The sequence below is a fragment of the Streptomyces sp. S.PB5 genome (genome assembly GCF_030403745.1).
In the GTDB taxonomy this organism is placed as follows: domain Bacteria; phylum Actinomycetota; class Actinomycetes; order Streptomycetales; family Streptomycetaceae; genus Streptomyces.
The window spans coordinates 171,499-283,376 of sequence record NZ_JAQMWP010000014.1 but is presented as its reverse complement, the minus strand read 5'-3'; the positions used below and the strand labels follow the sequence as shown (position 1 = coordinate 283,376).

The following is a 111,878-nucleotide window of genomic DNA, read 5'->3' as shown; positions in this document are numbered from 1 at the left end:
TCTGCCCGTCCCACTGCTTGTCCTTGCCCTTCTGGTAGAGCGCGAGGAGACGGTCGCGACCATCGTCGTACTCCCAGCTGAAGCGCGCCGCGCCGGTCGCCGGCACCTGCCAGTGGGGGTCTCCCGGATCTGTGGCGTACAGGTCGAAAGTCGGCATGTTCCGCAGGCTGCCCCTTCGTAGACGCGGGGTCAACAAGTCGTGCGCAAGGGATTGACGGTCTTGCTGACAAGCAGTCTCATAACCTCATGACGACGCTGACGGACGCCGATGCGCTCGCGGGGCTCCGCGACGCGCTCGGCCTGCTCAAGGACCGGGAGCAAGTGGCCGAGCGGCTGCTCGACTCCTCCGCCAAGCACTCCTTCGACCCCGACAAGGAACTCGACTGGAACGCGCCCTTCGAGGAGGGCAAGTGGTTCTGGCCGCCGGAACTGGTGTCCCTGTACGACACCCCGATGTGGCGGCGGATGAGCGAGGAGCAGCGCATCCTGCTGTCCCAGCACGAGGCAGCCGCGCTCGCCTCGCTCGGGATCTGGTTCGAGCTCATCCTCATGCAGCTGCTCGTCCGGCACATCTACGACAAGGCGGCGACGAGCGCGCATGTGCGGTACGCGCTGACCGAGATCGAGGACGAGTGCCGGCACTCCAAGATGTTCGCGCGGCTGATCTCCCACGGGGACACGCCCTGGTATCCGGTGAGCCGGGCGCATCGGAACCTCGGGCGGCTGTTCAAGACGATCTCCACGACTCCGGGGTCCTTCACGGCGACGCTGCTCGGTGAGGAGGTTCTCGACTGGATGCAGCGGCTGACGTTCCCGGACGAGCGGGTGCAGACCCTGGTCCGGGGGGTCACGCGGATACATGTCGTCGAGGAGGCACGGCATGTGCGGTACGCCCGCGAGGAGCTGCGGCGGCAGATGGTGACCGCGCCTCGGTGGTCGCAGGAGTTCACCCGGGTGACGTCCGGGGAGTTCGCTCGGGTGTTCTCGGTGGCGTTTGTTAACCCCGAGGTCTACACGAATGTGGGATTGGACCGGCGGGAGGCTGTGATGCAGGTGCGGGCTAGCGGGCATCGCAGGGAAGTCATGCAGACAGGTGCGAAGAAGTTGACGGACTTCCTGGATGACATTGGGGTGCTGCGGGGCATGGGGCGGCGGCTGTGGAGGTCATCGGGTCTACTGGCCTGATGCAGGCTGCGGGACGGTGGGGGCTGGTCGCGCCCACGCGGCGGAGCCGCATATCGATACAGCCCCGCGCCCCTTAGGGGGTGCAGTCAAGGCATGCCTGGCTGTCCCGGCCTTTTAGGGGCGCGGGGAACTGCGCGACCAGCCACAACGAATCCGCAGACGGCCGACTACCCTGCGAGGCATGACCCCGCCCGCCGCCCCCGCCTACCGTCGCCTCAGCGTCGAGGAACGCCGCAGCCAGCTCCTCGAAGCCGCCCTCGGTCTCTTCGCGCACCGCGCCCCCGAGGAGGTCTCCCTCGACGACGTGGCCGAGGCGGCCGGAGTCTCCCGCCCCCTGGTCTACCGGTACTTCCCGGGCGGCAAGCAGCAGCTCTACGAGGCCGCCCTCCGCTCCGCCGCCGACGAGCTCCGGCAGTGCTTCGACGAGCCTCACGAAGGCCCGCTGCTCACCCGTCTCTCCCGCGCCCTCGACCGCTACCTCGCCTTCGTCGACCAGCACGACGCCGGGTTCAGCGCGCTGCTCCAAGGCGGGAGTGTCGTCGAGACCTCGCGTACGACGGCCATCGTGGACGGTGTGCGGCGGGCCGCCGCTCGGCACATCCTCAGCCATCTCGGGGTCACCGAGCCCAGCGCGCGGCTGCGGATGACCGTGCGGATGTGGATCACCGCGGTCGAGGCGGCCTCGCTGATCTGGCTGGACGACGACAAGGAACCGCCGGTCGACGAGTTGCGGGACTGGCTGGTCGAGCAGTTCGTCGCCGTGATGTCCGTGACCGCGCGACGCGACCCGCAGACCTCGGAGCTGGTGCGGGCTCTCGCGGCGGATGTCTGACACTGGTCCCGTGAAGAGCGAAGACACCCCCTTCGAGGGCGGCCCGATGGACGGCCGCGTCCTGCCCGTCCTCCTGGGCCCGACCGGCCACCCGCCCAAGCACTACCGGATCCCGGTCCCGGACGCCGACGGCGGACCGCCGACCGTGCTGGTCTACCGCCGGGTCCCGCGCGGGCAGGGCAAGCGGCTCGGCCTCCAGCAGGGGTGGAAGTACGAGTACGACCCAGAAGGTAAGCCGAGCGGGATTCGCTGGCCCTGGTCAAAACCTGACTCCAAGCCCGACGCCACGCCGGGCGGCAAGCCGGAGAACCCCGACGAGTGACGTGATTGGGCCGAACCGCGCACGCCCGACGCGCGAACCCCGGCCGCCCGCCTGATGCTCACCGTGCGGAGCAGAGGGGCTGTCCCGCACCGGAGGTGATGACGTGTCAGGAAGGCTTCTGCGTCTGGTGTGTACGGCGGCGGCGGTGGCGGCCGGCACGGTCCTCGCACCCGTGCCCGCGACCGCCGTACCGGAACCGGACGCGCCCGCCGAGCGCACCGTCGCCGAACGGCCCGTGGCCGAACTGCTGACGGATCTTCAGACGCTGTACCGGGAGGCCGAGCAGGCCACGGAGACGTACAACTCCACCGAGGAGAAGCTGAGGAAACAGCAGGCCGAGGTGCGGCGGCTCGACCTCGCGCTCGCCCGGGCCCGGCTCTCCCTCCACGACAGCCGGGGCGCGGCCGGGCGGCTGGCCCGTCAGCAGTATCAGAACAGCACCGACATCTCGCCCTATGTGCGTCTGCTGCTGGCCCGTGATCCGCAGCACGCGCTCGACCAGGGGCATGTGATCGGGCAGTTGGCGCGGGAGCGGGCCGAGACGATCGGGCGGCTGACCGGCAGCGAGAGGAAGGCCGACGGGCTGGCACGGAAGGCGCGGACCGCGCTCGACACCCAACTGACCCTCGCCGCACGGCAGAAGAAGGACCGGGACGCCGTACGGAAGAAACTGCACGACGTCGAAGAGCTCCTCGCCTCCCTCACCGAGGAGCAGCTGACCGAGCTGGCACGGTTCGAGGAGGACGAAGTCGCCGAGGCGCAGGACGAGTTCATCGCCTCGGGGGCGCTCAGCGACGACGACCGCAAGCCGTCCTCCCGGGGTGGCAAGGCGGTGCGCTATGCGATGGATCAGCTCGGGAAGCCGTACAAATGGGGGGCGGAAGGGCCCGGGGAGTACGACTGTTCGGGGCTGACCTCTCAGGCGTGGGGGCATGCGGGGACACCCCTTCCCCGGACCAGTCAGGAGCAGTGGGCGCGGTTGCCGCGTATTCCGCTCGAGGAGCTACGGCCCGGGGACCTCGTCGTCTACTTCCCCGACGCCACCCACGTGGGGATGTATCTCGGCAAGGGGAAGATCGTCCAGGCCCCGCGGACCGGCGAGAAGGTCAAGGTCTCCCCCATCGCCTCCCACCCGATCCTCGGGGCCGTGCGTCCGGACAAGGCCCCGGACGCTCAGGACGCTCAGGACGCTCAGGACGCTCAGGACGCTCAGGACGCTCAGGACAGGGACGCCAGGTAGGCGGCCGTCTTCTCGGGCTCGTAGAAGAAGTTCTCGAAGTCGGCCGGGTCGTCGAAGCCGTTGGCGAAGCGGTCGGCGGCGGGCTGCAACTGCCCTGCCGCGCCGATGAGGTTGAGGACGTGCTCCGGCGGTGGGGCGAGCATGGCGTTCGTCCACTTGGTCACGTGCTGAGCGGTGTCCCAGTAGCGGTCGAACGTGCTCTGCATCCACTCCTCGTCGAACTCCTTCTCACCGCGCTCCAGGATCGACGCGAGGTACGCGGCGGCGCACTTGGAGGCGGAGTTGGAGCCCTGGCCGGTGATGGGGTCGTTGGCCACGACGACGTCGGCGACGCCGAGGACCAGGCCGCCGCCGGGGAGACGGCCGATGGGGTTGCGGACCGTGGGGGCGTAGCGGCCCGCCAACACCCCGCCCGCGTCGGTCAGTTCGACCTTCGTGGCCCGCGCGTACTCCCACGGCGTGTACCGCTCCATGAGTTCCAGGGTCAGGGAGAGGTGTTCGGCCGGGTCCTTGACACCGTTGAAGACGTCGAGCGGGCCGCCGGGTATGCCCTCCCAGAAGAGGATGTCGGCGCGGCCGGAGGTGGTGAGCGTCGGCATGACGAACAACTCGCCGACGCCGGGGACCAGGTTGCAGCGGACGGCGTCGTAGTCCGGGTGCTCGGGGCGGGGGCCCAGGCCGTGGACGTAGGACACCGCGAGGGCGCGCTGCGGCTCGGTGTACGGGGAACGGGACGCGTCCCGGCCGAACATCGAGACCAGCTCGCCCTTGCCGGCCGACACCAGCACCAGGTCGTACGTACGGGAGAAGTAGTCGAGGTCGGAGACGGCGGCGCCGTGGATGACGAGCTGGCCGCCGCGCTGGGCGAAGGTCTCCATCCAGCCGGCCATCTTCACGCGCTGGTCGACCGACTGCGCGTACCCGTCGAGCCTGCCCACCCAGTCGATGGCACGGGCCGCGGGGCCCTCGGCCCAGGAGCCGGGGGCCGCGACCGAGGCGCCGAGTCCTTCGATCTTCGGGGCCTGGGACTCCCAGAAGTTCAGCTGGAGATCGCGCTCGTGCTGCAGTGCGGTGTGGAACATGCACTGCGTCGACATGACCCGGCCGGAGCGGATCTCGTCCGCGGTCCGGTTCGACATCAGCGTGACCTCGTACCCGTGCGACTGGAGTCCGAGGGCGAGCTGGAGACCGGACTGGCCGGCTCCTACGACGAGTATCTTCCGCATACGGGGCTGTACTCCTACTCCGGTGTTTCGTCGAGCGCATGGGCGACGAGGGACAGGAGGGTCTCGATGACCGAGATCCGCCGCCGCGCATCCATGATCATTACAGGTATGTGCGCGGGGATCGTCAACGCCTCCCGTACGTCCTCCGGTTCGAACAGCTCGGTGCCGTCGAAGTGGTTGACGGCGACGACGTACGGCATTCCGCAGCTCTCGAAGTAGTCGAGCGCAGGGAAGCAGTCCTTCAGGCGCCGGGTGTCCGCCATCACGACCGCGCCGATCGCCCCGCGTACGAGGTCGTCCCACATGAACCAGAACCGCTGCTGGCCCGGCGTGCCGAAGAGGTAGAGGACGAGGTCGTCGTCGAGCGTGAGGCGGCCGAAGTCCATGGCCACGGTGGTGGTGAGCTTGCCGGGCGTGGCGGTGAGGTCGTCGGTCTCCTCGCTCGCCTCGGTCATCAGCGCCTCGGTCTGCAGGGGCGTGATCTCCGAGACGGCGGAGACGAGGGTGGTCTTGCCGACGCCGAAGCCGCCGGCCACGACTATCTTCGTCGCGATCGGCGCCCGGGTGCGGTCCGTCTGCCAGGGCTGTACGGGCCCCTCTTCGGCGAGGAGCGGGGTGACGCCGTAGGAAGCGGCGGCGTCAGAGACGACGGAGTCCACTCAGCACCCTTTCGAGCAGAGCGCGGTCCGGGCGGCCGGTGCCGTGACCGGTGCCGGTGCCGTACACACGGATCTTTCCCTGGTCCGCGAGGTCGCTGAGCAACACCCGGACCACGCCGAGCGGCATCTTCAGCAGCGCGGCGATCTCGGCCACCGTGCGCATACGGCGGCAGAGTTCGACGATGGCCCGCATCTCCGGCATGACCCGCGAGTTGAGGGAACCATTCGTCAGTTCCTTGCGCTCCTCGGGGGCTTCGAGCGCCGCGACGAACGTCTCCACGAGGAGGACGTGACCGAAGCGGGTACGGCCGCCGGTGAGCGAGTAGGGGCGGACGCGGGCGGGTTTGCGGTCGCCGCCGCGGACGGGGAGGTCGGGACGCCGTTCGGTCATCGGGGGCTCCCGGTGGCCTCGGTCGTCTCGTGCCCCAGTGATTTCCTGAGCTCGCTGCGGAGTTCGGGGGTCAGGACATGGCCGGCGCGTCCGACGAAGAGCGCCATGTGGTACGCCACCACGCTCATGTCGCAGTCCGCGGAGCCGTGGACGCCGAGCAGTGAGCCGTCGCTGATCGACATCACGAAGAGGCTCCCCTCGTCCATCGCGACCATCGTGTGCTTGACCCCGCCGAAGTCCATGAGCTTCGAGGCGCCGATGGTGAGGCTGCCGATGCCGGAGACGATGGTGGCGAGGTCGGCGGCGGAACCCCGGGGGCCCGTCGCGGTCGTACGGGGCTGCCGTGCCTGCTCGTTGCGGCCCGGATCGGAGGAGAGCAGCAGCAGGCCGTCAGATGAGACGACTGCGACTGACTGGATGCCCGGCACCTCCTCGACCAGGTTCGTCAGCAGCCAGTGCAGGTTGCGGGCTTCACTGCTCAGTCCGAAGGTACTGGGCGCGGTCAACTGCTTGCCTCCTCGGGAGTGCCCCCCGTGGCTTCTTCGGAATGTGCGGGTGTCCTCGTCTGACCCGTCTGTTCGGCGATCTCTGCTTCTACGTCGCGGTAACCGGCCTCCGCCCCCCGGCGGAAGCCGCCGAGCCTCCGGCGGAGAGCGTCGGCGTCGACGGATGCGCTGCGCTGGCGGGGCGGTTCCGCCGGTGCCGTGATCTTCGGGGTGCGCTTGGGGAGGCCCTTTGCGGTCAGCTGGTCCTCGTCGCGGGCGCGGGTGTGTTCCGTCTCGGCTTCGCCGTCGACGGGTGGCCCCTGTGGGGCGGAGTCGTCGTCGGCTGCGGGTTCGTGGGTGGTGACGGCCTCGAGGGCGTCCGTGGTGGCCGGCTCGTCCGCCGGTACCGGGGCCAGCAGCTCCATCGTCGTCTCCGACAGGGTCTCCTCCCCCGCCGGCTCCCGCTCCCGTACGGCCTTCTCGGCCAGCGCCACCAGCGCGTCGCCGGAGTCTGAACGCCCGTGCAGGACGTTGGAGTTGACCTCCGCGTCCGCGCCCGGCAGGGCGAAGGTGTGGGTGGTGCCGGTGACCGGGGTGGCGGAGGGCACCGCCGCGGACGGGGCCGGGGCCAGCAGCGGCTTCGGCAGGACCACCACCGCCGCGATGCCGCCCTGCTTCTGGTCGCGGAGCTGGACGCGGACGCCGTGACGGTGGGCGAGCCGGGCGACGACGTAGAGCCCGAGGCCCAGGCCCTCCTCGCCCTCCTGGTCGTAGGGGGACTCGGGGTCGAACTCGGCGAGGCGGGTGTTGAGGCGGGCCATCCGCTCGTCGGTCATGCCGATGCCCTCGTCCTGGACGGAGAGCATGACCTCGCCGCTCTCCAGGAGCCAGCCGGAGACCTCGACGGGCAGGTCGGGCGGGGAGAACGAGGTGGCGTTCTCCATCAGTTCGGCCAGCAGGTGGCTCAGGTCGTCCGCCGCGAAGCCGGCCACGTGGGCGTGCGGGGGCAGGGCGGCGATACGGACGCGCTCGTAGCGCTCGATCTCGCTGACCGCCGCCCGTACGACGTCCACCAGCGGGACCGGGCCCGCGTGCTGCTGGACGTGTTCCGCGCCCGCCAGGACGAGGAGGTTCTCGCTGTGGCGGCGCATGACCGTGGCGAAGTGGTCGAGCTTGAAGAGGGTCGCGAGGCGGTCGGGGTCCTGCTCGCGCTCCTCCAGGCCCTCGATGACGGCGAGTTGGCGCTCCACCAGGCCGAGGGTGCGCAGCGCGAGGTTGACGAAGGTGCCGCCGATGCTGTCGCGCAGACGGGTCAACTGGGCGGCGGACTCGGCGAGTTCGGCGCGCAGTTCCTCGCGGGCGTCGGCCATCTTCTGGCGCTGGCCGACCAGGTGCTTGCGGTCGGCCTCCAGGGTGGCGACCCGCTCGTGGACGGCGACGGCGTGCGCGTGCAGGGCGTTGACGGAGCGGACGACCTGGGCGAACTCGTCGTTGCGGCCGGTGAACTTGACGGGCTCTTCGGCGGCCGGGTCCTCGGCCTGCGCGAGCCGGGCGGAGCCGAGGCGCAGGACGGCGAGGGGGCGGGTGAGGGTGCGGGCCATGGCGGTGGCGATGCCGACGGCGAGCAGCATCAGGGCGCCGAGGACCGCGACGCGCAGCTCCAGCGCGGTGACGTCGTCGTCGCGGAGCTGGGTGAGGTCCTTGGTGCGCTGGCTGTAGAGGGCGGACTCGACACCGCGCATCAGGTCGACACGGGCGGAGAGGGCGGCGTCGGCCTTCTTGGTGCTGGTGTCGAGTTCGTCGTCGGAGAGCGTGGCCTGGTCGGTGAGCGCGGCCAGGTACTTCTCGGCGGAGTTGACCTCGGGGCCGGTGACCGTGGAGTCGTAACTGCTCCTGGCGGACTCGGGGGCCGTGTCGTGGAAGTCGGCGAGGGCGGCGTCGGAGCGCAGCCGGGCCTGCTGGGCAGCGGCGGTCAGGGCGTCGCGCTGCTTGGTGTCGGCCTCGGAGGAGGTGATGACGGTGGAGGTCAGCCCGGTGATGGGGTCGGTGACCGTCTGCGTGCTGCGCGGCACGTTGAGCGCGGCGAGGAGCAGACCGCGGGCGGCGGCGGACTGCTGGACGGCGGAGTCCAGTTCGGCGAGGGCGTACGCGCCGGAGCCCGCGCGGGCCGGCATCTGCTCGGCCAGCCGTTCGGCGAGGCGGTGCAGTTCGTCGATGGCCGCGGAGTAGGTCTGGTGGACCTCCAGGGCGCTGCTCTTGCCGGTGAGCGCGGCGCGCCGCAGGGCGGCGATGCCGTCGAGGTCGGTCCGCAGGCCGGCGGGGGTGTCGGTGTCGGCGCGCAGCTCCTCGACCTGCCGGTCGACGCGGGCGCCGCGCTGCTCGGAGGGCGCCTTGGACTTGGCGCGCCCGGCGGCGACGTACGAGGTGACCTCGTCCCGCTCGTCGGCGAGCGAGTGCGCGAGGGCGAGCGCGTCCTGGGTCTGCTCGGCGAGGGTCACCAGGTCCTGGGAGTCGCTGAGCTGTGAGGAGGCGGTGAGCAGGGCCGGGGCACCGGCTCCGGCGATGGCGGCGGCCACGACGGCGGCGGCGATGATGAGCCGGTTGCGTACGTGGGTGGGGCGGCCGCGGCCGACGACGGGGCCGCCGGGGGTGGTGGGATCGGCGGGGGCCGTCTGCTTGCTCGTACGACGAGGCCGCGTCTTCTGCACCGGTGCTCGCAATCCTGACTCGTGTACCCATGGGCCCGGGTGACGCTCCGTCAACTGGAGTCACACCGGGTACGTTTCCCGACCCTCCCAGTGCCGCTGGGCAGCGGGCGCGCATCACCCGACCCGCCACCCGAAGGAGTGAACCCCGGAGGGGAGTTGGCGAGCAAGTTCCCTTGGCACGGTCAGGGGCCTTGCGCAGCCTGCCGGTTGGACGTCTGCGGCGACCGATGGCATTATCCGCCACCGCATCTTCCCGGACCGAACCATTCCATCCCATTCCAGGCGCCTGACCTGCGCGACTGCACCCGTTCCGCAACCGATGCCAGCCTTTCGTGAACCCTGTGAAGGGCTCGTGCAGACTGGCCGAATGCGCACCGAACTCATCTCCGAGCCCGGCGACCGGACCCGCCCCGACGAGGACTTCGCGAGCGTCGCCCTCCCGGCGTCAGGACAGGGCGGGGTGTTGGTGGTCCTGGACGGCGTCACGCCCCCGGCGGGCCCGACCGGCTGTCTGCATTCCGTCCCTTGGTTCACGGCCCGCCTGGGCGGCGCCCTGACCGAACTGACCGTTTCCCTCCCTGATGTTCCGTTGCCGGAGGCTCTCGCCCGCGCCATTGCTCGTACCGCTGATGCGCATGGATATGCCTGTGACCTTTCTCACCCACGAACACCACAGGCAACAGTGGTCGTGGCGCGCTGGTCGGAGCGGGTCGTGGAGTACCTGGTGCTGTCCGACTCGGTGCTGCTGATGGAGGCGGGCGACGGTGCGGTGACGGCGGTGCTCGACGACCGGCTGTCGCGTCTGCCGCGGGCCTCCTTGGCGACGGACGCCATCGTGGACGCGACGGTCCGGAACAAGGAGGGCGGGTTCTTCACGGCCGCCGCGGATCCGTCGGTGGCGGGGCGGGCGGTGACGGGGGTGGTGTCCCGCGAGGAGGTGCGGGCGTTGGTGGCGCTCACGGACGGGGCGTCACGGTGGGTGGAGAAGTTCCGGGAGGGGGATTGGGCGGACTGCTTCCGCTTTGTACGGAAGGAGGGGGCCCGGGGGTTGGTGGAGCGGGTGCGGGCGCTGGAGGCGGGGGATGCGGAGGCTCGGGTGTTTCTGGGGCGGAGCAAGACGCATGACGATGCGTCGGTGGTGTTCGTGGAGCTGTGAGGCGGCCTCAGGGGCCAGGGGACGGCTCCGCGCTGACGGACGCTCCGGCACCGGGGTTCGTAGGCGTCGGGTTGTTCTCCGGAGCGATCCACGCCCCCACCATGGCGGTCGCCAGCGCGGTGGCCGACGCCACCAGAACCGTCGTCGCCGGGACGGCCGCGGCGGACAGCGACCGGAAGTTGCGGATCTGCCCCCAGCGCAGTCCGGTGACACGGACGAGACGGGCCTCCCAGTAGAGGCCGAGGACGAGGAAGACGGCGAGGCAGTTGCCCGTGGTGAGAAGGAGCGAGAGGGCGAAGTCCTCGGGTGTCAGCCCTCGGTACAGAAGCTGGGCCAGTTCCGCGGGCAGGACCACGGCGAGCAGGGACAGCGCCTTGCCGATGGGGCTGCCGCCGCGGATCCAGGAGTAGGCGTAGCCGTAGACGAAGCCGAACACGGCCCAGCGGAGGGCGTGTGTCCACACCTGTTCGTCGAGCGGTTCTTCCGCACTGAGCGGGGCTGGCACCGTGTACAGCATCCAAGGCACGCACAGGGCGGCGAGCAGTACGGCGGCCGCCAGGCCGTTGTTCAGCGCGGTGCGGCCGCCGGAAGTGCCGAGGGCGGCCAGCCGGAGGTCGACGGAGCGCTGGGGTGCCGTACCGCGGTCTCCGAGGGCCCCGAGGTGCCGCCAGCGGGCGCTCCACTGGCGTGCGGTCAGCTCTCCCTCCGCGAGGGCGGTGCGGGAGGACGCGAGGAACTCCCGTCGGCCCGCTGCGAGGGCCTGGTCCTTCAACAGGGCGTGCATCAGCCGGTTGTGCGCGGCCGGACCTGTGCTGTGCAGTCGTACGGCCCGGGTCTCCGCGGACGGCGGCAGCAGCCAGGCGAAGCCCACGGCACCGATCAGGAGCGCCGCGTAGTAGCCACCGCGTTGCGCCTCCAAGTCGCCGAACATGCTGAACCCGTATGCGGCGAGCCCGGTGGCCGCCCCCGCGATGCCCAGGCCGACGGCGACCGTACGGACCTGTGACGGCCAGCCTCGGTGCCGTTTGCCGTGCATCCAGAGGCACCACAGGGTGATGCCGAAGGCCAGGTACAGGATGGCGCCGGGATAGAAGGAGGCGACAAAGGTCGGATAGAGCCCGATGAGCAGCCACGTATCGCCATCGCCCTGTACCCAGAGCCGGAGCCCATCACCGTCGAAGTCCGGGCGGAAGAAATAGACCCCCAGCAGGAACCATCCCACGCGCGCCAGCCAGACCCGGCGGGCTACGAGGACCACGACGAACAGGGCGAGAGCTTCCCAGCCCCATGCGAGCACCAAGAGGACCAGGATGTTCAGATCGCCCCAGCCGGGAGCCTTGTTCTCGGTGACCACTCCCAGCCCCGGCCCAACACCCAGCACGGTCAGCCAGGCCGCTCCGGCCGCAACGGGTGTCCAGCGCCGCCCCGCCGACCCGAGCCGTCCACGCTTCAGCACGACCACCACGCCCACGGTCGCCAGGGCTACGGCGCCGAGCGACAGCAGAGCCCACCGGGTCCCTTCCACCGCGGTGACGGAGACGGCGAGCACCGGCAGCGCGGCGCTGGGGATCAGCATCGGCAACAACTCCCGCAGCCGCGGCGGTCGTCCCGCGGCCAGCCGCACCGCGAAGGCGGCCAACAAGAAGGGAAGCAGCAGCCACCACCACACGGTCAGCGCCGCTCCCCTCCCCGGATAGAGCCACGTCGGCCACCGCGCGGCGGCAGCGGAACCCGCCAGGGCGTACAGCAGCAGCGCCGCGGTCAGGGCGCAGGACGTCATCGCCACGATCGTCCAGCGCCGCCGGGACCCGGGCGGCGACCACCTCCGGACGAAGGGCAGCACCCAGCAGACGCTCACCGCCACCAGGGCCGAGGCGAGCCACATTGCCTCGCGCAGCGGAGTCTCCCGCTGCAGCAGCCGGCTGAGGTGTTCGATATCGCTCTGTTCATCGGCCTGCACGGACGTGTCAGAGGCCAGCGACTCGGCGGGATCCCCGAGTACCAGAGTCACCTTCTGCTCGCCCTCGGGGACGCGCAGTTCGGCATGGTGCGCGTCCTGGCGCAGCGTGGTGCCGCCCATGATCCGGAGGATGGGACGCTTCGGTGTGTCGAGTGTGACGGTCCAGGTGTCGTAGATGCCCGCTCCGCCCAAGCGGCCCTCGGTGCCGATGAGCGTGATCGCGGCGTAGTAGTCGACGCACTGGACCGCGTAATCGCTCTCCCTCCAGGAGGCCCACTCCTTGAGGGATGCCTGCGCCCGCGAGGACGGTGACCGCTGGGCGAGCAGGCCCGCGTCGCGGTCCCCGCCGAAGGGTCTTCCCTCGCAGTCCTTGGTCCCCGCGCCGAGGCGCAGCTGGAAGGGAAGCCAGTCCTCCAGCGACTGGGTACCCGTGCGCAGATCCTCGATCATGGAGTCCGAGGCGCGCAGACTCACCTCATGGTCCGCCGTGACCTTCCAGAAGTTCCCGTCGGGAGCGACCCGCAGCACGGTCCTGCCGTCACGCGGCGGGCGCCCCTCGGCCCGGTACCGCGCCTCGGTCACGGCGCGGGCCCGCTCCTCCTCGTCGTCCGTGCCGGTCGGCTCCGTACTGGACGTGGACGTGCGCGTCGGTTCCACGCGCATCCCGTCCGCCGCCCGCAACCACCCCACATGCGAGACCCCGACGGCAAGCACCACCAGAAGCAGCAGCCCTGCCCCCGCGAACCGCACGTACCACTTGACCGCAACCGCCATCGACGGCCACCCCCGTCCCCCAGGGCCGTCAGAGTAGCGGGCGGATCAGCGCGTCATACGTGGATTCAGCGCTCCATCCCCAGGTTCAATTGGTGCAGCAGCCTGGCGAGTTCGGAGACCTCCTTGGGGTCCCAGTCCGCCAGCCGCCCCGCGTACCGGGCCCGCCGGGCGTCCCGTACCCGTCCCACCCGGGACCGCCCCTCCTCCGTCAACTCGACGAGCCACGCCCGCCCGTCCGCGGGGTCGGGTGCCCGGGTGACAAGGCCGAGCTGCTCCAGGGCCCGCAGCTGACGGGACATGGTCGCCTTGCCGACGCCGATGTACGCGGCGAGTTCCGTCGCGCGCTGCCGGCCGAACTCGTCGAGCCGTACCAGCAACCCGTACGCGGCGGACTCCAGGTCAGGATGGACCTCGCGCGCCATCTCCCCCTGGTTGGCCCGCGCGCGCCGCAGCAGCACGGTCAACTCGCGTTCCAGGGCGAGGAACTCGGGCTGGTCCACAGCACCACTTCCGTCTTCGCGCACGTCAGTCCCTGCCTCGGTTTTCCGGGTCGTGAAAGTTTTCGCCAGATGCCGTCATCGCCGCAGCTCGGTCAGTATTTCGCAGGTCAAGACCAACGGCAGCCTCCGGCCCCTCTTCCCTCGCGCTCTTCTACGTGCGTAGCTTCTTTACCAGGTACTACTGGCATGCCCACGCCAGTCGCCCACCCCCACCAGCATTCGGAGGCACGCATGCCCGTGCACAGACCCGGATCGGTACGTCTCCTGCTCGCCGGCCTGCTGATCGGCGCACTCTCCCTCGTCCTGGCCGCCCCGGCCGCCCCCGCCGGCGCCGCCGACACCCCCACCCGCGGCTCCGCCCACATGGGCATGGGCGTCCTCGCCCACGACGGCCAGAACGGCGTCCCGCGCGACACCCGCGCCACCCAGACGGAGGGCGTCGACGTCTCCAGCCACCAGGGCAACGTCGCCTGGTCCACCCTCTGGAGCAGCGGAGTGAAGTGGGCCTATGCGAAGGCGACCGAGGGGACGTACTACACGAACCCCTACTTCGCCCAGCAGTACAACGGCTCCTACAACGTCGGCATGATCCGCGGCGCCTACCACTTCGCCACCCCGGACACCACCGGCGGCGCCACCCAGGCCAACTACTTCGTCGACCACGGCGGCGGCTGGTCCAGGGACGGCAAGACCCTCCCGGGTGTCCTCGACATCGAGTGGAACCCGTACGGCGCCTCCTGCTACGGCAAGAGCCAGAGCGCGATGGTGACCTGGATCCGCGACTTCCTCAATCAGTACAAGGCCCGCACCGGGCGGAACGCCGTCATCTACACCGCCACCAGCTGGTGGACCGAGTGCACCGGCAACTACAGCGGGTTCGCCGGCGCCAATCCGCTGTGGATCGCGCGGTACGCGTCCACCGTCGGCACGCTGCCCGCCGGATGGTCGTACTACACGATGTGGCAGTACACCTCGTCCGGGCCGACCGTCGGCGACCACGACAAGTTCAATGGGGCGCTGGACCGGGTCGTCGCGCTCGCCAACGGCTGAGCCGCCCCACCCGCGTACGGCGAAGGCCCGGGCCTCCCTCACGAGAACCCGGGCCTTCACCTCATCCGGTCGCGTCCGTCACGTCGCGACCGGAAGTCACGCCGCGACCGGGACCTCCGGCGTCGCCCCGTTGGTCGCCGGGGCCAGCGCCAGTTCCAGGACCTGGCGGACGTCGGTGACGGGGTGGACGTCGAGCTTGTCCAGCACCTCCGCCGGGACGTCGTCCAGATCGGCCTCGTTGCGCTTCGGGATGATGACGGTGGTGACGCCCGCCCTGTGCGCAGCGAGCAGCTTCTGCTTCACACCGCCGATGGGCAGCACCCGCCCCGTCAGCGAGACCTCGCCGGTCATCGCCACGTCCGTGCGGACCAGCCGCCCGCTCAGCAGCGACGCCAGTGCCGTCGTCATCGTGATGCCCGCGCTCGGGCCGTCCTTAGGCACCGCGCCCGCCGGGAAGTGGATGTGCACGCCCCGGTCCTTCAGGTCGCCGACCGGCAGCTCCAGTTCGGCGCCGTGCGAGCGGAGGAAGGACAGGGCGATCTGCGCGCTCTCCTTCATCACGTCGCCCAGCTGGCCCGTCAGCGTCAGTCCCGCCGCGCCCGTCTCCGGGTCCGCCAGGGACGCCTCGACGAACAGCACGTCACCGCCGGCGCCCGTCACCGCGAGGCCCGTCGCCACGCCCGGCACCGCCGTACGGCGCTCGGCCGGGTCCTGCGCCGACTCCGGAACGTGGTGCGGGCGCCCGATCAGGCCGCGCAGCTCCTCGTCCGTCACCGTGAACGGCAGCTTCCGCTCGCCCAGTTCGTGCTGGGCCGCGATCTTGCGCAGCAGGCGTGCGATGGACCGCTCCAGGGTGCGCACGCCCGCCTCGCGGGTGTACTCGCCGGCGAGCTTGCGCAGGGCGCTCTCGTCCAGCGTCACCTCATCCTTCCGGAGCCCCGCCCGCTCCAGCTGGCGCGGGAGCAGGTGGTCACGGGCGATGACGACCTTCTCGTCCTCGGTGTAACCGTCGAGGCGGACCAGCTCCATACGGTCGAGCAGGGCCTCCGGGACGGCCTCCAGGACGTTCGCCGTCGCGAGGAACACGACGTCGGACAGGTCGAGCTCGACCTCCAGGTAGTGGTCGCGGAAGGTGTGGTTCTGGGCGGGGTCGAGGACTTCCAGGAGGGCCGCCGCCGGGTCGCCCCGGAAATCGGAGCCCACCTTGTCGATCTCGTCGAGGAGCACCACCGGGTTCATCGACCCGGCCTCCTTGATCGCGCGGACGACACGGCCGGGCAGCGCACCGACGTACGTACGCCGGTGACCGCGGATCTCCGCCTCGTCCCGCACACCGCCGAGGGCGACCCGGACGAACTTGCGGCCCATCGCGTGCGCGACCGACTCACCGAGCGACGTCTTGCCGACGCCGGGCGGACCGACCAGTGCCAGTACGGCACCGCCGCGCCGGCCGCCGACGACCCCCAGCCCCCGCTCGCTGCGCCGCTTGCGCACCGCCAGGTACTCGGTGATCCGCTCCTTCACGTCCTCCAGGCCCGCGTGCTCGGCGTCCAGGACCGCCTTCGCGCCCTGGATGTCGTACGCGTCCTCGGTCCGCTCGTTCCACGGCAGTTCGAGCACGGTGTCCAGCCAGGTCCGGATCCACGACCCCTCGGGCGACTGGTCGCTGGACCGCTCCAGCTTGTCGACCTCCTTGAGGGCCGCCTCACGGACCTTCTCCGGGAGGTCGGCGGCCTCCACGCGCGCGCGGTAGTCGTCGGACTCCTCGGCCGCGTCCTTGGAGTCGCCGTTGAGCTCACGCAGTTCCTTGCGTACGGCCTCCAGCTGGCGACGGAGCAGGAACTCGCGCTGCTGCTTGTCCACGCCTTCCTGGACGTCCTTGGCGATGGTCTCGGCGACGTCCTGCTCGGCGAGGTGGTCGCGGAGCTGCTGGGTGGCGAGCTTGAGGCGGGCCACCGGGTCGGCGGTCTCCAGGAGCTCGACCTTCTGGTCGGTGGTGAGGAAGGGCGAGTAGCCGGAGTTGTCGGCGAGCGCGGAGACGTCCTCGATGGCCTGGACGCGGTCCACGACCTGCCAGGCGCCGCGCTTGCGGAGCCAGGCGGTGGCGAGGGCCTTGTACTCCTTGACCAGTTCGGTGACATGCCCCGGCAGCGGCTCGGGGGCGGACTCGTCGACACGGGTGCCCTCGACCCAGAGGGCGGCACCCGGGCCCGTGGTCCCGGCGCCGATCCTCACCCGGCCCCGGCCGCGGATCAGCGCGCCCGGGTCGCCGTCGGCCAGCCGGCCGACCTGCTCGACGGTGCCGAGGACACCGGTGCCCGGGTAGGTCCCGTCGATCCGTGGCACCAGCAGGACCTTGGGCTTCCCCGGTTCCGAGCGGGCGGCGGCCTGGGCGGCCTCCACCGCGGCGCGCACGTCGGGGTCGTTCAGGTCGAGCGGGACCACCATCCCGGGCAGCACGACCTCGTCGTCGAGCGGCAGCACAGGCAGGGTGAGCGATGTGGACGTCGAAGCCATGATCTCCCCTTCGGCATTCAAGTTGAGCTATGCCGACTCAATGCACGTGAGCCTTCGAATGTTCCCCAAGGGGCGTTCGCTGTGAGCGATCACGTCTGCCGCATCGAGTCATCCTGCTGCTGTAATAACCACAATCGACCTTCGGTTATTACCGTGGATGTTCAGGAGGGGGCGCCGTGGATCGGAACGTCCGGGCATGGGTGGACGGCTGGATCGTCTCGCGCGGGGCGGCACCGCCGGTGGTCGAGCCGTGGGGCTGCACGATCGACATGGGGACGGACGGCCATGTCACCCGGCATGTGTTCGGCGCGGTGAACGAGGACGTCGCCGAGACCGACGTACGGAAGGTGGCCGGGGCGGTGACCGGGGCCGGGGTGTGGCTCAAGGTGTTCCGGGACCCGGCCGTCGTCGGCGACTGGCTGGGCGAGGGATGGTGGATCGACCCCGAGCCCGGCTACCTGATGACACTCCCCCTGACCACGACACCCGACCGACCGGCCGTCCCGCACGGCTACCGCCTCCGCACCTGGTCCCGCGGGGGCGTCACCCGCACCATGCTCGCCGCACCCGACGGCTCCTGGGCGGCCCGCGGCCAGCTCGCCCCCACGGGCGCGACGGCGGTCGTCGACCAGGTCGCCACCTCCCCGGCCCACCAGTGCAAGGGCCTCGGCACCTTCGTCATGCGCACCCTCCAGCACGCAGCGGCCGAACAGGGCGCGGAGACCTGCGTACTGGCGGGAACGCCGGACGGGCGGGCGCTGTACGAGTCGCTGGGGTGGACGGTGAGGGCCCTGCTGACCAGCGCCAAGTTCACCGGGCGGTAGCGCGGGGTGGCGGTCTCGCGGGGGGGGCGCTGTGGATGACGGAACTGTGCGTGCGCGGCGACGCGCGCCACGGATACGGCGGCCTTCCCGCGCCCGACGGTGAGCGGAGCACGAGCAACGCGGCCGCCGCCCGCCCTTTGCCCGGCGGCCGTCGTCGCCGAAATTCGGTTGCCCCCTCCCAACCAGTCCGTACGGTCTTCCCCATGACCGATGCCACGATCCTGCTCTCCGCCTACGACGCCCAGATGCGCGGTGTTCCGCCGACGCCGCCCGCCGGGGTGACGTACGAGGAGGACGGGCCGCTGCTGCGGGTCGTGGGACAGTTCCGGGGGTTTGTGAGCGGGCCGCGGGATCTCGGGGTCGACGGGGAGTCCCTGGACGGTCTCATCGCGCGGCAGCGGGACTTCTTCGCGGCGCGCGGCGAGGCCGTGGAGTGGAAGACGCGGGGGCACGACTCCCCCGCCGACCTCACCGTACGGCTCCGCGCGGCGGGCTTCGTGCCGGAGGAGCAGGAGACGGTGATGATCGGGCGCGCGGCCGACATGGCCGTACGAGAGCCCGTGCTGCCGGACGGGGTGACGTTGCGTCGGACCACGGCGGACGCCGACATGCGGCGCATCGCCGCCATGGAGTCGGCCGTCTGGGGCCAGGACTGGGGCTGGCTCGCCGACGAACTGACCGCCCGTCTCGCGACCGACCCCGACGAACTCGCGGTCTACGTCGCCGAGGCGGACGGCGAGGTCGTCTCCGCGGCCTGGCTGGCCTTCCGCGCGGGGAGCGACTTCGCGAGCCTGTGGGGCGGTTCCACCCTCGCCGAGTGGCGGGGACGCGGGATCTACCGCGCCCTCGTGGCCACCCGAGCCGCGCTCGCGACCGCGCGCGGTGTCACGTACCTGCACGTGGACGCCTCCGACGACAGCGCGCCCATCCTGCGGCGCCTGGGCTTCGAGGCGGTGACGACGACCACGCCGTACGTCTGGACACCACCGCGGGCCGACCGCCCGAACGTCACGCCGTAGCCCCAGCCTCCGCGCCTCCACCCCTCGCCCGCTGCCCCTGCCGTGCCCGGATCGCCGCGGCATCGCAAGCCCGCCGTGATGAATCCGCAGGGATTTACGGGGACTTGGGGCAGCGGATGGCCGGCCCCCTGTCAACTCCGCAACCACCGCCCGCACGGAGCCGGCCCGGGGGACGAACAGCGTCTCTGGATACCGGGGTTGTCTAAGCGGCCGGCGGCGGTGAGGAAGGCGTAGGCCGGCGAGCCGTGCCGGAGGCGCCCGTACCGCCCTGCCCCGTCCTCAACGCGGCGCTCCCCGCGACCGGGGTGGCGGCCCACCGTCGTATCAGCGGCCACGTGGCGACCCCGATGGCCAGCGCCGTCAGATGCCCCCACTCCGTCATCGGGTCGGTGAAGGCGGCCAGGTCCTGCACCAGCATCCCCCCGAACAGCCCCAGCAACGGCCATCGCGCCCACGGCGGCAGCAGGCCCGCCAGCGCGCCCGTCCCCGCAGCGACGCCGAAGCTGATGCCGTAGTCGAGGCGGTGCAGTGAGGTGTCGGGGAGGTGGCCGGCGAGGACGGCCAGGCCCACGGGGAGTTCGGTCGCCAGTGTCGCCAGGACATGGCCGAGGAGGAAGACGCCGGCCGTGCGCACACCGCCTACGCGGCGTTCCAGCGCGGTCATGACGAGCAGGAAGCCGAGGACGTACGGCGATGTGATGCCGCCCGCGATCCACAGCGCGCTGGCGAGCAGTACGAGTACGGGCGTGCGGACCAGGTGGGCCACGTCCGTGCTGGAGCCCTGGAGGAGGGAGTGCACGAGGGCGGGGTCGGCGTACTCGGTGACGAGGGACGTCGCGGCGAGGACGACCGCGTAACCGAAGGTGAACGGCGTGCCTGTGGGCGTGGGGAGGAGGCGCCAGGGGCGGATGCGCGGGCGGCGCTGCGGAGCCTCGGGGGCCGTTGTCACCGGGGTTCGCTGGCGCGGTATGCCGTCCAACAGGCCGGAGACATCGGGGAGTCCGGGCTCTCCGGGCGGGCCGGAGGCATCGGGTAGGCGGGCCGTCCCAGTCCGTTCCACCGTGAGGCGCTCCTTCCGTTTCTCCCTCCCAGCCTTCGCGCCCCGCACCCCGGCTGTCTGTGACCGGCGCCACCCCGGAGCGGATTCACAGGTACTTCTCAACAACCGCCCGCGGGCCACGGCCCGGCCGTCTCGTAAATCGTCGCCCTGTGGATCGTCGCCCCGAAATTCTCTGTGCCCTCTCCACCGAACTGCCAGGATGGGCCGATGCCCATCTCGTACGACATCCCTGAAGTCCTGGACCGTCGCGAGGGCCCGCACGGCGAGGTCGTGCTGCGCCGGCACGGCGAGTTGCTGCAGATCATCGCCAACGGGTGCTTTCTGATGGACACCTCGGACGGCAGATCGGAGCGGCTGCTGGTCGATGTCGCGCTCGACGCGCTGGAGGGACGGCCCGAGCCGAGTGTGCTGATCGGCGGGCTCGGGGTCGGGTTCTCGCTCGCACATGCCGCCGGGCAGCCGCAGTGGGGGCGGATCGCGGTCGTGGAGCGGGAGTCCGCCATCATCGACTGGCACCGTCACGGTCCCCTGTCGGCACTCTCCGCACAGGCGCTCACGGATCCACGGGCCGAGATTCTGGAAACCGATCTTGTCACTTATCTGAATGAGACATCGGACACGTACGACGCGCTGTGCCTGGACATCGACAACGGCCCCGACTGGACCGTCACCGAGGGCAACGACGGCCTGTACTCGGCCACCGGACTGGCCGACTGCGCAAGGGTGTTGAGGCCCGGCGGGGTGCTCGCCGTGTGGTCGGCGCAGCCGTCTCCGGAATTTGAAGGAACCCTATGGAATGCCGGATTCCAGCGGGTGCGTACCGAAGAGGTGCCCGTTGCCCGGGGCGTTCCGGACGTGGTGCACATCGGTGTCCGACCTGGATAGCCGTGGCGTGGTGACTCCCCGTACTCTGCTTCCCTGGCGCAGATCATTCAAGCGTCAATCGCAAGCATGCACAGGCACAAGCCAGTAAGCGGGATCACCCCACTGATTCCGGAAAGCAACCCTTGGGGCGGGCGATGGAGCAGACACACACCTCCCACAACGGCACGGCTACGGCCACTCCCGGCGCACAGCGGCGGGTGCTGGTGGTCGAGGACGACCCGACGATCGTGGAGGCCATCGCGACCCGTCTGCGTGCCGAGGGATTCCTCGTGCAAACCGCGGGCGACGGTCCGGCGGCGGTCGACACGGCCGAGGCCTGGCAGCCCGATCTGCTGATCCTCGACATCATGCTGCCCGGCTTCGACGGTCTGGAGGTCTGCCGGCGTGTGCAGGCCGCCCGTCCGGTGCCGGTGCTGATGCTCACCGCGCGCGACGACGAGACCGACATGCTGGTCGGGCTCGGGGTCGGCGCCGACGACTACATGACCAAGCCGTTCTCGATGCGGGAGCTCGCGGCGCGGGTGCACGTCCTGCTGCGGCGCGTGGAGCGGGCGGCCCTGGCCGCCGCCACGCCCAGAAGCGGCATCCTGCGCCTCGGCGAGCTGGAGATCGACCACGCGCAGCGCCGGGTGCGGGTCCGGAGTGAGGATGTTCACCTCACCCCCACCGAGTTCGACCTCCTGGTGTGCCTGGCGAACACCCCGCGCGCGGTCCTCTCCCGTGAGCAGCTGCTCGCCGAGGTGTGGGACTGGGCGGACGCCTCCGGCACCCGCACGGTCGACAGCCACATCAAGGCGCTGCGCCGGAAGATCGGTGCCGAGCGGATCCGCACGGTGCACGGCGTGGGCTACGCCCTGGAGACGCCGACGCCATGAGCGGCGGTCCGGCCGGACGGAGAGGCCCCGGGGAACAGCGGAAGGGCTCGGGCGAGTCCTGGGGCAGCGTGCGCCCGTTCTCGATCAAGACCAAGCTGGGGGCGCTCGTCGTCACCTCGGTCCTGATCACGACGGGCCTGTCGATGATCGCGGTGCAGACCCAGACGGAACTGCGCTTCATCACGGTGTTCTCGATGATCGCCACACTGCTCATCACGCAGTTCGTGGCGCACTCGCTCACGGCTCCGCTGGACGAGATGAACGCGGTCGCCCGCTCCATCTCGCACGGCGACTACACCCGCCGGGTGCGCGAGAACCGCCGGGACGAGCTGGGCGACCTCGCCGAGACCATCAACCGGATGGCCGACGACCTGGAGGCCCAGGAGCAGCAGCGCAAGGAGCTCGTGGCGAATGTCTCCCACGAGCTGCGCACCCCCATCGCGGGGCTGCGGGCGGTGCTGGAGAACATCGTGGACGGGGTCTCGCCCGCGGACCCCGAGACGATGCGCACCGCGCTCAAGCAGACCGAGCGCCTGGGCCGGCTGGTCGAGACGCTGCTCGACCTCTCCCGCCTGGACAACGGCGTCGTACCGCTGAAGACGCGCCGCTTCGAGGTGTGGCCCTATCTGTCGGGCGTGCTGAAGGAGGCCAACATGGTCGCCTCCTCGCGCGCGGGCATGGCTTCCGGGTCCGGCAGCCACACGCGCACCGACGTGCATCTGCACCTCGACGTGTCCCCGCCGGAGCTGACCGCGAACGCGGACCCGGAGCGGATCCACCAGGTCGTGGCCAATCTGATCGACAACGCGGTCAAGCACAGCCCGCCGCACGGGCGGGTGACGGTGAAGGCCCGGCGCGGGGCCCTGCCGGACTCGCTGGAGCTGGAGGTTCTCGACGAGGGCCCCGGCATTCCGCGCTCGGAGTGGCACCGCGTCTTCGAGCGGTTCAACCGGGGGGCCGTGAACCGGCCGCACGGTCCGGGCAGCGACGGCGGTACGGGCCTGGGCCTGGCGATCGCCCGCTGGGCGGTGGATCTGCACGGCGGCCGGATCGGCGTGGCCGAATCCGATCGTGGTTGCCGGATTCTTGTCACCCTCCCGGGACTTACATCTTTGCCAAGTTGACGTAAAGTTCGAACCGGAGCCACAAGATCCACCCCTGTCCGCACTGACGGACACGTGTGATCGGCCACTGCTCGGCCACAGGCCCGCGCCATCGGCGTCCGGGGCCGTGCTCACCCCTTCCCAGCTCAGGCCGTGAGAAGCGGAACCACGCTTGTTTCCCGCCATTTCTGACCCCGAAACACGCTTTCTGATGTGACTTACGCGACGATGACCTTGCTCGGCCTGACCTTCCCGGCCAGGGAGGCGTAGCCTTTATTCCCGCTGTCCATCACCTTGTGAAGCGGAAGAGGGCGGTTGCCGCCGTGTCGCCACAGTCCCCCAGTAACTCGAGCATCTCGACCGACACCGACCAAGCAGCGGGCAAGAACCCCGCTGCGGCGTTCGGTCCCAATGAGTGGCTCGTCGACGAGATCTATCAGCAGTACCTCCAGGACCCGAATTCGGTAGACCGAGCCTGGTGGGACTTCTTCGCCGATTACAAGCCGGGCGCTGCCGCCCCGGCTGCGGCTGCTGCTCCGGCCCCTGCCGCCCCGGCTCCGGCGGCTCCCGCCGCCCCCGCGGCTCCTGCGGCGCCCTCGGTGCCTGCGCCGGCTCCCGCGGCCCCTGCGGCCGCGCAGCCCGCCGCCGCGCCTGCGGCGCCCGCGAAGGCCGCCCCGGCCGCCGCTCCGGCTCCGGCCGCTGCGAAGCCCGCCGCGGCCAAGCCCAAGGCCGAGCCGGCCGCCGCCGCCGCGGAGGGCCCCGAGCTGGTCACGCTGCGCGGCCCCGCCGCCGCGGTCGCGAAGAACATGAACGCCTCGCTGGAGATGCCCACGGCCACGTCCGTGCGCGCCGTCCCGGTGAAGCTGCTCTTCGACAACCGCATCGTGATCAACAACCACCTGAAGCGCGCCCGGGGCGGGAAGATCTCCTTCACGCACCTGATCGGCTACGCGATGGTGCAGGCGATCAAGGCCATGCCGTCGATGAACTACTCCTACGCGGAGAAGGACGGCAAGCCGACCCTGGTCAAGCCCGACCACGTGAACTTCGGCCTCGCCATCGACCTGGTGAAGCCCAACGGCGACCGCCAGCTGGTCGTCGCGGGCATCAAGAAGGCCGAGACGCTGAACTTCTTCGAGTTCTGGCAGGCCTACGAGGACATCGTCCGCCGCGCCCGCGACGGCAAGCTGACGATGGACGACTTCTCCGGTGTCACGGTCTCCCTGACCAACCCCGGCGGCCTCGGCACCGTCCACTCCGTGCCGCGTCTGATGCCCGGCCAGTCGGTCATCATGGGCGTCGGCTCCATGGACTACCCGGCGGAGTTCCAGGGCACCAGCCAGGACACCCTGAACAAGCTCGGCATCTCGAAGGTCATGACGCTCACGTCGACCTACGACCACCGGGTCATCCAGGGCGCCGCCTCCGGCGAGTTCCTGCGGATCGTCGCGAACTTCCTCCTCGGCGAGGGCGGCTTCTACGACGACATCTTCGAGGCCCTGCGCATCCCCTACGAGCCGGTCCGCTGGCTCAAGGACATCGACGCGTCGCACGACGACGACGTCACCAAGGCCGCGCGCGTCTTCGAGCTGATCCACTCCTACCGGGTCCGCGGCCACGTCATGGCCGACACCGACCCGCTGGAGTACCGCCAGCGCAAGCACCCCGACCTCGACATCACCGAGCACGGCCTCACCCTGTGGGACCTGGAGCGCGAGTTCGCGGTCGGCGGCTTCGCGGGCAAGTCCCTGATGAAGCTGCGCGACATCCTCGGCGTGCTGCGCGACTCGTACTGCCGCACCACCGGCGTCGAGTTCATGCACATCCAGGACCCCAAGCAGCGCAAGTGGATCCAGGACCGCATCGAGCGCCCGCACTCCAAGCCGGAGCGCGAGGAGCAGCTGCGCATCCTGCGCCGCCTGAACGCGGCGGAGGCCTTCGAGACCTTCCTGCAGACGAAGTACGTCGGCCAGAAGCGCTTCTCCCTGGAGGGCGGCGAGTCCGTCATCCCGCTGCTGGACGCGGTCATCGACAGCGCGGCCGAGTCGCGCCTGGACGAGGTCGTCATCGGCATGGCCCACCGCGGCCGGCTGAACGTCCTCGCCAACATCGTCGGCAAGTCGTACGCCCAGATCTTCCGCGAGTTCGAGGGCAACCTCGACCCGAAGTCGATGCACGGCTCCGGCGACGTGAAGTACCACCTGGGCGCCCAGGGCACCTTCACGGGCCTGGACGGCGAGCAGATCACCGTCTCGCTGGCCGCGAACCCCTCCCACCTGGAGACGGTCGACCCGGTCATCGAGGGCATCGCCCGCGCCAAGCAGGACATCATCAACAAGGGCGGCACGGACTTCACCGTCCTGCCGGTCGCCCTGCACGGTGACGCGGCCTTCGCGGGCCAGGGCGTGGTGGCCGAGACCCTGAACATGTCGCAGCTGCGCGGCTACCGCACCGGCGGCACGGTCCACATCGTCATCAACAACCAGGTCGGCTTCACGGCGGCGCCGGAGTCCTCCCGCTCGTCGATGTACGCCACCGACGTGGCGCGGATGATCGAGGCCCCGATCTTCCACGTGAACGGCGACGACCCGGAGGCCGTGGTCCGCGTGGCCCGTCTCGCCTTCGAGTTCCGCCAGGCGTTCAACAAGGATGTGGTCATCGACCTCATCTGCTACCGCCGCCGCGGGCACAACGAGTCGGACAACCCGGCGTTCACCCAGCCGCTGATGTACGACCTGATCGACAAGAAGCGCTCGGTGCGCAAGCTCTACACCGAGTCCCTCATCGGTCGCGGCGACATCACCCTGGAAGAGGCCGAGCAGGCGCTGCAGGACTACCAGGGCCAGCTGGAGAAGGTCTTCACCGAGGTCCGCGAGGCCATCACGGCCCAGCCGGCCGAGGGCCCGATCTCGGACCCGCAGGCGGAGTTCCCGGTCGCCGTGAACACCGCGATCTCCACGGAGGTCGTCAAGCGGATCGCCGAGTCCCAGGTCAACATCCCCGACACCTTCCACGTCCACCCGCGTCTGCTGCCGCAGCTGCAGCGCCGGGCGACGATGGTCGAGGACGGGACGATCGACTGGGGCATGGGCGAGACCCTCGCCGTCGGTTCGCTCCTGCTGGAGGGCACCCCGGTCCGGCTGTCGGGCCAGGACTCCCAGCGCGGCACCTTCGGCCAGCGCCACGCGGTCCTCATCAACCGCGAGACGGGCGAGGAGCACACCCCGCTCCAGTACCTCGCCGAGGACCAGGCCCGCTACAACGTCTACAACTCCCTGCTCTCCGAGTACGCGGTCATGGGCTTCGAGTACGGCTACTCGCTGGCCCGCCCCGACGCGCTCGTGATGTGGGAGGCGCAGTTCGGTGACTTCGTCAACGGCGCGCAGACCGTGGTCGACGAGTACATCTCGGCGGCGGAGCAGAAGTGGGGCCAGACGAGCGGTGTCGTGCTGCTCCTCCCCCACGGCTACGAGGGCCAGGGCCCGGACCACTCCTCGGCCCGTGTCGAGCGCTTCCTCCAGCTCTGCGCGCAGAACAACATGACGGTAGCGATGCCGACGCTCCCCTCGAACTATTTCCACCTCCTGCGGTGGCAGGTGCACAACCCGCACCACAAGCCGCTGGTGGTCTTCACCCCGAAGTCGATGCTGCGCCTCAAGGCCGCCGCGTCGAAGACGGAGGAGTTCACGTCGGGTCAGTTCCGCCCGGTCATCGGCGACGCGTCCGTGGACCCGTCCGCGGTCCGCAAGGTCGTCTTCGTGGCGGGCAAGCTGTACTACGACCTGGAGGCCGAGCGTCAGAAGCGCGGCATCACGGACACGGCGATCATCCGCATCGAGCGCCTGTACCCGCTCCCGGGTGCCGAGCTCCAGGCCGAGATCGCCAAGTACCCGAACGCCGAGAAGTACCTGTGGGCCCAGGAGGAGCCGGCGAACCAGGGCGCCTGGCCCTTCATCGCCCTCAACCTGATCGACCACCTGGACCTGGCGGTCGGCGCGGACATCCCGCACGGCGAGCGGCTGCGGCGCATCTCGCGCCCGCACTCCTCGTCTCCGGCGGTGGGTTCGGCCAAGCGTCACCAGGCCGAGCAGGAGCAGCTGGTGCGTGAGGTGTTCGAGGCGTAGGCCTCGGCACAGCTGATCGATTGCAGAAGGGCCCGACCCCGTCCAGGGGCCGGGCCCTTCCCGCTACGGGGTGTGTTCATGAGCAAGCGCCACATACACAAGATGCTGCGCCGGACGGGCAGCGGTGAGCCCGTCGAGGCCTCCGCGGGCCTGGCGACCGCCAGAGGGCTCGCCCAGCTCGCCTTCTACGCCGAGCAGTTCGGGTACGTCTACCGGGACACCGGGCAGGCGGGGCTGAACGGCCGGAAGGTCGTGGTCCACCTCGCCCCGGACCTGAGCCCGCAGGCCCGCGCGCGGGCGGCGGAGAACTGGTCGCGGTACCCGGACGCCGCCTCCGGGGGCGCGCTGCCGCCGCTGGATTCCCGTGCGATCGACGTGCTCAAGGCCCGGATCCAGTTCGACATGACCAACCAGCTCACCGAGAAGCAGAGGATCGGCATCGCGGTGTTCGCGTTCAGCTTCCTGTGCATGCCGCTGGCCGTGAAAGCCGGCCTCGGCATCGGCGCGGCCGTCTGGGCCGCGCTGATGGCCCTCGTCGCCGTCGGCTCCTTCTACAGCCGACGTGCCAACGCACGCATCGCCACCGAGCTGGAGGCAGCCGGCTTCCGGCTGGTCACCGAGCCGATGGGGCGGCGGCGCTACCTGCCGCCGCCCGGTGAGACCGGCTGAGGCCCGCCACCCCTACTCGTCGTCCTCGTCGTCGTCCAGCCGCGCGAGCCACGTCGCCAGCCGCTCCACCGGCACCTCGAAGTCCGGGTTGAGATCGACGAACGTCCGCAGCTGCTCGGCGAGCCACTCGAAGGTGACCTCCTCCTCGCCGCGCCGCTTCTCCAGCTCTTCGATGCCACGGTCGGTGAAGTACAACTCTCGCTCCTGATACGGACGGGCGGTTGCCCTGGGACCTACTCCCTCAGGGTATGCCGTACGTCAGTCCCGGGGATGAGCGAGGTCGTACGCCAGCCCCAGCACCCCGTGCGCCAGCAGCAGCGCCCCCGCGGTCACCCAGCCGCCGCTGCGGCGTCGTAGCCCCCACGCGGTGAGCGGGAGGCCCGCGGCCATCTGGGCGACGGCCAGGGCGCGGGCCTTGGGGGTGCCGGTCCAGGGGAGCCAGGGGCCGAGGCGGCTGCTTTCGACGACGTCGAGTTCCGCGCGGACCGCGTCGCGCCAGCCGGGCCATTCGACGGTGGTGGCGTCGGGCTGGACGCGGGCCACCTCGCGGAGGCGGTCGGCGGGCTCGCCGGGGGCGAGGCCGGTCGGGAGGGTGAGACCCGCGCGGGTGAGGACGGCGAGGAGGCCGCGGAGGCGGGCTCGTGCGTCGGCCGCCGGGTCCGGCTTGGTGAGGGCGTCGAGCGACTGCACGTCCAGGACCGGGTCGAGGCCCAGGCGGGCGGCGAAGGTGCGCATCGCCTCGTCCTCGCCGGCCGGGGTGCCGTTGGCGAGCCAGATGTAGCCGACGGGGCGGCGGAAGCCGGAGGCGAGGAGGTAGCCGCTGCGGTCGGCGTCCCACCACAGGGCGAGGACGGGCCAGGGGGCGCCGACGGCGAGGGCCGTGGCCCAGCCGGTGAGGACACGGTCGACCGGTTCGTCGCCGGTGCGCCAGGGCTTGCCCTCGGGGACCAGGGCGCTCCACTCCGCGCCCGCGCCGGTGAGCAGCATGCGCTCGCGCAGCAGTTGGGCGGCGGGCGCGACGGACTCGGGCTCCGCACGGCAGAGCAGCAGGGCGCCGGGGGCGGGGCCGGTGCGTGGGGCGGCACCGGGACGTGGGGCACCACGAGGTGGAGGTTCCGTCGACGACATGCTCACACGCTAGGACGATCAACCCCTTTCAGGCATTTCCGCAGCCGCGAACATCCCCAGAACGAGTGTCTTGACTTTCCGAAGCCGCGATATATCGTGAATAGCGGAAGACGCGATATGGCGTGTGTGGTGTCACGGGGAGGTCTGCACCATGTCCGAGTGGTCCGTGTCGGAGCCGAGGAAGCTCACATTCGACGAGCCGGTGAGCCGACTGCATGTGCGCATCGTCAACGGAACGGTGAACGTGGTGGGCACGGACGAAGGTTCCGCCCGCCTGGAGGTCTCCGAGCTGGACGGGCCGCCTCTCGTCGTGACCCAGGAGGGCGGCAGCCTCACCGTCGCCTACGAGGACCTGCCCTGGAAGGGCTTCCTCAAGTGGCTGGACCGCAAGGGCTGGCGGCGCAGCGCCGTGGTCTCGCTGGCCGTCCCGGCGGACACCCGTGTCGAGGTCGGGGTGGTGGGTGCCACCGCCGTGGTCTCGGGGATCGACGGCCACGCGGAGGTCAAGGGGGTCACCGGTGACACCACCCTGGTCGGGCTCACCGGCCCCGTCCGCGCCGACACCGTCTCGGGAAATCTGGAGGCACAGGCCCTCCGCGGCGACCTCCGCTTCAACTCCGTCTCCGGCGACCTGACCGTGGTCGAGGCGGGCTCCTCGGTCAAGGCCGACTCGGTGAGCGGCTCGATGATCGTCGATCTCGACCCCACGAGCCGCCCGACCGACATCAACCTGACCAGCGTCTCCGGCGAGATCGCCATCCGGCTCCCCCACCCGGCCGACGCGGAGGTGGAGGCGAACACCGCGAGCGGGACGGTCTCCAACGCCTTCGAGGATCTGCGGGTCGGCGGCCAGTGGGGCGCCAAGCGCATCACCGGCCGTCTCGGAGCGGGCAGCGGCCGCCTCAAGGCGACGACCGTCTCGGGCTCGATCGCACTGCTGCGCCGCCCACCGGTCGAGGACGAGCCATGGGACCTGGAGCCGGAGGACATAGGCCCGCTCGTCGAGGAGACGGACCCGGAGGGCACCCCGGCGGCCGATCCGCCCCGCAACTCGGGGGACAATTCCGTTTCCGGCCCGGGCGACGCCGCTGACGCCACCGCAGACGCAGAAGCAGTTGCCGACGCGGACGACGCAGACGACACCGACGACACCCCGGCCGACGGCACGACCGACAAGAAGGTGCTCTGACATGCCCCCCGTCTTCGCCCACGGCCGCCTCCGCCTCTATCTGCTGAAGCTGCTCGACGAGGCCCCTCGACACGGCTACGAGGTGATCCGGCTGCTGGAGGAGCGCTTCCAGGGGCTGTACGCACCGTCGGCCGGCACCGTCTACCCCCGGCTGGCCAAGCTGGAGGCCGAGGGCCTGGTCACCCACACCACCGAGGGCGGCCGCAAGGTGTACGCCATCACGGACGCCGGCCGCGCCGAACTGGCCGACCGCAGCGGTGAACTGGCCGATCTGGAGCTGGAGATCCGGGAGTCGGTCGCGGAGCTCGCCGCCGAGATCCGGGCCGATGTGCGCGGCGCGGCGGGCGACCTGCGGCGCGAGATGCGGGCCGCCGCCTCCGAGGCCCGGCGCGGCGGAGGGACCGGAAGCGCCGGCGAACAGGACGGTCCTCTGGGGGACTTCGGGGACTTCACCGACAAGGAGGCGTGGCGGGCCGCCAAGGAGGAGATGCGCCGCGTCAAGCAGGAGTGGAAGGAGCAGGCCCGGCGTGCCAAGGACGAGAGCCGGAGGGCTCGTGAGGAGGCCCAGCGGGCCCGGCGCCAGGCCAAGGAGGCACAGGAGCAGGCCCGAACCCAGGCGCAGGAGGAGGTGCAGCGCATCGCCCGGCGGGTCCAGGAGCAGGTGCAGGACCACTTCGCGCGGGGCGACTGGCCGACCGGGGTACGCGAGGGGCTGACCGAACTGGCCAAGGAGTTCGGCGAGTTCGGCCGGGACTACGGCCGGGAGTTCGGCAAGGACTTCGGGTTCGGACACGGGCACGGCCACGACGAACGGCACGGCCACGACGAGAAGCGCGGCCCCGACGGGCGGTACGGCAACGCGGAGAAGGTCACCGACAAGTCGGCCCCGGGGACGCCGGAGTACTCCCAGACCCCGGAGGACTTCCCCGCCGACTACGAACCGGCCTGGGCCCATGAGTCCGGCACCGGTGACCCGGCCCGCGACCTCGACCGCCTCCTCGACCGCTTCCGGGACGACATCCGCGACGCGTCCCGGGACCACGGCATCACCTCGGACCAACTCCGGGAGGCCCGCCGCCATCTGTCGACGGCGGCGGCACACATCGGGGCACTGCTGCGGGCACCGAAGGCCTGAGGCTCGGCACGGCACGGCGTGGGGAGCGGGGCGGGCGTCCGGCGGGCCGGCCCCGTCAGCCCGCCTTCGCCTCTCCCCCGCCGTAGAGCACGCGCGTCAGGGACTCGTACGTCACTCCGTGGTCGGCGAGGACCTCGGCAGGGACACCGGGACCGGTGACGAGGGCCAACAGGAGGTGTTCGTCGCCGACATGACGGTCCTTGCGGCCCACCGCGACCCGTAGGGACCTCACCAGGACGTCCTTGGCGGACCGGCTGAACGGACGGTGCCCCGACCAGCCCGACCACCGTCCCCCGCCCTTCCCGTCGCCGGACATCGCTCCGACGCCGTGCGCTTCCTCCACCCTGGCGACGATCTCCGAGACGTCGATCCCCAGCCCGGCCAGCGCGTCGGTCTCTGCCTGGGACAACCCGGCGCGCCGTCGGGCCTCACTCAGCGCGCCCCGCACCGAGTCCAGCCATCCCGTACCCCCGAGCGAGGCCAGCGCGAACGAGGCCCTGCCGCCCTGCCGGTCGAGCAGCGCGAGCAGCAGGTGCTCGGCGTCGACGGTCCGCGCCCCGCATCCCTCCGCGTAGCCGACGGCACCGGTCACCACGTCCCGGGCGTTCTTCGTGAACCGTTCGAACATCAATGCCTCCCGTACTTCTTGTGCACGGCCTGCCTGCTCACGCCGAGTTCGGCGGCGATCTCCTGCCACGACCAGCCCTGGTTGCGGGCGCTGCGCACCTGCACCGACTCCAGCTGTTCGAGGAGGCGGCGCAGGGCGGCGACGGCCCGCAGGCCCACCCGTGGATCGCGGTCGCCCGCGCGCTCGGCGAGGTCTGTCGCTTCGGTCATGTTGTCAACTTACGTTGACACCAGCCCGACGTCAACCGAAGTTGACACCTTGGGTGCAAGAAGGCTTGGGTACAAGAAAGGCGGGCCCGGCACCCCGGACCCGCCTCACGTCACCGCGCCGCACACAGCGTGCGCACGTCAGCCGTTGGTCAGCACGATCTTGCCGAACTGCTCCCCGGACTCCAGCCGCGCGAAGCCCTCGCGGGCCCGGTCCAGCGGAAGCACCTCGTCGATCACCGGACGCACCCCGGTGGCGGCACAGAAGGAGAGCAGGTCCTCCAGCTCGTCCTTGGTGCCCATGGTCGAGCCCACGACCTTGAGCTCCAGGAAGAAAATGCGGGTCAGTTCGGCGTGCGAGGGCCGGTCGCCGCTGGTCGCACCGGAGATGACGAGCGTGCCGCCCGGCTTCAGGGACTTCACCGAGTGGGACCAGGTGGCCGCGCCGACGGTCTCGATGACGGCGTCGACCCGCTGCGGCAGCCGCGCCCCGGACTCCACCGCCTCCACGGCACCGAGCTCGATCGCCCGCTTCCGCTTGGCCTCGTCCCGGCTGGTGGCGAAGACCCGCAGCCCTGCCGCCTTGCCGAGCACGATCGCGGCCGTGGCGACACCGCCGCCCGCACCCTGGACGAGGACCGAGTCGCCGGGCCGTACACCCGCGTTGGTGAAGAGCATCCGGTACGCCGTCAGCCATGCCGTCGGCAGACAGGCGGCCTCCGCGAAGGACAGCTCCTTGGGCTTGGGCAGGATGTTCCAGGTCGGCACGGCGACCTGCTCGGCGAAGGTGCCCTGGTACCGCTCGGTGAGGATCGAGCGGGGCTCCTTGGGTCCGACGCCATGACCGGACTGCCCGATCACGGAGTGCAGTACGACCTCGTTGCCGTCCTCGTCGACACCGGCGGCGTCACACCCGAGGATCATCGGCAACTTGTCCTCGGACAGCCCGACGCCCTTGAGGGACCACAGGTCGTGATGGTTGAGTGAAGCGGCCTTGACGTCGACGACACTCCATCCGGAACGGGCCTCGGGGGCCGGGCGCTCCCCCAACTCGAGTCCGGAGAGCGGCTGGTCACGGTCGATGCGGGCGGCGTAGGCAGCGAACATGACCTTGACGATAGGGTCCATCGCTCCATGACGGAACCGCGATCCCCTGTGACACACACCCTCTTGCCACGGCGGCCAGGGCCAATTTCAGCCCGCCCGGCACCTCTCAACGCCGGTCCAGGCAATCCAGCCCGTCCGGCGTTTGAGGACGAGGCCCTTTCGGGGCCGAAGCGGGGGTCCGGGGGCGGCAGCCCCCAGGACGCGGGGTCGAAGGGGCGGCAGCCCCTGGGGACGGGACGGGTAGGGGCGGCGGGGGCGAAAAACACCCGGACAGCCCTCCGGCCAGGTAAAAAGTGGCCCCGCCCGAAAACAACCGGACGGGGCCACCTCAACGCTCACTGAGCGCGACGCTCACTCACCTCACCGGCGAGCAACCCCCTCCGCCCGAGCCGCAGCAGCAACCGCCGCCGTGACCGCCGGAGCGACCCGCTCGTCGAACGGGGACGGGATGACGTAGTCGGCGGCCAGCTCGTCACCGACCACCGCCGCCAGCGCCTCCGCCGCCGCGATCTTCATCCCCTCGGTGATCCGGGAGGCCCGCACCTGCAGCGCGCCCGCGAAGATGCCGGGGAACGCGAGCACGTTGTTGATCTGGTTCGGGAAGTCGGACCGCCCCGTCGCCACGACCGCCGCGTACTTGTGCGCGACGTCCGGGTGCACCTCGGGGTTCGGGTTGGCCATGGCGAAGACGAAGGCCCCCTCGGCCATCGACGCCACCGCCTCCTCCGGCACCGTGCCACCGGAGACGCCGATGAAGACGTCGGCGCCTTCGAGGGCCGTCTCCAACGAGCCGGTGATACCCGCCTTGTTGGTGAAGCCGGCGAGCTCCCGCTTGACCGGGGTGAGGTCGTCACGGTCGGCCGACACCACGCCCTTGCGGTCGGCGACGGCGACGTCCCCGATCCCGGCGTCGACGAGGATCTTCGCGATGGCGACCCCGGCCGCACCGGCGCCCGAGATGACGGCCCGCAGCTCGCCGATCCCACGCCCGGTCAGCCGCGCGGCGTTCCGCAGGGCCGCCAGCGTCACGACGGCCGTGCCGTGCTGGTCGTCGTGGAAGATCGGGATGTCGAGGGCGTCCTGGAGCCGCTTCTCGATCTCGAAGCACCGGGGCGCCGAGATGTCCTCCAGGTTGACGCCCCCGAAGGACGGGGCCAGCCGGACCACGGTCTCGACGATCTCGTCGACGTCCGTGCAGGCCAGCGCGATCGGCACCGCGTCGACGCCGCCGAACTGCTTGAAGAGGATGGCCTTGCCTTCCATCACCGGAAGGGAGGCCTCGGGCCCGATGTCACCGAGTCCCAGCACCGCCGTACCGTCGGTGACGACGGCGACGACGGAGGACTTCCACGTGTAGTCGTGGACGAGGTCGGGCTGCTCGGCGATGGCGCTGCACACCTTCGCCACGCCGGGCGTGTACGCGAGGGACAGGTCGTCCTTGTCGCGGATCGGCACGGTGGCTTGCACTGCCATCTTGCCGCCGCGGTGCAGCGCGAAGGCCGGGTCGAAGGAATCGAGGGGCTCCGCCCCGCCGTCGTGACCCGTATCGCTGTCGCTGCGAGGATTGACGATCTCCGCTGCCACTTGTTCTACCCCTTAGATATTCATGGTTTGAGGGTGGCCACTCCTGGTTGAGAAGTGGGCGGGCACCGCGTACGGCCCTGTCGGTGATGCGTATGGGCCGTGCGCGACGGGCGCGCCGCACACGCGCCCTGAGCCCCGGATGAGGGGTGTAAAGAACCTTCTTACCGGACGGACGGTGTCCAGGACGAGTCCAATCCGCGCAAGACGTGCAAGGTCACATGCCGGATCACAGGGCTCGGATATCGGTGACATGAATCATGGCCAAACGTGGCGGGTCGTCCTGGACGAACCCTTGACACAGGCCGGAGCAACCGGACAAGTCGCCAAGCGATCGCTCGCATCATGAGATGCGCCGGAGATCTTCCGGCCGGAAGGAAGCATTCCCGTAGAAGGTGCGGCCATGATGTCCGACCTGATGCGGTTCGGGGGTCACCCGTTATCCGATTTTGACATGGCTGGGCCCCTGAATGGCGCAGTCCGAATGGCAAGATGCCGTAATCACATGAGGTCGCGGCACTCGAAGGCGTGTGCTCTCGTCGACCTAGGAAACGAAGGCATCTGCCGAGCCCATCGGCAGTCGCCTGCCCCATCGGCAACTCCACCCATCCGCCGGAGGAACCCACCATGACCGCAAGCTCCACCCGTCGTACGACCGTCGCGCGCTCCAGGATTGCCGCGGTAGGTGCGATCGCGGTCGCAGGCGCCCTGATTCTCACCGGCTGCGGTGACCAGACGGACAGCAGCGGCGACAGCTCCAAGGAGACGGCGTCGTCGAGCAAGGCTCCGCTGTTCGACAAGCTGCCTGCGGACATCCAGAAGGCGGGTGTCATCGAGGTCGGCACCAACGCCGAGTACGCGCCCATGGAGTACCAGGAGGGCGGCAAGATCGTCGGTGTCGACCCCGACATCGCCGCCGCGCTGGGCAAGCAGCTGGGCGTGGAGTTCAAGTTCACCTCCGGCTCCTTCGACGGCCTGATCACCTCGCTGAACTCGGGCCGTTACGACGTCGCCATGTCCTCCATCACGGACACCAAGGCGCGCCAGGAGGGCCTGGACGACAAGGGCAAGAAGCTCGGCCCGGGCGTCGACTTCGTCGACTACTTCACGGCCGGCACCGCCGTCTACGTCGCCAAGGGCAACCCCGAGAAGATCAACTCGATCGAGGACCTCTGCGGCAAGACGGCCGCCGTGCAGCGCGGTACGACGTACGAGCAGGCGCTGAAGGACCAGTCCAAGAAGTGCACGGACGGCGGCGACAAGAAGATCACGATCGAGCCGTTCGAGAACGACACCGAGGCCCAGACCCGCGTGAAGTCGGGCGGCGCCGACGCCGGCGTCAACGACTACCCGGTCGCCATCGACATGGCCCGCAAGGCCGACGGCGGGAACGCCTTCGAGGTCGTCGGCGAGCAGGTCGACGCCGGTCCGTTCGGCATCGCCGTGAACAAGGACAACAAGGAGCTCACCTCCGCGCTGGAGGCGGCCGTCAACGCGATCATCGAGGACGGCACCTACAAGACGATCCTCGAGAAGTGGGGCGCCGAGAGCGGCGCCATCGACAAGGCCGCCGTCAACGGCGGCAAGTGACCGACCCAGCAGCACTGAAGGGCAGTCACTGTGACTGACAAGTTCGACAAGGAGCCGGCGGACGCGACTCCGCCGGCCTCCACGGTCACCAAGGAGGCCTCCGTTCCGCCGGAGGCCATCAAGGCCATCCCGGTCCGCCACTACGGCCGCTACGTCAGCGCCGTCGTGGTCCTGGCCCTGTTGGCCCTGCTGGTCAACGCGTTCGCCACGGCCGACAAGATCCAGTGGAGCGCGGTCGGTGACACCGTCTTCGACTCCACGGTCCTCGCGGGCGCCGGCCGCACCCTGCTGATCAGCGTCCTCGCGATGATCATGGGTGTGGTCCTGGGTGTCGTGCTGGCCGTGATGCGCCTCTCGAAGAACCCGGTGACGAGCTGGGTGGCCTGGGTCTACATCTGGTTCTTCCGCGGTACGCCGGTCTACGTCCAGCTCCTGCTGTGGTTCAACCTGGCGCTGATCTTCCCGACGCTGAATCTCGGTCCGATCTACAAGGACGAGATGGTGGACGTCATGACGCCGTTCATGGCCGCCCTGCTGGGTCTGGGCCTGAACGAGGCGGCGTACATGGCGGAGATCTGCCGCGCCGGTCTCATGGCCGTCGACGAGGGCCAGACCGAGGCCTCGCACGCGCTCGGCATGAGCCACGCCAAGACGCTGCGCCGCATCGTGATCCCGCAGGCGATGCGGGTGATCGTGCCGCCGACCGGCAACGAGTTCATCAACATGCTGAAGACCTCGTCGCTGGTGTACGCGGTGACGTACAACGAGCTGCTGCGCGCCACGTCGACGATCGGCTCCACGTCGTACGCCGTGATGGAGCTGCTCTTCGTGGCATGCATCTGGTACCTGGTCATGACCAGTGTGTTCAGCGTGTTCCAGTACTACCTGGAACGCCGTTACGCCCGCGGCTCGCTCCGCCAGCTGCCGCCGACACCCTGGCAGAAGGTCAAGGCCAACATGCTCTCTCTGGGCCGCGAAAGGGGTGCTGGGGCATGACCGCGATGGTGAAGTCCGAGGGCGTGCACAAGTCCTTCGGCCCCGTGGAAGTCCTCAAGGGCATCGACCTGGAGGTCAAGCAGGGCGAGGTGTTCTGCCTCATCGGCCCCTCCGGCTCCGGCAAGTCGACCTTCCTGCGGTGCATCAACCACCTGGAGAAGATCAACGCCGGCCGGCTGTACGTCGACGGCGAGCTGGTCGGCTACCGCCAGAAGGGCGACAAGCTGTACGAGCTCAAGGACAGCGAGGTCGCCCTTCAGCGCCGGGACATCGGCATGGTGTTCCAGCGGTTCAACCTGTTCCCGCACATGACGGCCCTCGAGAACGTCATGGAGGCGCCGGTCCAGGTCAAGGGCACGAGCAAGGCCCAGGCCAGGGAGCGGGCGGGCGAGCTGCTGGAGCGCGTGGGTCTCGCCGACAAGGCGAAGAACTACCCCTCGCAGCTCTCCGGTGGCCAGCAGCAGCGCGTCGCCATCGCCCGGGCCCTCGCCATGGACCCGAAGCTGATGCTCTTCGACGAGCCCACCTCGGCCCTCGACCCGGAGCTGGTCGGTGACGTCCTCGACGTCATGCGCGACCTCGCCGAGTCCGGCATGACGATGGTCGTCGTCACCCATGAGATGGGCTTCGCCCGCGAGGTCGGCGACAGCCTGGTCTTCATGGACGGCGGTGTGGTGGTCGAGTCCGGCAACCCGCGCGACGTCCTGACGAACCCGCAGCACGAGCGGACGCAGGCGTTCCTGTCGAAGGTCCTGTAGTCCGTCGTACAACGGCAAAAGGGGCGGTACGGGCTTCCCGTACCGCCCCTTCGTCATGCCGTCACTTGACCGCGAGCACCAGCGTGTCCGAGGGCGAGCACCACACCGGCCGCGCCTCCCCGAACCCCTTCTCGCGCAGGACGCGCGCGTGCCAGGCCGCGGAGGGCATGTCGCCGTCGGCGTGTTCGCCGTAGATCTCGAAGCGGCGGGCCGTCGGCTCGGCGAGGACGGGGTCCTTGGCGGCGACCTGCCACCACTCGGCCCAGTCGAGGGCGCCGTCGCGCTTGGCCTGATCCATGCGGGCGTGGCGCTGGGCCCGCTCCGCCGCGTTGATCCTCGGCGTCGCCTCGTCGATCATGTGGTCCGCGTTCATGAAGACACCGCCGTCGCGGACCAGACCCGCGACCTGACCGTAGAGGGCCGCGAGGGGTTCGCTGTGCAGCCAGTGCAGGGCCGTGGCGGTCAGGACGGCGTCGTAGGAGTCGTACGGCAGTTTCGCGGGCCAGTCCGGGTCCTTGAGGTCGGCCGTCACGAAGGTGGCCCGGTCGTCGTCCGCGAAGGTGCCCTCGGCGATGGCGAGGAGCGCCGGGTCGAGGTCGACGCCGGTGCTGACGGCCTCCGGGAACCGCGCGAACAGCCGGGCCGTGATACTTCCCGTGCCGCACGCGAGATCCAGTACCCGGGGGCGGGGCCCGACGAGGGCGTCCACCATGTCGAGCATGATCCGGAAGCGTTCCTCGCGGTCGGGCATGTACCACTCCTGCTGCCGGTCCCAGCTCTCCTGCCAGGCCTGCCAGTCGGTTCCGGTACTCGTGGTCATGGGAGCCCCCTCTTCAGACGCTTGCGTAATACCCTGGAAGCACGATCGACCGTTACCAACCGACCGCACGACGGACATTAGAACGTCTCCGTAAGGACTACAAGTGGAACTGGCCTATTACTCGGACTACGCCGTGCGCCTCGTCAACACCGAGGACCCGGCCCGGGGCAAGGACTCGCTCACCTCGGTCGAGGCCGTTCGCGACCTGTTCGGCCCCAGCCAGGACGCCGCCCGGCGCACCACCGAGGCCGACGTCAGCCGCTTCCGCTCGGTCCGCGCCCGCCTGCGAGCGGTCTTCGAGGCCGCGGACGGCGGCGACGAGACCCTCGCGGTGAACCTGCTGAACTCGCTCCTCCTGGAGTTCCCGGTCAGCCCGCAGATCTCCGGGCACGACTACCGGGACGACGACGGCCGCCCGCTGTGGCACATGCACCTCGCGGACCACCCGTCCAATGCCACCGCCGGCTACGCGGCCATCGCGGCGATGGGCCTGGCCTTCCACCTCACCGAGTACGGCGTGGACCGCCTCGGCCTGTGCGAGGCCGCGCCCTGCCGCAACGCCTACCTGGACACGTCCACGAACCGCTCCCGGCGCTACTGCTCGGACCGCTGCGCGACCCGCGCCAACGTGGCCGCCTACCGCGCCCGCAAACGCCTGGAGGCCGACCGGTCGGAGAAGAGCGGCCTGGCGCAGGACAGCGCCCAGCGCGCGACGGCGAACGGCGAGCGCTGAGCCGCCGCGCGCGGCCGGTACCGGAAGCGCGCCCTGCCCAGCACCAGGTCCTCCGGGACCACCCCGTAGTCGGTGCTGTCGCCGCCGGCGTCGGGGTTGTCCCCGAGCACCCACCAGCCGCCCTCACGGCGCTCCGCCGCGCGTTTGACGACCAACAGGTCCTGCTGGAAGGGATGGCGCAGCACTACCACGTCACCCGGCCGGACCCGCGCGCCGTACTGCACGACGAGCTGATCCCCGTGGTACAGCGTGGGCACCATCGACGGCCCGGTCACCTCGGCCAGCCCGAACGGCAGGAGCGCCCCCCTGTGTTCGGTCTCCTGCGACAGCTCCGGCATCCCCGGCACCTCCCCGGTACGTTCGTCCACCAGTCTCAGTCTCACCCCGGACTTTTGTCCTAAGCCCATGGGGGCACCCGCGAAAACCCGTCCCGCAGGGAGTAATGTCCCACCTGAGAAGACGATCACGAGGAAGGAATGCTCCATGCTTTCCCGCCTGTTTGCCCCCAAGGTCAAGGTCAGCGCACACTGCGACCTGCCCTGCGGTGTGTACGACCCGGCCCAGGCCCGCATCGAGGCGGAGTCGGTGAAGGCCGTACAGGAAAAGATGGCCGCCAACGACGACCCGCACTTCCAGGCGCGTGCCACGGTCATCAAGGAGCAGCGCGCCGAGCTTGCCAAGCACCACGTCTCGGTGCTCTGGAGCGACTACTTCAAGCCCCCGCACTTCGAGAAGTACCCGGAGCTGCACCAGCTGGTCAACGACACCCTGAAGGCCCTCTCGGCCGCCAAGGCGTCCACCGACCCGGCCACCGGCCAGAAGGCGCTGGACTACATCGCGCAGATCGACAAGATCTTCTGGGAGACGAAGAAGGCCTGAGCCTTGCCCTGTCTCGTCGCACGGCGGCGCAGTGATGCATATCACTGCGCCGCCGTTGCGTGTATCGAGCGTGTTCTTCCGGATTGACGGACTTTCGGTCGATTACTTTCCGCATACCTTTCCCTAGTCATCACATCTGTGATGCCCATGGGGGAACTGTTGCGAAAGGTGTGCGCGTCGAGATGAGACGTCGTTGGTGGGGGGCGGCCGCGTTGACGGCCATCGCGGTGACCGGGGCTCTGGTCGTCCAGGGCGTGACCGGCGGACCGGCCGGTGACAGCACCGCGGACGACGGGAAGTCACGGCCCGTCAAGACCAGCACCCGCACGGCCCAGCTGACCGTGGCCGCCGACGGCACCTCGGCCGAGCTCGGCAAGCGGGACACCGCGCCCTTCAGTCTGCTGGGCGTCACCTGGTCCGACCCGTCCGCGCGCGTGAACGCCACGATCGAGGCCCGTACCCGGGACGCCGAGACCGGCACCTGGTCGAAGTGGCTGACGCTGGACGGCGACGGCGGCGAGGGCGAGCAGGGCGCCACCCGCGCCGGGACCGAACCGGCCTGGGTCGGGGCGTCCGACGGCGTCGAGGTCCGGGTGGACGGCAAGACCTCGGCGAAGCTGCCGAAGGGTCTGCGTCTCGACATGGTCGACCCGGGCTCCGGCACGGTGACGGACCTGGAACCGGCCGCCTTCGCACTGGACGCCGCCACCGAGGCGCCCAGCGCCTCTCCGACGGAGACCGGCACGGAGGTCACGGCCACACCGTCGACCGGCGCGCCCTCGGCCACCGGCGCGCCCAGCGCGTCCCCGAGCCCGACCCAGACGCCGACGACCACCGCGCCGAGCACGTCCACGTCACCGACGGCGTCCGCCTCGGCCACCCCGACCGCGCCCTCCGCGCCGGCGTCCAGCGTGCCGCAGCCGCCGATCACCTCGCGGGCCGGCTGGAACGCCGACGAGTCGATCAGCCCGGAGGCGCCGTCCTATCTGCCGGGCGGGAAGATCAAGGCCGTGACGGTCCACCACACCGTCAACTCGAACGACTACACGTGCGAGGAGGCCCTGGCCCTGGTCCGCGGCATCTACACGTACCACGTGAAGTCCGAGGGCTGGAAAGACATCGGCTACAACTTCCTCGTCGACAAGTGCGGCACGATCTACGAGGGCCGCAAGGGCGGCATCGACCAGCCCGTCCTCGGCGCGCACACCTACGGCTTCAACACCCAGACCACCGGCATCTCCGTGCTCGGCGACTACCGGACCACGGCCCCGTCCACGGCCGCGACGGCCTCGGTGGCCCGCCTCGCGGCCTGGAAGCTGGGCCAGTACGGCGTCGACCCGAACGGCACGACCACGCTGACGGCGGGCGCGGCCGGCGGCAACTACGCGGGCAAGACCTGGACGCAGGGCGCCCAGCTGACCTTCCCGACGATCATCGGCCACCGCGACGGCTACAACACCGAGTGCCCCGGCGACACCCTCTACGCCCAGCTGCCCACCATCCGCACCTGGGCCGCGGGCCCGGTCACGGGCGTCACCCTGAAGTCGGTGACCGGCACCGGAACGGTCGGCACGACGACGTACACCAAGGCCTCCGCCACCCTGAACTGGTCGGTCACCAGCCCGTCCGCGTTCGTCTCCAAGTACGAGATCCTGGTCGACGACAAGGTCGCCGCCACCGCCGCGGGCACCGCCACCTCCGGCAAGGCGACCCTCGTGGCCGGCAGCCACAAGGTCGCGGTCCGGGCCGTCCACCAGTCCGGGAAGACGGCGACGACCCCGACGGCCACGGTCGTCGCGGAGACCACCGCGCCCGTCTTCTCCACCAAGCCGAACCTCGCCCTGCGCACCGGCACGGTGAACACCACGGCCGTCCCGCTGACCCTGAAGTGGAAGGCCACGGACACGGCCGCGCTGAAGGAGGTCAGGCTGACCGCCCCGGTCGCCAAGACCTACGGTCCTACGACGACCAGCGCCTCCCACACCGCCAAGTCCGGTACGGCGACGACCTGGTCGATGCAGGCGTACGACGTGGCGGGCAACACCGCCACCGCGTCCGTCAGCGGCACCCCGGTGATCCTCCAGGAGACCTCGGCGACCAGGTCGGGCACCTGGACGGCCAAGTCCTCGACGAACTACCTCGGCGGGAAGTCGTACACCAGCAAGACCAAGAACGCCTCGCTGAGCTGGACGTTCACGGGTCGCTCCGCGGCCTGGGTGGTCTCGCGGGCCTCGACCTCGGGGCAGGCGTACGTGTACGTGGACGGCACGAAGGTCGCCACGGTCGACCTGAAGTCGACGACGACCGCGTACCGCAACGCGATCTGGACGAAGACCTGGTCGAGCAGTGCCAAGCACACGGTGAAGATCGTGGTCGTGGGCACGAGCGGCCGCCCGACGGTGACGACGGACGGCCTGGTGTACCTCAAGTAGGTGTGCCTCAAGCAGGTGTGCCTGAAGTAGCGGTCGCTGATCGTGCCCCGGGGACTCAGTGGAACTGGGGCACGATCAGATAGATCCCGTACGCCACCACGCCCGCGCACGCGAGAAAGCACAGCCCCGCCTGTGTGACGCCGAGGGCCGACGTGCCGCCGCCCTCCTCGCGGGCGCCCTCGAAGCGGGCCAGGCCCAGCACACCGAGGGCGAAGACGACGACCACGGCGACGGTGACACCGAGGCTCACCGCGGCGACCTGGCCGAGTGCGGTCCAGTCGAGACTCATGACGTTTGCTCCTCAGTAGGGCTCAGGCGGCCGTGCCGACCTCGGTCGGCCGGGTGGGGCGTACGGCGACTTCGTGGGTGTCGTTGACGTTGTGGGCGCCGACGGGGTTGCGGCGCGAGACGAGGACGATGCCCGCGGCGACGGCTGCTCCCACCAGCGCCACGACGGCCGTGCCGAAGTCGCCGCCGTGCTTGACCGCGCTCGCGGACACCCCGCCGACCAGTGCCGCGGCCGGCAGCGTGATCAGCCAGGCGAGCACCATGCGGCCCGCGATGCCCCAGCGGACCTCGGCGAGGCGTCGGCCGAGGCCCGCGCCGAGGATGGAGCCGGAGGCGACCTGTGTGGTGGACAGGGCGAAGCCGAGGTGCGCGGAGGTCAGGATGACCGTCGTGGAGGCGGTCTCCGCGGCGAAGCCCTGCGGTGACCGGATCTCGGTCAGGCCCTTGCCCATCGTGCGGATGATCCGCCAGCCGCCGAGATAGGTACCGAGGCCGATGGCGAGCCCCGCGGCCGCGATCACCCACACCGGCGGACCCGCGTCATGGCCGAGCGCGCCCGCCGAGATCAGGGTCAGGGTGATGACGCCCATGGTCTTCTGGGCGTCGTTGGTGCCGTGCGCGAGGGAGACGAGGGACGCGGAGGCGATCTGGCCGAGCCGGAAGCCCTTCGTCACCGAGTCCTTGCGGGCGCGGGCGGTGAGCTTGTAGGCGAAGTAGGTGGCGATCAGGGCGGCGATGCCGGCCACCAGCGGCGAGGCCACGGCCGGGATCAGCACCTTCTCCGCGACCTTGTCGAAGTTCACCCCGGACGAGCCCGCGCCCACCCACACCGCCCCGATCAGCCCGCCGAAGAGCGCGTGCGAGGAGCTCGACGGCAGCCCCACCAGCCACGTGAGCAAATTCCACAGGATCGCCCCCACCAGCCCCGCGAAGATCATCCCCGGGGTGACCAGGCGATCGTCCACGATCCCGCCGGAGATGGTCTTCGCGACCTCCGTGGACAGGAAGGCGCCGACTACATTGAGAACTCCGCTGATCAGCACGGCGGTTGGGGGTTTCAGCGCACCGGTGGCGATGGATGTGGCCATCGCATTCGCCGTGTCGTGGAAACCGTTCGTGAAGTCGAACGCGAGGGCCGTGACGATGACGACCGCCACGAGGAACGTGATGTGGTCCATTCCGCAATGCAAACAAGCGCACGCCACATCCATGCGAACGTGAGGCAAAGCCCTTACCAGGAATGCCGGCCTCCGTGCGATGCTGACGGCGTGAATCGTGAGGATCTGGTGAGGCTGCGCAAGGCACGTGACCGCATGGACCGCGAGTACACCGAGCCGCTCGACGTGACGGCCCTCGCGCGCACCGCCCTGATGTCCCCGGGCCACTTCCAGCGCAGCTTCAAGGAGGCGTACGGCGAGACCCCGTACGGCTATCTCATGACCCGCCGTGTGGAGCGCGCGAAGATGCTGCTGCGCCGCGGCGACCTCACCGTGACCGAGGTCTGCATGGAGGTCGGCTGTACGTCGCTGGGCTCCTTCAGCTCCCGGTTCACCGAGCTGGTGGGCGAGACACCCAGTTCGTACCGGGCCCGGTCGCACGAGGAGAGCGCGGAGATCCCGCCGTGCGTGGTGCGGGCGTACACGCGTCCGCGACGGACGTGACGGCGGTTTTGACCTTAGCTTGGTCCCATGGACCTGAAACTCCACACCTGTTTCATCGCCGTCGACGACCATGACAAGGCGATCGCCTTCTACTGCGACGTCCTGGGCCTGGAGATCCGCAACGACGTCAAGTACGAGGGGATGCGGTGGACGACCGTCGGGTCACCGCTGCAGCCTGACGTCTCGATCGTCCTGGAGCCGCCCGCGGCCAACCCCGACCTCTCCCCCGCCGACCGCGAGGCGATGGAGCAGCTCCTCGCCAAGGGCGTGCTGCGCGGGGTCAACTTCACCACCGGGGACGTCGACGCCCTGTTCGCCCGCGTCCAGGAGTCCGGCGCCGATGTGCTCCAGGAGCCGACGGACATGCCGTACGGGGTGCGCGACTGCGCCTTCCGGGACCCCGCCGGAAATATGCTGCGGTTCATGCAGGCGCCCTGACCTACGATCCCCGGCATGAGCATCCGCTGGACGTACGCCTTCATCGACCGCCCCGCCGGACAGTTCGAACGGGCGGGTGAGTTCTGGACGGCCGTCACGGAGACCCGGCTCTCCGAACTCCGTGGCGCACACAAGGAGTTCGCGACGCTCCTGCCGTCCGGCGGGGCCGACGCCTGCGTGAAGATCCAGGGCGTGACCTCGGGGCCGGGCGGGGCGCATCTCGACTTCGCGGTGGACGACGTACGGGAGTTCGCGGGGACGGCGGTGCGGCTGGGGGCTCAAGTGGTCGCGGACGAGGGGACGTTGGCCGTACTGCGCTCCCCCGCCGGGCAGCTGTTCTGCGCGGTCCCCTGGTACGACGAGTCGGTCCGCCCGCCCGTCGTCCACGGCTCCCGCCTCGACCAGGTCTGCATCGACCTCGCACCGTCGGCCCACGACGCCGAAGTCGCCTTCTGGACGGCCCTGTTGCCCGACTGGGAGTCCGGTTCCACCTCGTTCCCCGAGTTCCACCGCGTCGTACCGCCGCCCGGTCTACCGGTCCGCATCCTCCTGCAGCGACTCGGCGAGGAACGGCCCGCCTCGGCCCATCTCGACCTGGCCTGCGCCGACATCGAGGCGAGCCGGGTACGGCACGAGGCGCTGGGCGCGGAGACGGTCTCCCGCGGCGCCCGCTGGACGGTGATGCGGGACCCGGCCGGCGGCACGTACTGCCTGACCGGCAGGGACCCGGAGACGGGCGGCCTGCCGGCACGTCACGCCCAGGGTTCCACCGCGACCACGGCCTCCACCGGAATCGGCCCGTAGATGTGCGGGAACTCCTCCGCACCGGGCTCGGGAGCCTCGTACTTCAGCGGTACGCCGAGCAGCGCCGGGTCGATGACCAGGACCACCAGCTGGTCGGGACCGTCGTAGGAGCCGTAGAGGAAGTCAGCGACCTTGGGGAGCTGGGCGCGGGTGGAGCAGTGGATGAAGCCCTCCTGCTGGAGGGTCCTGCCGCGGGTCGAGCGTTCGTATGTGCCGCGGGTGCGGGCCTCTTCCCAGAGGGAGCGTTCGGTGATGTGCAGGATCGGCGTGGACATGAGGTCACGTTAAGCCCTGAGCCGTGCCGCGCGCCCGTGCAGATAGCGCTGCTCGGGCAGGCTCAGGGTCTGTGCGGCGGCCGACTCGTAGGCGGCGCGGGCCTCGTCGTTCGCCCCGGCCCGCTCCAGCAGATGACCGCGTACGGCGTCCCGGCGGTGCCCCAGTTCGCCCTCCAGGGCGTCCACTTCGGCGAGGCCCGCCTCCGGGCCGTGGACCATGGCGACGGCGACCGCGCGGTTGAGGCGTTCGACCGGTCCGGGGACGAGCCGGACGAGGAGGTCGTAGAGGCCGAGGATCTCCCGCCAGTCGGTGGCCTCGGCGGAGGGTGCCTCGTCGTGCACGGCGGCGATGGCGGCGCGCAGCTGGTACGGGCCCGCCGGGCCGCTGCTCAGGGCGCGGACGACGAGGGCGACACCCTCCTCGATCGCGGCCTTGTCCCAGCGGTCGCGGTCCTGCTCGTCGAGGGGGACGAGGTCGCCGTGCGGGCCGGTACGGGCGTCCCGGCGGGCGTCGGTGAGCAGCATCAGGGCGAGCAGGCCGGTGACCTCGCCGGTGTCGGGGAGGAGGCGGTGGACGGTACGGGTCAGCCGGATCGCCTCACCGGCGAGGTCGCGGCGTTGGAGCAGCGGGCCGCTGGTGGCCGTGTAGCCCTCGTTGAAGATCAGGTAGAGCGTGTGGAGGACGGCCGGCAGCCGTGCCGCCCAGTTGTCGGGCCGCCCGAAGCGCACGCCTTTGATCTTCTTCTTGGCGCGGCTGATCCGCTGGGCCATGGTCGCCTCGGGCACCAGGTACGCGCGGGCGATCTCGGCCGTCGTCAGACCGCCGACCGCGCGGAGGGTGAGAGCGATCTGCGCGGGCGGCGGTAGATCGGGGTGGCAGCACAGGAAGAGCAGGGAGAGGGTGTCGTCCTCGCGGGGCGCCCGGTCCTCGCCGGGTGCCAGGCGCACGTCGAGCGCCGCCGCCCGTTCCTCCCGGACCCGCCGCGCGTCCTCCGCCCGCAACGCGTCCACCAGCCTCCGCGAGGCCACCTTGATCAGCCAGCCGCGCGGATTGTCCGGGACCCCGGTCTCGGACCACTGCCCGGCCGCGGCGAGCAGCGCCTCCTGTACGGCGTCCTCGGCGGTGCCGAAGTGGCCGTACCGTCTGACCAGCGCGCCGAGGACCTGCGGCGCGTGCAGGCGCAGCAGGTCCTCGGTCGGGGTCGTCCGTCGCACGGGGCTCAGAGGAGGTCTCCGACGCCGTCGGGGATGGGGCGGATCACCACGGGGTGGTCGGGGGCGCCCGCGGGCTGCGGGCAGCGGGCGACGCGTTCGGCGATCTCCGTGACCCGCTCCAGGCTCGCGCAGTCCAGGACCCAGTAGCCGGCCAGCAGCTCCTTGGTCTCGCTGTACGGGCCGTCGGTGATCACGGCCTTGCCGTCGGCGTCGAGGCTGACGTGCCGGGCCTGCGCGGGCTCGGCGAGGCCCTGGACGTCGACCAGTTCGCCGCTCTCGGCCAGGTCGTTGTTGATCGCTCCCATCCAGTCGAACATCGTCTGGATGTCCTGCTCGTTCCACGAGGCCGGGGAGTGCTCGGAGGTCTTGCCCCGCATGGCCTCGTAGTCGGCCTGGGTTCCCTGCACCATGACCAGGTACTTCATGACTGAGCTCCTTCGTCTCCGGCCGCCCCTGACGGGCGGCTCTCACAGGGGACGTCGGAGCCGGGCCCGGGTTCTCGACAGGGTTCAGAATCTTTTTTGGGGTTCAGGATCTTTTTCAGGACTTCTTCGCGGCGGACTTCCTGCCGGTCTTCCTGGCCCGCTCGTCCTCCGGCCCGGTGCCCTCCTCGACGTAGGCCTCGCACTCCGGGTTCCGGCAGGGTCCGGCGACCCAGAGCGGGACCCATGCACCCAGCGTCTTGTGACGCTTGACGACCGTCTCGACGGACTGCCCACACACGGGACAGTTGTGTTCTTCGCTGTCCATGCCTTCAGAGTAGGGCGGCAGGCGCGTCAGCGCTTCCTGCTGTACGTGCGGACGAATACGCCGTTCTTGAAGACCCGGACGTCGTCGAGCTCGAACTCGGTGATCGAGAAGCCGGATCCGAACATCGGCATGCCGGTGCCGATGACGACCGGGTAGGTCTTGATGACGAGTTCGTCGATCTCGTCGCACAGTTCACCCGCGATCTTGGAGCCACCGCACAGGTAGATCCCCAACGCGCCGTCCTCGGCCTTGAGTTCGCGGACCTTGCCGACCAGGTCGTCGCCGATGATCTCGACGTTCGGATCGGGTGACTCGGTGAGGGTGCGGGAGGCGACGTACTCGCGGAGATGGCCGTACGGGCTGGTGTGGCCCTCCTTCAGCCCCACGTCGTAGCTGCCGCGGCCCTGGATGACGGTGTCGAACCTCTTGTTCTCCAGGTCGTGGATCCCGAGGGCGCGGCGGCCGTGGGCGGCCATGGTCTCCGGGTACTCCGCCTTGAGGAACGCGAAGAACTCCTCGTCGACGAAGGGGTACATGAACGCCGCGTCGCCGCTCTCGTCCCCGATGAAGCCGTCGATGGAGCAGGCGATGAAGTAGGTGAGCTTTCGCAAGCCGGTCTCTTTTCGTCGGTGGGTGTTGCTTCGGCGGGTGTTGCGTCGGCGGGTGAATCCCTGCCGCTTTAACCACTCCGCTCGTAGTGCTTCAGTTGTAGTGCTTCACTTGTAGTGGTTGCAAGCCTATTCTCGGGACCGGATGCAAGTAGGAGAGGGGATTCCGTATGGCGGTCAATCCGGAGCGGCGCGCGGCGCTGGTCGACGCCGGGGTCGAGGTGCTCGCGAGGGAGGGGGCGCGGGGGCTGACGTTCCGCGCGGTGGACGCGGAGGCCGGGGTGCCCGTCGGGACCGCGTCCAACTACTTCACCGGGCGCGACGACCTGCTCCGCCAGATCGACGCCCGTCTGCACGTCCGCCTGGCACCCGACCCGTCGAAGCTCGCCGAACTGATGACGAGACCGAAGGACCGAGCCCTGGTCACGGCCTTCATGCACGACCTCATGACCCGGGCGACCACCGACCGCACCGGCTATCTCGCCCTCCTGGAAATGCGCCTGGAGGCCACCCGCCGCCCCGAACTCCGCGCCTCCTTCACCAAGTCGGTCCGCGGAGACCTGGAGTACGGCATGGACTTCCACAGGGAGGCGGGGCTGCCGGGCGGTGACGAGACGGTCGTGGTGCTGTACCTGGCGATACTCGGCCTGATCCTGGAGCACCTGACTCTGCCGGGGGTGCTGGAGGGGGTGCTGCCGGGGGTCGGGGTGCCGGAGGGGCTGGTGGAGCGGGTGGTGGGGACGGTGGTGCCGGAGGGGTAGTGCCGTCTCCATCCCCGAGGTGCGGGGCCCTTCAGCTCCGGTCCAGGCAATCGCAGCCCGTCTGGGGGTGTCCCCGGGCGCGAGCTACATCCCCCGCGGCTCGCGCCACATCGGCCACATCCGAGGACCGTCCGGAAGTTCCAGGACAGGACCCGCGGCAACGAACCCGAGGCGTTCGTACAGGCCACGACTGCGCGCACTGCTCGCTTCCAGATAGGCCGACAGCCCCTCACGGTCACACCGGTCTAGGACCGAGGTGATGAGGGCGGTGCCCAACCCCTCACCCTGGCGGCCCGGGACCACGCCGATCATCCAGAGGTACTCGTGGGCACGGTCCGTGGGATGGATCTCCCCGGTGAGCCGCCCGATCAACTCCACGCGCTCGTTCTCCGGGTCGACGACCTCCCGCAGCTCGGCATAACTGTCGCCGCCCTCCTCGCCGTCCGCGCCATGCCCGTCGCCCTCGGGCATCGGCAGCCACAGCGCGCACGCCGTCCCGTCCTCGGTGACGTCGATACGCCCCTCGTCCAGCACGATGTCGGTGAACGCGGCCATGAGGCGGTGGTGGGTCGTACGGCGGTACTCGTCCCCCGGGAACACCCAGCGGCTGACCGGGTCGTCCTGGAACGCCGCGTCCAACAGCCCGACGACCAGCTCGCGATCACTTTCGCCCGCCGTCCGGATCGCCACGCCCATGCTCCGCCGCCCCTCGCGTCAACTTGCCTTGATCATACGGACGTTGAGGGTATCCGGGCGGCCGCGGACCAAGAAGCGGGGTCGATGCAAAAGAAGGCGAAATCGAAAAACGAAGGCGGGCCCCGCACGCCGTGGGGATGTGCGGGACCCGCCTGGCCGGAACCCCCGGGCCGTGCGGAGTCAGGAGCCGCACGGCCCAGGGGGTCCCGGGGTCCGGGTCGACCGTGCCCATGGAGCAGAACCGTCCATGAAGCAGTACGGCCTTCTGATGTCCCAGCGCTCAACCACTCCGCCGCGTCACGAACTCCGCCAGCGCCAGCAGTCCTCCCGCCGCCTCGGGCTCGGGCACCGCGCGGAACAGCTCCCGCATCGCACGGGCCATCCGGTCGGCCGCCTCGGCCTGCGCCCAGTCCCGCCCGCCGGCCCGCTCGACGGCGAGCGCCGTACGGTCCAGGTCCTCTGGTGCGTAAGGAGCCGCGTACAGCGCCGCCAACTCCTGTGCCGCCGGGGTGCCGGAGGCCAGCGCCGCGACCACCGGCAGGGACTTCTTGCGGACGGCGAGGTCGGCCCCGGCCGGTTTGCCGGTGTGCCGTGGGTCGCCCCATATGCCGATCACGTCGTCGATGAGCTGGAAGGCGAGCCCGGCCTCCCGGCCGAACGCGTCCATCGCCTCGACGTCGTCCTCCGACACACCCGCGTACAGCGCACCCAGCGCACACGCGCACCCGAGCAGCGCGCCCGTCTTGGCCTCGGCCATGGCGAGCACCTCGTCGAGAGTGACCTCGTCGGGGCTCTGCTTCTCCATCGCGGTGTCCGTGTGCTGTCCCTCGCAGAGCTCGACGACACAGGCCGCGACCCGGGCGGCGGCCCGCCCGGCCGCGGGATGCGGATCCTCGGCGAGCAGCCCGAGGGCCAGCGCCTGGAGCGCGTCCCCGGCGAGGATCGCGTCGCTGTCGCCGAACACCGTCCACGCGGTGGGCCGGTGCCGTCGGGTGGTGTCGCGGTCCATCACGTCGTCGTGCAGGAGCGTGAAGTTGTGGACGAGCTCCACCGCCGCGGCCGCCCGCACCGCCGCCGTCCGCGCCTCCGCTCCCCCCAGGGCGGCGGCCGCGGTCAGGACGAGCGCGGGGCGTATGGCCTTGCCCGCGTTGCCCGCCGCCGGTGTGCCGTCGGCGTGCTCCCAGCCGAAGTGGTAGAGCGCGATCCGGCGCATGGACCCGGGCAGCGAGTCGATCGCCGCCCGGAGCACGGGGTCGACCGACGCCCGGGCCCGCTCCAGGATCACCGTCGCCTCGTGCCCGTCGATCGGAGCCGCCCCGGCGGTCTGCTGTGTCGCCTCTGTCATGAGCTCGGCCATGGGGTTCCCCTCCGTGAGTCCGCGGAGGGTGGCGGCTCCGCTGCGGCTGGGCGGATACGACCGGGATGTACCCGCCCTTGCGGGCGGGGACACGGTCCCCAGCTGCAGAAACGTCACCTCCAGCGACCGATCTCGACGTTCTCCAGCACACCGAGCGCGTCCGGCACCAGGACCGCCGCCGAGTAGTACGCCGTCACCAGGTACTTGATGATCGCCTGCTCGTTGATGCCCATGAAGCGCACCGACAGGCTCGGCTCGATCTCGTCCGGGATGCCGGCCTGCTGGAGACCGATGACCCCCTGCTCGGCCTCGCCGGTACGCATCGCGATGATCGAGGTCGTACGGGCCTCGGTGACCGGGATCTTGTTGCACGGGTAGATCGGGATCCCGCGCCAGGTGGGGATGCGGTTGCCGCCCACGTCGATGGTCTCGGGGACCAGTCCGCGCTTGTTGAACTCACGCCCGATCGCGGAGATGGCCCGCGGATGGGCGAGCAGGAACTTGGTGCCGCGCCGCCTGCTGAGCAGTTCGTCCAGGTCGTCGGGGCTGGGCACGCCGTCGTGCGGCTGGATGCGCTGGTCGTACTCGCAGTTGCTGAGCAGTCCGAACTCGCGGTTGTTGATGAGCTCGTGCTCCTGGCGCTCCTTCAACGCCTCGACCGTCAGCCGGAGTTGCTGCTCGGTCTGGTTCATCGGCTGGTTGTAGAGGTCGGCCACGCGCGAGTGGATGCGCAGCACGGTCTGGGCGACGCTCAGTTCGTACTCGCGCGGCCGGGCCTCGTAGTCGACGAAGGTGTGCGGGATGTCCGGCTCGCCGGTGTGGCCGGCCGCGAGGTCGATCGCCTTCTCGCCGTACTTGTTGGTGCTCTGCTCCGGGATCGAGCGCAGCTCCTGGAGGTGGTCGCGCAGGGATTCGGTGCGCTCGGCGACCTGCTCCACGGCGTTCCTCGGCAGGACCAGCACCGTGCAGGCGGTGACCGCGCGTGCGGTGAACTCCCAGATGGACTCGGGGTCGAGCAGCGCCTGTTCGCCGAAGTAGGCGCCGTCGGCGAGCGTCTCGAGGACCGCGTCGTCGCCGTACGGGCCGGTGCCGATCTTCTCCACCCGGCCGTGTGCCAGCAGGAAGACCTCGTCGGCCCGGCTGCCGAACTCGGCGATCACATCGCCCGCGGCGAACTCGCGCTGCTCACAGCGCCGGGAGAGTTCGGTGAGCACGTCCTCGTCCTCGTACGACCGCAGCGCGGGCAGTTCACCGAGCTCCTCCGGAATGACCTCGACCCGGTCGCCCGTCTTCACAAAAGTGACCCGTCCGTCCCCCACGGCGTAGGTCAGCCGCCGGTTCACGCGGTACGTACCGCCTTGAACATTCACCCAGGGCAGCATGCGCAGCAACCAGCGGGAGCTGATCTCCTGCATCTGGGGTGCGGACTTGGTGGTGGTGGCCAGGTTCCGCGCGGCCGCCGTGCCGAGACTCTGCTGCGGCCGGCCCTGCTCGGTGCGGACCTCTTCGCCTACCGACATATGAGAATTGCCCTCCCGGTCATGCCCCGGCGCCGGTCTGCGTCGCGGCATCGATCTGCGGACCAGCCTTCCATCACGGAGGGTGGCGGTGCTATTACACGAAAGAGTTGGAATGGATCTTCGATTACGGGGAAATGACCGAGATCCCGGACGCCCGGCACACCATTCCCGGCCCCGTGTCCGAAACGGCTCGCACACCGTACGAACCAGGTGGTTCCCGCCGTCCGCCTCCGGTACAAGCAGCGGTACGAGGTGACCGCGAGGGGTGGTCGTCGCGCACGCGAAGGAGGCGGCATGGCCCCACCCATGTCCGCGAGCACGTTTCTGGACGCCCTGCGGGACGAGGGCGTGACCGTCGTCGAGGTCGGCGACTGGAGACATCACAACCGCAACCACAAGGGCCCCTGGGGCCCGGTGCACGGCGTGATGATCCACCACACCGTGACCAAGGGCAGTCGGCGCACCGTCGACCTCTGCCGCGACGGCTACGAAAACCTCCCCGGCCCGCTCTGCCACGGCGTCATCACCAAGGACGGCCGCGTCCACCTCGTCGGCTACGGCCGCGCCAACCACGCGGGCCTCGGCGACGACGACGTACTGCGTGCGGTGATCGCCGAGAAGGCCCTCCCGCCGGACAACGAGAAGAACACCGACGGCAACCGCCACTTCTACGGCTTCGAGTGCGAGAACCTCGGCGACGGCAAGGACCCCTGGCCGGACGCCCAGCTGGACGCGATCGAGAAGGTCGCCGCCGCGATCTGCCGCCGCCACGGCTGGACGGAGCGCTCGGTCATCGGCCACCTGGAGTGGCAGCCGGGGAAGGTGGACCCGCGGGGCTTCACGATGGCGTCGATGCGCAAGCGCGTCCGGGACCGCCTCAAGTGACAATGGAGCGGTGCCCAGCCCCGGAGTCCCCGATCTCACCGCCCTGCACCCCCGGCTCCCGTCGCCGCTGCAGGAGATCGAGGACGACCGCTTCACGCGCCGGGGCGTCCGCCTCCTCCTCAAACGCGACGACCTGATCCACCCGGACCTCATCGGCAACAAGTGGCGCAAGCTCGCCCCCAACCTCACCGCCGCGGCCGGCCGCACGCTCCTCACCTTCGGCGGCGCCTACTCCAACCACCTCCGCGCGACGGCCGCCGCGGGCCGCCTCCTGGGCCTCCCGACGATCGGCGTGGTCCGCGGTGACGAACTCGCCGACCGCCCGTTGAACCCCTCCCTGGCACGCTGCGCGGCGGATGGCATGCGGCTGTGTTTCATCGACCGGCCGACCTACCGCCGCAAGGCAGAGCCGCCCGTGCTGGAGGAGATCCTCCGCATGACGGGCGCTTCGGACGCGTACGTGGTCCCCGAGGGCGGCAGCAACGCGCTGGCGGTACGAGGGTGCCGGGCGCTCGGCGAGGAGTTGCGGGGGCGAGCCGATGTGGTCGCGGTGGCGTGCGGCACGGGCGGGACGTTCGCCGGGCTGACGGCCGGACTGGGGACCGGGCAGCGGGCGTTGGGGATACCGGTGCTCAAGGGGGGCTTCCTGGCAGGCGACATAGAGGCGCTGCAGAAGGACGCGTTCGGGGGCCGCTGTGGTGAGTGGTCGCTGGACGAGCGGTTCCACTTCGGGGGGTACGCGCGGACGTCACCCGAACTGGACGCCTTCGCCGGGGACTTCGAGGAGCGGCACGGGGTGGCGGTCGAACGTCTCTATGTCGCCAAGTTGCTGTATGGACTTGTCGCGCTGGCCGAGGAGGACGCGTTCCTGCCGGGGACCACGGCGGCCGCCGTGATCACCGGGGCTCCCTTCGACGGTGACTAGCGGCTCTTCCGGCCGAAGCGGCGTTTGGGCTGCTTCTTGGCGAGGAGTTTCTGCGCCTTGTGCTTCATTCCCATCGCGGTGTACGTCTCCGCGAGGGAGCGCTTGGTGCGTTGTGTGTCGGGGTGGTCGTCGCCGAGGGTGCGGCGCTGGCGGGACAGCACGTCTTCGAGCAGGTGGGCGGCGCCCGTGTGGTCGCGCAGGTGGTGCAGAGCGTTGGCGACGACATGAGCTGTGCTCAAGGTGTTCCGGTGGTCGTCCCCGAGGACCCGGCGCCTGAGGTGGAGCGCTTCCTCGCTCAACCGACGGCCCTCCCTGTACTCGCCCATCGAGAGCAAGGAGGCGGAGAGGTTGTGGGCGGAGTTGAGTGTGTCGGGGTGGTCGTCACCGAGAACACGACGCCGACGAACCAGGTTGTCCTCGTCCAAACGACGAGAGCCCTCGAACTCACCCAGCGTGTACAGAGTGTGGGCGAGGTTGTTCACCGAGTTGAGTGTGTCGGGGTGGTCGTCACCGAGAACACGACGCCGACGAACCAGGTTGTCCTCGTCCAAACGACGAGACCTCTCGAACTCACCCAGCGTGTACAGGGTGGAGGCAAGGTCGCTGGCCAAAGCGAGCGTGTCCGGGTGATCCTCACCCAGAATGGCTCGGCCACGGCCCAGGGTCTCCTCGCACATCCGACGCGCCTCCCCGTACTCGCCGAGGTAAAACAAAGCGCTGGCGAGACTGTGGGCGGACTGCACGGTGTCGGGGTGGTCCTCACCCAGGAGCCGACGGCGACGGGCGAGCGTGTCCTCGTGCATACGTCGCGCCTCGGCGACGTCTCCGAGAGCATGCCATGCGGAGGCCGTGTTGGTGGCGGACCGGAGGGTGTCGTGGTGGTCCTCCCCCAGAACTCGGCGGTAGCGCGCGAGCGTGTCTTCATGTATGCGGCAGGACGCCTGCGTGTCGCCAAGTTTGCTGAGAATCGTCCCGAGGTCGTTCGCGGACCGCAGCGTGTGGGGGTGATCGTCCCCGAGTGTGCGCCTGCGCCGGGTCAGCGCGTCCTCGATGATCAGCCGGGCGCCCCGGAAGTCCCCCAGGTCCGACGTCGCGTGGCCCTGGTACTGCAGACAGGTCAGCACGTCGGGGTCGTCGGGTCCCGACTCCTCCGTCCAGGCCTCGCGCAGCGTGGTGGCGAGTTCGGCCGCCGCACGTGACTGCGCGCTGCGGATCAGGAAGTCCACCGCGTCCAGGAGCTTCGCGCGCAGTTCGGTGCGGTGAAAGGCATCGATGTGCTGCGAGACCAGGTGTGAGGCCAGGCTCGCCCAAGCGGGCCAGTTGACCGGGGAGTTGGGGCTGCCAGGAGCAACGGCGGCCAGGACGGTCGTCGCGTCGTCATGGATCGCCTTCGTCTGTGCCGGGTCGACCTGGTCGCGCAGGACGGCCTGGGTCAGGCGGTGGACCTGGAAGGTCTCACCGTCGATGCGGGCGAGGCTGAAGCGGCGCAGCGGTTCGAGCGCGGTCGTCGTCCACATCGGGTCGTCCACACCCGGGACGGTGGACAGCCGGGCGCCGGCGCTCTCCAGCCACTCCGTGGGGATCGGCTCGGGTCCCAGGAACGCGGCGAGCCGGAGCAGGGCGACGGCATCGGGGTGTTCGTCGCCGAGCCCCTCGACGGCGATACCGACGGCCGCGCCCAGCGGTGCCGGATAGTCCGGCACCTTTCCCTCGCGCAGGATCCGTCCGGTGCTCTCGTCCAGCAGTCTGCGGTACCGGTCGACGGTCATGCCGTTCTCGACGACACCGGCCGCCTGGGCCAGCGCCAGCGGGAGGTCGCCCAGTTCCTCGGCCAGTGTCCCGGCCGCTTCCCCGCCGAGGCCCGGGATCCGGCCCTGCAGATAGGCGAGCGAGTCCGCCCGCGTGAAGACATCGAGGGGGGTCGGGCGGGCAAGGCGGCGCCAGTTGGGGTTGCGTGAGGTGATCAGGACGTGTCCCGGCCCCTCGGGCAGCCACGGCTCGATCTGCTCGGGGTTCTCCGCGTTGTCGAGGATGATCAGCCAGCGCGACCGGCCGCTCAGGTGCCGCAGCAGTGCCCGGGCGTTGTGCTCGGCCCCGGCCTCCGCCGCGGCGACGCCCAGCCGGTCCGCGAGTTCCCCGTAGTGCACCGGCACCTGGTCGCCCTGCTCCGCGTCGACCCACCACACCAGGTCGTACTGTCCCGCGAACCGGTGCGCGTACTCCACGGCGAGCTGTGTCTTGCCGATGCCGCCCATCCCGTGGAGCGCGTACACGACCGAGTGCTCGCCCCCGAGCAATCCGTCCCGGAGGTCGGCGATCTGGGCCTCGCGCCCGGAGAAGTCGGGGTTGCGGCGGCGTACGTTCCACACCTCCGGGCGGCCGGTGCTCCCGGGCAGCCGCGGTCTGTCCGCGGTCGGCGTCTCCTCCGCGACGGAAGTCTCGTCCGCCACGGATGTCTCGTCGCCCGGCAGCGGCGGCGCCTCCGTCGGTCGCCTCCCGCCGTTCACCGCCTCCCGCAGTGCCGCCACCGCGGCCGGTTCCTCCAGCCCGTGCAGGTCCTTGCGGATCCGCGCGGTCAGCAGGGGCCGTACGTCGGCTTTGGTCAGTGGCTCCACGGCGAGCGGGATGAGCCGGTCCCGGCGGGCGACGGCGTTGGTCCACTCCTCGCCCGTCCACCGCTCGTCCTCGAAGTACGCCTTGGAGAAGAGGGCGACGACGGCGTCGGCCTGCTCCAGGGCCTCGTCCATGCGGTGCACGAAGTTGTCACCGGTACGCCAGTCCCACACGTCGAGGATCGTCCGGTCGCCACCCCGTTCGAGGTGCCAGGCGACCCACTCCGCCCAGGGGCGGTCCACACCCGCGTAACTGATGAAGTAGGTGTCGGCCACCCCGCCCCCCGAGTCACCCCGAACCGATCGCGTCCCTCCTATGATCCCCCGTCAGACGACCGCGCGGGGACGTAAAGCGGGGACGGGGACCCTCACGCGGCCTCCCGGTACGCCGCCGCCTCCTCCAGGTCCAGCCGCCGCAGCAGCGTCCGCAGCATCTCGTCGTCGATGTACCGCCCGTCCCGCAGTTTCACGAAGATCTCGCGTTCGGCGCTGATCATCTCGCGGGACAGGCGGCGGTAGGTGTCGTCGACGGTCTCGCCGGTGATGGGGTTGACCTGGCCGAGGCGCTCCCAGACGGCGTTGCGGCGGCGCTCCAGGACCCTGCGGAGACGGTCGGCGAGGGGCTCGGGGAGGGCGTTGCGTTCGTCGGAGAGGAGCTCGTCGAGGCGGCGTTCGGCGGCTCGGGAGGCCTGGGCCTGGGCATTGGCCTCCGCCAGGGTCTCGGCCTGGGGGTCGCGGCCGGGGAGTCTCAGCATGCGGATCAGCGGGGGCAGGGTGACGCCCTGGACCACCAGCGTGCCGATGACCGTGGTGAACGTCAGGAAGAGGATCAGGTTGCGGCCGGGGAAGGGCTCCTCGCCGCCGTGCAGGGTCTCCGGGATCGAGAAGGCGATCGCCAGGGAGACCACGCCTCTCATGCCGGCCCAGGCGATCACGAACGGGCCCTTCCAGGTGGGGTTCTCCTCGCGTTCCCTGATGCGTGCCGACAGCAGGCGCGGGAGGAACATCGCCGGGTAGACCCACACGAACCGCGAGGCCACGACCACCAGGAAGACGGCCACCGCGTACCAGGCGGCGTCGCCACCCTCGTACTCCCCCAAGCCCTTCACCACGACGCGCAGTTGCAGGCCGATGAGGGCGAATACCGATGACTCCAGGACGAAGGCGACCATTTTCCATACGGCGTCCTCCTGGAGGCGCGTCGCGAAGTCGACCTCCCACGCGCGGTGTCCGAGGAAGAGGGCGACCACGACCACCGCGAGGACTCCGGAGGCGTGGAACTGTTCGGCCGCCGCGTACGCGACGAAGGGGATCAGCAGGGAGAGGGTGTTCTGGAGGAGGGGTTCCTTGAGGTGGGTGCGCAGCCAGTGGATCGGGACCATCAACACCAGGCCGACCGCCACTCCGCCTACCGCCGCGAGCAGGAACTCTCCGATGCCGCCCGCCCAGGACGCGCCCTCGCCGATCGCGGCCGCGAGGGCGACCCGGTAGGCGGTGATCGCGGTGGCGTCGTTCACCAGGGACTCACCCTGGAGGATCGTGGTGATGCGGGACGGGAGCCCCACGCGGCGTGCCACCGCCGTCGCCGCGACCGCGTCCGGCGGGGCCACCACCGCGCCCAGCACCAGCGCCCCGGTCAGCGACAGGCCCGGCACGAGCTGGTAGGCGGCCCAGCCGACGACGAAGGTCGCGAAGAGCACGTACCCCACGGACAGCAGTGCGACGGGCCGCAACTGCGCGCGCAGGTCGAGGTAGGAGCTGTCGGTGGCCGCGGAGTGCAGCAGCGGGGGCAGGACGAGGGGCAGGACGATGTCGGGGTCGAGCGTGTACTCGGGAACCCCCGGGACGTACGAGAACACCAGCCCGGCGGCGACCAGCAGCAGCGGTGCCGGCACCGGGGTGCGCCGGGCCGCCGCGGCGATCGCCGCGCTGCCAGCCACCAGCAACAGCAGTGGCATCACGTCCATGACCCTCGCCCACCCTCGTTCGTCGTCGGCCGCCCGCGTCGTTTTTCCGCGCGGGCTTCCGCACAGCCGTCGTAATCTGGCAATCATGAAACAGTGCACGCACGCCGACGCGCTGCCGCACCCGGAACCCGTGCCGCTCAACGACACCTGCCCTGAGTGTCTGAAGGACGGCCAGCACCCGGTACAGCTGCGCCTGTGCCTCGACTGCGGTCATGTCGGCTGTTGCGACTCCTCGCCGGGGCGGCACGCCAGCGGGCATCACCATGAGACCGGGCACCCGGTCATGCGCACGTTCGAGCCCGGTGAGAGCTGGCGCTGGTGCTTCGTCGACCATGTACTCGTGTGAGGCGGCAGGCCGGTCGGTTTTCGAAGGTTCGACGGTCTGACGTCTGGGTACGTCAACCCGGCGCGCGTTCTTCCCAATTGGAGCCCCAGACCCCTAGACACGGAGCGTATCCACAGTTTTACTGTGAGTGACGCCGAGGGGTTGGGGTCCTGGGGACAGGAAAGTTGAGAGCGCGATAGCGTCACCGTCGAACCACACTTCGCGTTACTCCCGAGGGGCGACCCTCGGCCCCGAAAAGCTTGTACCACCTTGGAGGTGAGGGTGTCCCAGATCGCAGGCGAGCCCGCGACCCAGGACTTCGTGGAAGTCCGGCTGCCGGCCGCGGGTGCCTACCTGTCGGTGCTGCGTACGGCGACCGCCGGTCTCGCGGCCCGTTTGGACTTCACCCTCGACGAGATCGAGGACCTGCGCATCGCGGTGGACGAGGCCTGCGCGATCCTGCTCCAGCAGGCCGTGCCCGGCTCGGTGCTCAGTTGTGTGTTCCGCCTTGTCGACGACTCGCTCGAGGTCACCGTCTCGGCCCCGACCACGGACGGTCACGCGCCCGCGCGTGACACCTTCGCCTGGACCGTCCTGTCCGCGCTCGCGGGCAAGGTCTCCTCGGCCGTCGACGACGACAAAACCGTTTCGATCAGCCTCTACAAACAGCGCGGCGCGGGACCCGGGCCGGCGTGAGGACAGGGGACGGGCCGGTGCGTGACGAAGAGCGCGGCACACGGGAGCTGCCGGCCGAGGGCACAGGCGGGTCCCGACTCATGGGGGACGGAGTCGACGGCATCCCCGAACAGGCCCGGCCGCATCCGGAGGACGACTCGCCGGAGGCCGGCTTCCTGGACGACGGGCAGCGGGATCAGGAAGGTGCCGTGCAGAGCTCGTCTCTGGACGGACGGATCGGGGTCTCCCCTGTCCGAGCAGAGACGAGGGCTCGGGGAAGGGCGACGGGCGGGACGATGAGCGAGCACGAGCGAGACGATCAGCAGGGCGAGCGGAGCGGGCAGGCCACGCAGCACGACCCTCAGGACCGCAGCGGAGCGCGCGCGATGTTCGTCGAGCTGCGGGGGCTCAAGGACGGCAGCCCGGAGTACGCGGAGCTGCGCAACAAGCTGGTCCGTATGCACCTGCCGCTCGTCGAGCACCTCGCACGCCGCTTCCGCAACCGCGGCGAGCCGCTGGACGACCTGACCCAGGTCGCCACCATCGGCCTGATCAAGTCGGTCGACCGCTTCGACCCGGACCGCGGCGTCGAGTTCTCGACGTACGCGACCCCGACGGTGGTCGGCGAGATCAAGCGGCACTTCCGTGACAAGGGCTGGGCGGTCCGCGTCCCGCGGCGCCTTCAGGAGCTGCGGCTGGCCCTGACCACGGCCACGGCGGAGCTGTCCCAGCAGCACGGTCGCTCCCCGACCGTGCACGAGCTGGCCGAGAAGCTGGCCATCTCGGAGGAGGAGGTCCTGGAGGGCCTGGAGTCGGCCAACGCGTACTCCACCCTCTCCCTGGACGTCCCCGACACCGACGACGAGTCGCCGGCGGTCGCGGACACCCTCGGCGCCGAGGACGAGGCGCTGGAGGGCGTCGAGTACCGGGAGTCGCTGAAGCCGCTTCTGGAGGATCTGCCCCCACGGGAGAAGCGGATCCTGCTCCTCCGCTTCTTCGGCAACATGACCCAGTCGCAGATCGCCCAAGAGGTCGGCATCTCCCAGATGCACGTCTCCCGGCTGCTGGCCCGAACCCTGGCCCAGCTGCGGGAGAAGCTGCTGGTGGAGGAGTAGTCCCGCGCGGGGTTACTCCGGTGCGTTGCCGGGCCCGCGGATCCCGAGGGCCCGGGTCGTCTCGCCGTTGACGAGCAGCACGAGTGCGGCGACCGCGACGACCGCGAGCGCGATGCCCGCCGGGATGGCCATGCTGTCGGCCTGGAGCAGGTTGTAGGCCACCGGCAGCGCCATGACCTGCGTGATGACGGCGGGCCCGCGGCTCCAGCTGCGCCGGGCGAACAGCCCGCGCGCGGCGAGCAGCGGCAGCAGCGCGAGCACCACCAGCGTGACCCCGCCGGTGACGGCGGACTGCCGGTCGTCCGGCTCCCCCGCGAGCCCTTCCACCAGCATCCAGACACCCCCCGCGACGAGCGCGAGCCCTTCCAGCCCGGCCAGGAGGGCGGCATACGTCAGACGCCGCGGACGCGGACCGGCGGTTTCCGGGGTGACGGGATTCTGCTCACTGCTCACCCCTGAAGAGTAGCCGCCGGCGGGGTACGGACCGTGGCGGGCCTGGGGGCGTACGGGACGGGCTCGGGGGGATCGGTGGCGGGCTCGGGGGGATCGGTGGCGGGCCCAGGGGGGATCCGTGGCGGGGCCAGGAGATCCGTAGCGGGCCCGAGGGCATCGGTGGCGGGGCCGGTTCGTATATCTGCGGTGAGCCCGAGCGCATCGGTGGCAGGCCCGAGGCCAACCGTGCCCGAGTGTCCGTGGCGAGCCTGGTCGCATCCGCGGCGAGCCCGAGCACATCCGCAACGGCCCGGGGCGTACCCGCGGTGAGTACGAGCACATCCGCGACAGCCCCGGTCGCACCCGCGGTGAGTACGAGCACATCCGCGACAGTCCGGGCGTACCCGCGGCAGGCCCGAGCACATCCGCAACGACCCGGGTCGCACTCGCGGCGGACCCCCAGCACATCCGCGACAGCCCCGGTCGCACCCGCGGTGAGTACGAACGCATCCGCGGCAGGCTCGGGGAGCGCACGCGTGACGGCTCGGTGGGCGCTCACGGAGGCCGACTGCGACTGCGCCCCTGGCGGCGCCCCCCTCCCTGCGCCCCAGCACACCCTGCAGCTCCAGCGTTCCCCGCTGCCCTCGGAACACTCCGCGGGCCTGGCGCACCCCTCAGATCCAGCGCATCCCGCAGGCCTGGCACCCCCCTAAGACCCAGCTCACCCCGCAGGCCTGACGCACCCCGCGGACCTGGCACACCCCGTGGGCCCAGCGCTCCCCGTGGGCCCAGCGCTCCCCATCGGACCGGCGCTCCCCATCGGACCGGCGCTCGCAGCAACACCTCGCGACTGCAGCACACCGACCGCCCGCCGGCAGTACCCCAGCCCCCGCGGTGCCACCACACCCCACCGGCCCGGCCCCAGCGCCCCCGGCCCTACCTTCCAGCCCACTCCACCGACCCAGCACCACCTCCCGACCCGGCGCACCCCCCGCACCCCTCTGGGCACCGGCGCACGCCTCTGGGCACCGGCGCACCATCGCACCCCGACCGCTCCTCCACACCACGCCCCCGGCGGCAGCGCGCCCTCGCACCACCCCCTCAGCCCTAGCACGCCCCGCGCTCCCTCCCGGCCCGAGGCACCCTCGCACCCCTCCTCAGCCCTAGCGCGCCCCCGCCCCCTATCCCGACCCGAGCACACCCCCACACCCCCCGACCCGACGTACCCCTGCCCCCGACCGCACCCCCACCAGCCCGCCCGGCGCTCCCCACCGCGCCCCCTCGATCCACGCGCCCCCGTGGTGAGGTTCACGTGCGGATCTCTTACTTGATCCCTACCTCGGCCTGTGCCCGGTACCACCCAGTAGGTACGCTGCAACTCATGCGTGCACTTCTCGTGGTCAATCCGGCAGCTACCACCACAAGCGCACGTACGCGCGACGTCCTGATCCATGCGCTCGCGAGCGAGATGAAACTCGAGGCGGTCACCACCGAGTACCGCGGCCATGCGCGCGACCTGGGCCGGCAGGCGGCGGAGAGCCAGGACGTGGATCTGGTGGTCGCGCTGGGCGGCGACGGCACGGTCAACGAGGTCGTCAACGGACTGCTGCACGCCGGCCCCGACCCGGAGCGGCTCCCCCGGCTCGCCGTGGTCCCCGGCGGTTCCACCAACGTCTTCGCCCGCGCCCTGGGCCTGCCCAACGACGCCGTGGAGGCGACCGGCGCGATCCTGGACGCGCTGCGCGAGGGCAGTGAGCGCACGGTCGGTCTGGGCCTGGCCTCGGGCACACCTGGCACCGAGGACGAGGCGGTACCCGCGCGCTGGTTCACCTTCAACGCCGGCCTCGGTTTCGACGCTGGCGTGGTCGGCCGGGTCGAGCAGCAGCGCGAACGCGGCAGAAAGTCGACGCACGCGCTCTACGTCCGCCAGGCACTGCGCCAGTTCTTCGGTGAGGCGCACCGCCGGCACGGGACGATCACGCTGGAGCGACCGGACGCCGAGCCGGTGACCGACCTCGTGCTGTCCATAGTGTCGAACACCTCGCCGTGGACGTTCCTGGGCAATCACCCGATGTACGCGTCACCTAAGGCCTCGTTCGATAAAGGCCTCGACGTACTCGGTCTCAGCCGAATGACGACGACCGCGGTTGCCCGGTATGGCACCCAGTTGCTCACTTCGTCCCCCGAGCGCGGCCCGCACGGGAAGCATGCGGTCTCCCTCCACGACCTGGACCGCTTCACCTTGCATTCGAAGGTCCCCCTGCCCCTCCAGATGGACGGCGACCACCTCGGACTGCGTACGAGCGTGACGTTCACAGGCGTACGCCGTGCACTGCGTGTGATTGTGTGAGCAGAAGGGGCTAAAGTCCTTTCACTCGAACGTTTAGGCCAGGATCCACCCCATGGAAGTACGGCTGTGACCTAGTCGACACCGAGGAATCAAAAAAAACTTTCCGGAAGGGGTTGTATCCGCCGCTGAGGTTTGCGAGTCTCTACGTGGCGATCGGGACAGCCCGCAACACCGGCTCCACAGATCACCGGAACCCCTCTTCAACTCACAGGACCTCGCCAGGGAACCTGGCTGGTGGCCCTTCACTTGTTGAGGGATTCGTGAAAGCGTTCACATTCACAAGCAACTTGCACGTAATACCAAGGAGAGGTAGCAGCCATGGACTGGCGTCACAACGCCGTTTGCCGCGAGGAAGACCCCGAGCTCTTCTTCCCCATCGGCAACACCGGTCCTGCGCTGCTGCAGATCGAGGAAGCCAAGGCCGTCTGCCGTCGCTGCCCGGTTATCGAGCAGTGCCTGCAGTGGGCGCTCGAGTCCGGTCAGGACTCCGGCGTCTGGGGTGGTCTCAGCGAGGACGAGCGTCGCGCCATGAAGCGCCGTGCCGCCCGCAACCGGGCCCGTCAGGCTTCTGCCTGACACACCCACCCCGCCTGAGCTTGGCGGCGCGTACAGCAAGTACGCATCTCCCGCCCCCGAGCCGCAGCGCGCAGTACCCCCGATGCGCAGCACAAGCTGGCAACGAGCATTCGAGCCCCGGACCACTCAAGGTCCGGGGCTTCTTGCTGTGCCCTTGCACTGAACAGACGGCGTTTCAGACTTACTTGTTCGCCCGCACCGGAACGTCCAGGATCACCCGGGTCCCGCCCTCCGGCGCCGGCACCATGTCGAACGTTCCGCCCAACTCGCCCTCCACCAGCGTCCGTACGATCTGCAGACCGAGGTTGCCCGCGGTGTGCGGGTCGAAGCCCTCGGGCAGGCCGACGCCGTCGTCCTGGACGGTGACGAGGAGGCGGGCCTCCTTCGTCGTACCGCCGCGGACGGCCGAGACCTCGACCGTGCCGGTGTCGCCCTCGCGGAAGCCGTGTTCCAGGGCGTTCTGGAGGATCTCGGTCAGGACCATGGACAGCGGGGTGGCGACCTCGGCGTCGAGGATGCCGAAGCGGCCGGTGCGCCGGCCGGTGACCTTGCCGGGTGAGATCTCGGCGACCATCGCGAGGACCCGGTCGGCGATCTCGTCGAACTCCACGCGCTCGTCCAGGTTCTGGGACAGCGTCTCATGCACGATCGCGATCGACCCGACGCGGCGGACCGCCTCCTCCAGCGCCTCGCGGCCGCGCTCGGAGTCGATGCGCCGGGCCTGGAGGCGCAAAAGGGCGGCGACCGTCTGGAGGTTGTTCTTCACCCGGTGGTGGATCTCCCGGATGGTGGCGTCCTTGGTGATCAACTCACGCTCGCGGCGGCGGAGTTCGGTGACATCGCGGAGCAGGACCAGGGAACCGATGCGGGTGCCCTTGGGCTTGAGCGGGATGGTCCTGAACTGGATGACGCCGTCACCCGACTCGATCTCGAACTCGCGCGGGGCCCAGCCGCTGGCCACCTTGGCGAGCGCCTCGTCCACCGGGCCGCGGGTCGGGGCGAGTTCGGCGGTGGTCATGCCGAGGTGGTGGCCGACCAGGTCGGAGGCGAGGCCGAGGCGGTGGTAGGCGGAGAGCGCGTTCGGGGAGGCGTACTGGACGATGCCGTCGGCGTCGAGGCGGATCAGACCGTCGCCGACGCGCGGGGCGGCGTCCATGTCCATCTGCTGGTTCGCGAACGGGAAGGCGCCGGCCGCGATCATCTGCGCGAGGTCCGACGCGCTCTGGAGATAGGTGAGTTCGAGGCGGCTCGGGGTGCGCACGGTGAGCAGGTTGGTGTTGCGCGCGATGACGCCGAGGACACGGCCCTCCCGTCGTACGGGGATCGACTCGACCCGGACAGGGACCTCTTCGCGCCATTCCGGGTCGCCCTCGCGCACGATGCGGCCCTCGTCGAGCGCGGCGTCGAGGAGAGGGCGGCGGCCGCGCGGGACGAGGTGGCCGACCATGTCGTCCTGGTAGGAGGTGGGGCCGGTGTTGGGCCGCATCTGCGCCACGGAGACATAGCGCGCGCCGTCCCGGGTGGGCACCCACAGCACGAGGTCGGCGAAGGAGAGGTCGGAGAGCAGCTGCCACTCCGACACCAGCAGATGGAGCCACTCCAGGTCGGAGTCGTCGAGGGCGGTGTGCTGGCGGACCAGTTCGTTCATGGAGGGCACGGGTGCGAGCGTACCTGGCGGTATGTGGTTGACCTAAAAGCGCCGGGGGCGTACGACGATCTGCGGCGGCTCGGTCCGGACGTGGCCCGATGGAGCCGGACGGGCCCCTGAAAACACCCGCGGGCCGCGGCGCCTGAGAGGGACCCTCAACCCTCTCGGCACCGCAGCCCGGAGCAATATCGGCCGCGGGGTGTGCGGTCCCGGTCGGCCGAAGGATGAGGATCCGGGGCAGTCAGGGCAGAGAGCACCGGTTCCTCGGTCCGCCTTCCTGTGCGGGGAAGACGGAAGTCTGCATTTTCAGCTCTCTCTACGCATTGTGGACTAGACCACTCGATGTGTCCATGCGTTCGAGGCTGTTTGTTGTTGTCAGTTCTTCCAGGGTCCCCGAGACGCCTGGATCCCCGCTGGAGAACTAGCTGGGGAACGACTGGAGAACTAATCGGACGCCCTAGCATCCATCACGCAGCCTAACCCGTGTGGGTTCATGTGCGGGGCCAGATGGCCATGGCAATTTCCACGAGCGCTTCCAGTTCCTCCCGGCTCGCCCCGTCCCGCGCCTGTTGGGACATGCCCTGGATCATCGCTCCGGTGTGCCGGGCGAGGGCGGCGGCATCGGTGTCCGCGGGCAGTTCCCCCGCGGCGATGTCGGCCTTGATACGGCTCTCGAAGGTGGCGATGTTGGCGTTGCGCTGATCCCGCAGGGAGCGCTCCACCTCCGGGCTCGTGCAGTTGGTGGCCGCGTGGACGACGAGGCAGCCGTGCGGGCGGCCCGGCGCCGTGTACTCCACGGCCGCCTCCCGCAGCGTCCGCTCGACAGCGGCCCGAGCGGTGGGCTCCTCGGCGAGGGCGCGCACGCCGAAGGATCCGTACCGCACGCCGTACTCACGGACGACCTCCGCGAACAGGGCCTGCTTGTCGCCGAACGCGGCGTACAGACTCGGGGCGCCGATCCCCATGACGCGGGTGAGGTCGGAGACGGAGGTGGCCTCGTAGCCGTGCTCCCAGAAGGCGAGGATCGCCTTCTCGAGTGCGGTGGCACGGTCGAAGGAGCGCGGTCGGCCGCGGGGCTTGGGCGGGGGGTCCGCCCTTGTCGCGGGTGGAGGGTCCGCCGTTGCCGCGGCCGGGGATGCAGCCGGGGCCCCGGCTCGCCCGTCCTTCGTCTGCGCCTTCGCGTCCTGGCTGCTCACCATGGAGTGAATTGTATAGCGGGTGCTAGAAAAATCTCCCACCCTCGTAGTACGTTCTTTCTGTAGCGACCGCTAGGTAATTGCGAAAGGGGCGCCGACATGGGCGTGCTTGCAGGCAGGACGGCTCTCGTCACGGGGGCGAGCAGGGGCATCGGGCGGGGCATCGCCGAGCGGCTGGGGCGCGATGGTGCGCGGGTGGCCGTGCACTACGGCACGAACGAGGCGGCGGCGAAGGAGACGGTCGCCGCGATCGAGGCGGCGGGCGGCTCGGCGTTCGCGATCGGGGTGGAGCTGGGACTGCCGGGGGACGCCGAGGCACTGTGGGAGCAGTTCGACCGGCATGCGGACGGGCTGGACATCCTGGTGAACAACGCGGGGATCGGCACGACGTCCTCGCTGGACGAGATAGCCGAGGAGGAGTACGACAGGGTCTTCGCGGTGAATGTGAAGGCACCGCACTTCATCGTCCAGCGCGGCCTGAGCCGGCTCCGGGACGGCGGCCGGATCATCAACATCTCCTCCGGACTCGCCCGGACCGCGGCGATGCCGCACCTCATGGCGTACGCCATGACGAAGGGCGCGCTCGACGTCTTCAGCCGTGACCTGTCCAAGGTGCTGGGCCCCCGCGGGATCACGGTGAACTCGGTGGCCCCGGGGATCATCGACACGGACGTCAACGCCGCGTTCCTGCACGAGACGGAGGGCGGCTGGGAGCAGGCCGCCGCGTATTCGGCGCTGGGCCGGGTCGGGGAGACGTCGGATGTCGCCGACGTGGTGGCATTCCTGGCGTCGGACGGGGGGCGATGGGTGACGGGGAGCTGGGTGGACGCGACGGGGGGTTCGCTGACCTGAGGGGTGGCCCGACAGGCCCGCGTCAGCGCGTCCGGGCCAGGAGCTGCAGCGGGATGATCGAGAGGGCGGGCTGGAGCTACCCGCATGACCGCCATGGCACCGGAGCCCCGGTGGAGCAGTGGCTTCTCCTGTTCCACTCCCGGCGGGTCGGACGCCCCTGCCGGGTGCACCCCCGCCTGTCCCGGCACCTCGTCCACACCTGCTCTTGGCCGCCTCGTACGGGCCGCTTCACCTGGGCAGGGAAAGCTGGTTCTGTTAAATTGGTCTAAACCACATAGCCCTTTCAGAACGGCAGGCCCAGCGTGGAAGTTGTCATCGTTCCGGATGCCAAGTCGGGTGGCGAGCTCATCGCCGAGGCCATGGCGCAGCTCCTGCGGCGCAAGCCCGACGCCCTGCTCGGCGTGGCCACCGGGTCGACCCCGCTGCCCGTCTACCAAGCCCTGACGGCGAAGGTGCGGTCCGGTGCCGTGGACCCCTCGCGGGCGCGGATCGCTCAGCTCGACGAGTACGTGGGGCTGCCGGCCGAGCATCCGGAGTCGTACCGGTCGGTGCTGCGGCGCGAGGTACTGGAGCCGCTGGGGATCGGGATGGACGCGTTCATGGGGCCGGACGGTACGGCGGAGGACGTGCAGGGGGCGTGCGAGGCGTACGACGCGGCGCTGGCGGAGGCCGGCGGGGTGGATCTGCAGTTGCTCGGGATCGGGACCGACGGGCACATCGGGTTCAACGAGCCGTGCTCGTCGCTGGTCTCGCGGACACGGATCAAGACGTTGACCGAGCAGACGCGGGTCGACAATGCGCGGTTCTTCGACGGGGACATCGCACAGGTGCCGCATCACGTCATCACTCAGGGGATCGGGACGATTCTCGAGGCCCGGCATCTGGTGCTGCTCGCCACGGGTGAGGGGAAGGCGGACGCGGTGGCGGCGACGGTGGAGGGGCCGGTGGCGGCGGTGTGCCCCGCGTCGGCGCTGCAGTTGCATCCGCATGCGACGGTGGTCGTTGACGAGGGGGCCGCGTCCAAGCTGAAGCTGGCGGACTACTTCCGGCACACCTACGCCAACAAGCCGGACTGGCAGGGGATCTGACGAAGAAGCGAAGGACGACGGAACGAAGGAACGCCTTGTGGCGGGCAGGTTCGTGCGAACCCGCCCGCCACAAGTTCAGTCGCCTCTCCGGTCGCCTTCACGGCGGCGAAGCACCGCCTGCCAGATCCGGTCGGCGAGGGTGCCGGTCGCCAGGGCGGCGACGGCCGCGACGTACCAGGGCAGGTCGAGGGCGGCGCAGGGAGCGATCGCCGCGACGAGGGCGATCAGGTTCAGCCACCAGGGTGTTCGAACAATCACGGCAAGGACCTTTCCGGCAGCGGCCGTTATCGGCAGTTCTTCCGGCTGACCTTGGTCAGCTTCTTGTTGAACGGCCAGATCTTGACCTGGTAACAGCCCACGGCGGACAGCTTCCAGTGGTAGATCTGCTTGAGCCACTTGGCGAGGTTCGTCCAGGCGTTCACGCCGACCGCCCCGCAGACCATCTTGCCGATGCCCGCGATCTTCGCGGGCATCTTGGCCGCCGTGCAGCCGTACAGCCAGGCGCCCCAGCCTGCGCTGACCGCGACCTGGGAGTACGCCTTCCACTCCGCGCCCGTGGCGTTGAGGTAGATGCCCCAACCGACGCTCACCTTGGGGTCGGCGACCACCGGGAAGGCGGTGGTGGCGGTGAAGTCGACGGTCTGCACGAGCTTGTCGCCCTCGATGCGGAACGACGTGGGCACCTCCGCGCCGTTCGCGTCACGGGCCCAGGGGGCGTCGATGAGGCCGTGGACCACCGGGGCGTCGTCCGTACCGGAGGAGATCAGGACGGTGTCGCCGTCGAACGGGGTGAGCCTCGCCCCTGCGGGCAGTCGCATGGCCGAGGTGTACTCGTGCGGCGCGGTGGCGTTCTTGATGACCTGGAAGGTGCGGGCGCCGCCCTCCAGGGTCGGCTGGGCGACGGTGTCGACGGGCCCGTCGGGGTTCGCGTAAACGACGTTGCCGTTGAGGGCCACGCCGCGCGGCTGCGAGACGGGCAGGCCCACTCCCACGGTGCCGCGGTCGGTGGACTGCACGCTGATGTGGTCACCGGTGACCCAGGGGACCCCCACCGTGTTGGTGCCGTTGGCGGCGATGGCCGCGTAGGTGCCGTCGCTGGTGGTGGCCGGGGTCACGTCGGCGGCGTCCAGCGCGCTGTTGACCGCCGACAGCGCCTTCAGCTCCGGCGTCATGCGCATACCCGTGTCGACGGTGAACGTGACCGGCTCGGACCAGCCGTTGGCCCAGTGCGTGCCGTCGTCCGTCGTGGTGCGGAAGGAGTACGTCCTGCCGTCGGTCAGCTTGCCCGCCGGGACGACGACCTTGGAGGTCTCGCCGGTGGGTACGGGATCGGCGACCACGCTGGTGACGACCTTGCCCGTGGCCACGTCGGTGATCTGGTAGGTGCCGCGCACCGAGTCGTCGTTGTCGGAGTCCTCGGGGGTGAAACGCAGTGTGGGCGTCGTGGAGTTGACGCGGTAGATGCCGCCCTGCGAGTAGAACGGCGGCCCGGCCTGGAGGTTGCTACCCGCCCGGGGACGGTAGTTGTAGCTGACCGTCAGCTGCGGGATCTGCTCGGCGGTCGATTCCGAGGAGTAGAACCGCTTCCACGCGTACGTGTCGGACTCGTCGGCGGCCTTGAGCGCGATGCTGCCCGTCTCGGCCTTCGCGCTGGCCCAGGTCCGGGCGAGCGAGGTGACGTCCGCGCTGACCCAGCCGGCGTTCTTGCAACTGCCGCTGCGGGTCTCCGTCGAGGTGGCGATCTTCTGAAGGCGCGCGGGCTGGTTGCTCCACCGTGTGTCGGTGTCGGCGCCGTTCGCCGCCCACACCTCCCACGGACGGGTCTCGCACGACCAGGAGTGGTAGTTGTACAGCGACAGCTTCGCACTGCTGACCAGCGCGTCCGCGAAGACCGACGTGTCCCACGTCAGGTAGGAACGGGCGATGCGCTTACGGGTCTTCGCCGTGTCGGCGTAGTCACCGGGCCAGCCGAGCTTCAGGTCCGTCGAGGCGGACTGGTCGGTGGTGTCGCCCTCCTGGACGAACGTGTCGAAGAGGGTGCCGAGCGCGTCCGTCGCCGGGTCGATCGTCACGGGGTACTCGGTGTCCAGGTCGGACAGGAAATCGGGGTCCGGGGTGAGGGTGAGCTCGACGGTGTCGCCGTCCTGGGACAGCGTCATGGGCACTCGCGCGGAGTGGGTGTGCTCGCCGGAGCGGGGGTCGACCTGCGCGTCCCACATCACGGGGGCGGGCATGACGCCGACTTCCTCGCCCGACTTCCGGTCCTTGAGCGAGACCGAACCGTCCTCCTGCTGCGTCGCGTCGATGCCCGGCAGCCTCAGCGGGACGGTCCACGGAGCCTTGTCCTGGGCGGGCCGGTCCTTCAGGACGAGGAACTGCTCGAACCCGTCCCGGGTGGCGTCGACAAGGAGGTCGGCGCCGGGCACCGCCTGCCTGTAGACGGCGTGGTGGCCATGGACGGTCGGGGCGGGCAGCCCGCCCTTCCACTGCACGGCCATCCGTCGGCTCCCCATGCCGAGCGTGACCAGGTCGCGGTTGGCCGAGTCCGGTGCGGTGGCCGCCGCGGTGACGGAACTCGCCCGCTCACCCCCGCCCCCGGCCAGCCGGAGCTCCTGGGGGTGTGCCTTGGCGGCGACGCTGCCGTCGGCGCGCCGGGTCAGCGTGGCGTCCACGTCCACCCAACTGCCGTTGCGCAGCATCCGTACCGGGCCCGAGCTGAGCTCCGTGACAAGGGTTCCGTCCGGGTTCGCCCAGGTGGTGGAGGACTCCGTACGACGCTCCAGCACCTCCACCCGCCGGTTGACGGCGTGTGCCGCAACGATCGCGGCCTCGGGAGTGTCGGCCTCGGTGACGGTCCCCCCGACCGCCGTGGCCTGAGTCTCCGACGCGGCCGATACGGCCGTCGCGGGGGCCGCTGCGCCGAGAAGGGCGAGCGAGGTGAGTATCGCTGTCCCTCCGGCGACGCGAGTGTGCCGGGATTTCATTCTCGGATTGGTCCATTCCGTTTGTGAAAATTCCATGAGAGCGATGAAGGTACCCGGACCAGGCGAAAGCGGACTCACCCCGGATCATCACACAGATGACCAAACCGCCCAATTCGCTTCGAATGGCGTGCGTCACAGATCAACTTGGGCATGACGAAGCCCCGGCGAGACGCCGACCGGACGCCTGATGACCGCCTCGTCGAGGGTGCCCCGGCAGATGTGGACAGGCGCCGGTTCCCTCCAAAGGAACCGGCGCCTGTCTTGTCGTATCGGCCACTGCCCGGGCTACTCGCCCGCGATGACCTCCGCCGCGGCCCTCCCGCACACCCTTGCCGCGCCGTGGGTGGCGATGTGCAGGGCGCCTCGGGGCGGGGCCTGGGGGACGCCCATCTCGACCACGATGGTGTCGGGGCGGGAGCGGAGGAGGGAGTTGAGGGCAGCGGTCATCCAGGGGTGGCGGTGTTCGTCGCGGACCACGGCGACGATGCGGCGGCGGCCCGCTGCCGCGAGGGCGGCCATGCCGGCGCCCTCGCCCACGAAGCTGCCGGTGTCGGTGCCGGGGAGGAGACCGGCGAGTTCCGCGGCCACGCCCCAGGGGGTTTCGTCGCCCACCGCGAAGTTGGCCACCGGGGTGAAGGCGGCGACGTAGGGGGGTTCCGTGAGGGGGGTGAAGGGGGTGGCGGCGGTCAGGGTGAGGGCTCGGCGGGCTGCGCGCAGGCCCACTTCGGGGTCGGAGGAGTCGGTCTCCTCCGCCGCCGAGGCCGCCGCTGTCCAGCGGGCCAGCGACCGGACGCGTTCCGCCGCGTCGGCCAGGCGCTCCTCGGGGAGTTCACCCGCGCGGACCGCCGAGACCAGGGCGTCGCACAGCCGGCGTACGGTCTCGTCGTCCGCGAGGCCGCCGCCCACGCAGATGGCGTCCGCGCCGGCAGCGATGGCCAGGACGCTGCCGCGTTCGATGCCGTACGTCCCCGCGATGGCCTGCATCTCCATGCCGTCGGTGACGATGAGGCCGTCGTAGCCGAGTTCGCCGCGCAGGAGGTCGGTGAGGACGGTGCGGGACAACGTTGCCGGGTGGTCGGGGTCCAGGGCCGGGACGAGGATGTGGGCGCTCATCACGGCGCGGGTGCCGGCGGCGAGAGCCGCGCGGAACGGGGCCAGTTCGCGCTCCCCGAGGACCGAGGTCTCGGCGTCGATGCGCGGGAGCGCGTGATGGGAGTCGACGGCCGTGTCGCCGTGGCCCGGGAAGTGCTTGGTGCAGGCGGCGACTCCGGCCGACTGGAGGCCGGTGACATAGGCGGCGGTGTGGCGGGCCACCAGGTCGGGGTCGGCGCCGAAGGAGCGTACGCCGATCACCGGGTTGGAGGGGTTGGAGTTCACGTCGGCCGACGGGGCCCAGTTGAGGTTGACCCCGCAGGCCGCAAGGCGGCGGCCCAGTTCGGCGGCCACCTGGCGGGTCAGTTCCGTGTCGTCCACCGCGCCCAGGGCGTGGTTGCCGGGGAAGGAGGAACCGTTGCGCACCTCGAGGCGCGTGACGTCTCCGCCCTCCTCGTCTATGGCGACGAGGACGTCCTCCCGCTCGGCGCGCAACTGCGCGGTCAGGGCGGCCAGTTGTTCCGGGGAGGCGATGTTCCTGCCGAACAGGCCGACGGAGGCCAGGCCCTGGCCCAGGCGGCGCAGCAGCCAGTCGGGGGCGGTGGTGCCGGGGAAGCCGGGCTGGAGGACCGTGAGGGCGTCGGTGGTGAGGCCATCCTTTTCCGGAAAGGACGCGGTGGTTCCGCTGGCGAATGTCGTCATCGGGTGGCGTTATCCCTTCACGGCGCCCGCGGTCAGGCCCGCGGCCATCTTCCGCTGGACGAGGAGGAACAGGACGACGATCGGCACGGCCATCATGGTCGAGCCGGCCATCATCGGGGCGTATTCGGTGCCGTGCTTGGTGGTGAAGTTGCCGAGCCACACGGTCGCGGTCTGGTTCTCCTGGCTGAGCAGCATCAGGGCGTAGAGGTACTCGTTCCAGGCCTGGATGAAGCCGTAGACCGACGTGGCGACCATGCCGGGGGCGAGGAGGGGGAAGACCACGCGGATGAAGGCGGTCGTGCGGCTGCAGCCGTCGACCATCGCCGCCTCCTCCAGTTCCTTCGGGATGTTGACGATGAAGCCGCGCAGGGTCCACACCGTGAAGGGGAGGACGAAGGTCAGGTAGGTGAGGACCAGGCCCGAGAGCTTGTCGTACTGGCCGAGGTCGTTGAGGAGCAGGAAGACCGGGATGATCATCGCGACCAGCGGGACCATCTGGACCGCGAGGATGCCGACGATCACGATCTTCCGGCCGCGGAAGGCGAACCGGGAGATGGCGAGCGCGGCCAGCAGGCCGATGACGATGCCGATCGCCACGACCGAGAGCGAGACCATGAGGCTGCGGCCCACCGGACCCCAGAAGTCGGCGATGTCCAGCGCCCGGCCGAAGTTGGAGAAGGTGATGCTCGTCGGCAGCAGGCTCGGGTCCGGGTCGATGGCGTCCTTGGCCGGCTTGAAGGCCGTGTTGAGCATCCAGTAGACGGGGAAGCCGGCGGTGAGGAAGACGAGGAGACCGAGGAGGTTCCAGCCCGCCTTGGACTTCCGGCGGACGGGCGGGGTCAGCGCGCTCATACCGCTCATACCGCTCATTCCACTTCTCCGATCTTCAGCATCTGACGCATGTAGACCGCGACCACACCGAGCAGGAGCAGCACGGTGAGCAGGGCGATCGCCGAGCCCTGCGCGTAGTCGTTGACCACGAAGGCACGGTCGTAGGAGTACGTGGTGAGGAGCTGGAACTCGGCCTCGGGGTGGCCGTTGCGCATCACGAAGACCTGGGGGAAGACACCCATGTCCCAGATGACCGACAGGGTCGTGAGCATCACGATGATCGGCTTGAGGATGGGGAGGGTGACGTAACGGAAGACGCCCCAGGCTCCCGCGCCGTCGAGGCGGGCCGCCTCCTCCAGCTCGGCGGGGACCTGGGTGAGGCCGGCGCTGAGGGTGATGACGACGAAGGGGACGGCTCCCCAGACCACCAGGAGCATGATCACGGCCAGGCCCTGCGGTCCGCTCGCGAACCAGTTGTGGCCGACCATCTCGACCCCGGGCAACTTGCTGAGCAGCGCGTTGAGGATGCCGTAGTCGGCGTCGAAGAGCCACTTGAAGACGGTGGTGGCGACGATGATCGGCATGCCCCAGCTGGCCACCAGGGCGATGTTGACGAGGGTCTTCACCCAGCCGGAGACCCGCTGGAGGAGCAGCGCGATCAGCATGCCGGCGACCATCGTGAAGATGACACAGCCGGCCGCGAAGACGATCGTGCGGACCACGACGGCCCAGAACTCGCCGTCGCCCAGCACCTTGGTGAAGTTGTCGAACCCGACCGACTCGGCCGGCTTGAAGCCCCACAGCTGGGACTGTCCGAACTCCTGGAAGGACAGGGTGACCAGCCGCACCAGCGGATAGCCGAGGACGAGCGCCAGGATCAGCAGACAGGGGGCGAGCAGCAGCCACGGGGTGCCCGCGCCACCGCTGCGTCCTCTGCCCGGCTTCCTCCCGGCGGCCGGTGGTGGCGGTGCCTGCCGCGGCGGCGGCACCTTGGCGGGGGTGGTGGTGTCGGCACTCATCCGTGCACTCCTCAGCGGTCCCTCAGGTCGTACGCAGGCAGACGCCCGGGCTAGGGGTCGTACGAGAAGCAGGGCCCCGTCGGTCTCGACGGGGCCCCGCCGGTGGTCACTTGGTGTTGATGACCTTGTCGATCTCGGCGTCCGCCTCCTTGGCGGCCTCCTCGACCGTCTTCTTGCCGGTGCCGATGGCCTGCAGCATGGTCTGCAGGACCTGGGCCTTCTCGACCTGGCCCCAGCCCGGTGCCATGGGCACGAACCAGTTGGACTCGGCCGCGGTGGCCGGGACCGCGGTCGCCGGGTCGTTCTTCAGGGTGGCGAGGTCGGTCTTGTTGTTGGGCAGGTTGCCCTTGGCCATCAGGCCCTTCTGACCGGAGGAGCCCGCGAAGGCGTTGATCCACTCGGCGGCGACGGCCTGCGCGTCGGACTTCACCGGGACGGCGAGGTCGGAGCCGCCCAGGAAGACGGGGAGGTTCTTGCCGGACGGGCCGGGCATCACGAAGTTCTCGACGTTGTTCGCGAGCTTGCCGGTCTTGTCGTTCTCCTTGGCCGCGGCGGTCGCGCCCTCCCAGGCGGGAGCGAAGATCATGCCGGACTTGCCCTGGCCGTAGACGATGTAGCGGTCGGACTCGTCCTTGGTCTTGTCGCCGTGCATGTACTCGTCGACGACGCTCTGGAACGCCTTCAGACCCTTGACGGACTCCGGCGAGGAGAGGTTGGCCTTCCACTCGCCGCCCGACTCGACGGCGATGGAGCCGCCGGCGTCGTAGACGAAGGACATGGCCGCGTACCAGTCACGGGTGGGCTGGTACCAGGCGGAGAACTTGTCGCCCTCCTTCTTCTGGACCTTGTCGAGGGCGGCGGTGAGCTCGGTGTAGGTCTTCGGCGCGGACTTCACGCCGACGGAGGCGAAGAGGTCCTTGCGCCAGTTGGCGACGCGGCCGCCGGCGTAGTAGGGGACGCCGTAGGTCTTGCCGTCGTAGGTCACCGAGGCCTTGAGGCCGTCCAGCCAGGCGTCCGAGTTGTCGAACTTCGCGGCGTCGACGGGGGCGAAGGCGCCCTTGACCATGTAGCTGAGCATCTCGGTGTTGCCCATCTCGACCACGTCGGGGGCCTTGTCCGTGGCGAGGACCGCGTCGAGCTTGGCGTTCTTGTCCGGCCAGCCGTAGTACTCGTGCTTGATCTTGATGCCGGGGTGCTTCTTCGTCACCGCGTCGTCCGCGGCCTTCACCAGCTCGGGCCAGTTGTTCTGCGCGTCGACGGTCAGCCAGACGGTCAGTTCCTTGGCGTCCGCGCCGCTGTTGTCCGAGCTTCCACTGTCGCTGTCACCACACGCCGCGATGGAGACCATCATGCCCGCGATACCGATCGCGGCTATCAGCTTGCGCTTCACGCCACCCTCCTCAGGGATGCCCACACCCCCCACCCATGGAGCTGGGATCTGGACCAATGGTGTAGACCAGTAGGGGGAGCTTGGACCAGACCAGAAGCGGTGTCAAGGGTCACCGAAACCCCCCTGACCAGCCGTTATGGGACCTACATATGCAGGAACCTTTAAGTAAGAAGCCAGCGAAAACAGCCGCGGCGGAGTACTCTCGTCCGCTATACCACTGACCTCTATGGACTAGACCAAAAGAGGCGGTGACGGTATACAGAAGGGATCACGATGGGATGGTCATCGTGATCCGCATCCGGAGCCGGGAAGGCAGACCATGAGCAGCGACGTCAGCAGTGCGGAGACCGAGGGTGGGGCCGGCGTCCGTACCGCGCGTGTGCCCAAGTACTACCGCCTGAAGAAGCACCTGCTCGACATGACGGAGACCCAGTCCCCCGGCACCCCGGTACCGCCCGAGCGCACGCTGGCCGCCGAGTTCGACACCTCCCGCACGACGGTCCGCCAGGCTCTCCAGGAACTCGTCGTCGAGGGCCGCCTCGAACGCATCCAGGGCAAGGGCACCTTCGTCGCCAAGCCGAAGGTCTCCCAGGCGCTGCAACTCACCTCTTACACCGAGGACATGCGCGCCCAGGGCCTCGAACCCACCTCGCAGCTCCTCGACATCGGCTACATCACCGCCGACGACCGCCTCGCCGAGCTCCTCGACATCACCGCCGGCGGCCGGGTGCTCCGCATCGAGCGCCTGCGCATGGCGAACGGCGAGCCGATGGCCATCGAGACGACCCACCTGAGCGCCAAGCGCTTCCCGGCCCTGCGCAGGTCCCTGGTCAAGTACACATCCCTGTACACGGCGTTGGCCGAGGTGTACGACGTCCATCTCGCCGAGGCCGAGGAGACCATCGAGACCTCGCTGGCCACCCCGCGCGAGGCCGGCCTGCTCGGCACGGACGTGGGCCTGCCGATGCTGATGCTGTCCCGCCACTCCCTGGACCGGGAGGGCCAGCCGGTGGAGTGGGTGCGGTCGGTGTACCGGGGCGACAGGTACAAGTTCGTGGCGAGGCTGAAGAGGCCGGTCGACTGAGCGTCCCCGCCACGGCGCCGACCGTCATTTCGGTACTGCACGCGGTGTAGCGCAACTGCACATCCTGCTCTAGGTTCCTCCCGTCTCCGTATGGACGGGAGGACCGCGCTGTGCGTACCGCGAACGTCCGAACCATCGCCATCTGGACCGTCGTCGCGCTGATCGGCGCCACCGGCTGGACCGTGCTCGCCCTCTCCCGCGGCGAGGAGGTCTCCGCCGCCTGGATGGTCGCGGCAGCCCTCGGCACGTATGCGATCGCGTACCGCTTCTACGCGAAGTTCATCGCGTACAGGGTCCTGAAGGTCGACGGGACCAGGGCCACCCCGGCCGAACGCCTCGACAACGGCATCGACTTCCACCCCACGGACCGACGCGTCCTGCTGGGCCACCACTTCGCGGCGATCGCGGGCGCCGGACCGCTCGTCGGCCCGGTGCTGGCCGCGCAGATGGGGTACCTCCCCGGCACGATCTGGATCATCGCGGGCGTCGTCTTCGCGGGCGCGGTCCAGGACATGGTCGTGCTGTTCTTCTCGACCCGCCGCGACGGCCGCTCGCTCGGTCAGATGGCTCGTGAGGAGATCGGCCCGTTCGGCGGCGCGGCCGCGCTGATCGCCGCGTTCGCCATCATGATCATCCTGCTCGGGGTGCTGGCCCTGGTCATCGTCAACGCCCTCGCACAGTCGCCGTGGGGCACCTTCTCCATCGCGATGACGATCCCGATCGCCCTGCTCATGGGGTTCTATCTGCGTGTCCTGCGCCCCGGCCGGGTCGCCGAGGTCTCCCTCATCGGCGTGGCGCTGCTGCTGTTCGCCCTGGTCGCGGGGCGCTGGGTCGCCGAGTCCTCGTGGGCCGGCACCTTCACCCTCGCCCCCTCGACGCTGGTCGTCTGGCTGGTGGCGTACGGCTTCATCGCCTCGATCCTGCCGGTGTGGATGCTGCTCGCGCCCCGCGACTACCTCTCCACCTTCATGAAGATCGGCACGATCTTCCTGCTCGCGCTCGGCGTGGTCGTCGCCCTGCCGACGCTGAAGATGGACGCGGTCACCGACTTCGCCTCCCGCGGCAACGGGCCGGTGTTCGCGGGGTCGTTGTTCCCGTTCGTCTTCATCACCATCGCCTGCGGGGCGCTGTCCGGCTTCCACTCGCTGATCTCCAGCGGTACGACGCCGAAGATGATCCAGAAGGAGACACAGGTCCGGATGATCGGCTACGGCTCCATGCTGATGGAGTCGTCGGTCGCCGTGATGGCACTGGTCGCGGCGAGCATCATCGACCCGGGCCTGTACTTCGCGATGAACGCGCCCTCCGGGGCGATCGGCACGACCGTGCAGGAGGCCTCGCGGACGGTGACCGGCTGGGGCTACGCGATCTCCCCCGACGACCTGGCCCGCGCGGCCGAACGCGTCGAGGAATCAAGCCTGTTGTCCCGGACCGGCGGGGCACCCACCCTCGCCGTCGGTGTCTCGGAGATCTTCTCCAAGGTGACCGGCGGGAGCCTCAGGGCCTTCTGGTATCACTTCGCGATCATGTTCGAGGCGCTGTTCATCCTGACCGCGCTCGACGCCGGCACCCGCGTGGGCCGGTTCATGCTCCAGGACATGCTGGGCAATGTCATCAAGCCCTTCAAGAACGTGAGCTGGAAGCCCGGCCTGGTCATCACCAGCGCGATCGTGTGCGGCCTTTGGGGGTACTTCCTCTGGGTGGGCGTCCATGAGCCGCTCGGCGGGATCAACCAGCTGTTCCCGGTCTTCGGCATCTCCAACCAGCTGCTCGCCGCCGTCGCCCTCGCCGTATGCACCACGCTGCTGGTGAAGTCCGGGCGCCTCAAGTGGGCCTGGATCACCGGGATTCCGCTCGCCTGGGACGCCACGGTCACCCTCACCGCCAGCTGGCAGAAGGTCTTCTCCAGCGACCCCAAGGTCGGCTTCTTCAAGCAGCGCCAGGTGTTCCAGGACGCCATCGACCGGGGCGAGGTGCTGCCGCCCGCCAAGAGCATGGACGACATGCGGACCGTCGTCACCAACTCCACGGTGGACGGCGTACTGACGGCGATCCTCGCGCTGCTGATCGTGGTGGTCATCGCCGACGCGCTGCGGGTCTGCGTCCGGCACATCCGCCGCCCCGCGCTCTCCACGCTCAGCGAGTCCCCGTACGTCGAATCGAAGATCGTCGCTCCGGCCGGGCTGATCCCGACCCGGGAGGAGAAGGAGGAGGCACGCCATGAGGTCGGCGCTTCGGCGGGCACTTAGGGGGGTGCGCTGGTACGTGCGTGAGCTGACCGACGAGTCGGCGTACGACCGCTATGTCGCGCACCTCCGCAAGGGCCACCCCCAGGCGGACGTGCCGACCCGGCGGGCGTTCGAGCGGATGCGGACGGACCGGCAGGAGGAGGATCCCCGGCAGGGTTTCCGCTGCTGCTGACACCGCCGCCGGACCTTCACCGAATCGACATACCGATATGCGGACGGGGTCTTCCACTCCTGTCACACCGTGACCTAGATTTCCTGCGCGTTACACGGTGATCAGTGATGAGGGGATCGGAGCCGCGCATGTCATCAGATTCGCCCGAGGCCAGACCACCGGTGGTGACACCGGTCCGGGTGGTCATCGCGCTCTGCCTCTTCGCGCCCTTCGTGGCGATGCTGTGGGTGGGGTCGTACGCGAAGGTCGACCCGGCCCTCGCCGGCATCCCGTTCTTCTACTGGTACCAGATGCTCTGGGTGGTCATCTCCACGGCGCTCACCATGGTCGCGTACAAGCTGTGGCAGCGTGACCAGCGCGCCCGCCGGGGAGGCAGCAAGTGAACGACGGCGTGAACGGCGTCGCGCTCGGCGTCTTCATCTTCTTCTTCCTGGCCGTCACGGTCATGGGCTTCCTGGCCGCGCGCTGGCGCAAGGCCGAGAACGAGCACACCCTGGACGAATGGGGCCTGGGCGGCCGGTCGTTCGGCACCTGGGTCACCTGGTTCCTGCTCGGCGGCGACCTGTACACGGCTTACACGTTCGTGGCGGTCCCGGCGGCGATCTACGCGGCGGGCGCGGCCGGCTTCTTCGCGGTGCCGTACACCATCCTGGTCTACCCGCTGATCTTCACCTTCCTGCCCCGCCTGTGGTCGGTCTCGCACAAGCACGGCTATGTGACGACGTCCGACTTCGTGCGCGGCCGGTGGGACTCCAAGGGCCTCTCGCTCGCGGTCGCCGTCACCGGCATCCTCGCGACGATGCCCTACATCGCCCTCCAACTCGTCGGCATCCAGGCGGTCCTGGACGTGATGGGCGTCGGCGGCGGCGAGGACACCAACTGGTTCATCAAGGACCTGCCGCTGCTCATCGCCTTCGGCGTGCTCGCGGCGTACACCTACTCGTCCGGCCTTCGTGCCCCCGCGCTGATCGCGTTCGTGAAGGACACGCTGATCTACCTCGTCATCGCGGTGGCGATCATCTACATCCCGATCAAGCTGGGCGGGTTCGACGAGATCTTCGCCAAGGCGGGCGAGGCGTACAGCCAGACCAACCCGGCGACGGGCGCGCCGCGCGGTGCGCTGGTGCCGGGCGAGCCGGGTCAATGGACGTACGCCACGCTGGCGTTGGGCTCCGCGCTCGCGCTGTTCATGTACCCGCACTCGATCACCGCGACGCTCTCCTCGAAGAGCCGTGAGGTGATCCGCCGCAACACCACGATCCTGCCGCTGTATTCGCTGATGCTCGGCCTGCTGGCCCTGCTCGGCTTCATGGCGATCGCGGCCGGAGTGAAGGTCACCAACGGCCAGTTGGCGATCCCGCAGCTGTTCGAGAACATGTTCCCGGCCTGGTTCGCGGGCGTGGCCTTCGCTGCGATCGGCATCGGCGCACTGGTCCCGGCGGCCATCATGTCCATCGCGGCGGCGAACCTGTTCACCCGCAACATCTACAAGGACTTCATCAAGCCGGACGCCACGCCGGAGCAGGAGACCAAGGTCTCCAAGCTGGTGTCCCTGCTGGTGAAGGTCGGCGCGCTGGTCTTCGTCCTGACGATGGACAAGACGGTCGCCATCAACTTCCAGCTGCTGGGCGGCATCTGGATCCTGCAGACCTTCCCGGCCCTGGTCGGCGGCCTGTTCACCCGCTGGTTCCACCGCTGGGCCCTGCTCGCCGGCTGGGCGGTCGGCATGATCTACGGCACGGTCGCCGCGTACGGCGTCGCCTCCCCGACCCAGAAGCACTTCGGCGGTTCGTCGAAGGAGATCCCGGGCATCGGCGAGATCGGCTACATCGGCCTCACGGCGTTCGTGCTCAATGTGGTGGTCACGGTCGTCCTGACCTTCGTCCTGAAGGCCGCGAAGGCCCCCGAGGGCGTCGACCGGACCAGGCCGGAGGACTACACGGCGGACGCGGGCGACCCGGGCGTACAGGTGGAGCTGCCGCCTGCGACCGCGGGTGCCGCGCACTGAGGATCACGGTGATCGGCGGGCCGTCGGAGACATCCGGCGGCCCGCTGTCGTATCCGTCGGGCACACTCGCCCTCATGGACATCGAGATCCGGGCAGCGGACCCCGGCGAGTACGAGACGGTCGGCGAGATCACGGCCCAGGCCTATCTCCTGGACGGCCTTCTGGCCTTCGGCGAGAGCGACTGGTACCTGGGCGAGCTGAGAGACGTCGCCAAGCGGGCCGCCGCCGCCGAGGTGCTCGTGGCCGTGCTGGGCGGCGAGCCGATCGGCACCGTCACCTACGTCTCCCCCGTCGGTGGCCTCATGGCCGAGCTCTCCCGCCCCGGGGAGGCGGAGATCCGCATGCTCGGTGTCGCGCGGGCGGCCCGCGGCAGAGGCGCCGGCGAGGCCCTCGTGCGCGCCTGCGTCGACCGCGCCAAGGCCACCGAAGGCTGCACCGGCATGGTTCTGTCGACCCAGCCCGTCATGCACGCCGCCCACCGCATCTACGAACGCCTCGGTTTCGTCCGCGCCCCCGAGCGCGACTGGCAGCCGATCGAGGGCGACGACTTCACTCTCGTCACCTATGAGTTGACGTTCTGACACGCTCCGAAGTCGACGCGACACAACATCTGGGGGTGCCAACAGAACCCGGCACAAGATGTATGCTCATGCTCGCTGTCGCCACAGGGGAATCCGGTGTGAATCCGGAACTGTCCCGCAACGGTGTACTCATGTGTGTCCGCACACATATGAGCGTCAGTCCGAGGACCTGTCGACAGTGCGCCCAGGCCGCCGTGGCCCGGGTGCCAAGACGTCCGGGCCTCGTGGAGTGGGCCGGTGGACGCGACGCCGCGTGCGCTCGTGTGCTGCCCCCTGCCCTCCGCAAGGCCCCCTGCCGAGCGAGGGAGAGCCCCCACGTGACCATCGCGCCAGTCGACCCGGCTTCAGCGATCCAGGCGGAGACCGACGGTCCCGGGACCGCGCTGCTGCGGACCCTGACCGAGCTGACCGCCGACCTCCCCGACGCCGACCCCGGCCGGGTCGCCGCCGCCGCGCTGCGCGGCCGGTCCGCCAGGGCCGACGAGTCGGAGCTGCGCGAGCTGGCCACCGAGGCCGCCGCCGGTCTCATCTCCGAGGACCCGGCCTACTCCCGGCTCGCCGCCCGGCTGCTGACCGTCAGCATCGCCGCCGAGGCCGCCTCGCAGGGCGTCACGTCCTTCACCGAGTCGGTCGAGGTCGGCCACCGAGAGGGCCTGATCGCGGACCGCACCGCGGAGTTCGTCCGCGTCCACGCGGCTCGCCTGGACGCCCTGATCGACCCGGCCGGCGACGACCGCTTCGGCTACTTCGGCCTGCGCACCCTGCACAGCCGGTACCTCCTGCGGCACCCGATCACCCGCAAGGTCATCGAGACGCCCCAGCACTTCATGCTCCGGGTCGCCTCCGGCCTCGCCGAGGACGACACGGCACGGGCCGTGGACGAAGTCGCCGCGCTCTACGGGCTCATGAGCCGCCTCGACTACCTCCCCTCCTCCCCCACGCTCTTCAACTCCGGCACCCGGCACCCCCAGATGTCGTCCTGCTACCTCCTCGACTCCCCGCTGGACGAGCTGGACTCCATCTACGACCGCTACCACCAGGTCGCCCGTCTCTCGAAGCACGCCGGCGGCATCGGACTGTCGTACTCCCGCATCCGCAGCCGCGGTTCGCTGATCCGCGGTACCAACGGGCACTCCAACGGCATCGTGCCGTTCCTGAAGACGCTGGACGCCTCCGTCGCCGCCGTGAACCAGGGCGGCCGGCGCAAGGGCGCGGCCGCCGTCTACCTGGAGACCTGGCACTCCGACATCGAGGAGTTCCTGGAGCTTCGCGACAACACCGGTGAGGACGCCCGGCGTACGCACAATCTGAACCTCGCGCACTGGATCCCGGACGAGTTCATGCGCCGCGTCAACGCCGACGCCGAGTGGTCGCTGTTCTCCCCGGCCGATGTGCCCGAGCTGGTCGACCTGTGGGGCGAGGAGTTCGACGCGGCGTACCGCAAGGCGGAGGCGGCCGGTCTCGCCAAGAAGACCATCCCGGCCCGTGATCTGTACGGCCGCATGATGCGCACCCTCGCGCAGACCGGCAACGGCTGGATGACGTTCAAGGACGCCGCCAACCGCACCGCCAACCAGACGGCGCTGCCGGGCAGCGTGGTCCACTCCTCCAACCTCTGCACGGAGATCCTGGAGGTGACCGACGACGGCGAGACGGCGGTCTGCAACCTGGGCTCGGTGAACCTGGGCGCGTTCGTGGTCGGCGGGGACATCGACTGGGAGCGGCTGGACGAGACCGTCCGCACCGCCGTCACCTTCCTCGACCGGGTCGTCGACATCAACTTCTACCCGACCGAGCAGGCGGGCCGCTCCAACGCCCGCTGGCGCCCGGTGGGCCTGGGCGCGATGGGCCTCCAGGACGTCTTCTTCAAGCTGCGGCTGCCCTTCGACTCGGCCGAGGCGAAGGCGCTGTCCACCCGGATCGCCGAGCGCATCATGCTCGCCGCGTACGAGGCCTCCGCCGACCTCGCCGAGCGCAACGGTCCGCTGCCGGCGTGGGAGAAAACCCGTACGGCGAAGGGTGTCCTGCACCCCGACCACTACGACGTGGAGCTCTCCTGGCCGGAGCGCTGGACGGCCCTGCGTGAGCGCATCGCGGCGGTCGGCATGCGCAACAGCCTCCTCCTCGCGATCGCGCCCACCGCCACCATCGCGTCCATCGCGGGCGTGTACGAGTGCATCGAGCCGCAGGTCTCCAACCTCTTCAAGCGCGAGACGCTCTCCGGTGAGTTCCTCCAGGTCAACTCCTACCTGGTGGCCGAGCTGAAGAAGCTCGGCGTGTGGGACGCGCAGACCCGGGAGGCGCTGCGCGAGTCCAACGGCTCGGTGCAGGGCTTCACCTGGGTGCCGCAGGACGTCCGCGAGCTGTACCGGACGGCGTGGGAGATCCCGCAGCGCGGCCTGATCGACATGGCCGCCGCCCGCACCCCGTTCCTGGACCAGTCCCAGTCCCTGAACCTGTTCCTGGAGACGCCGACCATCGGCAAGCTCTCCTCGATGTACGCGTACGCCTGGAAGTCCGGGCTGAAGACGACGTACTACCTGCGCTCGCGCCCGGCGACGAGGATCGCCCGAGCCGCCCAGGCGCAGGCAACTGTCCCCGTGCAGCAGGTGACTTCGGAAGAAGCGATCGCCTGCTCCCTTGAGAACCCCGAGTCCTGCGAGGCCTGCCAGTAATGAGTTCAACCGAGAAGAACCTGCTCGACCCGGGCTTCGAGCTGACTCTGCGCCCCATGCGCTACCCGGACTTCTACGAGCGCTACCGGGACGCCATCAAGAACACCTGGACCGTCGAGGAGGTCGACCTCCACTCGGACGTCGCAGACCTGGCGAAGCTGTCCCCAAAGGAGCAGCATCTGATCGGCCGGCTGGTCGCGTTCTTCGCGACGGGCGACTCGATCGTGGCGAACAACCTGGTGCTGACCCTCTACAAGCACATCAACTCCCCGGAGGCGCGCCTGTACCTGTCGCGCCAGCTCTTCGAGGAGGCCGTCCACGTCCAGTTCTACCTGACGCTGCTCGACACCTACCTCCCCGACCCGGAGGACCGCGCGGCCGCCTTCGACGCGGTGGAGAACATCCCCTCCATCCGCGAGAAGGCCGGGTTCTGCTTCAAGTGGATCAACGAGGTGGAGAAGCTGGAGCGCCTGGAGTCCCAGGCCGACCGCCGCCGCTTCCTGCTCAACCTGATCTGCTTCGCCGCGTGCATCGAGGGCCTGTTCTTCTACGGTGCCTTCGCTTACGTCTACTGGTTCCGCAGCCGGGGTCTGCTGCACGGTCTGGCGACGGGCACCAACTGGGTGTTCCGGGACGAGACCATGCACATGAGCTTCGCGTTCGACGTGGTCGACACCGTCCGCAAGGAGGAGCCGGAGCTCTTCGACGACCAGCTCCAGCAGCAGGTGACGGACATGCTCCGCGAGGCCGTCGAGGCCGAGCTGCAGTTCGCCCGCGACCTGTGCGGTGACGGGCTGCCGGGCATGAACACCGAGTCGATGCGGCAGTACCTGGAGTGCGTCGCCGACCAGCGACTCACCCGCCTCGGCTTCGCCCCGGTGTACGGCTCGGAGAACCCCTTCTCCTTCATGGAGCTGCAGGGCGTCCAGGAGCTGACCAACTTCTTCGAGCGCCGCCCGTCGGCGTACCAGGTCGCCGTGGAGGGCACGGTCGACCTGGACGAGGACTTCTGACCGCGGGTCATGGATCCCTCCTCGCCGTTCGTACGTCAGACCGGCGAGGAGGGATTCGTCATGCGCCGTATCGCGACCCTTGCCGTCGCCGCCCTGCTGCTGGCCGGGTGCGGAACCCAGGCCGGCGACGACGGCGGCGACTCCGTGTCGCCGTCACCTTCGCCTTCGCCTTCGTCGTCGAGCTCCGACTGCGCACCGGTCGGGGAACTCCACGCCGACGACAACGGCCGTACGGTCTGCCTGACGGTGGGCGACACGGTCCGGGTCGCCCTGGACGGGGCGAAGAACAGGCCGTGGAAACCGGTCAGCGCCGACGGCAGCTCCCTGGAGGCCGTCAACAGCGGCATCGTGCTGCTGCCGGGCGACGCGAACGCCGCGTACGAGGCGGTCGCGGCGGGCCGGACGAAGCTCAGCTCGTCCCGCCCGCTGTGCACCACCGACCCCGGCCGGATCTCGTGCCAGGCCCTTCAGGACTGGTCGGTCACCGTGGTGGTCACTTGAGGGTGACGGCGGCCTCGGCCGTCTTCACGGTCTTGACCGTGCTGTAGTGGGCGCCGCCGGCCGGGCGGAACTGGAGCTTGACCTCCTGGCCGGTGAAGCCGTGGTACTTCAGGTCCTCGCAGTCGGCCCGGGAGAGCTTGCCGTTGATGGTGGCGTTCATCTGCCACTGGCCGGCGGCCTTGACTGCCGCCGATCCACTCGGCGAAGCCGCCGCCACCGGCGCTGGAGGTGTTGAAGGTGCTGACGTCCGTGAGCCCCTTCACCCTCGGCGTGGGCGCCAGTGGCCGTAAGCAGGGTGAGCGCTGCCGCCCTGCCTGCCACGGCCCACAGTCTGTGTCTCATGATCCTCCCCTGCAGGTACAGCGGAGGTTAGACGGTTGATCTCGCGGTCGATGCGGCGGTCGCGGAGGATGCCGACCACGGAGGGGGCGATGAGGACCACCAGGATTCCCAGAACCACCAGCATGCCGATCAGTCCTTCTGTCTGTGCGGTAGTCATGACACCACTGTCCTGCCGAACACTCCTGTCAAACAGTGGCAGGACTGCCGCACACCCTCGATTTACTGCCAACACCGAGGCACACTGGAAGCATGCTGAAGAACGTGGCCGCGGTCCTGCTCGACGGAGTGCACCCCTTTGAACTCGGGGTGATCTGCGAGGTGTTCGGAATCGACCGCAGAGACGAAGGGCTCCCGGCGTACGACTTCGCGGTCGCCTCGGCGGAAGGACCCTCCCTCTCCACCCACGTCGGCGGGCTGACCGTCGGCACGCCCTACGGGCTCGAGCGGCTGGAGGAGGCCGATCTGATCGCCGTACCGGCGGGGGCCGACTATGTCGTACGGGAGTATCCGCCGGAGCTGCTCGACTCCCTGCGGCGGGCCGTCGACCGGGGCGCGCGGGTGCTCAGCGTCTGCTCCGGGGTGTTCGTGCTCGGCGCCGCGGGGCTGCTCGACGGGCGCCGGTGCAGTGTGCACTGGCGGCAGGCGGATGAGCTGGCCCTCAGGAACCCCCGGGCGATCATCGAGCCCGATGTGCTGTACGTCGACGAGGACCCCGTGATCACCTCCGCCGGCACCGCCGCCGGCATCGACGCCTGTCTGCACATCGTGCGCAAGGAGCAGGGCCCCGAGATCGCCAACAAGATCGCCCGGCGGATGGTCGTACCGCCGCACCGGGACGGCGGACAGGCGCAGTACATCGAGCGCCCGCTGCCCCAGTCGAGGTACGACACCGTCGGCGAGGTGCTGGTGTGGATGGAGCAGCACCTCGACGAGGAGGTCACCGTCGAGCAGCTCGCCGAGCGCGCGCACATGTCGCCGCGCACCTTCGCCCGCCGCTTCCAGCAGGAGACGGGAACCACTCCCTACCGCTGGATCCTGCGCCAGCGCGTGCTGCTGGCCCAGCGGCTGCTGGAGGCGACGGACGAGACGGTGGACGCGGTCGCGGGTCGAACGGGGTTCGGCACCGCGGCCGCACTGCGCCACCAGTTCGTACGTGCCGTGGGGACCACCCCGAACGCCTACCGCAGGGCGTTCAGGGGACCCGAGGCCGCCTGACCGTCATCCCCTCTCGACGGGCCGCAGCAGAAGCCGGTGCGGCCGGAGCGTGATGCCGACCCGCGTGGCGTCGTTGGAGCCCGACACCTGCTCGAAGCGGTACTTCGCCGAGATCGCGGCCGTGATCAGCGACAGCTGCGCCATCGAGAAGTGATCGCTCGGGCACTTGCGGTTGCCCACACTGAATGGGCTCATGGCGTATTTCGGCACCTCCTTGACCCGTTCCGGAAGCCAGCGGTCGGGGTCGAACTCCAGGTTGCCGGCGTACGACTTCGCGTCGCGCTGGATCGCGTACGGGCTGTAGACGATGTCCGCTCCGGCCGGAATGCGATACCCACCGAGTTCGGTGTCGGTGACCGCCCGTCGCGTCAATATCCACACGGCGGGACGCAGCCGCATGGCCTCGACGACGACATTGTTGGTGTGGGTGAGCTTTCGGACGTCGTCGAATGCGACGGGACGGCCACCGGTTACGGATTCGACCTCGTCCCGGACCCGGTCCGCGTGTTCCGGATGTTCCGCGAGCACTTGGAGGAGCCACATGATCGTGGACGCCACCGTTTCGCTGCCCGGGGTGAGTATGGCGACGACCTGGTCGTGGATCTCCTGTTCCCCGATGGGGTCGCCATTGTCGTCCGTCGCCTCCAGCAATGCCGTCAGCAAATCGTCCGGCTTTTGACCAGAGGCACGCCGCTCGGCGACGATCTCGTCGACGAGGAGATGCAAATCGGCCAAAGCCTCGTTGAATTTGCGGTTGGGTGGCAGAGGCAGCTTGTACAGCGGCCCGAGCGGGACGACCATCCGCCGGTACATACCGCGGAAGACGGTGGCGAGGGCGACGCACAGCCGCTCGGCGCGCTCGTCCATGAAGTCGCCGCGCAGCAGACAGCGGGCCGCGATGCGCACGGCCACCCGGAAGGACTCGGAGGTGCAGTCGATGGTCTCGCCGGGCTGCCAGCGCGTCGTCAGCGCATGCGCCTCCTCCTCCATGATCGGGCCGTACGCGGGGATCGCGTCGAGCCGGAACGCGGGCTGGATGGTGCGCCGCTGCCGCCGGTGCTGCGGCCCGTTGGCGGTGGCCACGCCCTCCTTCCCGAGGAGGCCCTCCAGGGACTGCCACAGCGGTCCGTCGATGATGAAGTCGGAGTTGAGCGCCAGGGCCCCGGTGAGGGCCGGCGTGGTGGGCGCGTAGACGGTCTTGGGGCCCAGCTTGAGCCGTACGACATCGCCGTACTCGCGCAGCCCGGACATGAAGGCCAGCGGGTCCCGCAGCAGCTTCAGACCATGCCCGAGGACCGGGACGGCACCGCCCGCGAGGGGTGGCTCGCCCGGCCGGGCCACCGGCGTCACCGGCGCTTCGGGCTTCACGGACTCGACGGTCATTTCTCACCTGCCGCTTCGTTGTTGACGTACGGGGGCGTGGACCGGTCGTCCCAGCTGTCGACCATGTAGCGGCCGGACTCGTGGTGGAACCAGTAGACGGTGCTGAACCAGTTGCGCATATTGCCGACACAGGCCCGCACGGCGGCGCTCGTTTCCTTTCCGCGCAGGGTGCCGTCGTCGAGTGATTCGGCGAAGCGCACGGCGTCCTTCTCGGCGACGAGGAATTCGCTGATGCATTTCTCGACGCGCCGCCGCACTTCCCTGATCGCTTCCTCGAGAGTCAGCCCGTCGTGCTTGATGAGACTGATTCCGAGATTGTGGACCTCGTCGCCCGCTATTTCCTTCGGGAGCGAGCAGAGGTCGTTGTACCAGGCGGCGAATTCCTGGCTCAGCAGGGCCGCCCGCCGATATGCCGGGTGTTTCCGCACCCGGTCCGGGAGTTCCCGGCCCGCGCTCGGCTCCAGCAGATCGGTCCAGATCCAGTGCGCGAAGGTGAGGCGGCGCAGTGCGAGGTATTCCTCGACGGTGGGCACGACACCTTCGGTGCGGTTGCGGAATTCCCGGTCGTACGCCTCGATCACCGAGTGGAAGTGCCGGGCGAAGCGCGCGTTCCAGGTGTGCGGCAGGAACGAGTACAGCCGCACCATGCAGTCGGCGAACGCGGCGACCAAGGGATCCTCGTGGTGCAGATGGTCCTCGGGGGAGCCGAGGGCCGCGTGCAGCCGGTACCTCAGCCTCCGCCAGGCGGCGGGCCGCTGGTGGACGATGTCGCGGTCGTGGCGGTCGTCCCAGACGAAGAACCACGCGCTGTAGTCCGCTATCGCCTGGAGGACCCGGTCGGGCGCGCCGAGGTAGTAGCCCGCCATGAGGTCGGTGTAGCAAAGGCCGTCGGCATATTCCTCCACCTTGTCCGCGGGCATGAGCCGCCTTTCCAGCAGCCAGGTGCGTGTCTTCTCCTGGAGCTGGGGCCAATACGGGTGGAGTTGCCGGGGAAACGCTGCCTCGATCACCGGGAGAGAGAGCGATGGTGGGACCGCGATCGCTGTCGGTGTCGATGTGGTGCCGTGTGAGAAAGCATGCACGAACTAACCCCTCTCAGCCGCCAGTTGCGCACGCCCCTCCCGCTGTACCGGGCGTGCGCCGTTGCGTATCCCCGCACTTACTATTCAGCACCACAACTGACCGATCTGGGAACGGATTTGCACCCTTCACTACCCCACAGTGCCGAGAATCTCCCCTTGTGTGACTGATTTTGGATCATTAAGAGAGCACAAGCGATCGAATGTGCGACGGACAGACGAACGGCGCCTGGTCAAGGAGGTGTTCCTGAACAGACGCCGTGCGTACGGGACTTGTGTGATCTCAGTCGTTGGCGACCACGGGGTAGCGGGGCTCGTTCTCGGCCATCTGGCGCAGCGCGTCCTTGCGTTCACGCTTGGAGAGCCGGTCGATGTAGAGATACCCGTAGAGGTGATCCGTCTCGTGCTGCAAACAGCGAGCGAAGTACCCGGTGCCGCGCACCTTGATCGGGTTTCCCTTCTCGTCCTGCCCGGTCACCTCGGCGTAGTCGGGACGGGCGAGCGGCGCGTACGCCGTCGGCACCGACAGACAGCCCTCGTTGCTGTCGTCCAGCCGGCGCTTCTCTGCGGGCAGCTCGACGAGCTTCGGGTTGCAGACCACCCCGACGTGCCGCTTGCCCTCGTCGTCCATGCAGTCGTAGACGAAGACCTTCAGGTCGACACCGATCTGGTTGGCGGCCAGCCCCACGCCCTCCGCGGTGCGCTGCGAGGCGAACATGTCCGCCACCAGCTGGTCCAGCTCCGCGCCGAACTCTGTGACGTCCTTGCACTCCTTGTGCAGCACCGGGTTCCCGACGACGGTGATGGGCCGCGACGCCCCACGCTCCCGCCAGCCGTTCTCCCGCTCCTCGGTCTCCTCGGTGTCGATGACGAAGCCCTCGTCGTCCACGGGGAGCACGCCCGCGTGCTGCTGATCGGTGTCCTGCTGCGCCATGACCGACGATGCCTTCCTAAACAATCAGGGGTGAAGTTGCTGATACAGGGTACGTGGACGCGCCCCTTCAGGGGCGCGGGGAACGGCGCGACCAGCCCCCACCGGCCGCAGCCGAAAGAAGACCTACCGGGACCTAACAGACCTCTTCCAAATCCCGCCAGTCCCGTGAATCAGGGCTGTCCGCAACCCACCCGTCCAACAGCCCCCGAACCAGCCCAGCCGGCGCAGCCACCCCACACTCCCGCTCCGGCACCCACAGTTGCCCGTCGGTCCGGTGACCGAGCGGGCCCGGATGACCCGGCTCACTGTGATCGTGCGGGTCGAGATGCTCACCGTCGCCCTCGTCCGAAGGCATCCGGGACTCCGAGCACATCCGGCAGAGCAGCCGAACCGAGGAGGACCAGTCCTCCGCGGCGAATCCGGCGTCGGCCGCGAGCTGCTCCAGCGCGTCCCGGTCCGCCTCGGTGGCAGCCTCCAGCAGCACCACCCACGTCGGCACCGGCGAGGGCGCCCACAGCTCGATCTCATCGAAAACCGGATACGAGTGCCCGGCCGCAGTGGTCCTCTCCCCGTGCGGCACCCCGTCATGGAGCACGACCTCGCCCCACCGCCGCCCGGACGACGGCAGCGGGATCGACAGCACCTCGATCCGCGCCGGATCCAGCCGCCGCCCCCACACCACCTCGGCCTCCCCCTCCGGGGACAGCCGTACGGCGGCGCTGCCGAGGTCCATGCCCACCGGCTCACCGGAGTCGGCCGCACCGCCCGGCACCCGCAGCCCGTACGCCTGCCACGCCCGCCGCGCCAGCGGCCAGTCCTGGAGCGCGGTGGCCGCGATGCCGACGTTCCACCAGTCGGGTGCGCCCGTCTCACGGTCTAGGAGGGCCACGGCCCGCAGCCCGGCGGCCCGCGCCTGCTCCCAGTCGTGCCGGAACTTGTGCAGCAGGGCGAGGTTGAACCAGGACTCGGACAGCCAGGGCTCCAGATCGGCGGCGCGTGTCAGCAGCGCGCCCGCGTCCTCGTACCGACCGTCGCCGATCAGCGTGAACGCGCGGTCGGTGGCCTGCCGCCAGGAGGCGGAGGGCCGGTGCCGTCCCTTGCCGAAGATCCTCACGATTCCCGCCTGCCAGTTCCGTTCAGTGGGCTGGCCACTGCCCCCGGACGCCCTCTTTTTCGGGTCTTCCTTCGCATCCAACCACGTGCGGCTGGAAGGGCGCTCATTACCCATGGGTTACCCAGCCGAGCGCAGGGTAAGACAGTCCCTGGCCAGCACCCGGGCCAGCGCTTCCACGACGTCCGGAGCGTAGTCCCCGGCGGTGCCGAGGCGCAGCTCCTCCAGCGCTGTGAAGGGCCCGCCCGGCCCGGCGTCCCGGGCCTTCTCCTCGTACGCGTTCACGGCCCGCACGATCCGAGCGGCCACCGGCTGCTGCCGGTAGGGGTCGGCCTGCCGCTCCACGACCACCGCGACCGCGCCGGCCACCCCCGTCTGCCGTACGACGGCCCCGCCGAGCAGCGCGATCCGCCGCTGCTCGGCGGCGGGCAGCCCCGCGGTGGCGCCGGACGGGACCGGGTCGACGAGGCTGAGCTGTCCGATGTCATGCATGAGGGCGGCGTACTCCAGGACGGTGAGATCGGGCCCCGAAAGGCCCAGATCCCTTCCCACGGCTTTGCTGAGCGCGGCGACCCGGTGGGCGTGCCCGGCCGGGGTGTATCCGGCTATCTCGGTGGCCCGGGCGAGGGAGGCGATGGTCTGCCGGTAGGTGGTCCGTACGGCGGCGTACCGCCGGAAGGCCAGCTGGGTGAGGAGCAGTGGCAGCGAGAAGACGGGCAGCGCCCACAGCCCGACGACAGCGACCGCGAGCGCCATCACCGCCCCGGTCGCACCGACGGCGGACCCGATGCCGAGCAGCGCCCGCAGCTCGTGCCGCAGCAGCGGGGCGAAGGGCCAGCGGGTGCGGGAGTGCGCGAGGGCCGCGGCGAGCACGGCGTCGCAGAGCGCGGTGAGCGCGAGGATCGCGGTCAGCACGAGGGCGTACGCCGGTCCGCCCCAGGTGTCGAAGACGCCCCGGTTGTACAGGGGCTGGAAGCAGACGGCGGCGAACGCGGTGCTGAGGACCCGCCGGGACAGGTGGTCGATCATCGGCCCCTGTCCGCGGGCGATGTGCGGCACGCTGCCGAGCAGCGCGGCGGCGAGGACGACGGTGACCACCTGGAGGACGCCGTGCTGGGTGGGCCGCCCGGCATCCGCGCCGAGCAGCGCGTACGCCAGCGCCCCGGCCGCCCCGAGCGGCGCCGCCTCCCGCACCCGGGCCCCGGTCCACCGGCCCAGCTCCCCGACGGTGATCAGCACCCCGAAGGCGAGGGCGACGCCGCGTTCCTCCAGGCCGGTCCAGAGGATGACGGCGAGGGAGACACCGGACAGGACGGCGGCGGAGCCGTGCACGAGCAGGCGGGGCCACCTCATCGGCGCCTCCCCGTGCCGGGCGGCCTCACGGCCGTGCTCCTAAACGGTCGGCGACCGGTCGCCGGGGCCGGGGCGGCCGCTCCTCGTCGGCGGTCACCGCGGGGTGCCAGCCGTCCCTGCCCAGCGCCCGGACGAGAGCCGTGACCATGCGCGGGTCGAACTGGGACCCGGCACAGCGCTCCAGCTCCTCCAGCGCGGCGGAGACCGGTCGCGCCCGCCGATAGGACCGCGTCGAGGTCATGGCGTCGAACGCGTCGGCGACCGCCACCACCCGCGCGGATTCCGGGATCTGACTCCCCACCAGCCCGTACGGATAGCCGCTCCCGTCCAGCCGCTCGTGGTGATGCAGTACGGCGGCGCGAGCCTCTCCGAGGAAGGAGATCCCCCGCACCATCTCGTGCCCGTACTCGGGATGCAGCTCGATGACCCGCCGCTCCTCCGGGGTCAGCGGACCGTCCTTGCGCAGCAGCCGCGTGGGCACGCCCAGCTTCCCCACGTCGTGCAGGATCCCGGCGAACCTGAGCACCTCGATGCGCCCCTCGTCCATGCCGAGCTCACGCGCGATCATCATCGAGGCCTGTCCGACGCGCTCGCTGTGCCCGCGGGTGTAGCCGTCCTTGATGTCGACGGCCTGGACGAGGGCGCGGATGGTGGCCTGGTGGGCGGCCTGTTCCCGGTGGTACTGGGCGAAGGCCCACCAGGACACGCACATCGGCAGCAGCACGAGCAGCGCGGCGACGGGCCCGTACGGACTGCGCCACAGGACGGCCATCATCAGCCCGGCGAGCCCGTGCACGGCGATCGGCGCGAGGGCCCGTACGAACAGCCCCTGCCAGGCCAGTCGTACCGGCACGCGTTCGGCGAGGGCGAGGATCCCGCCGTCCAGCACGGTCAGGACCAGGCAGAAGACGACGACGGCGGCCCCCGCCGGGACGAGCACGTACGGGAAGTCGGAGGCCACGACGGCGTCCCGTCCGCCCAGCGCCCAGTGCACCCGGGCCGCCGCCCAGACGGCGACGGCGAGCTGGGCGGCCCGCCAGATCCGGCGGATCGCGCGGGGCCGCTGGGCGACCGGGGACAGCAGCGCGCCCGGCACCGCGACGAGCGCGGCGGCGGGCGGCGGCAGCAGGAAGGCCCCGGCGAGGAGCACGGGGTAGAAGGTGCCGGACAGTCGCTCGCCCCCGGCGTAGAGGGCGGCGAGCAGGGCCACCGCCCACCAGGGGACCGTCACCGACGGCAGTGCGTGTACGCAGTACAGCGCACCGAGGACGACACAGACCACGTACACACGTGCCCGTGCCGGTACCCCCTCCATGACACCCCTTAGATCTCCGAGCCGGATCGGCTATCGGAGCCTAGGAGGACCGAGGGGGGTCCCACGGGCCGATTACCCGCGGATTAGCACGTTCGAGTGACGACCGTGCGTTCCTGCGGTCAGGAGTCCGCGGTCAGGATTCCTGCGGGGTGGCCGGGGCGGTGGCGATGTCGTGCTCCGGCACGGTCTGTCCGGAGCGGATCAGATCGAGCCGCCCGAGGACCTTGGCGCGCAGGTCCGTGGGGACGTCGTCATGGCCGCAGCAGCGCTTGACCAGCTTCTTCACGGCCTCTTCCAGGCCGTACTTCTCCAGGCACGGCGAGCACTCCGTGAAGTGCTGCTTGAACTTGTCGCGGTCGACGTCCGGCATCTCGCTGTCGAGGAACTCGTAGAGATGATCGAGGACCTCACTGCAGTCCGTCTCGTGCGGCTCTCCGCAGCTCATGAGCCCGAGCCTTTCGCTTCGTTCGACTCTCCGGCGCCGGCCGGGACCAGTCCGCGCTCGCGCGCGTAGTCCTCGAGCATGCCGCGCAGCTGGCGACGGCCCCGGTGCAGCCGGGACATCACCGTACCGATGGGTGTCCCCATGATGTCCGCGATCTCCTTGTAGGCAAAGCCCTCGACGTCCGCCAGATAGACGGCGATGCGGAATTCCTCGGGGATCGCCTGGAGTGCTTCCTTCACGTCCGAGTCGGGCAGGTGGTCGAGCGCCTGCGACTCGGCGGAGCGCAGACCGGTCGACATGTGCGACTCGGCGCGCGCCAGCTGCCAGTCCTCGATCTCCTCGGCCGCCGAACGCTGCGGTTCACGCTGCTTCTTGCGGTACGAGTTGATGAAGGTGTTGGTGAGGATCCGGTACAGCCAGGCCTTCAGGTTGGTGCCCTCGCGGAACTGGTGGAAGGACGCGTACGCCTTGGCGTACGTCTCCTGCACCAGGTCCTCGGCGTCGGCCGGGTTGCGCGTCATGCGCAGGGCGGCCGAGTACATCTGGTCGAGGAATTCGAGCGCGTCCCGCTCGAAGCGCGCGCTGCGCTCCGCGGTGGATTCCGTGCTGGTCTCCACGCTCGTGCCCTGGCCCTCGGGCTGCTCCGCCTGGCCGTGATCGGTCCCTGCGTCGGTACCGGGAACCGGACCCACCTCCTCAAGATTCCGGGCAGCACCGAACCCGATGCCACCAGAATCGGAGGATAGACGACTACCCGTCCCCGCCGCCCCTCGAATAGGGCCGGTCTTGGCCGCGTGCAGCACCGTCCAGTCCAGGTCGGCACGGCTGCTGCGGCTCGGGCAGAAGGTCGAACCCATGCGGCGGACTTCCTCTCTACGACGGTCGGTGCCGGTTCTTCAGCACTTCTGTCCGCCTCAACAGAGCTCCGCGGCTCAACATTCCCGAGTCTTTACCTGAGTGACCCGGTCCACTTCACGACCGCGTCGGTGATGATCGTCACGGCCTGCTCCTGAGTCAGCTCCGCCTTCTTGGGCACGGCGAATCCATGATCGCCGTACGCCACCTCGACCAGCTCGTAAGCGCCGTCCGGGAACTCCTCCGGCTTCCCGAAGGGGTCGTTGCCCCCTTGTACGACGAGAGTGGGCACCCCCGATCCGAGCAGTTCCTGGGCGCGGGACTTCTCAGGCCGGCCGGGCGGGTGCAGCGGGAAGCTGAGCGCGAGAACGGCGGCGGCCCCCAGCTCCACGGCGGTACGGCAGGCGACGCGGGCCCCGGCACTGCGCCCGCCGGAGATCACGGGCAGCCCCGCCTTCGCGACCGCGGGCCAGATCCCACGCCATCCGATGTCGAGGGTCTTGGGCGCAGGGGCGAGCTTCTTGCCCGCCACCCGCCAGGGCTGCTCGACGAGAGCGACGGTCACGCCGTGGCCGGGAAGGGCGTGCGCGAGGCCCTGCAGATCCCGCGCCTCGATGCCACCGCCCGCCCCATGGCTGACGGCGAGCACGACCCGCGCCTTCTCGGCCTGGTGCCAGGTGATGCGGGCGTCCCCGGCGTCGGTGCTGACGATCTCAGTGGTGGTCACGTCAGAAGAGTGTGCCCTCCTCGGGCCCCTCCAGCTCCTTCAGCAGCTCCGGTCCGTTGTTACGGACGTTGCTGACGGCGGTGGAGACGGGGTAGGCGCGCATGAGGCCGGGAGGCGGCGGGGCAAGGAGAGACCGCAGGTCCTCGACATCCGTACGGGACGGGTCGAGCCAGGAGTCCCAGCGGTCCGGGGTCAGCATCAGCGGCATCCGGGGGTGGATGTCGGCGAGGGCGCGCGGCCCCTCGGCGGGGGCGACGGCGAGCGGGCCGGTCTCGGCCTCGGTCGTGATCACCGAACAGGTCACCCACCATGCCTGCGGATGGTCGTCGGGCAGGGTCTTGTCCCGCCAGAACTCGTACAGCCCGGCCATCGCGAACACCGACCCGTCGGCCGGCAGCACGAAGTACGGCTGCTTGCGCGGCCGCTTCTTCTTCCCCTCGACCTCCAGCTCCCGCTCGGCGGCGGCGGTGACCCACTCGTAGTAGCCGTCTGCGGGGATGATGCAACGGCGGGAGGAGAAGGCCCGCTTGTACGACGGCTTCTCGTGGACGGTCTCCGCGCGGGCGTTGATCATCCGGGCGCCGCCCTCGGGGGTCTTCGACCAGCTGGGCACCAGTCCCCACTTGAGCTTCCGCAGCTGCCGAACCGGGCGCGGATCTTCAGCGTCCTTAAGGGGACGGTCGAGGACGGCGTAGACCTCCTTGGTCGGGGCCACGTTGTAGTCAGGGGCCAGGGTCTCCTCGGGATCCCACTTCTCGATCTCAAAGATTCCTGCGAGATCCTCGGGCCTACGACTCGATGCATACCGTCCGCACATACGTGCCACACTGCCAGACTCCGTACCACGAGAGGGAGCCACCGCCGAACATGGACACCAGCACAGCGACCTCTCTCTGGGACGAGCTGATCGGCACCCAGCCCGACCCCGACCTGTGGGTGGTCCTCGCCACCCTTGTCGCGGCGCTCGCCATAGTCGTCCCGCACGCCCTGTGGCGCGTCTCCCGCAACGCCATCACCATCGCCCACGAGGGCGGCCACGGCCTCGTCGCCCTCCTCACCGGCCGCCAGCTCACCGGCATCCGCCTCCACTCCGACACCAGCGGCCTCACCGTCAGCCGCGGCAAGCCCCACGGCCTCGGCATGATCCTCACGGCGGCGGCCGGCTACACGGCCCCGCCCCTGCTGGGCCTGGGCGGCGCGGCCCTGCTCGCCACCGGCCGCATCACCCTGCTCCTGTGGCTGGCGACGGCCCTGCTCGTGGCGATGCTGGTGATGATCCGCAACGCGTACGGCGCCCTGACGGTGGTCCTCACGGGCGGCACCTTCGTGGTGGTGTCGTGGCTGGCGGGTCCCCAGGTACAGGCGGCGTTCGCGTACGCGGTGGTGTGGTTCCTGTTGGTGGGTGGGGTGCGTCCCGCTTTCGAGCTGCAGGCGAAGAGGGTGCGGGGAGGGGCGGGAGACTCGGACGCGGACCAGTTGAGCCGCCTGACGCATGTACCTGCGGGCCTGTGGCTGTTCCTGTTCCACGCGGTGAGCTTGTGCTCGCTGATAGGCGGGGGCAGGTGGCTGCTGGAAGTGTGATGCAGGCCCGAAGGGCCGCGTCACACAGGGGCGCGGGGCTGTATCCATCAGCGGCTCCGCCGCGGGGCGCGACCAGCCACAACGGCGCCGCACCCGAAAGACCACCCACCACTAAAGTGGACCCCATGGCTTTGAACCCCGCAGACACCGCCCTCTGGCCCGCCCCCTATGCGAGCGGAGCCGTCGACGCAACGGTCCACGTCCCGGGGTCGAAGTCCGTCACCAACCGAGCCCTCGTGCTGGCAGCCCTCGCGAGCGAACCGGGCTGGCTCCGCCGCCCCCTCCGCTCCCGGGACACCCTCCTCATGGCAGCCGCGCTCCGCGAGATGGGCGTGGCCATCGAGGAGGGAGTGGGCCCCGACGGCACCGGAGAGACCTGGCGCGTCCTCCCGGCAGGGCTCCGCGGCCCCGCCACCGTCAACGTCGGCAACGCCGGCACCGTCATGCGCTTCCTCCCTCCGGTCGCCGCCCTCGCCGACGGAGAGATCCGCTTCGACGGCGACCCGAGGTCGTACGAGCGCCCCCTGAACGGAGTGATCGACGCCCTCCGTGTCCTGGGTGCCCGTATCGACGACGACGGCCGGGGCGCGCTCCCGCTGACGGTCCACGGCGGAGGCGCCCTGGACGGCGGTCCGGTGGAGATCGACGCCTCGTCGTCGTCCCAGTTCGTGAGCGCACTCCTGTTGAGCGGCCCCCGTTTCAACCAGGGCGTGGAGGTCCGTCATGTGGGCCACAGCCTCCCCTCGCTGCCCCACATCCGTATGACCGTCGACATGCTCCGCGCGGTGGGCGCCCAGGTCGACACCCCGGAGTCGGGCGGCGAGCCGAACGTCTGGCGGGTCACTCCCGGCGCTCTGCTGGGCCGGGACCTGACGATCGAGCCGGACCTGTCGAACGCCCAGCCGTTCCTGGCGGCGGCGCTGGTGACGGGCGGCAAGGTGGTGATCCCGGACTGGCCGAGGCGTACCACCCAGCCCGGCGACAAGCTGCGGGAGATCTTCGCCGAGATGGGCGGTTCCTGCGAACTCACCGAGTACGGCCTGGTGTTCACCGGTTCGGGTGCGATCCACGGCATCGACGTGGACCTGAGCGAGGTCGGCGAACTGACCCCCGGTATCGCGGCGGTCGCCGCCCTCGCCGACTCCCCCTCCACCCTCCGCGGTGTCGCCCACCTCCGCCTTCACGAGACGGACCGCCTGGCCGCGCTCACCAAGGAGATCAACGAACTCGGCGGTGACGTCACCGAGACCGCCGACGGCCTCCACATCCGCCCGCGCACCCTGCACGGCGGCGTCTTCCACACGTACGAGGACCACCGCATGGCGACCGCCGGCGCGATCATCGGTCTCGCGGTGACGGGCGTGCAGATCGAGAACGTGGCGACGACGGCGAAGACCCTGCCGGACTTCCCCGAACTGTGGACCGGGATGCTCGGGAGCGATGGGGCGTAGGGGCCGAGAGACATGCGCCGCTACGGCAAGCACACCGACGAGGACGACATCCGCTCGCGCCCGAACCGCAAGGGCAACCGACCGCGTACGAACATCCGCCCCAAGCACGAGGAAGCGGTCGAGGGCATGGTCCTCACCGTCGACCGGGGCCGGCTGACGGTACTCGTCGACGACCGGATCGTGATGGCGATGAAGGCCCGTGAACTGGGCCGCAAGGCGGCGATCGTCGGCGACCGGGTGGCCCTCGTGGGCGACCTCTCCGGCAAGAAGGACACCCTCGCGCGGATCGTCCGCATCGAGGAGCGCACCTCGGTGCTCCGCCGTACCGCGGACGACGACGACCCGTACGAGCGCGTGGTCGTCGCCAACGCCGACCAGCTCGCCATCGTCACCGCCCTCGCCGACCCCGAGCCCCGCCCCCGGCTGATCGACCGCTGCCTGGTGGCGGCGTACGACGGTGGCCTGGAGCCGCTGCTGGTGATGACGAAGTCGGACCTGGCCCCGCCGGACAAGCTCCTGGAGCTGTACGGCGATTTGGACATCCCTTATGTCGTCACCAGCCGCGAGGAGCTGGAGAACGGCGACGCGGCGGCCCGGGTGCGCGAGGAACTGGACGGGAAGATCACGGCGTTCGTCGGGCATTCGGGCGTCGGCAAGACGACCCTGGTCAACGCGCTCGTGCCCGAGGACCGCCGCCGTCTGACGGGCCATGTCAACGCGGTGACCGGCCGCGGCCGCCACACCACCACCTCGGCGCTGGCCCTGCCCCTCGACGGCGACGACGGCTGGGTGATCGACACTCCGGGCGTACGTTCCTTCGGCCTGCACCACGTCGATCCGTCCCGGGTGATCCACGCGTTCCCGGACCTGGAACCGGGAACCGAAGGCTGTCCCCGTGCGTGCAGTCATGATGAGCCGGACTGCGCCCTCGACCAGTGGGTAGCCGACGGACACGCGGATCCGGCGCGGCTCTACTCGCTCCGCCGGCTGTTGGCGACCAGGGAGCGCAAGGAAGGCGACTGACCTCACAAGTAGGCCGTGACCTCCGCGTTGTTTGTCTCCGTACGGGTGAGGTAAAGGCATAATCGCACCGAGCGGGACATACGGGAGGACAGCACATGGCGTGGCTGCTGGTGGTGGTGGCCGGGTTGTTGGAGACCGGTTTCGCCGTGTGTCTGAAGCTCTCGCACGGGTTCACCCGGCTCTGGCCCACGGTCGCGTTCTGCATCTTCGCCCTCGGCAGCTTCGGCCTGCTGACCCTGTCGCTGAAGAAACTCGACGTGGGCCCGGCGTACGCGGTGTGGACCGGCATCGGGGCGGCCGGGACGGCGATCTACGGCATGATCTTCCTGGGCGACCTGGTCTCGACGCTGAAACTCGTCTCGATCAGCCTGGTCATCGTGGGCGTGATCGGCCTCCAGCTGTCGGGCTCTGCGCATTAGGCTCGCCCGCATGGTCTCAGTGGTGCAGAACGTCGCGATCGACTGTGCGGACGCCTATGAACTGGCCCGGTTCTGGAGCGAGGTGACGGGTTCTCCGCTGGACCCGGAGGCCAGGCCCGGCGACCACGAGACCCAGGTCCTCCTCTCCGAGGGCCCGGTGCTGTACTTCAACCAGGTGCCGGAACCGAAGACGACCAAGAACCGGGTCCATCTGTGCCTCCGCCCGGAGAGTACGCGTGAGGAAGAGGTCGAGCGGCTGCTGAGCCTCGGTGCCGCCCTCTTCGCCGACCACCGGAGGCCCGACGGCACGGGCTGGGCGATCCTCACGGACCCCGAGGGCAACGAGTTCTGCGTGCTGCGCAGCGCGTCCGACCGCGCGGCGACCGGCGGTTGAGGGGCGCCGTCAGACCGGCTGCCGGTGCAGCGCGCTGCGGACGAGTTCCGCGACCCCGCCCTCGCCCGGCGGGGCCGCCACACAGGACAGGGCGAGCCGGACCGTCAGTTCGCAGGAGCGGGCGAGGTCGGCGAGGTCCGACTTGTTGTGCGCGCCGGGTCCGGAGAGGACCGCGACGGCACGGTCGCGGACCAGTGCCACGAAGTCGCCGGGCGAGGGCAGCGGGCCGTCCGCGCGGCGCTGTGCCGGCACCGCCGAGGAGGACGGGACGGCGGACAGGGTCGGCGAGGGCAGCCGTTCGTTCCAGCAGCCGGTGAGCATGGCCCGTACGAGCGCGTTCTCCTTGGCCGTGGCGGCGGTCCACTCGGCGGTCGCGGTCAGCCGCTCGCGGGCCTCGCTGTGGGTGGCGAGTGCGCGCTCGACGCCGGCGAGATAGCCGTCGGCCTCCCTTCTCACCAGCGCGCGGGCCAGCCCTTCCTTGCTCCCGAACTCGTTGTACAGCGTCTGCCGGGACACTCCGGCCGCCGCGGCGACATCCACCATCCGCACGGCGGACCACGGCCGTCGGGCCAACGCCGCGTACGCGGCGTCCAGCAGGGATTCCCTCGCTGCAGGCATCATCGCCTCCTAGGGGCGAGCGGCTCTGCGCCCAGATTTGACGCGCGTGAGGGCACTGTCAAGGGTTCGCGAAGGCATGCGGGGGCGCTCTTGATCCACCACGCGCCGTCCGCACCGGGGCCGTCCGCACTCCGGTCCCGTGTAGCCCTGCGGCGACCACGACAGATAGCGTTCACCACATGGCCGACTACCTCGACGACCTCCGCTTCGCCCACGTCCTCGCGGACGCGGCCGACGCAACCACCATGGACCGCTTCAAGGCGCTCGACCTCAAGGTCGAGACGAAGCCGGACATGACCCCGGTGAGCGAAGCGGACAAGGCGGCGGAGGAGCTGATCCGCACCCAGCTCCAGCGCGCCCGCCCGCGGGACGCGATCCTGGGCGAGGAGTACGGCATCCAGGGCACCGGACCGCGCCGCTGGGTGATCGACCCGATCGACGGCACCAAGAACTACGTCCGCGGTGTCCCGGTCTGGGCCACGCTCATCTCCCTGATGGAGGCGGCGGAAGGCGGCTACCAGCCCGTCGTCGGCGTGGTCTCCGCCCCGGCCCTCGGCCGCCGCTGGTGGGCCGCGAAGGGCCACGGCGCCTTCACCGGCCGCAGCCTCTCCTCGGCCTCCCGCCTCCGTGTCTCGCGCGTCACGAAGCTGTCGGACGCCTCCTTCGCGTACTCCTCGCTGAGCGGCTGGGAGGAGCAGGGCAGGCTGAACGGCTTCCTGGACCTGACGCGCGAGGTGTGGCGCATGCGCGCGTACGGCGACTTCTGGCCGTACATGATGGTCGCCGAGGGCTCGGTCGACATCTGCGCCGAACCCGAGCTCTCCCTCTGGGACATGGCCGCCAACGCGATCATCGTGACGGAGGCCGGAGGCACCTTCACCGGCCTCGACGGCCGCCCGGGCCCGCACAGCGGCAACGCGGCGGCGTCGAACGGCCCGCTCCACGACGAGCTGCTGGGCTACCTCAACGAGCGGTACTAGTTCTCGCCAAGAGGCACAGATGAGCGCGTGCGCCCTCAATGGCCCGCACGCGCCCCCTTGTTGACCCTCACTTTGCCTGCGACTCTGAGAGGACCCTCATTTGTGAACTTGTGAATCCCTGAACAAGTTCAGGGATTCCTCAGGAGGTGACTCCGCACCCATGCTCGTCCGCGATGCCATGAGCACGGTGGTCCTCACCATCGGCCCCGCCCACACCCTCCGCCAAGCCGCCGCCCTGATGTCCGCCCGCCGCGTCGGCGCGGCCGTGATCCTCGACCCCGATGCCGGCGGCATCGGCATCCTCACCGAACGCGACGTCCTCAACTCCGTGGGCCTGGGCCAGAGTCCGGACACGGAACACGTCACCGACCACACCACCACCGACGTCGTTTTCGCGGCTCCGTCCTGGACCTTGGAGGAGGCGGCCCGGGCCATGGCCCACGGCGGTTTCCGGCACCTCATCGTCCTGGACCGGGGCGAGCCCGTGGGCATCGTCTCGGTCCGCGACATCATCCGCTGCTGGGCGCCGGCCCGACAGCACATCCCCGCCTGACGCACAGCGCCTGGACACACGGATGGGCGGGCCCCCTCGCGCGAGGGGGCCCGCCCATCCGTTCACGACAAGCCGTCCAGTGCTGGTCGACGGCCGCGCAGGGCCTGGACCGCGGCCACCCAGCTGCTTGCCGCAGCATGTGTCGCTCCCGACCTTCCTGACCCCTTGGCCAGAAGCGTTACCGATCCTACAATGGACTCTGTCTAAGTCAAGCAGGGCTCTAATTTCACACTCCTTCGGGACCTTGGTCCCCTTGCTGTTAAGGTGACCCCTATGAGTGACCTACTGGAACGACTGCGCGGCCGCGGATGGCGGATGACCGCGCAGCGGCGCGTCGTGGCCGAGGTCCTCGACGGCGATCACGTCCACCTGACGGCCGACGAGGTGCACGCACGGGCCGTCGCCAAGCTGCCCGAGATCTCCCGCGCCACCGTCTACAACACGCTGGGTGAGCTCGTCTCCCTCGGCGAGGTGCTCGAAGTCGCCACCGACAAGCGTGCCAAGCGGTACGACCCGAACGCGCACCGTCCGCACCACCACCTGGTCTGCGCCCAGTGCGGGGCGATCCGCGACGTGCATCCGAGCGGCGACCCGCTGACGGACCTCCCCGACTCGGAGCGCTTCGGCTTCACGGTCTCGGGCGTCGAGGTGACCTACCGCGGCGTCTGCCCGAGCTGCGCGGCGGCGTAGACACCGGCTCACGAGCCCCGGCCCCTTCTGGGCGCCGGGGCTTTGCGTTGTGCGCCGAGGCCATCGTGCCGCCTGCGGGCTTCCCGTAACTGACGGACCGCCATATGGCCAACGGCACCCACCAGTCCGTTCCGCACTCCGCGAGGAGGCGGTGGGCTACCGGCCCTCATCGCTCACGCCAAACACCGAGGGCCGGAACCCTTTCGGGTTCCGGCCCTCGGCCTTGAGTAGCGGGGACAGGATTTGAACCTGCGACCTCTGGGTTATGAGCCCAGCGAGCTACCGAGCTGCTCCACCCCGCGTCGGTGAAATGAACACTACGTCAACGGGAACGACAGAAGCAAATCAGTTACCGACCGGCCCACACCGCCGACCCAGCGAAGCCTGCGACCCCACCCAGCCTGCGGGCATTCCCCGCCACACCTGCTTGGCCTGCGGGCCTTCGCCGCCGCATCGGCCCAGCCTGCCGACATTCCCCGCCGCACCCCCCTGGCCTGCCGGCACTCACCACCGCATCCGCCCACCCCGCGGGCCTTCACCTCCGGCCCTGCTCAGCCTGCGGGCATTCGTGCCGCCCAGGGCGGCACGGGTGGGCGCTGGGGGTCCCCCCTCTGGGGGAGGCACCCCGTCAGCGCCGGGCCGCGCGACCCACCTCTGCCCAGCCCCACCCGGGGCGCCACGCGAACAGACCCGCAGCTCAGCGCACCCTCACGCCGACAGCTCTTCACGGAGCGCGTCCCGCAAGCGAGCCGCCCGCTCAGAAACCTCGCCCGGCCCGAGCGACACCGCCCGGTCGGCCCACCGCTGCCCCTCCGCCAGCTCCCCACGACGCGCGTAGACGAGGGCCAGCCGCAACGCCGCCCGCCCGTGCCCCGCATCAGCGGCCCGCGTCCACCAGACCGCCGCCTCGGGCTCACTCCCCTCACGCGCAAGCAGCAGCCCCAGATTGAAGGCACCGTTCCGAGACCCCGCCTCGGCGGCCTCCCGGTACCACCGAGCCGCCTCCACCACATCGCCCCGCGCAGAGGCGAGCATCCCCACCCGCACCTGCGCGCGCCGATGCCCCTGAGTGGCGGCCCGCTCGTACCACTCCTCGCACTCGCTCTTGGAAAGGTGCACGGACTCCCCGAGCTCATGCGCGGGCGCGGGCGGCCGCCGCGCGTCCAGCACGGTGGCCAGCCGGTACGCCGCCTCCGCGCTCCCGCCGCCCGCCGCGCACCGCAGATGCCGTTCCGCGGCCGCCTCGTCCCCGTCCCGCAGCAGCGCGATCCCGACCTGCAGCGCGGCCTCCGTGTGCCCGGCGGCGGCGGCACGCTCGTACCACCGCAGGGCGACACCGTCCTCGCCCCGGCCGGCGAAGAGGATCCCGAGGTTGAACGCGGCGTCGACGCTCCCGGCCTCCGCGGCCTTGGAGAACCACGGCTCGGCCCCGCCGGTGTCCCCGCCCTGCAGCAGCAGGATCGCCAGCGCGTTCGCCGCCTCGCGGTGCCCCGCGTACGCCGCCCGCCGGTACCACTGCTCGGCCTGTGCGGTGCGCCCCTGCTCGGCGCAGAGCAGCCCGAGGTTGTACGCGCCGTTCACGTCACCGGCGTCCATCGCGGCCCGGTACCACCGCTCGGCGGTCTGCGTCTCCCCGCGCTCGGCGTGCAGCGCGCCCAGCGCGTTCGCGGCGTTGCCGTCGCCGTCCTGGGCGGCCCGCAGCCACCACACGGCGGCGCTCTCGGTGTCCCCCGCGTCGCGCAGCAGGAACCCGAGCGCACAGGCGGCCCGCGCCTCGCCGTCCTTGGCGGAGGTCAGATACCAGCGCCCGGCTTCCTTGAGCTCACCGCGCTTCTCCAGGATCGCGCCGAGGTACAGCGCGGCCCGCTGATGTCCGCGCGCGGCGGCCTGCCGGTACCACTGCTCGGCCTCCGCGGCCTGCGAGACACCGTTGTCAGTCCCGTCCTCACCTTCGAGGTGCACTTCGCGATCAAGCGCACGCGCCAGCCGGTACGCCGCCTCGCGGTGCCCCCGCTCGGCCGCCGCCCGCATCCACTGCCCGGCTCCGGCGTCCCCACGGTGCTCCAGCAGGTCGGCGAGCGCGTAGGCGCCGAGGGCGTGGCCCTGTTCGGCGGACTGGCGCAGCCAGTACTCGGCGGCGGGCTCGTCGCCCTTCTCGCGGAAGTGCCGGCCCAGCGCGTGCGCGGCCGCGGCGGATCCGGCGACGGCGGCGATCCGCCACCAGCCGGCGGCCTCGTCGGCGTAGCCGCGCTGGTGCAGGAGGACGCCCAGGTTGTTGGCGGCGGCACGGTCGCCCGCGGCGGTGGCGGCACGCAACAGGGGCTCGGCTCCGTCGAGATCACCACGGCGCAGCAGCATGGCCCCGAGGACACTCATCGCCTCGACGTCACCGGCCTCGGCGGCCAGGCGCTGGCGGAGTTCCTCGGCAGCCGCTTCGGCCACCTCGGCCACCTCACCGGACTCGACCTCACCCGGCCCGGCGGGCTGCACAAATCGCCCTGTCTCGCACAGAGTTGCCTTGTCCCCCATAACGTCCATCGTCGCACCACCTGCAACCTGGGTACACCTGGTATACCGCAGCCATTGAGGTCACTTCAGCGTTTTGTCGACATGCCCACAGAGAGACAAGTCAAACACAGTTCCCTCAACTCCCCACGGCAGCGCGTCCATCTCTCTGTCCGGCACATGCGTTCGCACACCACGAAGGCCCGGATCCTTGATTAGGATCCGGGCCTTCGTTTCAGTAGCGGGGACAGGATTTGAACCTGCGACCTCTGGGTTATGAGCCCAGCGAGCTACCGAGCTGCTCCACCCCGCGCCGTTGTGCTGCAACCGTATCACGGCGCGGGGTGGAGCATTTGATCAGCCGCCGGGGCCGGTCAGCCGCTGGGACTGCTGCTCGGTTTCGGAGTGCTGCTCGGACCGCTGCTCGGCTTCGCACTACTGCCGGGACTCGGGCTGCTGCCGGGCTTGTTCTCCGCGGCCTGCGCCTCCTCGGCCCGCCGCAGCGCGTCCTCGAGATCCTTCTGCGCCACGCCGTACGCCTCCCAGTCACCCTTCTTCAGGGCTTCCTGGCCGGCCTCGAAGGCCTTCTGGGCGTCGTTCAACGCCTCCTGGACCGTCGGGTTGTCGGTGCTCGGCGGCGGATTCCCGGTGTCCCCGTCGTCGTCCGGCGGCGGGGTGGTCTCGCCCTCCGTCCCGAACACCTTGTTGAGGGCTTCGTCGAGGGTGTCCTCGAAGGCGGTGTTGCCTCCGTAGGTCACCAACACCTTCCGCAGCAGCGGGTACTTCAGTCCACCACCGCGTACGTAGACCGGCTCCACGTAGAGCAGTCCTCCGTCGAGCGGCACCGTCAGCAGGTTGCCGTACTCCACCTTCGAGTCACCTCTGTTGAGGAGGCTGATGGTCTCGGCGATGTCCTGTTCGGAGTTGAACTGGCTCTGTACCTGTTTGGGGCCCTGGACGCTGGTGTTCGTCGGCAGTTTCAGGATTCTGATCTTGCCGTAGTCGTCGGTGCCCGCCTCGGCGTCGACCGACATGAACGCACTGAGCTGGTCCCGGCCGTTGGGCGTGAACGTCGTCGTGAGCGAGAACGCCTGTTCCTTCTGGTCGGGCATCTTCATGCTCAGGTAGTACGGCGGCACCGGTTCGCCCGACGTGTTGGTCGGGTCGTCCGGCACCTGCCACACCTCGGAGCCGGAGAGGAACGTCGTCGCGTCCTTCACGTGGTACCGGCTGAGCAGCTCGCGCTGGACCTTGAACAGGTCCTGCGGGTAGCGCAGATGGGCCAGGAGCGAGTCCGAGATCTCGGTCTTCGCCTTCACCGTGCCCGGGAACGCCTTCATCCAGGTCTTCAGGACCGGGTCCTCGGTGTCCCACTGGTACAGCTTGACCTGGCCGGTGTACGCGTCGACGGTCGCCTTCACCGAGTTGCGGATGTAGTTGACCTGGTTCTGCTGGGCCACCACCGCGCGCGAGTTGTTCGTCGCGGTCAGCGAGTCGGCCGTGGTGTCACCGAGGGTCGTACGGGACGAGTACGGGTAGCCGTTCGTCGTCGTGTACGCGTCGACGATCCACTGGATCTTCCCGTCGACGACCGCCGGATAGGCGTCGCCGTCGATGGTCAGCCAGGGCGCGACCGCCTCGACGCGCTCCTTGGGCGTGCGGTTGTACAGAATCCGCGAACCCTCGCCGATCGCCCCGGAGTAGAGGATCTGCGGCTCGCTGAACGCCACCGCGTACGCCGCCCGGTTGATCGGGTTGGAGAGGTTGACCCCGCTCTTGCCGGTGTAGCTGAAGGTCTTCTCACCGCTGTCGTCGGAGTAGTCGATCTCCTTCTGGGGACCGCCGACGATCGAGTACTCGGTGGTCTTCTCACCGTAGTAGACCCGCTGCTCGTACGTGCCGAGGTCGCCCTGCGAGGGCAGGTCGGACTCGGTGAACACCGGGCGGCCCTCGGAGTCGGCGGCGGTGCCCTTGGCGGCGACCACGCCGTAGCCGTGGGTGTAGCGGAAGTGGTCGTTGATCCAGTTGTTCTTCGGAATGCCCGCGAGGTTCAGCTCGCGCAGACCGATGACCGTGTCCTGGTCCTTGCCGTCCTTGGTGTACCGGTCGACGTCCAGGTTGGTCGGGAACGCGTAGTAGTTACGCATCTGCTGGAGCTGCTGGAACGTCGGCGAGACGATGTTCGGGTCCACCACGCGGATGCTGGCCGTGGTGTCGACGTCGTCGCGCAGCTTGGTCTTGTCCGTGGTCGTGGACGTGCCGTCGTACTCGCTGACGCTGGCGTCGTCGATGCCGTACGCCTCACGCGTCGCCTTGAGGTTCTTGGTGACGTACGGCGCTTCCTTGGCCTGCTCGTTCGGCTGGACCTGGAACTTCTGCACGATCGCCGGGTAGAGACCACCGATGAGGATCGCCGACAGGACCATCAGGCCGAAGCCGATGACCGGCAGCTGCCAGGTGCGCCGCCACAGGGTGGCGAAGAACAGCACGGCACAGATGACGGCGATGCAGAACAGGATCGTCTTGGCCGGCAGATAGGCGTTGGCGTCGACGTACCTGAGGCCGGTCCAGTTGTCGGTCGCCTTGAAGTCGCTGGACTTGACCGCGAGGCCGTACCGGTCGAGCCAGTAGGCCACCGCCTTCAGGGTGACGAAGATGCCGAGCAGCACCGACAGATGGCCGGTGGCCGCGGCCGTGGCACGCGCGCCCGGGCTGGTGATCCGCAGCCCGCCGTACAGGTAGTGGGTGAGCGCGGCGGCGATCACGGACAGGATCGCGGCGGCGAAGCCGAAGCCGAGCAGGAACCGGTACCAGGGCAGGTCGAACGTGTAGAAGGAGA

Annotated in this window: 106 protein-coding genes, 2 tRNA genes and 1 riboswitch (2 of these 109 only partly in view); of the genes, 52 read left to right on the top strand and 56 right to left on the bottom strand. The window is 70.0% G+C overall.

All coding sequences use genetic code 11. From position 1 onward, the window contains the following. Positions 1–157, bottom strand: the 5' portion of a protein-coding gene (locus tag PH203_RS33355; RefSeq protein ID WP_289924915.1) for a ferritin-like domain-containing protein. It extends 950 nt beyond the left edge of the window; 157 of the gene's 1,107 nt are visible here — the first part of the coding sequence; the start codon lies at positions 155–157; the stop codon falls past the left edge of the window. A gap of 89 nt (positions 158–246) precedes the next feature. Here PH203_RS33355 and PH203_RS33350 point away from each other — a divergent pair, with 89 nt between their 5' ends. The 4 genes from PH203_RS33350 (at position 247) to PH203_RS33335 (ending at position 3,579) form a co-directional block, all read left to right on the top strand. Continuing rightward, complete coding sequence (locus tag PH203_RS33350; RefSeq protein ID WP_289924914.1) at positions 247–1,185, top strand: diiron oxygenase; 939 nt, start codon at positions 247–249, stop codon at positions 1,183–1,185. A gap of 181 nt (positions 1,186–1,366) precedes the next feature. Continuing rightward, a complete protein-coding gene (locus tag PH203_RS33345) occupies positions 1,367–2,017 on the top strand; it encodes a TetR/AcrR family transcriptional regulator (protein ID WP_289924912.1) in 651 nt (216 codons plus the stop codon). Next, on the top strand, positions 2,010–2,339 hold the full coding sequence (locus tag PH203_RS33340) for a hypothetical protein (protein WP_289924911.1): 330 nt from the start codon (positions 2,010–2,012) through the stop codon (positions 2,337–2,339). Before PH203_RS33345 ends, PH203_RS33340 begins: the two co-directional genes overlap by 8 nt. A gap of 103 nt (positions 2,340–2,442) precedes the next feature. Next, positions 2,443–3,579, top strand: a complete 1,137-nt coding sequence (locus tag PH203_RS33335) for a C40 family peptidase (RefSeq protein ID WP_289924909.1) — start codon at positions 2,443–2,445, stop codon at positions 3,577–3,579. Here the strand turns inward: PH203_RS33335 and PH203_RS33330 are convergent. From PH203_RS33330 to PH203_RS33310, 5 genes are read right to left on the bottom strand one after another with little or no spacing between them, the layout of a single operon-like run. Next, entirely contained in the window at positions 3,558–4,805 is a 1,248-nt protein-coding gene (locus PH203_RS33330) for a styrene monooxygenase/indole monooxygenase family protein (RefSeq protein WP_289924908.1), read from the bottom strand. The genes PH203_RS33335 and PH203_RS33330 overlap by 22 nt on opposite strands. A 14-nt stretch (positions 4,806–4,819) precedes the next feature. After that, positions 4,820–5,464 (bottom strand): ATP/GTP-binding protein, encoded by a 645-nt coding sequence (locus PH203_RS33325; protein ID WP_289924907.1) that lies wholly within the window; start codon positions 5,462–5,464, stop codon positions 4,820–4,822. After that, positions 5,445–5,855: a DUF742 domain-containing protein gene (locus PH203_RS33320; protein ID WP_289924906.1), complete on the bottom strand. Its 411-nt coding sequence runs from the start codon at positions 5,853–5,855 to the stop codon at positions 5,445–5,447. The genes PH203_RS33325 and PH203_RS33320 overlap by 20 nt, the downstream gene beginning before the upstream one ends. Next, a complete protein-coding gene (locus tag PH203_RS33315) occupies positions 5,852–6,361 on the bottom strand; it encodes a roadblock/LC7 domain-containing protein (protein WP_289924904.1) in 510 nt (169 codons plus the stop codon). Before PH203_RS33315 ends, PH203_RS33320 begins: the two co-directional genes overlap by 4 nt. Continuing rightward, positions 6,358–9,048, bottom strand: a complete 2,691-nt coding sequence (locus tag PH203_RS33310) for a nitrate- and nitrite sensing domain-containing protein (RefSeq protein WP_289924903.1) — start codon at positions 9,046–9,048, stop codon at positions 6,358–6,360. Before PH203_RS33310 ends, PH203_RS33315 begins: the two co-directional genes overlap by 4 nt. A 367-nt stretch (positions 9,049–9,415) precedes the next feature. On the opposite strand from PH203_RS33310, the gene PH203_RS33305 reads away from it, so the two are divergent. Next, positions 9,416–10,204, top strand: a complete 789-nt coding sequence (locus PH203_RS33305) for a protein phosphatase 2C domain-containing protein (RefSeq protein WP_289924902.1) — start codon at positions 9,416–9,418, stop codon at positions 10,202–10,204. A gap of 7 nt (positions 10,205–10,211) precedes the next feature. Here PH203_RS33305 and PH203_RS33300 read toward each other — a convergent pair whose 3' ends face one another. Continuing rightward, positions 10,212–12,938: a hypothetical protein gene (locus PH203_RS33300; protein ID WP_289924901.1), complete on the bottom strand. Its 2,727-nt coding sequence runs from the start codon at positions 12,936–12,938 to the stop codon at positions 10,212–10,214. A 65-nt stretch (positions 12,939–13,003) separates the two neighbouring features. After that, complete coding sequence (locus PH203_RS33295) at positions 13,004–13,438, bottom strand: MarR family transcriptional regulator (RefSeq protein WP_289924900.1); 435 nt, start codon at positions 13,436–13,438, stop codon at positions 13,004–13,006. A 231-nt stretch (positions 13,439–13,669) separates the two neighbouring features. Here PH203_RS33295 and PH203_RS33290 point away from each other — a divergent pair, with 231 nt between their 5' ends. Continuing rightward, positions 13,670–14,488 carry a lysozyme gene (locus PH203_RS33290; protein WP_289924899.1) on the top strand — a complete coding sequence of 273 codons (819 nt, stop codon included), beginning with the start codon at positions 13,670–13,672 and terminating at the stop codon, positions 14,486–14,488. 96 nt (positions 14,489–14,584) lie between these two features. On the opposite strand, the gene lon is transcribed toward PH203_RS33290, so the two are convergent. Beyond that, positions 14,585–17,005 (bottom strand): endopeptidase La, encoded by a 2,421-nt coding sequence (lon, locus tag PH203_RS33285; RefSeq protein WP_289924898.1) that lies wholly within the window; start codon positions 17,003–17,005, stop codon positions 14,585–14,587. Positions 17,006–17,181: 176 nt separating this feature from the next. Here lon and PH203_RS33280 point away from each other — a divergent pair, with 176 nt between their 5' ends. Both PH203_RS33280 and PH203_RS33275 read left to right on the top strand, forming a co-directional pair. Further along, positions 17,182–17,829 (top strand): GNAT family N-acetyltransferase, encoded by a 648-nt coding sequence (locus tag PH203_RS33280; protein WP_289924896.1) that lies wholly within the window; start codon positions 17,182–17,184, stop codon positions 17,827–17,829. Positions 17,830–18,032: 203 nt separating this feature from the next. Further along, entirely contained in the window at positions 18,033–18,848 is an 816-nt protein-coding gene (locus tag PH203_RS33275) for a GNAT family N-acetyltransferase (protein ID WP_289924895.1), read from the top strand. 202 nt (positions 18,849–19,050) lie between these two features. Here the strand turns inward: PH203_RS33275 and PH203_RS33270 are convergent, their stop codons facing one another. Continuing rightward, positions 19,051–19,908, bottom strand: coding sequence for a rhomboid-like protein (locus PH203_RS33270; RefSeq protein ID WP_289924893.1), 858 nt, complete (start codon positions 19,906–19,908; stop codon positions 19,051–19,053). 207 nt (positions 19,909–20,115) lie between these two features. On the opposite strand from PH203_RS33270, the gene PH203_RS33265 reads away from it, so the two are divergent. The 5 genes from PH203_RS33265 (at position 20,116) to PH203_RS33245 (ending at position 27,564) form a co-directional block, all read left to right on the top strand. Further along, positions 20,116–20,793, top strand: coding sequence for a spermidine synthase (locus PH203_RS33265; protein WP_289924891.1), 678 nt, complete (start codon positions 20,116–20,118; stop codon positions 20,791–20,793). A gap of 134 nt (positions 20,794–20,927) precedes the next feature. Beyond that, complete coding sequence (locus tag PH203_RS33260; RefSeq protein WP_046261291.1) at positions 20,928–21,668, top strand: response regulator transcription factor; 741 nt, start codon at positions 20,928–20,930, stop codon at positions 21,666–21,668. Further along, a complete protein-coding gene (locus PH203_RS33255; RefSeq protein ID WP_289924890.1) occupies positions 21,665–22,792 on the top strand; it encodes an ATP-binding protein in 1,128 nt (375 codons plus the stop codon). The genes PH203_RS33260 and PH203_RS33255 overlap by 4 nt, the downstream gene beginning before the upstream one ends. Positions 22,793–23,094: 302 nt before the next feature. Next, on the top strand, positions 23,095–26,895 hold the full coding sequence (locus PH203_RS33250; RefSeq protein WP_289924888.1) for a multifunctional oxoglutarate decarboxylase/oxoglutarate dehydrogenase thiamine pyrophosphate-binding subunit/dihydrolipoyllysine-residue succinyltransferase subunit: 3,801 nt from the start codon (positions 23,095–23,097) through the stop codon (positions 26,893–26,895). Between the two features lie 78 nt (positions 26,896–26,973). Continuing rightward, positions 26,974–27,564 (top strand): hypothetical protein, encoded by a 591-nt coding sequence (locus tag PH203_RS33245; protein WP_289924885.1) that lies wholly within the window; start codon positions 26,974–26,976, stop codon positions 27,562–27,564. A 12-nt stretch (positions 27,565–27,576) separates the two neighbouring features. Here PH203_RS33245 and PH203_RS33240 read toward each other — a convergent pair whose 3' ends face one another. Next, positions 27,577–27,759: a DUF6104 family protein gene (locus PH203_RS33240; RefSeq protein ID WP_019058231.1), complete on the bottom strand. Its 183-nt coding sequence runs from the start codon at positions 27,757–27,759 to the stop codon at positions 27,577–27,579. A 63-nt stretch (positions 27,760–27,822) separates the two neighbouring features. Next, the gene (locus PH203_RS33235; RefSeq protein ID WP_289924881.1) at positions 27,823–28,692 is read right to left on the bottom strand and encodes a hypothetical protein; all 870 of its coding nucleotides are present in this window, start codon (positions 28,690–28,692) and stop codon (positions 27,823–27,825) included. Between the two features lie 151 nt (positions 28,693–28,843). On the opposite strand from PH203_RS33235, the gene PH203_RS33230 reads away from it, so the two are divergent. Further along, positions 28,844–29,881 (top strand): DUF4097 family beta strand repeat-containing protein, encoded by a 1,038-nt coding sequence (locus tag PH203_RS33230; RefSeq protein WP_289924880.1) that lies wholly within the window; start codon positions 28,844–28,846, stop codon positions 29,879–29,881. A 1-nt stretch (position 29,882) separates the two neighbouring features. Further along, positions 29,883–31,016: a helix-turn-helix transcriptional regulator gene (locus PH203_RS33225; protein WP_289924879.1), complete on the top strand. Its 1,134-nt coding sequence runs from the start codon at positions 29,883–29,885 to the stop codon at positions 31,014–31,016. Positions 31,017–31,071: 55 nt separating this feature from the next. Here PH203_RS33225 and PH203_RS33220 read toward each other — a convergent pair whose 3' ends face one another. The 4 genes from PH203_RS33220 to PH203_RS33205 form a co-directional block, all read right to left on the bottom strand. Next, positions 31,072–31,644, bottom strand: coding sequence for a Clp protease N-terminal domain-containing protein (locus PH203_RS33220; protein ID WP_289924877.1), 573 nt, complete (start codon positions 31,642–31,644; stop codon positions 31,072–31,074). Next, positions 31,644–31,853, bottom strand: a complete 210-nt coding sequence (locus PH203_RS33215) for an HTH domain-containing protein (RefSeq protein WP_007384656.1) — start codon at positions 31,851–31,853, stop codon at positions 31,644–31,646. Before PH203_RS33215 ends, PH203_RS33220 begins: the two co-directional genes overlap by 1 nt. Before the next feature lie 138 nt (positions 31,854–31,991). Continuing rightward, positions 31,992–32,957, bottom strand: a complete 966-nt coding sequence (locus PH203_RS33210; RefSeq protein WP_289924870.1) for a zinc-binding dehydrogenase — start codon at positions 32,955–32,957, stop codon at positions 31,992–31,994. A gap of 360 nt (positions 32,958–33,317) precedes the next feature. Then, complete coding sequence (locus PH203_RS33205; RefSeq protein WP_289924868.1) at positions 33,318–34,541, bottom strand: NADP-dependent malic enzyme; 1,224 nt, start codon at positions 34,539–34,541, stop codon at positions 33,318–33,320. 624 nt (positions 34,542–35,165) lie between these two features. Between PH203_RS33205 and PH203_RS33200 the strand changes: the two genes are divergently transcribed. Genes PH203_RS33200 through PH203_RS33190 form a run of 3 tightly spaced genes read left to right on the top strand, consistent with a single transcriptional unit; the run spans position 35,166 to position 37,882 of the window. Further along, entirely contained in the window at positions 35,166–36,128 is a 963-nt protein-coding gene (locus PH203_RS33200; RefSeq protein ID WP_289924866.1) for an ABC transporter substrate-binding protein, read from the top strand. Between the two features lie 30 nt (positions 36,129–36,158). After that, complete coding sequence (locus PH203_RS33195) at positions 36,159–37,124, top strand: amino acid ABC transporter permease (protein WP_289924865.1); 966 nt, start codon at positions 36,159–36,161, stop codon at positions 37,122–37,124. Further along, the gene (locus tag PH203_RS33190) at positions 37,121–37,882 is read left to right on the top strand and encodes an amino acid ABC transporter ATP-binding protein (RefSeq protein WP_289924862.1); all 762 of its coding nucleotides are present in this window, start codon (positions 37,121–37,123) and stop codon (positions 37,880–37,882) included. Before PH203_RS33195 ends, PH203_RS33190 begins: the two co-directional genes overlap by 4 nt. A 61-nt stretch (positions 37,883–37,943) precedes the next feature. Here PH203_RS33190 and PH203_RS33185 read toward each other — a convergent pair whose 3' ends face one another. Next, complete coding sequence (locus tag PH203_RS33185) at positions 37,944–38,702, bottom strand: class I SAM-dependent methyltransferase (protein ID WP_289924860.1); 759 nt, start codon at positions 38,700–38,702, stop codon at positions 37,944–37,946. Between the two features lie 103 nt (positions 38,703–38,805). Here PH203_RS33185 and PH203_RS33180 point away from each other — a divergent pair, with 103 nt between their 5' ends. Then, a complete protein-coding gene (locus PH203_RS33180; protein WP_289924858.1) occupies positions 38,806–39,435 on the top strand; it encodes a CGNR zinc finger domain-containing protein in 630 nt (209 codons plus the stop codon). Here PH203_RS33180 and sodX read toward each other — a convergent pair. Continuing rightward, on the bottom strand, positions 39,339–39,773 hold the full coding sequence (gene sodX / locus PH203_RS33175) for a nickel-type superoxide dismutase maturation protease (RefSeq protein ID WP_289924948.1): 435 nt from the start codon (positions 39,771–39,773) through the stop codon (positions 39,339–39,341). The genes PH203_RS33180 and sodX overlap by 97 nt on opposite strands. Before the next feature lie 145 nt (positions 39,774–39,918). Between sodX and sodN the strand changes: the two genes are divergently transcribed. Further along, positions 39,919–40,314, top strand: a complete 396-nt coding sequence (gene sodN / locus PH203_RS33170; protein WP_020136639.1) for a superoxide dismutase, Ni — start codon at positions 39,919–39,921, stop codon at positions 40,312–40,314. A gap of 182 nt (positions 40,315–40,496) precedes the next feature. Beyond that, a complete protein-coding gene (locus tag PH203_RS33165) occupies positions 40,497–42,746 on the top strand; it encodes an N-acetylmuramoyl-L-alanine amidase (protein WP_289924850.1) in 2,250 nt (749 codons plus the stop codon). Between the two features lie 55 nt (positions 42,747–42,801). Here the strand turns inward: PH203_RS33165 and PH203_RS33160 are convergent, their stop codons facing one another. Further along, positions 42,802–43,035 carry a hypothetical protein gene (locus PH203_RS33160; RefSeq protein WP_289924849.1) on the bottom strand — a complete coding sequence of 78 codons (234 nt, stop codon included), beginning with the start codon at positions 43,033–43,035 and terminating at the stop codon, positions 42,802–42,804. A gap of 22 nt (positions 43,036–43,057) precedes the next feature. Continuing rightward, the gene (locus tag PH203_RS33155; RefSeq protein WP_289924848.1) at positions 43,058–44,212 is read right to left on the bottom strand and encodes an inorganic phosphate transporter; all 1,155 of its coding nucleotides are present in this window, start codon (positions 44,210–44,212) and stop codon (positions 43,058–43,060) included. 90 nt (positions 44,213–44,302) lie between these two features. Here PH203_RS33155 and PH203_RS33150 point away from each other — a divergent pair, with 90 nt between their 5' ends. Genes PH203_RS33150 through PH203_RS33140 form a run of 3 tightly spaced genes read left to right on the top strand, consistent with a single transcriptional unit; the run spans position 44,303 to position 45,937 of the window. Beyond that, the gene (locus PH203_RS33150; RefSeq protein WP_289924847.1) at positions 44,303–44,695 is read left to right on the top strand and encodes a helix-turn-helix transcriptional regulator; all 393 of its coding nucleotides are present in this window, start codon (positions 44,303–44,305) and stop codon (positions 44,693–44,695) included. 27 nt (positions 44,696–44,722) lie between these two features. Continuing rightward, positions 44,723–45,133, top strand: coding sequence for a VOC family protein (locus tag PH203_RS33145; RefSeq protein ID WP_289924845.1), 411 nt, complete (start codon positions 44,723–44,725; stop codon positions 45,131–45,133). A 15-nt stretch (positions 45,134–45,148) separates the two neighbouring features. Continuing rightward, entirely contained in the window at positions 45,149–45,937 is a 789-nt protein-coding gene (locus PH203_RS33140; RefSeq protein ID WP_289924844.1) for a VOC family protein, read from the top strand. Here PH203_RS33140 and PH203_RS33135 read toward each other — a convergent pair. The 5 genes from PH203_RS33135 to PH203_RS33115 all read right to left on the bottom strand — a co-directional run bounded on the left by PH203_RS33135 (position 45,886) and on the right by PH203_RS33115 (position 48,788). Continuing rightward, positions 45,886–46,212 carry a DUF952 domain-containing protein gene (locus PH203_RS33135; protein WP_289924843.1) on the bottom strand — a complete coding sequence of 109 codons (327 nt, stop codon included), beginning with the start codon at positions 46,210–46,212 and terminating at the stop codon, positions 45,886–45,888. The genes PH203_RS33140 and PH203_RS33135 overlap by 52 nt on opposite strands. Before the next feature lie 9 nt (positions 46,213–46,221). Beyond that, a complete protein-coding gene (locus tag PH203_RS33130; protein WP_289924841.1) occupies positions 46,222–47,427 on the bottom strand; it encodes a sigma-70 family RNA polymerase sigma factor in 1,206 nt (401 codons plus the stop codon). 5 nt (positions 47,428–47,432) lie between these two features. After that, the gene (locus tag PH203_RS33125; RefSeq protein WP_289924840.1) at positions 47,433–47,852 is read right to left on the bottom strand and encodes a YciI family protein; all 420 of its coding nucleotides are present in this window, start codon (positions 47,850–47,852) and stop codon (positions 47,433–47,435) included. 115 nt (positions 47,853–47,967) lie between these two features. Then, positions 47,968–48,177, bottom strand: coding sequence for a hypothetical protein (locus tag PH203_RS33120; RefSeq protein WP_289924839.1), 210 nt, complete (start codon positions 48,175–48,177; stop codon positions 47,968–47,970). Positions 48,178–48,203: 26 nt separating this feature from the next. Beyond that, a complete protein-coding gene (locus tag PH203_RS33115; RefSeq protein ID WP_289924838.1) occupies positions 48,204–48,788 on the bottom strand; it encodes a dihydrofolate reductase family protein in 585 nt (194 codons plus the stop codon). A 167-nt stretch (positions 48,789–48,955) separates the two neighbouring features. Here PH203_RS33115 and PH203_RS33110 point away from each other — a divergent pair, with 167 nt between their 5' ends. Further along, positions 48,956–49,546, top strand: coding sequence for a TetR/AcrR family transcriptional regulator (locus tag PH203_RS33110; protein ID WP_289924836.1), 591 nt, complete (start codon positions 48,956–48,958; stop codon positions 49,544–49,546). Positions 49,547–49,630: 84 nt separating this feature from the next. On the opposite strand, the gene PH203_RS33105 is transcribed toward PH203_RS33110, so the two are convergent. From PH203_RS33105 to PH203_RS33095, 3 genes are all read right to left on the bottom strand, one after another. Then, positions 49,631–50,242 (bottom strand): GNAT family N-acetyltransferase, encoded by a 612-nt coding sequence (locus tag PH203_RS33105; protein ID WP_289924835.1) that lies wholly within the window; start codon positions 50,240–50,242, stop codon positions 49,631–49,633. A gap of 280 nt (positions 50,243–50,522) precedes the next feature. Further along, positions 50,523–51,599 carry a family 2 encapsulin nanocompartment cargo protein polyprenyl transferase gene (locus tag PH203_RS33100; protein ID WP_289924834.1) on the bottom strand — a complete coding sequence of 359 codons (1,077 nt, stop codon included), beginning with the start codon at positions 51,597–51,599 and terminating at the stop codon, positions 50,523–50,525. A 113-nt stretch (positions 51,600–51,712) separates the two neighbouring features. After that, the gene (locus tag PH203_RS33095) at positions 51,713–53,119 is read right to left on the bottom strand and encodes a family 2B encapsulin nanocompartment shell protein (protein ID WP_289924833.1); all 1,407 of its coding nucleotides are present in this window, start codon (positions 53,117–53,119) and stop codon (positions 51,713–51,715) included. Between the two features lie 294 nt (positions 53,120–53,413). Here PH203_RS33095 and PH203_RS33090 point away from each other — a divergent pair, with 294 nt between their 5' ends. Together PH203_RS33090 and PH203_RS33085 are read left to right on the top strand one after the other, a co-directional pair. Continuing rightward, on the top strand, positions 53,414–54,004 hold the full coding sequence (locus PH203_RS33090; protein ID WP_289924832.1) for an N-acetylmuramoyl-L-alanine amidase: 591 nt from the start codon (positions 53,414–53,416) through the stop codon (positions 54,002–54,004). A 10-nt stretch (positions 54,005–54,014) separates the two neighbouring features. Continuing rightward, a complete protein-coding gene (locus PH203_RS33085) occupies positions 54,015–54,929 on the top strand; it encodes a pyridoxal-phosphate dependent enzyme (protein WP_289924831.1) in 915 nt (304 codons plus the stop codon). Here PH203_RS33085 and fxsT read toward each other — a convergent pair. Further along, entirely contained in the window at positions 54,926–57,817 is a 2,892-nt protein-coding gene (gene fxsT, locus PH203_RS33080; RefSeq protein ID WP_289924829.1) for an FxSxx-COOH system tetratricopeptide repeat protein, read from the bottom strand. The two genes, PH203_RS33085 and fxsT, sit on opposite strands and share 4 nt — an antisense overlap. Positions 57,818–57,909: 92 nt before the next feature. Beyond that, positions 57,910–59,508 carry a Na+/H+ antiporter gene (locus PH203_RS33075; protein WP_289924828.1) on the bottom strand — a complete coding sequence of 533 codons (1,599 nt, stop codon included), beginning with the start codon at positions 59,506–59,508 and terminating at the stop codon, positions 57,910–57,912. 85 nt (positions 59,509–59,593) lie between these two features. Here PH203_RS33075 and PH203_RS33070 point away from each other — a divergent pair, with 85 nt between their 5' ends. From PH203_RS33070 to PH203_RS33060, 3 genes are all read left to right on the top strand, one after another. Continuing rightward, a complete protein-coding gene (locus PH203_RS33070; RefSeq protein WP_289924827.1) occupies positions 59,594–59,854 on the top strand; it encodes a UBP-type zinc finger domain-containing protein in 261 nt (86 codons plus the stop codon). Positions 59,855–60,115: 261 nt separating this feature from the next. Further along, entirely contained in the window at positions 60,116–60,529 is a 414-nt protein-coding gene (locus tag PH203_RS33065) for an anti-sigma regulatory factor (protein ID WP_030784224.1), read from the top strand. Beyond that, on the top strand, positions 60,526–61,623 hold the full coding sequence (locus PH203_RS33060; RefSeq protein WP_289924820.1) for an RNA polymerase sigma factor SigF: 1,098 nt from the start codon (positions 60,526–60,528) through the stop codon (positions 61,621–61,623). The genes PH203_RS33065 and PH203_RS33060 overlap by 4 nt, the downstream gene beginning before the upstream one ends. Before the next feature lie 12 nt (positions 61,624–61,635). Here the strand turns inward: PH203_RS33060 and PH203_RS33055 are convergent, their stop codons facing one another. After that, positions 61,636–62,076, bottom strand: coding sequence for a hypothetical protein (locus tag PH203_RS33055; RefSeq protein ID WP_289924818.1), 441 nt, complete (start codon positions 62,074–62,076; stop codon positions 61,636–61,638). A 1,360-nt stretch (positions 62,077–63,436) separates the two neighbouring features. Here PH203_RS33055 and PH203_RS33050 point away from each other — a divergent pair. Both PH203_RS33050 and PH203_RS33045 read left to right on the top strand, forming a co-directional pair. Continuing rightward, positions 63,437–64,405 (top strand): diacylglycerol kinase family protein, encoded by a 969-nt coding sequence (locus PH203_RS33050; protein WP_289924817.1) that lies wholly within the window; start codon positions 63,437–63,439, stop codon positions 64,403–64,405. Positions 64,406–64,723: 318 nt separating this feature from the next. Continuing rightward, positions 64,724–64,981, top strand: coding sequence for a WhiB family transcriptional regulator (locus tag PH203_RS33045; RefSeq protein ID WP_003992873.1), 258 nt, complete (start codon positions 64,724–64,726; stop codon positions 64,979–64,981). 181 nt (positions 64,982–65,162) lie between these two features. Here the strand turns inward: PH203_RS33045 and PH203_RS33040 are convergent, their stop codons facing one another. Further along, entirely contained in the window at positions 65,163–66,629 is a 1,467-nt protein-coding gene (locus PH203_RS33040; protein WP_289924947.1) for a PAS domain-containing sensor histidine kinase, read from the bottom strand. A 491-nt stretch (positions 66,630–67,120) separates the two neighbouring features. Next, positions 67,121–67,828: a TetR/AcrR family transcriptional regulator gene (locus tag PH203_RS33035; protein WP_289924795.1), complete on the bottom strand. Its 708-nt coding sequence runs from the start codon at positions 67,826–67,828 to the stop codon at positions 67,121–67,123. Positions 67,829–67,924: 96 nt separating this feature from the next. Between PH203_RS33035 and PH203_RS33030 the strand changes: the two genes are divergently transcribed. Next, positions 67,925–68,677 (top strand): SDR family oxidoreductase, encoded by a 753-nt coding sequence (locus PH203_RS33030; RefSeq protein ID WP_289924794.1) that lies wholly within the window; start codon positions 67,925–67,927, stop codon positions 68,675–68,677. Positions 68,678–68,979: 302 nt separating this feature from the next. After that, entirely contained in the window at positions 68,980–69,765 is a 786-nt protein-coding gene (nagB, locus tag PH203_RS33025; RefSeq protein ID WP_289924793.1) for a glucosamine-6-phosphate deaminase, read from the top strand. A 75-nt stretch (positions 69,766–69,840) separates the two neighbouring features. Here nagB and PH203_RS33020 read toward each other — a convergent pair whose 3' ends face one another. The 6 genes from PH203_RS33020 to PH203_RS32995 all read right to left on the bottom strand — a co-directional run bounded on the left by PH203_RS33020 (position 69,841) and on the right by PH203_RS32995 (position 77,783). Continuing rightward, complete coding sequence (locus PH203_RS33020; RefSeq protein WP_289924792.1) at positions 69,841–70,023, bottom strand: hypothetical protein; 183 nt, start codon at positions 70,021–70,023, stop codon at positions 69,841–69,843. Between the two features lie 26 nt (positions 70,024–70,049). Continuing rightward, entirely contained in the window at positions 70,050–72,749 is a 2,700-nt protein-coding gene (locus PH203_RS33015) for a DNRLRE domain-containing protein (protein ID WP_289924791.1), read from the bottom strand. Positions 72,750–73,034: 285 nt separating this feature from the next. Next, positions 73,035–74,543, bottom strand: a complete 1,509-nt coding sequence (locus PH203_RS33010; protein ID WP_289924790.1) for a glycoside hydrolase family 3 protein — start codon at positions 74,541–74,543, stop codon at positions 73,035–73,037. Positions 74,544–74,552: 9 nt separating this feature from the next. Further along, positions 74,553–75,404: a carbohydrate ABC transporter permease gene (locus tag PH203_RS33005; RefSeq protein ID WP_289924789.1), complete on the bottom strand. Its 852-nt coding sequence runs from the start codon at positions 75,402–75,404 to the stop codon at positions 74,553–74,555. A gap of 5 nt (positions 75,405–75,409) precedes the next feature. Further along, positions 75,410–76,393: a sugar ABC transporter permease gene (locus PH203_RS33000; protein ID WP_289924788.1), complete on the bottom strand. Its 984-nt coding sequence runs from the start codon at positions 76,391–76,393 to the stop codon at positions 75,410–75,412. A gap of 106 nt (positions 76,394–76,499) precedes the next feature. Then, a complete protein-coding gene (locus tag PH203_RS32995) occupies positions 76,500–77,783 on the bottom strand; it encodes an extracellular solute-binding protein (protein ID WP_289924787.1) in 1,284 nt (427 codons plus the stop codon). Positions 77,784–78,102: 319 nt separating this feature from the next. Between PH203_RS32995 and PH203_RS32990 the strand changes: the two genes are divergently transcribed. The 9 genes from PH203_RS32990 to PH203_RS32950 all read left to right on the top strand — a co-directional run bounded on the left by PH203_RS32990 (position 78,103) and on the right by PH203_RS32950 (position 88,066). After that, positions 78,103–78,867: a GntR family transcriptional regulator gene (locus PH203_RS32990; RefSeq protein ID WP_289924786.1), complete on the top strand. Its 765-nt coding sequence runs from the start codon at positions 78,103–78,105 to the stop codon at positions 78,865–78,867. Between the two features lie 110 nt (positions 78,868–78,977). Next, positions 78,978–81,116 (top strand): carbon starvation CstA family protein, encoded by a 2,139-nt coding sequence (locus PH203_RS32985; RefSeq protein WP_289924785.1) that lies wholly within the window; start codon positions 78,978–78,980, stop codon positions 81,114–81,116. Next, positions 81,088–81,288, top strand: coding sequence for a YbdD/YjiX family protein (locus PH203_RS32980; protein ID WP_289924783.1), 201 nt, complete (start codon positions 81,088–81,090; stop codon positions 81,286–81,288). Before PH203_RS32985 ends, PH203_RS32980 begins: the two co-directional genes overlap by 29 nt. Before the next feature lie 128 nt (positions 81,289–81,416). Beyond that, positions 81,417–81,671 (top strand): DUF3311 domain-containing protein, encoded by a 255-nt coding sequence (locus PH203_RS32975; RefSeq protein ID WP_289924782.1) that lies wholly within the window; start codon positions 81,417–81,419, stop codon positions 81,669–81,671. Further along, positions 81,668–83,296 carry a monocarboxylate uptake permease MctP gene (gene mctP / locus PH203_RS32970; protein ID WP_289924781.1) on the top strand — a complete coding sequence of 543 codons (1,629 nt, stop codon included), beginning with the start codon at positions 81,668–81,670 and terminating at the stop codon, positions 83,294–83,296. The genes PH203_RS32975 and mctP overlap by 4 nt, the downstream gene beginning before the upstream one ends. Before the next feature lie 74 nt (positions 83,297–83,370). Next, positions 83,371–83,877: a GNAT family N-acetyltransferase gene (locus PH203_RS32965; protein ID WP_289924780.1), complete on the top strand. Its 507-nt coding sequence runs from the start codon at positions 83,371–83,373 to the stop codon at positions 83,875–83,877. Positions 83,878–83,964: 87 nt separating this feature from the next. Continuing rightward, a riboswitch (cobalamin riboswitch) is annotated at positions 83,965–84,047 on the top strand. Between the two features lie 147 nt (positions 84,048–84,194). After that, positions 84,195–86,552, top strand: coding sequence for a ribonucleoside-diphosphate reductase subunit alpha (locus PH203_RS32960; protein ID WP_289924778.1), 2,358 nt, complete (start codon positions 84,195–84,197; stop codon positions 86,550–86,552). After that, the gene (locus PH203_RS32955; RefSeq protein WP_289924774.1) at positions 86,552–87,565 is read left to right on the top strand and encodes a ribonucleotide-diphosphate reductase subunit beta; all 1,014 of its coding nucleotides are present in this window, start codon (positions 86,552–86,554) and stop codon (positions 87,563–87,565) included. Before PH203_RS32960 ends, PH203_RS32955 begins: the two co-directional genes overlap by 1 nt. Positions 87,566–87,625: 60 nt before the next feature. Further along, positions 87,626–88,066, top strand: coding sequence for a hypothetical protein (locus PH203_RS32950; RefSeq protein ID WP_289924773.1), 441 nt, complete (start codon positions 87,626–87,628; stop codon positions 88,064–88,066). On the opposite strand, the gene PH203_RS32945 is transcribed toward PH203_RS32950, so the two are convergent. Together PH203_RS32945 and PH203_RS32940 are read right to left on the bottom strand one after the other, a co-directional pair. Beyond that, positions 88,059–88,226 carry a hypothetical protein gene (locus PH203_RS32945; RefSeq protein WP_289924772.1) on the bottom strand — a complete coding sequence of 56 codons (168 nt, stop codon included), beginning with the start codon at positions 88,224–88,226 and terminating at the stop codon, positions 88,059–88,061. The genes PH203_RS32950 and PH203_RS32945 overlap by 8 nt on opposite strands. A gap of 99 nt (positions 88,227–88,325) precedes the next feature. After that, positions 88,326–88,565, bottom strand: coding sequence for a hypothetical protein (locus PH203_RS32940; protein ID WP_289924771.1), 240 nt, complete (start codon positions 88,563–88,565; stop codon positions 88,326–88,328). A 92-nt stretch (positions 88,566–88,657) separates the two neighbouring features. Between PH203_RS32940 and PH203_RS32935 the strand changes: the two genes are divergently transcribed. Beyond that, a complete protein-coding gene (locus tag PH203_RS32935; RefSeq protein ID WP_289924770.1) occupies positions 88,658–89,623 on the top strand; it encodes a helix-turn-helix domain-containing protein in 966 nt (321 codons plus the stop codon). A 3-nt stretch (positions 89,624–89,626) separates the two neighbouring features. Here PH203_RS32935 and PH203_RS32930 read toward each other — a convergent pair whose 3' ends face one another. The 10 genes from PH203_RS32930 to PH203_RS32885 form a co-directional block, all read right to left on the bottom strand. Then, positions 89,627–91,006 (bottom strand): cytochrome P450, encoded by a 1,380-nt coding sequence (locus tag PH203_RS32930; RefSeq protein WP_289924768.1) that lies wholly within the window; start codon positions 91,004–91,006, stop codon positions 89,627–89,629. Beyond that, positions 91,003–92,088 carry an epi-isozizaene synthase gene (gene cyc1 / locus PH203_RS32925; protein WP_289924767.1) on the bottom strand — a complete coding sequence of 362 codons (1,086 nt, stop codon included), beginning with the start codon at positions 92,086–92,088 and terminating at the stop codon, positions 91,003–91,005. Before cyc1 ends, PH203_RS32930 begins: the two co-directional genes overlap by 4 nt. Positions 92,089–92,368: 280 nt before the next feature. Further along, positions 92,369–93,019 carry a peptide deformylase gene (def, locus tag PH203_RS32920; RefSeq protein ID WP_289924766.1) on the bottom strand — a complete coding sequence of 217 codons (651 nt, stop codon included), beginning with the start codon at positions 93,017–93,019 and terminating at the stop codon, positions 92,369–92,371. Between the two features lie 133 nt (positions 93,020–93,152). After that, complete coding sequence (locus PH203_RS32915) at positions 93,153–94,133, bottom strand: hypothetical protein (protein ID WP_289924764.1); 981 nt, start codon at positions 94,131–94,133, stop codon at positions 93,153–93,155. Between the two features lie 117 nt (positions 94,134–94,250). After that, positions 94,251–95,483, bottom strand: coding sequence for a metal-dependent phosphohydrolase (locus PH203_RS32910; RefSeq protein WP_289924763.1), 1,233 nt, complete (start codon positions 95,481–95,483; stop codon positions 94,251–94,253). A gap of 25 nt (positions 95,484–95,508) precedes the next feature. Continuing rightward, a complete protein-coding gene (locus PH203_RS32905) occupies positions 95,509–96,798 on the bottom strand; it encodes an HD-GYP domain-containing protein (RefSeq protein WP_289924762.1) in 1,290 nt (429 codons plus the stop codon). A 133-nt stretch (positions 96,799–96,931) separates the two neighbouring features. Further along, positions 96,932–97,243 (bottom strand): mycothiol system anti-sigma-R factor, encoded by a 312-nt coding sequence (gene rsrA, locus PH203_RS32900; protein WP_289924761.1) that lies wholly within the window; start codon positions 97,241–97,243, stop codon positions 96,932–96,934. Continuing rightward, positions 97,240–97,935, bottom strand: a complete 696-nt coding sequence (sigR, locus tag PH203_RS32895; RefSeq protein ID WP_289924760.1) for an RNA polymerase sigma factor SigR — start codon at positions 97,933–97,935, stop codon at positions 97,240–97,242. Before sigR ends, rsrA begins: the two co-directional genes overlap by 4 nt. Before the next feature lie 257 nt (positions 97,936–98,192). Further along, on the bottom strand, positions 98,193–98,825 hold the full coding sequence (locus PH203_RS32890; protein WP_289924759.1) for an alpha/beta family hydrolase: 633 nt from the start codon (positions 98,823–98,825) through the stop codon (positions 98,193–98,195). A 1-nt stretch (position 98,826) separates the two neighbouring features. Next, a complete protein-coding gene (locus tag PH203_RS32885; protein ID WP_289924758.1) occupies positions 98,827–99,642 on the bottom strand; it encodes an SOS response-associated peptidase in 816 nt (271 codons plus the stop codon). Positions 99,643–99,692: 50 nt separating this feature from the next. On the opposite strand from PH203_RS32885, the gene PH203_RS32880 reads away from it, so the two are divergent. From PH203_RS32880 to PH203_RS32860, 5 genes are all read left to right on the top strand, one after another. Beyond that, the gene (locus PH203_RS32880) at positions 99,693–100,406 is read left to right on the top strand and encodes a M50 family metallopeptidase (protein ID WP_289924757.1); all 714 of its coding nucleotides are present in this window, start codon (positions 99,693–99,695) and stop codon (positions 100,404–100,406) included. 125 nt (positions 100,407–100,531) lie between these two features. After that, entirely contained in the window at positions 100,532–101,857 is a 1,326-nt protein-coding gene (gene aroA, locus PH203_RS32875; protein ID WP_289924756.1) for a 3-phosphoshikimate 1-carboxyvinyltransferase, read from the top strand. Positions 101,858–101,869: 12 nt separating this feature from the next. Next, a complete protein-coding gene (rsgA, locus tag PH203_RS32870; protein ID WP_289924755.1) occupies positions 101,870–102,880 on the top strand; it encodes a ribosome small subunit-dependent GTPase A in 1,011 nt (336 codons plus the stop codon). 95 nt (positions 102,881–102,975) lie between these two features. Next, positions 102,976–103,299, top strand: coding sequence for a multidrug efflux SMR transporter (locus PH203_RS32865; RefSeq protein ID WP_266822228.1), 324 nt, complete (start codon positions 102,976–102,978; stop codon positions 103,297–103,299). Between the two features lie 10 nt (positions 103,300–103,309). After that, positions 103,310–103,693 carry a VOC family protein gene (locus PH203_RS32860; RefSeq protein WP_289924754.1) on the top strand — a complete coding sequence of 128 codons (384 nt, stop codon included), beginning with the start codon at positions 103,310–103,312 and terminating at the stop codon, positions 103,691–103,693. 9 nt (positions 103,694–103,702) lie between these two features. Here the strand turns inward: PH203_RS32860 and PH203_RS32855 are convergent, their stop codons facing one another. Continuing rightward, positions 103,703–104,311, bottom strand: a complete 609-nt coding sequence (locus tag PH203_RS32855) for a TetR/AcrR family transcriptional regulator (RefSeq protein WP_289924753.1) — start codon at positions 104,309–104,311, stop codon at positions 103,703–103,705. Positions 104,312–104,490: 179 nt separating this feature from the next. On the opposite strand from PH203_RS32855, the gene hisN reads away from it, so the two are divergent. From hisN to PH203_RS32840, 3 genes are all read left to right on the top strand, one after another. Then, on the top strand, positions 104,491–105,291 hold the full coding sequence (gene hisN, locus PH203_RS32850) for a histidinol-phosphatase (RefSeq protein ID WP_289924752.1): 801 nt from the start codon (positions 104,491–104,493) through the stop codon (positions 105,289–105,291). A gap of 160 nt (positions 105,292–105,451) precedes the next feature. Further along, positions 105,452–105,844, top strand: coding sequence for a CBS domain-containing protein (locus PH203_RS32845; RefSeq protein WP_289924751.1), 393 nt, complete (start codon positions 105,452–105,454; stop codon positions 105,842–105,844). A gap of 273 nt (positions 105,845–106,117) precedes the next feature. Beyond that, positions 106,118–106,534: a Fur family transcriptional regulator gene (locus tag PH203_RS32840; protein WP_289924750.1), complete on the top strand. Its 417-nt coding sequence runs from the start codon at positions 106,118–106,120 to the stop codon at positions 106,532–106,534. A gap of 228 nt (positions 106,535–106,762) precedes the next feature. Here the strand turns inward: PH203_RS32840 and PH203_RS32835 are convergent. From PH203_RS32835 to PH203_RS32820, 4 genes are all read right to left on the bottom strand, one after another. After that, positions 106,763–106,836, bottom strand: a tRNA-Met gene (locus PH203_RS32835). 406 nt (positions 106,837–107,242) lie between these two features. Then, entirely contained in the window at positions 107,243–109,072 is a 1,830-nt protein-coding gene (locus PH203_RS32830) for a tetratricopeptide repeat protein (protein ID WP_289924749.1), read from the bottom strand. A 206-nt stretch (positions 109,073–109,278) separates the two neighbouring features. Next, positions 109,279–109,352: transfer RNA gene (locus PH203_RS32825), tRNA-Met, on the bottom strand. Positions 109,353–109,413: 61 nt separating this feature from the next. Further along, a protein-coding gene (locus PH203_RS32820; protein ID WP_289924946.1) for a UPF0182 family protein crosses the window boundary here: on the bottom strand, positions 109,414–111,878 show its 3' portion. Its footprint extends 490 nt past the window's final position; the window shows 2,465 of its 2,955 coding nt (coding positions 491–2,955); the start codon falls outside the window, past its right edge; the stop codon is at positions 109,414–109,416.

What these genes read in the sequence shown, in the direction of transcription:
- PH203_RS32910 (WP_289924763.1), bottom strand. Translation starts at nt 95,483, where the DNA reads ATGAGGTGGCCCCGCCTGCTCGTGCACGGCTCCGCCGCCGTCCTGTCC.
- PH203_RS32965 (WP_289924780.1), top strand. Translation starts at nt 83,371, where the DNA reads ATGGACATCGAGATCCGGGCAGCGGACCCCGGCGAGTACGAGACGGTC.
- PH203_RS32830 (WP_289924749.1), bottom strand. Translation starts at nt 109,072, where the DNA reads ATGGACGTTATGGGGGACAAGGCAACTCTGTGCGAGACAGGGCGATTT.
- PH203_RS33185 (WP_289924860.1), bottom strand. Translation starts at nt 38,702, where the DNA reads ATGACCACGAGTACCGGAACCGACTGGCAGGCCTGGCAGGAGAGCTGG.
- PH203_RS32905 (WP_289924762.1), bottom strand. Translation starts at nt 96,798, where the DNA reads ATGGAGGGGGTACCGGCACGGGCACGTGTGTACGTGGTCTGTGTCGTC.
- PH203_RS32935 (WP_289924770.1), top strand. Translation starts at nt 88,658, where the DNA reads ATGCTGAAGAACGTGGCCGCGGTCCTGCTCGACGGAGTGCACCCCTTT.
- PH203_RS33230 (WP_289924880.1), top strand. Translation starts at nt 28,844, where the DNA reads ATGTCCGAGTGGTCCGTGTCGGAGCCGAGGAAGCTCACATTCGACGAG.
- PH203_RS32975 (WP_289924782.1), top strand. Translation starts at nt 81,417, where the DNA reads ATGTCATCAGATTCGCCCGAGGCCAGACCACCGGTGGTGACACCGGTC.
- PH203_RS33010 (WP_289924790.1), bottom strand. Translation starts at nt 74,543, where the DNA reads ATGACGACATTCGCCAGCGGAACCACCGCGTCCTTTCCGGAAAAGGAT.
- rsgA (WP_289924755.1), top strand. Translation starts at nt 101,870, where the DNA reads ATGCGCCGCTACGGCAAGCACACCGACGAGGACGACATCCGCTCGCGC.
- PH203_RS33225 (WP_289924879.1), top strand. Translation starts at nt 29,883, where the DNA reads ATGCCCCCCGTCTTCGCCCACGGCCGCCTCCGCCTCTATCTGCTGAAG.
- def (WP_289924766.1), bottom strand. Translation starts at nt 93,019, where the DNA reads ATGGCGCAGCAGGACACCGATCAGCAGCACGCGGGCGTGCTCCCCGTG.
- PH203_RS33220 (WP_289924877.1), bottom strand. Translation starts at nt 31,644, where the DNA reads ATGTTCGAACGGTTCACGAAGAACGCCCGGGACGTGGTGACCGGTGCC.
- PH203_RS33030 (WP_289924794.1), top strand. Translation starts at nt 67,925, where the DNA reads ATGGGCGTGCTTGCAGGCAGGACGGCTCTCGTCACGGGGGCGAGCAGG.
- PH203_RS33155 (WP_289924848.1), bottom strand. Translation starts at nt 44,212, where the DNA reads ATGGACCACATCACGTTCCTCGTGGCGGTCGTCATCGTCACGGCCCTC.
- PH203_RS33090 (WP_289924832.1), top strand. Translation starts at nt 53,414, where the DNA reads ATGGCCCCACCCATGTCCGCGAGCACGTTTCTGGACGCCCTGCGGGAC.
- PH203_RS33345 (WP_289924912.1), top strand. Translation starts at nt 1,367, where the DNA reads ATGACCCCGCCCGCCGCCCCCGCCTACCGTCGCCTCAGCGTCGAGGAA.
- PH203_RS33075 (WP_289924828.1), bottom strand. Translation starts at nt 59,508, where the DNA reads ATGGACGTGATGCCACTGCTGTTGCTGGTGGCTGGCAGCGCGGCGATC.
- PH203_RS33200 (WP_289924866.1), top strand. Translation starts at nt 35,166, where the DNA reads ATGACCGCAAGCTCCACCCGTCGTACGACCGTCGCGCGCTCCAGGATT.
- PH203_RS33045 (WP_003992873.1), top strand. Translation starts at nt 64,724, where the DNA reads ATGGACTGGCGTCACAACGCCGTTTGCCGCGAGGAAGACCCCGAGCTC.
- PH203_RS32855 (WP_289924753.1), bottom strand. Translation starts at nt 104,311, where the DNA reads ATGCCTGCAGCGAGGGAATCCCTGCTGGACGCCGCGTACGCGGCGTTG.
- rsrA (WP_289924761.1), bottom strand. Translation starts at nt 97,243, where the DNA reads ATGAGCTGCGGAGAGCCGCACGAGACGGACTGCAGTGAGGTCCTCGAT.
- PH203_RS33165 (WP_289924850.1), top strand. Translation starts at nt 40,497, where the DNA reads ATGAGACGTCGTTGGTGGGGGGCGGCCGCGTTGACGGCCATCGCGGTG.
- PH203_RS33125 (WP_289924840.1), bottom strand. Translation starts at nt 47,852, where the DNA reads ATGAAGTACCTGGTCATGGTGCAGGGAACCCAGGCCGACTACGAGGCC.
- PH203_RS32885 (WP_289924758.1), bottom strand. Translation starts at nt 99,642, where the DNA reads ATGTGCGGACGGTATGCATCGAGTCGTAGGCCCGAGGATCTCGCAGGA.
- PH203_RS32930 (WP_289924768.1), bottom strand. Translation starts at nt 91,006, where the DNA reads ATGACCGTCGAGTCCGTGAAGCCCGAAGCGCCGGTGACGCCGGTGGCC.
- PH203_RS32940 (WP_289924771.1), bottom strand. Translation starts at nt 88,565, where the DNA reads ATGACTACCGCACAGACAGAAGGACTGATCGGCATGCTGGTGGTTCTG.
- PH203_RS32880 (WP_289924757.1), top strand. Translation starts at nt 99,693, where the DNA reads ATGGACACCAGCACAGCGACCTCTCTCTGGGACGAGCTGATCGGCACC.
- PH203_RS32980 (WP_289924783.1), top strand. Translation starts at nt 81,088, where the DNA reads ATGAGGTCGGCGCTTCGGCGGGCACTTAGGGGGGTGCGCTGGTACGTG.
- PH203_RS33320 (WP_289924906.1), bottom strand. Translation starts at nt 5,855, where the DNA reads ATGACCGAACGGCGTCCCGACCTCCCCGTCCGCGGCGGCGACCGCAAA.
- PH203_RS33350 (WP_289924914.1), top strand. Translation starts at nt 247, where the DNA reads ATGACGACGCTGACGGACGCCGATGCGCTCGCGGGGCTCCGCGACGCG.
- PH203_RS33015 (WP_289924791.1), bottom strand. Translation starts at nt 72,749, where the DNA reads ATGAAATCCCGGCACACTCGCGTCGCCGGAGGGACAGCGATACTCACC.
- PH203_RS33215 (WP_007384656.1), bottom strand. Translation starts at nt 31,853, where the DNA reads ATGACCGAAGCGACAGACCTCGCCGAGCGCGCGGGCGACCGCGATCCA.
- PH203_RS33160 (WP_289924849.1), bottom strand. Translation starts at nt 43,035, where the DNA reads ATGAGTCTCGACTGGACCGCACTCGGCCAGGTCGCCGCGGTGAGCCTC.
- PH203_RS33275 (WP_289924895.1), top strand. Translation starts at nt 18,033, where the DNA reads ATGACCGATGCCACGATCCTGCTCTCCGCCTACGACGCCCAGATGCGC.
- PH203_RS32990 (WP_289924786.1), top strand. Translation starts at nt 78,103, where the DNA reads ATGAGCAGCGACGTCAGCAGTGCGGAGACCGAGGGTGGGGCCGGCGTC.
- PH203_RS33100 (WP_289924834.1), bottom strand. Translation starts at nt 51,599, where the DNA reads ATGGCCGAGCTCATGACAGAGGCGACACAGCAGACCGCCGGGGCGGCT.
- PH203_RS33290 (WP_289924899.1), top strand. Translation starts at nt 13,670, where the DNA reads ATGCCCGTGCACAGACCCGGATCGGTACGTCTCCTGCTCGCCGGCCTG.
- PH203_RS33145 (WP_289924845.1), top strand. Translation starts at nt 44,723, where the DNA reads ATGGACCTGAAACTCCACACCTGTTTCATCGCCGTCGACGACCATGAC.
- PH203_RS33050 (WP_289924817.1), top strand. Translation starts at nt 63,437, where the DNA reads ATGCGTGCACTTCTCGTGGTCAATCCGGCAGCTACCACCACAAGCGCA.
- PH203_RS33035 (WP_289924795.1), bottom strand. Translation starts at nt 67,828, where the DNA reads ATGGTGAGCAGCCAGGACGCGAAGGCGCAGACGAAGGACGGGCGAGCC.
- PH203_RS32860 (WP_289924754.1), top strand. Translation starts at nt 103,310, where the DNA reads ATGGTCTCAGTGGTGCAGAACGTCGCGATCGACTGTGCGGACGCCTAT.
- PH203_RS33120 (WP_289924839.1), bottom strand. Translation starts at nt 48,177, where the DNA reads ATGGACAGCGAAGAACACAACTGTCCCGTGTGTGGGCAGTCCGTCGAG.
- PH203_RS32865 (WP_266822228.1), top strand. Translation starts at nt 102,976, where the DNA reads ATGGCGTGGCTGCTGGTGGTGGTGGCCGGGTTGTTGGAGACCGGTTTC.
- PH203_RS33235 (WP_289924881.1), bottom strand. Translation starts at nt 28,692, where the DNA reads ATGTCGTCGACGGAACCTCCACCTCGTGGTGCCCCACGTCCCGGTGCC.
- PH203_RS32950 (WP_289924773.1), top strand. Translation starts at nt 87,626, where the DNA reads ATGCGCCGTATCGCGACCCTTGCCGTCGCCGCCCTGCTGCTGGCCGGG.
- PH203_RS33245 (WP_289924885.1), top strand. Translation starts at nt 26,974, where the DNA reads ATGAGCAAGCGCCACATACACAAGATGCTGCGCCGGACGGGCAGCGGT.
- PH203_RS33140 (WP_289924844.1), top strand. Translation starts at nt 45,149, where the DNA reads ATGAGCATCCGCTGGACGTACGCCTTCATCGACCGCCCCGCCGGACAG.
- lon (WP_289924898.1), bottom strand. Translation starts at nt 17,005, where the DNA reads ATGGCTTCGACGTCCACATCGCTCACCCTGCCTGTGCTGCCGCTCGAC.
- PH203_RS33070 (WP_289924827.1), top strand. Translation starts at nt 59,594, where the DNA reads ATGAAACAGTGCACGCACGCCGACGCGCTGCCGCACCCGGAACCCGTG.
- PH203_RS33005 (WP_289924789.1), bottom strand. Translation starts at nt 75,404, where the DNA reads ATGAGCGGTATGAGCGCGCTGACCCCGCCCGTCCGCCGGAAGTCCAAG.
- PH203_RS32845 (WP_289924751.1), top strand. Translation starts at nt 105,452, where the DNA reads ATGCTCGTCCGCGATGCCATGAGCACGGTGGTCCTCACCATCGGCCCC.
- PH203_RS33040 (WP_289924947.1), bottom strand. Translation starts at nt 66,629, where the DNA reads ATGAACGAACTGGTCCGCCAGCACACCGCCCTCGACGACTCCGACCTG.
- PH203_RS33000 (WP_289924788.1), bottom strand. Translation starts at nt 76,393, where the DNA reads ATGAGTGCCGACACCACCACCCCCGCCAAGGTGCCGCCGCCGCGGCAG.
- PH203_RS33300 (WP_289924901.1), bottom strand. Translation starts at nt 12,938, where the DNA reads ATGGCGGTTGCGGTCAAGTGGTACGTGCGGTTCGCGGGGGCAGGGCTG.
- hisN (WP_289924752.1), top strand. Translation starts at nt 104,491, where the DNA reads ATGGCCGACTACCTCGACGACCTCCGCTTCGCCCACGTCCTCGCGGAC.
- PH203_RS33255 (WP_289924890.1), top strand. Translation starts at nt 21,665, where the DNA reads ATGAGCGGCGGTCCGGCCGGACGGAGAGGCCCCGGGGAACAGCGGAAG.
- PH203_RS33340 (WP_289924911.1), top strand. Translation starts at nt 2,010, where the DNA reads ATGTCTGACACTGGTCCCGTGAAGAGCGAAGACACCCCCTTCGAGGGC.
- PH203_RS33330 (WP_289924908.1), bottom strand. Translation starts at nt 4,805, where the DNA reads ATGCGGAAGATACTCGTCGTAGGAGCCGGCCAGTCCGGTCTCCAGCTC.
- PH203_RS33260 (WP_046261291.1), top strand. Translation starts at nt 20,928, where the DNA reads ATGGAGCAGACACACACCTCCCACAACGGCACGGCTACGGCCACTCCC.
- PH203_RS33135 (WP_289924843.1), bottom strand. Translation starts at nt 46,212, where the DNA reads ATGTCCACGCCGATCCTGCACATCACCGAACGCTCCCTCTGGGAAGAG.
- PH203_RS33095 (WP_289924833.1), bottom strand. Translation starts at nt 53,119, where the DNA reads ATGTCGGTAGGCGAAGAGGTCCGCACCGAGCAGGGCCGGCCGCAGCAG.
- PH203_RS33265 (WP_289924891.1), top strand. Translation starts at nt 20,116, where the DNA reads ATGCCCATCTCGTACGACATCCCTGAAGTCCTGGACCGTCGCGAGGGC.
- aroA (WP_289924756.1), top strand. Translation starts at nt 100,532, where the DNA reads ATGGCTTTGAACCCCGCAGACACCGCCCTCTGGCCCGCCCCCTATGCG.
- PH203_RS32945 (WP_289924772.1), bottom strand. Translation starts at nt 88,226, where the DNA reads ATGAACGCCACCATCAACGGCAAGCTCTCCCGGGCCGACTGCGAGGAC.
- sodX (WP_289924948.1), bottom strand. Translation starts at nt 39,773, where the DNA reads ATGCCGGAGCTGTCGCAGGAGACCGAACACAGGGGGGCGCTCCTGCCG.
- PH203_RS33110 (WP_289924836.1), top strand. Translation starts at nt 48,956, where the DNA reads ATGGCGGTCAATCCGGAGCGGCGCGCGGCGCTGGTCGACGCCGGGGTC.
- PH203_RS33190 (WP_289924862.1), top strand. Translation starts at nt 37,121, where the DNA reads ATGACCGCGATGGTGAAGTCCGAGGGCGTGCACAAGTCCTTCGGCCCC.
- PH203_RS33105 (WP_289924835.1), bottom strand. Translation starts at nt 50,242, where the DNA reads ATGGGCGTGGCGATCCGGACGGCGGGCGAAAGTGATCGCGAGCTGGTC.
- PH203_RS33305 (WP_289924902.1), top strand. Translation starts at nt 9,416, where the DNA reads ATGCGCACCGAACTCATCTCCGAGCCCGGCGACCGGACCCGCCCCGAC.
- PH203_RS32840 (WP_289924750.1), top strand. Translation starts at nt 106,118, where the DNA reads ATGAGTGACCTACTGGAACGACTGCGCGGCCGCGGATGGCGGATGACC.
- sodN (WP_020136639.1), top strand. Translation starts at nt 39,919, where the DNA reads ATGCTTTCCCGCCTGTTTGCCCCCAAGGTCAAGGTCAGCGCACACTGC.
- PH203_RS32955 (WP_289924774.1), top strand. Translation starts at nt 86,552, where the DNA reads ATGAGTTCAACCGAGAAGAACCTGCTCGACCCGGGCTTCGAGCTGACT.
- PH203_RS33210 (WP_289924870.1), bottom strand. Translation starts at nt 32,957, where the DNA reads ATGTTCGCTGCCTACGCCGCCCGCATCGACCGTGACCAGCCGCTCTCC.